We start from the raw sequence: 112,948 nt of genomic DNA, 5'->3' as shown, positions 1-112,948 counted from the left end.
CTTCAACAAGATCAAACAGTTCAGAGGTATCGCCACCCGATACGACAAACAACCCGAGAACTTCCTAGCTGCCGTAAAGCTCGTCGCCGTCAGGCTATGGTGTCAGTCGTTATGAGTCTACGGCCTAATGCATAATGCAATGCCTTCAGCAAAGAAAATGAAGCCCCAAGACAATTGCATTTTGCAATTAGCAGCGAGGTAATCCGTTCTCTTATGCTGATTACCTTGCCTTTCCAGGCGACATCACCACCCAAAAACGATGGCACGGCGTTTGCTTTGCTCCTGATACCGGCTTAGAGACCGGACAAGGCCGAAAAGGCCACCAGGAACCGAGGTAGTGCCCGTGACCCGCTTTGTTACCGCGAAGGCCATCGCCTTCATCGCCATCCTGTTGCCCATTCTGTTCAGCTTCGTCGGCGCAGCCTCTGGCCACAACCTGAAGCTGCGCGGCAAGATGGAAACGGTATGTGAGCTGAAGATCAACGATCTGGCACGCGGCCTGAACCTGGGCAAAGGTGAATCCTCTGTCACCGTCGGCACGGTGAATGAACAATGCAATCAGTTCGGCTTTGTTGTCGGTATCAGTTCCGCCAATCGCGGTGCGCTGGTGGATCAGCGGGGCAACCGCATCCCCTATCAGGTACAATATGACGGGTCGGGCCTGCTGTCGCTGAGCGGGGAATGGATGTGGCTGCGTTTCTGGCCCAGCGTGGGCGACAATAACAAGGATTTGCAGGTCACGGTGCCCGCCCGCCCGCAGGCCACAGCGGGTGATTACAGCGACACCATCATCGTCACCATCGCTGCCCTTTGACAACAAAGGCCGCCGGATCGCCCCGGCGGCCTTTGTTTTACCCGCGACGCGGAACCCCGATCAGGCCGCCGCCGTCGTCACCTGCTTGTTCTGCTCGCGCGTCTTCAACAGGCGGATTTCCGGGAAATCTTCCTGTGCGCGGTTCAATTGCCAGCCATTGCGGGCCAGATAGACCAGCGCGCCATCATGGTCTTCCGCCATATCGGCGCGGCGGCTGTCGATGAAGGCTTTCAACTTCACCGGATCGTCGCATTCCACCCAACGGGCGGCATCGTACCCTGCCGTCTCGAACCGGGCCTTCATGCCATATTCGGCCTCGATGCGCGATGCCAGCACCTCAAACTGCAGCTGACCGACGACGCCGACCACCCAGTCGGCACCGACGATGGGCTTGAACACCTGGGAAGCGCCTTCCTCCGCGAAATGTTCCAGCGCCTTGCGCAGATGCTTCACCTTCATCGGGTCATCCAGGCGCACGCGCTGCAACAGTTCCGGCGCGAAGCTGGGCACGCCGGTGAAGCGCAGATCCTCACCTTCCGTCAGCGTGTCACCGATGCGCAGGGTGCCATGGTTGGGGATGCCGATAATATCGCCCGGCCAGGCATCTTCCGCCAGTTCCCGGTCGCGCGCCAGGAACAGCACGGCATTATTGACCGCCAGCAGCTTGCCCGACCGCATATGCTTCAGCTTGGTACCACGCTTGAAATGGCCGGAACAGAGGCGGAAAAACGCGATACGGTCACGGTGGTTGGGGTCCATATTGGCCTGGACCTTGAACACAAAGCCGGTGACCTTGCCTTCATCGGGTTCCACAGCACGCCCATCGGCCTTCTGTGGGCGCGGCGGCGGGGCATATTCGGCCAGCCCCAGCAGCAATTCGCGCACGCCGAAATTATTGATGGCGGAGCCGAAGAAGACCGGCGTCTGGTGGCCTTCGCGGTAGGTCTCCATATTGAAGGGCGGGCAAAGCTCCCGCACCATCATCACATCCTCGCGCAGCTTGGCTGCCTGATCAGCGGGGATCAGCTGATCGATCTTGGGATCGTCGATGCCGTGGCATTCGACGCCCTCGGTCGCCACATCGCCGGACCGGCGGTCCATCAGGATCAGCCGGTCGCGGATCAGATCATAGCATCCCCGGAAGTCAGAACCGGAACCGATGGGCCAGGAGGCCGGCGTCACCTCCAGCTGCAGATCACGCTCCACCTCATCCATCAGCTCGAACGGGTCGCGCGCCTCGCGGTCCATCTTGTTGACGAAGGTGATGATGGGCACATCGCGCATCCGGCACACTTCGAACAGCTTGCGCGTCTGTGCCTCGATACCCTTGGCGGCGTCGATCACCATGACGGCGCTGTCCACGGCGGTCAGCGTGCGATAGGTATCTTCGGAGAAATCCTCGTGGCCTGGTGTATCCACCAAATTAAAGGTGCGGCCGGCATAATCAAAATTCATCACCGACGCGGTGACGGAGATGCCGCGCTCCCGCTCCACCTTCATCCAGTCAGACCGGGCGCGCCGCTGCTCCCCGCGCGCCTTCACGGCACCCGCCATCTGGATGGCGCCACCGAACAGCAGCAGCTTTTCCGTCAAGGTCGTCTTACCCGCGTCGGGGTGGGCGATGATGGCAAAGGTACGGCGCTTGGCGACTTCTTCTTCAAGGATATTGGCGGGCATGGGGACACTTCTGACGGCTGGGCACGGATCAAGCGGTTTCAATAGCCGATTTGTCGCCGTCATAGGGGGGAAAGTTTTGCAGGGGGCCTGTGAAAGGCCAGGGAAGAGTGTGGCCGTTGTTCCAGGTCAGGGGCCGCAGTTGATACGAGGTCAGCCCTGACTTTCACGCCCGCCCGCTCATCCCCGCCAGGTCACCGCACAGCCGTTCATAATCCGCCACCACGCCGCGCGCCCATTCCAACAGGCGCTCGCCCTCCGGCGTCAGCCCCTCAAACCGGCGGCCGCGGCGGACCAGGGGGGCGGAAAGGTCGGATTCCAGCCGGGCGATGGCAGCAGACAGGGTGGGCTGGCTGATCACACAAGCATCGGCGGCGCGGGCGAAATGCTGCTCACGCGCAAGGGCGACAAAATAGGAGAGATGGCGTACCAGCATGGTGTGATCGCTCCCCAATGAACGTTATGTTTATATGGATATAGCGAATCCCGCCAGCAATCCAGCCTTTCGGCACGAACCGAAAGCCAAAGAGGACCAGATGTTCGACATCACCAAGCCGGCCGCCGACAGTGACAAGCCGACGCTCTATGCCGATCTTGCCAGCATGGCCGCCGGCATCCTGACGGGGGAACGCGACCGCATCGCCAATTGCGCCAATATCGCCGCCCTGATGTTCAACACCTTGCCGGACCTGAACTGGGCCGGTTTCTATCTGCTGCAGGGGGCGGAACTGGTGCTGGGGCCGTTCCAGGGCAAGCCGGCCTGCGTGCGCATCCCGCTGGGGCGCGGTGTCTGCGGCACGGCGGGGCAACAGATGCGGTCGGTGCTGGTGCCCGATGTCCATGCCTTTCCCGGCCATATTGCCTGCGACGCGGCCTCCCGTTCTGAACTGGTGGTGCCGCTGATCCAGGATGGCCGACTGCTGGGCGTGATCGATCTGGACAGTCCCCTGCCGAACCGGTTCGATCCGGCCGATCAGGCGGGGATCGAGACGCTGGCCACCCTGCTGGTGGATGGGTGCGACTGGTAAGGTCGCTTTACTCCCGCCGCGCCGGCATCCGCGTCACCAGCCAGATGCCGGCGCAAACCAGGATCAAGGCGCTGAGATAGCTCCAGCGCAGCAGCGATTCGCCCAGGAAAATGGCGGAGAGCGAAACGCCGAAGACCGGGATCAGGAAGTTGAAGGGGGCGACCATGCCCACCGGATTATGCTTCAACAGCAGGCTCCAGACCGAGAAGGCCACAGCGGAGAGCAAGGCCAGATAGGCCAGCAGGGCACCCGCCTGAATCCCCATCGCTTCCAGATGGCCACCACCAACCATCCCGATTCCGGTCAGCACCAGCCCACCGATCAAAAGCTGCCAACCGGTCATCACCATCGCATCCATGCCGCGTGACAGGCCTTTGCCATAGATGGCCGCCGCCGCCAGGATGAAGGCGGAAAAGGCGACGAATCCTTCGCCCGTCAGGGTGAAATCAAAGGCCAACGCCCCTGCCCCGCCCTTTCCCAGATTGACCACCACCACGCCGGCAAATCCGATCAGGCAGCCCAGCGCGCGCACCCCGTTCAGCCGGTCGCTGGCATAGATGAAATGGGCCAGCACGACGCTGAAAAACACGCCGGTGGCATTCATGATGGATGATTTGATGCCACTGGCATGGGCGACACCGATATAGAAAAACACATATTGCAGGGCCGTCTGCACCAGCCCCAGCAAAACCACCTGCCCCGCCTGCCGCCGGCTGACCGGCAACAGCCGCTTGCGCAGGCCCAGTGCGGCCAGCAGCAGGATCAACCCCGCCAGGGTGAAGCGCCAGCCGGCGAACAGCATCTGTCCGGCCAGATCGGCGGGGACAATATGTAGCAGCGCATAGCCATTCTTGATGGCCGGATAGGAGCTGCCCCATAGGGCACAGCAGAGGGTGGCCAGAGCGTAAACGCCGGGCCGGGTCTGGTAAAGGGCGGGTTTCACGGGAGATCAAGGACCAATTGGGCGAACGAAAACCGGGGCATGACCCCACGAACGCCCCCCTATATACCCCCCGCCCGCCGGGGGCAATCACCGCCCCGGCGCCACCCGCCGGTAAGACAGGGCTTCGGCCACATGCAGCCGGCGTACCCCGTCCGCCCCCTCCATATCCGCCAGGGTGCGGGCCACGCGCAGCACGCGGTGATAACCACGGGCCGACAGTTTCAGCCTTTCCGCCGCCTCCGTCAGCAAAGCGCGGCCCTGCGCCTCGGGGGCGGCAACCTTTTCCAGCACCTCCCCATCCGCTTCCGCATTGGTGCGGATGGCGGGCTGGCCGCGCGGCACCAAGGCGGCATAGCGTTCCCGCTGGATATCGCGTGCCTGGGCCACGCGGGCCGCCACCTCCGCCGTGCCCTCCCGCGGCGGCGGCAGCGACAGGTCAGCGGCTGAAACGGCCGGTACGTCGATATGCAGGTCGATACGGTCGAACAGCGGGCCGCTGATCTTTGACTGGTAATCCGCCGCGCATTTCGGCGCCCGCCCGCAGGCGAGCGACGGATCATCCAGATGGCCGCAGCGGCAGGGATTCATCGCCGCCACCAGTTGGAAGCGGGCGGGATACGTCACATGATGGTTGGCACGGCTGACAGTGGCGCGCCCCGTTTCCAGCGGCTGGCGCAGCGCCTCCAGCGCGCCACGGGCAAATTCCGGCAGCTCGTCCAGGAACAGCACACCTTGGTGTGACAGGCTGATCTCGCCCGGTCGGGCCCGACTTCCCCCGCCCACCATGGCCGCCAGGGTGGCGGAATGATGGACTTCTCTAAACGGCCGGGTGCGGATCAGCTTGCCGCCCTCCAGCGATCCGGCGATAGAATGGATCATGGAGACTTCCAGCGCCTCCGCCGCATCCAGCGGCGGCAACAGGCCCGGCAGCCGGGCGGCCAGCATGGATTTGCCCGATCCTGGCGGTCCCAGCATCAGCATGTTATGGCCGCCGCTGGCCGCCACCTCCAGCACGCGCTTGGCCGTTTCCTGGCCTTTCACATCGCGCAGATCCTTGTGGCTGCCCGCCTCCTCCAGCCCGGCCAGCTTCGGCTCCGGTCGGGTCAGCACCTGGGTGCCCTTGAAATGGTTGATCAGGGCCAGCAGCGAGGACGGGGCCAGAATATCCAGCCCATCGCCGGCCCAGGCCGCCTCCCCGCCGCAGGCCGCCGGGCAGATCAGCCCCTTGCCATTGGCCGAGGCATTGATGGCGGCCGGCAGCACCCCGGCGACGGGCGAGATGGAACCATCCAGCCCCAGTTCGCCCAGCGCCTGATAATCCGCCATGGCATCGCCGGGCAGAATGCCCATCATCACCAGCAGGGCCAGGGCGATGGGCAAATCGAAATGGCTGCCTTCTTTCAGCACATCGGCGGGGGCCAGATTGACGGTCAGCCGCTGCGGCGGCAGGGCGATACCTAGCGCGTGCAGGGCACCGCGCACCCGTTCCCGGCTTTCCCCCACGGCCTTGTCCGGCAGGCCCACCACGGTAAAGGCCAGCGGCCCGCCGGTCATTTGCACCTGCACATCGATATCCAGCACCTCAATGCCCTGGAAGGCCACCGTTCCTACACGCGCCGCCACGCCCCACCCCCGGCTGTTACCCTTTATAGGTAGCACAACAGCCGGGATATTCAGGTGAATTCTCTTCGATGCACCTGATAGGCGCCATCGATCAAAAGGGTCATTTTCTGCAAGACGGGAATGGTTCCACCCCTTCATGATGGCATTTGAAAAAGGCCCCGGCATCCAACCGCCCTACCCGTCAGGGATGGCAGCGGGGAATGCCGACCCCCGAACGCCTTTCGATTGGGACTGAAGAGATGATCCGCCTCAACATCAATGGGCAGGTCCGTGACGTGGACGTGCCGGCAGACATGCCCCTGCTGTGGGTGCTGCGTGACGAACTGAACATGACCGGCACCAAGTTCGGCTGTGGTCAGGCCTTGTGCGGGGCCTGCACCGTGCATGTCGATGGCGTGGCCACCCGGTCCTGCCAATTGGCGGCCTCTGCCGCCGCTGATGCCAAGATCACCACCATCGAAGGCATTCAGGGCAAGGCCGCCCAGGCCGTGCAGAAGGCCTGGGCCGATCTGGATGTGGTGCAGTGCGGTTACTGCCAGTCCGGCCAGATCATGGCCGCCACGGCGCTGATCGCCGAGAACCCGAACCCGACGGATGCGGATATTGAAGCGGCGATGGACGGCAATGTCTGCCGCTGCGCCACCTATGTGCGGATCAAGGCGGCCGTGAAGCAGGCCGCCACGCTGGCGAGGACGTGACGCCATGAAAAACCTGCCGCAGATCCTGCGCGCCGCCGCTGCCGATGTGGTGGAGGCCGCCCCCTCCCGCCGTTCCTTTCTGAAGGGTGCCGCCGGGGCCGGTGGGGCGCTGGTGATTGGTGCCGTGGTGCCGCTGGGCGCCATGGCCGCCCGCCCCACCCCGGCCCTGATGGGCCCGCCCGATCCGCGCCCGAACGTGTTTGTCCGCGTGGCCCCGGACAGCAGTGTCACCGTGCTGGTAAAGCATCTGGACAAGGGCCAGGGCATCATGACCGGCCTGACCACCATCGTGGCGGAGGAGCTGGACGCCGACTGGGCGCAGATGCGCGGGGAATTCGCCCCTGCCGACAGCAAGCTTTACGCCAACCACGCCTTCGGGATGCAGGGTACCGGCGGTTCCACCGCCATCTTCAACAGCTGGGATGAGCTGCGCATGGCGGGTGCCGCCGCACGCGCCATGCTGGTGGAGGCAGCAGCAGCCGAATGGAAGGTGCCGGCCGGCGAAATCAGCGTCGCCAAGGGCGTCATCAGCCATCAGAAATCCGGCAAGAGCGGGCCGTTCGGCCCGTTTGCCACGGCAGCATCCAAGCTGCCGGTGCCGGCCAGTGTGAAGCTGAAGGACAAGGCCCAATATACCCTGATCGGGAATGAGACGCTGCACCGTCTGGATCACATCTCCAAGACCGATGGCTCCGCGATCTTCGCCATGGATATCCGCCGTCCCGGTCAGGTGACGGCGGTGCTGGCTCGCGCCCCGCGCTTTGGTGCGACCGTGAAGAGCGTGGATGACAAGGCCGCCCGCGCCATTCCCGGCGTGTTGGAGGTGCTGAGCCTGCCCATCGGCGTGGCCGTGGTGGCCAAGAATAGCTGGATCGCCATCAAGGGCCGCGAGGCGCTGAAAATCACCTGGGATGACAGCCAGGCGGAAAAGCGCGGCACCGACCAGATCCTGGCCGATTACCGCGAACTGGCCAAGAAGCCCGGCGCCGTGGCAACCGCCAAGGGTGACACCGCCGCCGCCATCAAGGGCGCCGCCAAGGTGATCGAGGCGGAATACAGCTTCCCCTATCTGGCCCATGCGCCGATGGAACCGCTGAACGCTGTGGTGGAACTGACCGAGGATGGCGGGGCAGAATTCTGGGCCGGCTCCCAGTTCCAGGGTGTGGAACAGCGGGTTGCCGCTGGCATCCTGGGCACCACCCCGGACAAGATCAAGATCAACACGGTCTGGGCCGGCGGCAGCTTCGGCCGCCGCGCCACCCCGACCGCTGATTACATGGCCGAAACGGTGATCATCGCCAAGGCACTGGCGGCGAAGGGCAAGAAGGCCCCCGTGCATCTGGTCTGGACGCGGGAAGATGATATCAAGGGCGGCCGTTACCGCCCGCTGGTCCTGCATAAGTTGCGGGCCGGGCTGGATGCCAAGGGCAATATTGTCGGCTGGGAACAGCGCATCGTCACCCAATCCTTCATGACCGGCACGGTTTTTGAGGCCTTTGCGATCAAGAACGGGGTGGATAGCAGTGCCACCGAAGGGGCGGCCGATCTTGCCTACAAGGTCGCCAACCTCTCCGTTGACATGCATATCACCAAGTCACCGGTGACGACGCTGTGGTGGCGGTCGGTGGGGCATACCCACACGGCCTATGCCAAGGAAGCCTTCATTGACGAGCTGGCGGCGGCAGCCGGCAAGGATGCCGTGGCCTATCGCCTGGGCCTGCTGGAAGAACATCCGCGCCTGCGGGGCGTGCTGAAACTGGCGGCGGAAAAGGCCGGCTGGGGCAAGCCGCTTGCCGCCGGTCCGGCCGGCAGCAAGCGGGGCCGTGGCGTGGCCGTGCATGAAAGCTTCAGCTCCTATGTCGCCCATGTCGCTGAGGTGACCATCAATGCCGATGGCAAGGTGAAGGTGGATCGCGTGGTGGTGGCGGTGGATTGCGGCATTGCCGTCAATCCCAACGTCATCAAGGCGCAGATCGAAGGCGGCACCGGCTGGGGCATCGGCCACGCCCTGCGCGATGCCATCACCCTGACCGACGGCATCGTCGATCAGGCCAATTTCGACACGTTTGAACCGCTGCGCTATTCTGACATGCCGGCGTTGGAGGTGCATATCGTTGACAGCGCCGAACGCCCGACCGGCGTGGGCGAACCGGGCGTGCCCGGTGCCGCCCCCGCTGTGGCCAATGCCATTGCAGCGGCCGGCGGCAAGCGCCTCTATGACCTGCCCTTCAGCAAGGCGGGCATTGTTTGATACCGACCCGCCTGCCCGCGGACCCATGCCCGCGTAAGCCAAGGGCGCGGATGCGCCCGCCCGGCGCCTGAGAGGACGCAAAATCTCCCTGGATCGGTCACGATCCAGGGAGATTGGTCCGGCGCGAAAGGGGTAATGCTGCCGGGCGCTGGAATGGTTTCCCGGCAGCGCCCCATCATTGTCACCAGGGCTTCCAACAAGGACCGGGGTTTGAGCCCCGGTGGTCACAGGGGACAATGATGACAATAAGCAGGCTGATCCTGTCGGGCTTGATTTTCGGGGCATTGGTGCTACCCGGCGTGGCACCGGCCCAACCAGTCATCGGCAATGCCGATGCCGGCCAAAAAACTTTCGAGGCCCGTTGCGCCACCTGCCACGCCCTGGAACCCGGCCGCGCGAAAAAGAAAGGGCCGCATATGCAGGGTATTTTCGGCCGTACCGCCGGCACACAAAAGGGCTTCCGTTACTCCAAAACCATGCGGCAGAGTGCCCTGGTCTGGGATGCCTATACGCTGGATAATTATCTTTACGACCCGCCCCACACAATGAAGGGCACCAGCATGGTGCTGAAGACACCGGAGCCCAAGGATCGGGCGGACCTGATCGCCTATCTGAAAACCTTGTGAATTGAAGGACGGCGCCCGGTCAATCCGGGCGCCGTCAGCGCTTATTCCGCTCTCCCTCAGGCGCCGGGCGCCGCCATCCGGCGGCTTGGCTTGCGGCGCACGAGCGCCGGGTCGGCAGTCGCTGACCTCAATCTCCCTGAAGACCAAGCTTCAGGGAGATTGTCATTATCAGGGCTGGCGATCCTGTTTCAACAGGTCGCGGATTTCCGTCAGCAGCAGTTGGTCCTTGGTGGGTGCCACCGGGGTGGCGGCATCCTTCTTGTGCAGCCGGTTCACCTGCTTGACCAGGATGAACACGGCCCAGGCCACGATGAAGAATTTGATCACCGCATTGATGAACAGACCATAATTGATGGTCGCAGCCCCGGCATCCTTGGCAGCGGCCAGCGAAGCATAGTCCCCCCCCGACAAGCTGATGAAGTAGTCGGAAAAGTCGATCCCCCCCATCACATAGCCCATAGGCGGCATCAACACATCATTCACCAGTGAGGTGACAATAGCGGTAAAGGCAGACCCGACAATGATACCGACCGCCAGGTCGATAACGTTGCCGCGGCTGATGAATTTCTTGAATTCCTCAAGCATGAGGGCTCCCCCGAATCACAAATAACGGCGCTACAGCGCCATCCCGGTCGGTCGAGATTGCTGTATCGGGGACAAAATTACCAGACTGTACAAGAATATAAAAACTTAAGCCGCCAACATGCCCGGGATCACGGACGGGGTGGCGCTCTGGCCGGATGCGGCACCGACGGGGCCCTGTTCTTTTTCCTGCTTCTCACCCCGGGTGCCGCCACCGGTGGCCCGCTTCTTCTCCTCCTCATCAGCACTGGGCGGGGCCAAACTATCCAGCATCATGATGGTGAAGGTCGAAATCGGCTCCCGCGCCGATGCGCCGGAGCGATAGCCGGTCAGCCAGGGCTGGGCACTTTCGTCCATCGCCTGCTGGGTGCCCAGGTTGGAACTGTCGGCAAATTGTGCCGGGGCATCGTCGAACTTGGCGGAGAAGCGATCGAAAATCTGGCCCACGGTCAGCGGTCGGGTGCCATCATAAAAGACATTGAGATTGGCCTTGGCGGCATCCGGCAGCAGGTTGGCAGCGATCTGGTTGGGGTTCTTCTCCATCGCCTTCAGGAATTTGGTGGCACCCCCGGCGCCCAGGAAATGGGCCATATACATTTCGGTCTTGCCGACCGAATGGCCCAGCTTCCCTTCCAGATGCTCCTTGTTATCACTGGCCAGTTCAGCTGCGAAAAGGGCGGAATAGCGCGGGTCCTTGCGCAGGTTCAGGATTTCCTTGCGCATGGCCGGGTCGGATACCTGCGCCTTGCCATTGGCCCCGGTGGTGATCTGGCTGGCATATTTGCCCAAACCATGTTCGGCGCCATGCTGCTGCACCATGTTGAGCCAGGTGCCCTCGGTGAACTGGAACAGGCCGGTGGCGCTGCTGGTCTTGGCCTTCACGTCGGTTCGGTATCCGCTCTCCACATTGGCCTTGTCCATCAGGTAGGAGAAATCCACACCCGTGGCGTTACTGGCCTGCTGCACCGCCTTGATCACCTGGGCCGGGGCGTTACGCGTCGCACCGAGAGATTCGGTGGCGTTGCTGCGGTTCAGGGCATTGAAGAAGGCGGTCACGGCCAATCTCCCAAAAATAGGTCTGCCCCTCCTTAAGCAATCAGCGTGCCAAGCATGGTGATAGACTTTTAATCACATCATTCCGTTGCGTAAGTCCGCAACGCCCTCACAAAACGGGCAATCCGTCCCATTTTTATAAGAATTTTGGCCTGTTTTACCGAAAAACATAGGCCCATAATCAGGAGCCTCATTGATTTCCACACGGCAAGGCTTGCCGGGCTGGGAAGTTCGCGCCATGTTGTGGCGGCGGACGGACGCTGGAACCGCCGCCAATGCCAATGCGCTGGGAAGGAACAGGCCTGATGACCGCTTACAACGCCCCGATCCGGGATATGCGTTTCACCCTCAACCATGTTGTCGGCCTGCCCCAGGTGGCCAGCCTGCCCGGTTTCGAAGAGGTGACGCCTGACCTTGCCGATACCGTGCTGGAGGAGGCGGGCAAGCTGGCGCGCGATGTATTGGCGCCCCTGAACTGGGTGGGTGACCAGGAAGGCGCCACGCTGGAAAATGGCGCGGTGCGCACCGCCACCGGCTTCAAGGATGCTTACTGGAAATATGTCGATGGCGGCTGGAACGCCGTGCCGTTCGACCCGGCATTTGGCGGCCAGGGCCTGCCCTGGACGCTGGCCCTGCCGATCCAGGAAATGTGGACCTCGGCCAACATGTCCTTTGCCCTCTGCCCCATGCTGAACCAGGGGGCGGTGGAGTTGCTGCAGGCCCATGGCTCGGTAGAGCAGAAGCAGACCTATCTGGAGAAGCTGATCAGCGGTGAATGGGCCGGCACCATGAACCTGACGGAACCGCAGGCTGGTTCCGATGTCGGTGCTGTGCGCACCAAGGCGGTGCCGGGCGAGGATGGCACCTGGCTGATCACTGGCCAGAAGATTTTCATCACCTATGGTGAGCATGATTTCACCGAGAATATCGTGCATCTGGTGCTGGCCCGCACCCCCACCGCCCCCGCCGGCGTCAAAGGGATCAGCCTGTTTGTGGTGCCGAAATTCCTGGTGAATGAGGATGGCTCGCTGGGGGCGCGCAATGATCTGCGCTGTGCCGGGCTGGAACATAAGATGGGCATCCATGCCAGCCCCACCGCCGTGATGGCCTACGGCGATCATGGCGGGGCCATCGGCTATCTGGTGGGCGAGGAAAATCGCGGCATCGAATATATGTTCACCATGATGAACAATGCCCGTCTGGGTGTTGGGCTTCAGGGTGTCGCCATTGCCGAACGCGCCTATCAGCAGGCCCTGGACTATGCCAAGGGCCGTATCCAGAGCCGGGCGCTGACCGGCAAAGACCCCAACCCGGTGGCCATCATCAAGCATCCGGATGTGCGCCGGATGCTGCTGGCGATGAAATCGCAGATCGAGGCGGCCCGGGCCCTGGTCTATTACACGGCCGCCGCCCTGGATAATGCGCATCGTCACGATGATGCCGATGCGCGTCGCAAGGCAGCCGCCCTGAACGACCTGCTGACCCCGATCACCAAGGCCTGGTCCACCGATCTGGGCGTGGAACTGACCAGCCTGGGCGTGCAAATCCATGGCGGCATGGGCTTCATTGAAGAGACGGGGGCGGCCCAGCATTATCGTGATGCCCGCATCGCCCCCATCTATGAAGGCACCAATGGCATCCAGGCCAATGATCTGGTCTTCCGCAAGGTGCTGCGCGATGGCGGGGCCGCCGCACAGGAATTGATTGCGGAGATGAAGGCGATGGCGGCGGCCGCCAGCGGCGGGGCCGGCGACGATCTGGCCACCATGGGCGCCAACCTGTCGGCCGCCATTCAGGCGCTGGAACAGGCGACCGCCTGGGTGGTGGAAACCGGCAAGGCCGATCCGACGGCCGTTGCGTCGGGCGCCGTCAATTATCTGCGCCTGTTCGGTGTCACCATCGGCGGTTTCCTGACCGCCAAGGCAATGCTGGCGGCCCAGGAACAGTTGATGCAGCCGGGTGCCGACGCCGCCTTCCTGGATGCCAAGATGATCACCGGCCGTTTCTATGCCGACCAGATCCTGCCCACCACCGCCGGCCTGTTACAGCCGATCCTGGCTGGGCATCGCAGCGTGATGGCGCTGTCAGAAGATCAGTTCTGATCGGGCCGACTGTTCGCCTACCCTGATGAAAAGGCCGCCTCCCCTGCGGGTGGCGGCCTTTTTGCGGGGTGACGCTTTCTTATTGCTGCGTGATCGTCCCTTCCTCCGGATTGATCATCACCGTTACCCATTGACCTTCGCTGGTCTTGGCCTCGGTCTTATAGACGCCGGAATCGCGGGTGAATTCCTTCACCTCAGCAAAGCCCAGCGTGTTGAACCGGTTCAGTAACTGGGTTGTCAGCTGGGCATTCTTCTGCCGGCCGCTGCCCGAAATACTGTCCGGATCAATCTCCGCCAACACGCGCGGCCCCTGCTGCGCGGACATGCCGTCCGCTGACATCTGGTTGCCGGTGGCGGCTGTATCCGGAGCAGGAGTCGCCATGGAATCGGTGGAAGGCAGCGGTGTCGGGGGCACCTCCGGGCCAACGCCGGTACTGGGGCTGGTCACCCCGGCGGTGCCATCCGTCCCCATGCTGGACTGGGCCAGGGCGGTGCCCCCCAGGTTGGTGCCCAGCAGCAGACCGGCGGTCAACAGGGCGTAACTGGTCTTCATGACGGTAATCCTCCTTCATGGCCGGCGTCTTCGCCTTTACAGCCCTGAAAACACGCCTCCGGATGCAGTGGTTCCGCTTTCCGCCTTTGTACCAACGAATGTCATAGGTCGAATTTCAGCAATATCCCCTTGCAGGATTGATGGACATTGCCAGGCAGGCGGTTGACATTAAGGGAACCTGTTATTGTGGAGAGATGGTGATGAGTGACGTTTCCTCACCAGCCCTTTATGCTCTGGCTGCCAAGATCGCCATTTCCTACGCCCGCACCCATACGGTGCCGGCGGATGCGCTGCCCGGCGTTATCCAGCAGGCTTTCCGGGGGTTGACACGTTGTACACAACCGGTCACCGCCACCCCGGTACCGGCGAAGAAGATGCCGGGACGCGTGGGCCGGCCCCGTAAATCCTGACCCGGTTGGTTTCGGGAACATCATCGTATCTGCTCTGTTGCCCATAGGATAGCGCGGTCAGCTCCGCCCGCGCTTCACACTATCGGGAGGGACAGATGCTGTATTGGGCTCTGATTTTCTTTATTGTTGCCCTGGTCGCAGGTGTGTTGGGTTTCGGCGGTATCGCGTCGGCGTCGGCTGGTATTGCCCAAGTGCTTTTCTTCATCTTCCTGGTGATCTTCATTGTGTCGCTGATCATGGGCGCCATGCGGCGACGCTGACCGAACGCGCTTTTACGGGCAAAAATGAAACAGGCGCCGGCTGGTTGGCCGGCGCCTGTTTCATTTTCGGGCGGTAATGCCGGGAAAAAAGAGGTGGCCTTTGTGGAAAAGGCCACCTCCAGGCTGGCGGGCCTACGCCCCACCGGAGGAGAAACATCAGGCCACGCCGCGCACCTCGTCACCATCGTCCGGCAAACCGCCCTCCATCAGGCAGCGCAGGGCACGGCGACCACGCGACAGGCGAGACTTCACCGTCCCGATCGATACTTTCACGATATTGGCCGCATCAGCATAGGACATGCCTTCCAGTCCGATCAGCAGCACCACTTCCCGCTGCTCCTTGGGCAGCATTGTCAGGGCGCGCTTCAGGTCGCGCAATTCCAGACGGGAAACCTGGGAGCCATGGGCGCTGCCCAGGCCCGCCTGTGCCTCCCCATCAATATCCACAAAAGTCTGTTTACGGCGCACCCCGTTGATATGCAGGTTGCGCAGAATGGTGAACAGCCAGGCCCGCAGATTTGTCCCCTGCTGCCAAAGATGCAGTCGGGTCAGTGCCCGTTCCAGACATTCCTGGACAAGGTCATCTGCCATGGCGGCATCCCGCACCATGCCACGGGCAAAGCGCCGCAGGCGGGGAATTTCCTGTTCGATCTGCGCGATCAGGGTCGCCTTTTCGGCCTCCGTGCGTTCCGGCCGCACGACATCAACATCTGCCGGGCTGAGAAGACCGTGGGTAACCGGGTTATTGGCCTGTGTCGCTTCGATCTGGCGAGACATCTCTGTTTCTCCCTTTGATATCTCGTGGATACGTCAGCAAAGTATAAAGAGAATAGGCAGGGTGGCGAGGGATGAAATGGTAAGACACTGCCAATCCTTCGTCGTATCGACCGATCAGCCATAGGGACTGATTGGGATATGACCAGACATCCGCAATATCAAATAAATCTCCTGCCGATGCCCCTCCTCATACAATCTGCACCTGACACAGACTATTGCTGCCATTATTGTCATGATTGTGACCAATAATCTCAAATTAGGATTTTCTTAAGGATGATCCATTAGTAATAGGGAGAAGCATAGCCGGGCCTATGTCTTGTCGGCAGCGTACCAGCACCGCCTGTCCGGTTGGTTGGTAACCGGTCCTTCACCGGTATGGCATTAGGCTGGTGAAAGTCAGGCAAGGGGAACCAGGGCAGTGGCAAAATTACAAAGGCGTAATGCGCAATGTTACGGCCAAACTTTCCTTGCAAGCCCGCATCGGACAGCCAATAACCCTGCTTACCGGAAGGCATATCCGGCTTTTAAGGAACTGCTGCATGTACCCGCCCCCGCATGATGCATCCCGGCCCCTTACGCTGCGGCCACAGACGGAAGCACCGGTGCTTTCTGTCGTGCTGCCGATGCATAACGAGGCGGAGAATGTGCAGCCTCTTTTCGCGCGGTTGATCCCGACGCTGGAAAAGCTGGGCGTGCCTTACGAAGTTATCTGTGTGGATGATGGGTCGCGTGACGACAGCTGGTCCCAGCTGCTGCTGGCCCGGCAAATAAACCCGCGCATCCGTCTGCTGCGCTTCAGCCGCAACTTCGGCAAGGAAATGGCGATGACGGCGGGGTTACGCCATGCTCATGGCCGGGCCGTGGTGCTGATGGACAGCGACCTGCAGCACCCGCCAGAACTGATCGAACAATTCTATGCCCAATGGCAGGCGGGTGCGCAGGTTGTCTATGGCGTCCGGCAGAGCCGGGATACCGATCCGCCACTGCGACGCTGGTTGACGCGCTGCTTCTACCGTCTGCTCGACAGCATGTCGGAAGTGCCCCTGCCCCGGGATGCCGGCGATTTCCGCCTGATGGACCGGATCGTGGTGGAAACGCTGAACCAGATGGATGAGCGCACCCGCTTTATGAAGGGGCTCTACAGCTGGGTTGGCTTCCGTCAGGTGGCCGTGCCCTTTGAAACCGCCGCCCGCCATGCCGGGACATCCACCTTCAGCAAACTGAAGCTGTTTCGCTTCGCGCTGGATGGCATCGTCTCCTTCTCCACCCTGCCCTTGCGTGTCTGGTCCTGGCTGGGCCTGCTGGTCGCGGCCGTGGCTGTATTCTATGGGGCGTTCATCCTGGTGATGACCCTGCTCTATGGCGTGGATGTGCCGGGCTATGCCTCCTTGATGGTAGCGACCTTGTTCCTGGGCGGCGTACAGCTGATCTGTCTGGGTGTTCTGGGGGACTATCTGGGCCGGGTCTTCAGCGAGGTGAAACGGCGACCGCTCTATGTGCTGTCCGACAGTGCCGGCTTCTCCCCCGATGAACAGCGTCAGGAACGCCCTGCCGCCATGACCGAACGTCGCAGCGGTGCCAACTGACCCCCATTATGCAGATCCCCTCCCCACAGGACCGTTTCTGGGACGGATTGGCGCAGTTGGGGCTGATGGCCGCCCTGCTGTTCGTGGCCGCCAGCTTCAAACAGTTCGGCATCAGCTGGGATGAACCGCTGCATGTGGAAAATGGCTGGCGGGCACTGAACTGGTATCGGTCGCTGGGGGCGGATCGCTCGGTCCTCGCCTTTCAGAACCTTTATCTCTATGGCGCGCTTTACGACACGATCTGTGCCACGGTCAGTCTGGTCCTGCCCTTTGACGGGTATGAGACCCGCCGCCTGCTGGGCGGGCTGGTTGGCGTGCTGGGGCTGGCGGGGGTCCGTCTGCTGGCCCGTGATCTGGGGGGGCCGCGCGCGGGGGCGCTGGCCGTGCTGTTGCTGCTGCTGACGCCGGAATGGATCGGCCAGTCCTTCCCCAATCCCAAGGATATCCCTTTCGCCACGGCCGCCGCCTGGGTGGCCGTGGCGCAAATCCGTCTGTTGCAGGGGCAACCGGGACGCGGTCCCTGGCTGCTGCATGGCGTGACGCTGGGCTGTGCCCTGGGCATCCGCGTGGGCGGGGTGATTCTGCTGGCGCCATTGCTGATCGGGCTTGGGGTTATGGTGTTGCGCCAGGCACTGCGCGACGGCCCTGCCAGCGCCGTCCGGCTGATGGCGCGCCTGGCGGGGCCACTGGCGGCCTCACTGCTGCTCTCCTGGGTTATGATGGTGGCCTTCTGGCCCTGGGCGCAGACGGGATGGCTGCGCCCGCTGGAGGCCTTGGCTGCCTTTTCTCATTTCCCGCTCAGCTTCCACTTCCCCTTCGCCGGGCAGCAGGTGGAAACCACGGCCCTGCCGCTTTGGTATGTGCCTGTCGCCTTCGCGGTGAAGCTGCCGGAACCGGCGCTACTCGGTCTGCTGGGGGCCTGTATCGCCGGCATTCTCACCCTGCGGCGGCAGGGTTGGGCAGCACTGACACCCAACTGGTTGGCGCTGACCAGCATGGTTCTGTTGCCGCTGGCTGCCGTAATCGTCAGCCACGCCGTGCTTTATGATGGCATCCGGCACCTGCTGTTCCTGATGCCACCGCTCTATGCCCTGGCCGGGCTGGGGCTTGACGGGCTGGCGGGGCTGCTGGCGGCACGCCCCCTGCGGGAAACCCGTGTGGTGGTGGGTATCATGGGCCTCTGGCTGGTCTGGCAAGTGGTTAATATTGGCCGTCTGCATCCCTATGAAGCCATCTGGTACAATGCGCTTGCCGGCGGGGTGACGGGGGCGGAAGGCCGATTCGAGCTGGATGTCGGCGGCACCGCACTGTCAGAGGCGGCCAGCCGGCTGCGCGACCATCTGGTGGCGCGGGAAGGTGCCTGGGCGCTGGCCCATCCTTATCGTATCCGGGTTTGTGGCCCGCCGGAATCGGCCCTCTATTTCCTGCCGCCGCGCTGGGTGGCCCCGCCGGACGGCAAGGGACCGGCGGATTTCTACATCGCCTTCACCCGTGGCACCTGCCCCAACGCACCAGAGGGCAAGCAAATCCTGCGCGTGCGCCGGATGGGCGTGACCTTGGCCTATGTGCTGGACCTGCGCCCGACACCGACGGAAGAGATCCCTGAGAACGAGCCGGCACCCTAAAGGTCAACCTTTAGGCGGGCTGGCATTATACCAGCGGCACGAAATCATGACCGATGGTCACGCTTTCGTGCCCCCCAATCGCCGGCGCCAGCACCAGCGGGGCCCAGCCGTCGCGGCCCAGCGCCTCCAGCGGCTGGAACTTGGCCTTATATTCCATCTTCCGGCTGCCCTCAATCCAATAGCCCAGGTAGATATAGGGCCGGCCCTGCAAGCTGGATTGTTCAATCAGTGCCAGCACAAGCTGGGTGCCCAGCGAGCGGCGCGGCTGATCGGGATCATAGAAGCTGTAGACAGCGGAATAGCCGTCATCCAGCCGATCCACCAGCATAGCCCCGCGCAGGCGGCCGGCCTCATCCCGTGCTTCCAGCAGCATCGTATCCGCCTGCCCCTCATCCACCATGGCGGCATAATCGCCAGGGGTCATGCGGTTCATGTCGCTGTCATTATGGCGCGCATCCTGATAGGCGGCGAACAGGCGGAACTGTTCCATCGTCGCTTCCGCCGGGATAAGCCGGAAGGACAGATCCTGATTGACGCGCTGGATACGCCGCATGGTGCGGCCGGGCTGAAAGGCCGCCACCGGCACCCGCACCGGCACACAGGCCGAACAGCCCGGACAGACGGGCCGATAAAGAATGTCATGGCTGCGCCGGAAGCCGACACGGGACAATTGCGAATTGATCTCGCCATTATCCGTGCCGACCAGCCGGGTGAAGAGTTTGCGTTCAACCCGCCCCGTCAGATAGGGACATGGCATCGGCCCGGACCGAAAGAACTGTTGCAGGGGCCGATGCAGGGGCGGGATGACGCTCATTGCTGGGGATTATCCGGTCAGGCCGTCATGGTGGCAGGTTGATCCGCGTGGAAGAATGCCTGGGCGATATCGCTGGTCAGGCTGGAGAAGCTGAGCTGCAACCTATCCAGATATTCATGCAGACCGCCGGCAATCACCGCTTCAATGGTCTGGCTGGCCAAGCTGCCCAACAGCTCATCGGAACGTTCCAGCGGCAGCGTACCACGACGCAGCCGGTATTTGGAATTCAAGCGGTTCAGCAAACTATCCACTTCCCGCATACAGACCATGACGGAACGCGGGAAATTATCGTTGAACAGCAGGAAGCCCGCCACCGCCGCCGGGGTGAGACCGCGCGGATAGACACGCCGGAAAGCATGATACCCGGCAGCCGACCGCAGCAAGCTGTTCCACTGGCTGATATCAACAGGTGTGCCGACATCGCGCGGGCTGGGCAGTAATGTGTGGTACTTGATGTCCAGCACGCGGGTGGTCTGGTCCGCCCGTTCCAGGTTGCGGCCCAGATTATAGAAATACCAGCCCTGATCGCGGAAGAAGGTGCCCTCTGTAATCCCCGTATGGGTCTGGCAGGCTTCCTTGATGAAGGCGCATTGCCGCTGGATATTCTGGGGCGCGATGTCGTTCGGTCCCCAGGCCAGCAGCTTATTGTAGAACACGTTGATCTGGGCCCACATTTCCGTGCTGATAAGCGGGCGGAGCTGACGCGCATTCTCCCGCGCCGAACTGACGGCGGCGATGATGGAGGTGGGGTTCTGCTGGTCCAGGATGTAGAAATTCAGCACATTCTTGGCGCTGGCCGTGGGGTACAGCTCAAAGAAGCGCTTTTCATCCGCGTTCAGCCGCACGATCGTCACCCAGTTGGTGGCGCCATAGCTGTCACGGGCAAAGGTTTCATTCACATCCAGAATGCGAGCTAGGTTCTCGGCCCGCTCCATATAGCGGGCGAGCCAGAAGATGCATTCGGCATAACGGGCGAGAAGAGCAGCCATTTCCCGATCCCCCTTACTGGCTTTGCGACTGGGATTGGAACGGATCGACCAATGCTGACTCCAGCGCCGGCTCTTCCGTCGGCCCCTCCGTCAGCACCCAAGTATCCTTTGATCCGCCACCCTGGCTGGAATTCACGATCAGCGTGCCTTTCTTCAAGGCTACGCGCGTCAACCCGCCGGGCAGCACCCAGGTATTGCGCGCCGTAATGGCGAAGGGACGCAAATCCACATGGCGTGGCTCAATCCCGTCCTCCGTCAGCGTCGGGCAAACGGAAAGCGGCACCATCGGCTGGCTGATATAATTGGCCGGGTCTTCCAGCAGCTTGGCGCGGCATTCCTCCAGCTCCGCCTTGCTGGCGCGCGGGCCGATGGTGATGCCATAGCCTCCCGCCTCCCCCACCGGCTTGACGACCAGCTTGTCCAGATTATCCAGGGTAAATTTCAGGGCGTCGGGTTCCCGGCAGATATGCGTCTCTACATTGGGGATGATCGCATCCTCACCCAGGTAATATTTGATCATGCGCGGCACATAGGCATAGACGGCCTTATCATCCGCCACACCGGTGCCGATGGCATTGGCGAGCGCCACATTGCCCTTGCGGTAGGCCTCGAAGATGCCGGGCACACCCAGCATACTGTCCGGGTTGAAGGCCAGCGGGTCCAGGAAATCATCGCCGATGCGGCGATAGATCGAATCCACCCGACGCAGCCCGCCGGTCGTCTTCATATAAACCTTGTCGTTCTCTACGATCAGGTCGCGGCCTTCCACCAGCGGCACGCCCATTTCGCGGGCCAGGAAGATATGTTCAAAATAGGCGGAGTTATAGGCACCGGGCGAGAGCAGCACCACCTGCGGGTCGCCATCCACCCCTTCGGGCCGGGGCGGTGCAATCTCGCACATCGCTTCCAGCAGCTTCACGCCATAATTATCCACGCTGCGCAGGCCAATATCCCCCATCAGGTCGGGGAAGGCGCGCTGCATCATATGGCGGTTTTCCACCACATAGGAGACACCCGACGGCACGCGCCCATTATCTTCCAGCACGCGGAAGGTGCCGTCATGGTCGCGGACAAGGTCCACGCCCATGATATGGATATAGGTATTGAAAGGCAGATCGATGCCGCGCATCTGTTCGCGGTAATTGGCATTGCCCAGCACCAGTTCGGCCGGGATGATCCCGTCCTTCAATATCTTCTGGTCGTGATAGACATCGTGCAGGAACAGGTTCAGCGCTGCGATACGCTGCTGCACCCCGGCCTCCAGGTGCGCCCATTCCTTGGCAGAAATGATGCGCGGGATCACATCGAAGGGCAGGATGCGGTCCACCGCCTTGGCATCACTGTAGACCAGGAAGGTGATGCCGAGATTGTAAAGCTCCCGCTCCGCATCCGAGGCCCGTCGTCGCAGGTCGTCGAAATCAAGCTGTCGCAGCCTTTCCTGGACCGACAGCGAGTGGCTGGCAGGCTTTGCCGCGTTCCCGAACAGCTCGTCATAAAAGCCGTTGGCATTATAAGTCGACAGCAGATGGTCGACACCGTTTCCAGACCCGCTCAACAGAGCCCCCCACGCCCTTCGTGCCATGCTGCCCGCCACCGAGGGCGATGCCGATGGCGGGTTCGTTTCGCATTCGCACAAAGGAGACTATCAGAACGGATGCGTTTGAACAGGGGTCTGTTATGCGCCACACACATTTCACCACCATCCACGGTGGCGCTGTGTCCCGAAAGTGACAACCCCCTTTGGCCAGCCTAGCGGGAGGTGCCAACGGCAGAGGGTGCAGGGGCCACGCCAGAGTGTGTGGGAGCCGAGTCGGCGGCTGGGGCCAAGCTGGCCGGTGCAGCACCCGCAGCCCCCTGACCCGTCGCCCCTGGCGGGCCACCGGCCGGTGCCGCCCCGCGCACCGGGTTTTCCCGCAACAGCACAATGGAAATGCGGCGGTTGCGCGGGGAGTTGGGATCATCCTTGAACAGATGGTCGCGGTCGGCCCGTCCCACCACAGATTCAAAACGATCACTGGCCACACCAAAAGCCTCCAGCGCCCGCCGGCTGGCATTGGCGCGGTCGGTGGACAATTCCCAGTTGCCATAGGACGAGCCGGCGCTGAAAGGCGTGCTGTCCGTATGGCCGCTGATTGACAATTTATTGGGCAGCTTGGCCACAACCTGCGCCACCTGGGACAAAAGCTGGGCGGTCTGCGGCAGCATCTTGGCGCTGGCCGACGGGAACATGGAATAGCCTTCCTGGTCGATCAGCTGGATGCGCAGCCCCTCCGGTGTATTCTCAATCACCAGATTTTTCGCCAGATCGCGCAGCTCCGGGATCTGCTGGATGGCCTGACGCAGCTCCGCCTCCGCCTTGGCGAACTGCGCCTGTTCGTGTTTGGCCAGCGCCTCGCGCAGCTCCTTTTCATCCACCTTGCCGTCGCGGTTCTTATCCGCACTGGCGGTCTCCCCAGCTGCTGCCAGCTTGGCCAGCCCGTTCACCGTGTCAACCGCCGTCCAGCCGCCTTCCTTTTCGCCAGCACCCTTGCCGGTGACATCCTGCTCCGTCGGCTTGCCGCTGGAGCTTTCCTGCATGTCTTCCGTCTGCTCTTCCGAATTGGCCGCCCCTTGCAGCGTGGGTACCGGCACGGTCAGCCCGGCGGGACTGCTGCTATTGGCCAGCGAGCCGGAGACGGTCACCGTGGTGCCCCCCAACACGCCACCCGCACCGCTGGTCTGTTTCGATGCACTGGCCGGGCTGAAATAATCGGCGATGCCCATCTTCTGCTCGGCCGTTGTCACATTCAGCAGCCAGAGCAGCAGGAAGAAGGCCATCATCGCCGTCACGAAGTCAGCATAGGCCACCTTCCAGGCACCGCCATGGTGCCCTTCGCCACCCTTGTTGATCCTCTTGATGATGATGGGTGCTTTTTCTTCGCCGCCAGCGGCCACGTCAGCGATCCGTTCATTCATGGGCAAGGAGCGTCACTCTACCAAGCAACGTCCTGACAGAAAATGAACAAGTGAGAGGAAGGCTTGCAATATTGCGCCATCGCTACAGCTCGTTTACCTCTGCAACCGTTAAAGATCGCAATTTCCTGACCGGGGTTCACCGATGACGATCGACAAGCGCGCCTTCCGCGACGCCATGGGCTGTTTTGCCACAGGCATCTGCATCGCCTCCACCGTCGATCCGCAGGGTCAGCCGGTCGGCATCACCGTCAATTCCTTCACCTCCGTCTCGCTGGACCCGCCGCTGGTGCTGTTCTGCATCGACAAGCGGGCGGAAAGTGCGCCCGTTTTCCTCAGCGCACCGGGCTTTGCCCTGGCCGTGCTGGATGCCGACCATCAGGATCTTTCCACCCGCTTCGCCGTGGCCGATCAGGCCAGCCGCTGGCTGGGGGTGGAGCACAGCGTATGGGAAAGCGGTGCGCCCGTGCTGGAAAACGGTCTGGCGGCGATGGATTGCCAGCTTCATGGCGTGCATGATGGCGGCGATCACCATATTCTGGTGGGACGGGTGCTGCGGCTGGCCAGCCGAGCCGGTGCCCCCTTACTTTATTTCCGTGGCGCTTACGCCGCCTTGGCAGGCGCCTGACGAGCACGCAACCGACGCCGGAGACGCGACGCATGACCTATTACCACGATAAAACCCTGCTCGGGCTTTCGGCGACCGGCTTTCACAAGATCGCCTATCGGGAATGGGGGGCGGGTCCGCGCACCATCGTCTGTGTCCATGGGCTGACCCGCAATGGGCGGGATTTTGACCGGCTGGCCGCCGATCTGGCCGATACCCTTAAGGCGCGGGTGATCTGCCCCGATGTGGTGGGACGGGGGCAGAGTGGCCGGCTGGCCAATCCCGACCATTACGGCTATCCGCAATATCTGGCCGATATGGCCGCCCTGATCGCCCGGCTGGAGGTAGAGCATGTCGATTGGATCGGCACCTCCATGGGCGGGCTGATCGGCATGATGCTGGCGGGCCAGCCCAACAGCCCGATCCGGCGGCTGGTGGTCAATGATATCGGCCCCTTCGTACCCAAGGCAGCGCTGCAACGGATCGGCGATTATGTCGGCCAAGACCCGGTCTTCGCTGATCTGGCCGCCGCAGAACAATATTTCCGCGACCATTATGCCGGATTCGGCCAGTTAACGGCCGAACAATGGCTGCACATGGCGCAGCACAGCACCGACCGGCAGGAAGATGGCCTCTATCGGCTGGCCTATGATCCCGGCATTGCCCGCATCTTCAAGGTCGCCCCCGTCGGCGATGTTGATCTCTGGGGTCTTTGGCAGGCGATCCGCCAGCCGACCTTGGTGATCCGGGGGGCGTTGTCCGACCTGCTGCTGGCGGAGACGGCAGAGCGGATGACGGCGGAGGGCCCCAAGGCCCAGCTCTACACCGTTCCCGATGCCGGTCATGCGCCGGCCCTGATGGCACCGGACCAGATCGAGGTGATCCGGGATTTCCTGTCCCGGCATGACTGAGATAAGCGGCGGGCCGGCCGGGATGTTCCCGCCTTTCCAGGCGCGGGCACCCTGGCTCGGCCCGCATCTGCAAACCATCCGCAATACGCTACTGCGCCCGGCCACCCGGCTGCCGGCGGGGGATGTGATGCATTTCCCGTTGGAAGATGGCAGCGGCGATCGGTTGCAGGGCCGGCTGAACCAGCCGGTCCCTCGCTTGGATAAGCCGCTCTGCCTGCTGCTGCACGGGCTGACGGGCAGCGAGGACAGCTATTACATGCGGGCCACGGCGGCGATGCTGCTGGCCGATGGCTTCCCGGTGCTGCGGCTGAACCTGCGCGGTGCCGGGCCCACGGCCGGCCATTGCCGCCAGCGCTATCACGCCGGACGCACCAGCGATGTCAGCGCCGTGTTGGCACAATTGCCGGCGGCGATTGCCAGCAATGGCGTGGTGATCATCGGCTATTCCCTGGGCGGCAATGCCACGCTGAAACTGCTGGGCGAAGCGGATTTCCCCCTGCCGGTGCGGGGCGGGGCCAGCATTTCCGCCCCCATCGACCTTGCCGCCTCCTGCCGGCACATGATGGCCCCGGCCAACCGTTTCTATCACCGCTGGCTGCTGGGCAAGATGAAGGCGGAAATGGCGCTGGCGGCCGATCTGGTGGAACCACGCTGGCGGGATGCCGCCGCCCGTGCGGCCAGCCTGTGGGATTTCGACAACCGGCTGGTTGGCCCCTGGAATGGTTGGTCTGGGGCGGCGGAATATTATGCGGTAAATTCCGCCCAGCGCTTCCTGCCCGCCATCAAGGTTCCCACCCTGCTGATCCATGCGCTGGATGATCCCTGGATTCCCGGTGATGCCTATCAGGCGGTGGATTGGGCGGCCTTGCCGCTGCTGACTCCGCTGCTCAGCCCCGGCGGCGGGCATGTCGGGTTCCACGGGCCGGGCGGCGTCTGGTCCGATCAATGTCTGCGGCTGTTCCTGCAACGTCTATTCGCGTAGCAAAAGCGTCACATGACCGCTGTAGCCTGTTCTCCGGCATTCAGGCGGGAGGATAAGGCGGATGGCGGGATGGCAGCGATGGATGGCGCTGGGTCTGGTACTGGCGCTGGCCCCCTGCCCCGCCTGGGCCCAGCAGCCAGCCGCCGTGGATCCGCAGCTCTATCAATATCTGGCGGAAACACCGGTCACCCTGCTGGAATGGGGGATGCTGCGGCTGGGCCGGGATATGCAGGCGGCCGTGACGGCCTTGTCCCTGGATGGGGGGCGCAATGGTACGGCCAAGGTGAAGACGGGCACCCTGTTCCGGCCCTTTGACCGGCGGGTGGTGGCCTATGTCTCCCTGCCCGTGGCCGGCAAGGCCCGCAATCTGCAACAATGCCAGGAAATCTATGGGTTGCTGCGGGAACACCTGCTGGCCGGGGCACCGGGCGGCCTGTCGGGGCCGCCCTGGTATTTACAGCGCCTGTTCGGTGCTGATACACGCAGCGGCCGACCCGAGCTGTTCGGGGACATGCTGGTGGAAATGGTGCTGCTAGAAGTGACCCTGCGCGTACCGGAGGCGGAAAACTTCACCCAGGGGGCGAAAAACACCATCTGCGCCGGCAAGCTGGATCAGGAACAGGCGGCGGAGGTGCAACCCTGGCGCCCGCCGCCGCCTGCCGCAACAGCCCCATGACAGGTCAGAAACCGGCCTGTTGAGCCATCGCCGCCGGGGCGTACTGCAACAAATCCAGGTGACGCACCACCTCGGCAGAGGCCTTTTCCAGCTCGGCGATTTCAACCAGAGCGCCTTCCTGATCACCCTGGTTGAACAGCTCCACCGCGCGAATGCCATGTTCATGCACCGCCTTGTGCGGCATCTCCAAGGCGGCAAAGGACGGATGGCCCCGCAAGGGCATGGAACTCGGGCCGGAGTACCATTTGCCCAGACGGCAGGCATCATGGCGGGACAGTTCTTCCGCTTTCAGCGACTGCAACCCCACCACCATATCGGCCAGCCGCTTCTTCCACATGATGTGGTCGATCTTGGCGATCTTGACGATCTTGTTGGGAATATCCTGCTGCATCAGATCGGCCAGTTGCTGGCCCAGCAGCTTTTCCACGCCCTGGGTCGCACCGACATTGCGCATGATGGCGGCGCTGTTCTGCTTGGCGCGGCTGGCGATACCCGTCACGCCGCGCGCCACTTCCTGCGCCGCCGCCGTCTGCTGGGTCAGGATGGCGGCAATCTCCGCCATGCGTTCGGTCGTCGTATCGACACGGCTGGTCACATCATCAATGCGCCCCGTCACCTCATGCATACGCTGCTGGCCCTGCGCCACCGCATCGGTGCCCGCCTGCATGGAAGAAACAATGGCCTGCATCTCCATACGCAGATCGCTCAACCGCAATCGGATATCTTCCGTCGCCTTGCCCGTCTGCCCGGCCAGATTCTTTACCTCCGACGCCACCACGGCGAAGCCCTTGCCGGCCTCCCCCGCCCGCGCCGCTTCGATGGTGGCGTTGAGGGCCAGCAGATTTGTCTGCGCGGCGATGGCCTCAATACTGGCCAGAATATCTTGGATGCGATCCGAGGCTTCCGACAGTTCGGCCACCCGGCGCGCGCTGTCATCCACAGCGGCGGCGATGGCATCCATGCCCTGCACCGCCTCACTTACAGCGCGACGGCCAACCTGGGCCACCTCATGCGCTTCCGCCGCCAAGCGGGCGACATCCCGGCTACGGTCGGAGATCTCATGCACACCGGCGACCGTTTCTTCGGTGGCCGCGGCAATGGCCTGCGCCTCTTGGTCCACCGCCCGCAACTGACCGACCATTTCAGCGTTGGCAATGGAGGCATCGTTAATGGCGGTCGCCACGTCAACCGTGCGATCCATCAGGCCGGTGACGAAAGCCGTCCTCCCTTCATCATTCCGAACCTGCTCGGGTGAGATTAACGCAGTCAGAATCGGGGCGATCCGTTCCGACAATGCGGCGATCTCCCCGATGGCCCGGCCGGGGTGCCAACGATGCTGCTGAATCAGAAGGGTGGCGAGGTCGGCCTGAAAACCGATAAAGGCGCGGATAGCCAGATCAATGCTGCCACCCAATGCCCGGTACCGCCCGGCCAGGTTCGCCAGCTGCGCCGCCGAAGCATCCCCCTGCAGCACTTGCGTCAGGGATTGCTGAAACACAGCCCTTTCCTGCCCAATGCTGGATGCCGGAAGCAAAGCCCTGCTTAAACTCTCCGCAGCATCCCCCCAAATGAAATTTGGCGAGTTAACCGTTTTGAAACCAAACTTTCCACCCATTCCAACCGCCATTGTTTTTCATCAATTTTGCGACAGCATTTCATCGCAAGTGTATTACGCCTAAAATATATGCGGAAGGCCTGAAAATTTCCCCACGCGGTCTTGAGTATTATAAGGATGCGCTGACTGGAACCCTCCCCTGTCAGCGCTCATGCGGCAGCATGTCCAGGAAGCGCTTGGTCACCGCCAGATCGGCACGCTGGTTGGCACGGCGATCGGCCGCCTCCCAATCCTCGCCCCATTTCTCGATCTGAAAATTCTCGTCCAGTTGGGCCAGATCGAATGTCTCTTCTGGCGTCAGCCTGCCATCGACAAAGGCCAGCGATAACACCAGCGATCCGGTAATGCCGATGACATTCTGCAGCGCCGTCAGCCGCCAGGCGTCCAGCGCATCGATCCCCGTGCGCAGGGCGTTCAGCGCCTGGGGCGGCTGTGCAACGTGGATAATGCCGCTGGCCAGCCGCAGATGCGCATCATAGCGCCAGGCCGCCCAATCCAGCAGCGGTTGCCAGAGTGCGGCCTGGCGGGCCACCAGTTCCGGCGGCTCCTCCGCCCGGTAGCAGAGCAGTTCGGAGCCGCCATAGTCGGCCGATGCCACCGCCACGTCCGGCATCCGGCCCACCACCCCGTCAATGCAGGTGCTGGCCAACTGGGTCAGCGGCATGGTCTGCGGCTTCACCTCTTCCCCCTGGCCCTGCCATTCATTGGCAATCGCCTCCGCCAGGGCCTGTGTGGGAAGGGTCAGCAGGTATTTGGCAGGCGTGCGCACCGGGCGGCCATCCAGGGCGATGCCCCAGCCGCCTTCCAACGCCTGCACCGTCACCTGCTTGTAAAAACGCTTCATTGCGGCACCTTGTTTGCCAGAATATCGGCCAGGGCATCGGGCACCTGGGCATAATCATCCACCAGCCGGTCAGCCCCGGCCGCCCGCAGTTCCGACAGGTCGTGATAGCCCCAGGCCACCCCGACCGAGGCCACGCGGGCATTGCGTGCCATCATGATGTCGAACGTGGTATCGCCGATCACCACCGTTCCCGCCGCATCGGCCCCGCTTTCGGCCAGCGCCTCATACACCATGTCCGGATGGGGCTTGCCGTTTACCCGGTCGCTGGTCTGCAGCGTGACGAAGCGATGGGCCAGATTGTGATGGGTCAGCGTGGCATCCAGGCCCCGTCGGCTCTTGCCGGTGGCGATGCCCAGCAGGAAGCCCGCCGCCTCCAGCCGGTCCAGCGCCTCCAGCAGCCCATCGAACAACGGCTCCGGATGGGTGCCGGCCAGACGATTGCGATAAAAGGCCTGCTTATAGGCCTCGGCAATCGTCTGATGCAGGCTGGCATCCGACCCATCGGGCGCCAGCCGCGCCACCGCATCCACCAGCGGCAGACCGACCACGCGGCGGGTGGCCAGGGAGGGCGGCGGGGTCAGGCCGACGGCCTGGAACCCCGCCGCCATGGCGGCAACGATGGCGTGCTGGCTGTCAACCAGCGTACCGTCACAATCAAAAAGGGCAAGTTTCAACATCTTGTCGGTCAGTCCAGTGCGGCGAACGGGTCTTCCTTCAGGTTGGCACTGAAGCCGAAATAATCCCAGGCCGGACGCATATGCTCTGGTAGAGGTGCCGTCACATCGATCATGCCGCCACGCGGATGCGGGATGATGATACGGCGGGCGTGCAGGTGAAGCTGGCGCTTCACATTGGCGCTGCCTTCCAGAAAGGCCCCCTGGCCGGCATATTTGCCATCGCCCAGCAAGGGCGTGCCGATGGCGTTCATATGCACGCGCAACTGGTGGGTACGACCGGTGCGCGGCCACAGCGCCACAAAGGCCGCCTTGCGGTGGGCATGTTCCAGCACGGTGTAATAGGTCTGCGCCCGCTGGCCGTTCTTGGGATCGACCATCATGCGCTCGCCACCGGCCCCCGGTTCCTTGGACAGCGACAGGTCGATGCGGCCCTGGTGCGGGTCGGGCACGCCCACGGTGATGGCCCAATAGATCTTGCGGGCATCACGGCTGCGGAAACTCTCCGCCAGCCGGGTCGCGGCAAAGGCGTTGCGGGCCAGCACCAGACAGCCGCTGGTATCCTTGTCCAGCCGGTGGACCAGCTTAGGCCGTTCCTTGGCATCGAATTTCAGCAGGTCCAGCATGGCGTCCAGATGCTTGGTCTGGCCCGTCCCCCCCTGCACCGCCAGACCGGCGACCTTGTCCAGCACGATGACGTCGGCATCACGGAAAAGCACCCGGCCACGCAGGGCGGCGATTTCCTTTTCGCTGAAGGCGGGTTGGCGGGTCACTGCCTCTTCCGGTGTCCCCTCCTCCACCACCGGCGCATCGGGCAGCGGCGGAATGCGCAAGCTCTGGCCGGGGGCAAGCCTTGTATTGGCATCCGCCCGCTTGCCATCCACCCGCACCTGTCCCGTGCGCAACAGCTTTTGCAGCGCGCCATGGCCGATCTGGGGGTAATGCCGCTTGAACCAGCGGTCGAGGCGGATATCCGCCTCGTCCTCCGTCACCAGCCTTGTTTCGACCACCTTGGCGGGGCCGCGTGCTTCATCGGCATCGCTCATGCCGTCACCATCCGTACTAGATAAAGACCGGCGAACAGGCCGCCGATCGCCACAATCAAAGAGGCCAGCAGATAGAAGGCGGCCCCGCCCAGATCACCCCGTTCCAACAGCGTCGCCACATCCAGCGAGAAGGTGGAAAAGGTGGTAAAGCCACCCAGGATGCCCACCGTCAGAAAAGCCCGCAGTTCGGGCGGCGGCGACCAGAAATGCGCCATCATACCAACCAGCAAACCCATAATGGTGGAACCGACGATATTCACCGTCAGCGTCGCCCAGGGAAAATCCGCCCCCAGCCATCGCCCCATACCCTGGGCGGTGAGATAGCGCGCCACGGAGCCGAGCGCACCACCGAATGCGACATAGAGGACCATCTTCATGCGCCGACCCCAAAAATCCAACCTTCACGCCGGGCATTTTCCGCATCCATCCCAGCCGGCGCCCAGGCGGACGGCAGGCGGGAGAGATGGCGCAGCCCGGCGGCGCTGATCATGGCATCACCAATGTGATCGTCAAACCGATCCGGCAGCGACGCATCGGCATGGCAGCCATAGAAAGCAAGGCCCGGCTCCAGAACCTTCCGCTCCACCACCTTGCGATTACCGCCCAGCGCCTGTTTGCGGAACAGGGTGGGATAAATCTCCATCACCACACTCTGCCCCGACCCCGGCATGTCCAGCGGCCAGACACAAAGCCCATCGCCCATCAGGGCCCGCAGATGGCGCAGCGTGCGCATCCCAGCCAGCGATGCCTTGCCCACCTGCTTGGCTGCCGCCGCCAGCTTGAACACCGAAACCGGCGTGCCAGCACCGGTGTCGGCCGCCACCATCTCCACACGCCGGCGCTTGGTGGACCCATCACCCCAATGGGCCGGCGTCGGCCCGCTGATCCAGAAACTGGGGAACAGGCGCGGGTCCAGCACGGCGGCACCGGCAAAGGCATCGGCCCCGCCCGCCGACGCTTCCTCCACCAGATCCCACAGGGCCGGCATGTCAGCGACATCCGGCACCCGCCCATCCAGATAGCCCTGGCCCGTCACCCAGGGCATGGCAAAGGCGAAATCGAACCCGGCCAGGATGCGCTTTCCCCCCGCCGCCTGATCGGCGATCCAGTGCGCCACCTCCAGCCGTTCCCAGAACCGGCCCTGCGGCTGGACGGGGCGGACCAGCCCGGCGGCATCACAGGCGGCCATGGCAACCGAACGGGCCGGCTGTGCCCCCGTCCAGTCGATACCCAGGTAAAGATCGAATGGCATGACCAGATATTTACGTCCCGTGAAGAAAGCGGCGGGCAAGGCCATTGCCCTTTGCCGACAGGGTACCCATGATTTTGCCCAGACCAAGTGAGGGAAGAACCATCATGAGCATCTATGATTTTTCTGCCACCCTGCTGGATGGCAGCGAGGTGACGCTGGACCAGTGGCGCGGCAAGGTGCTGCTGATCGTCAACACGGCCAGCAAATGCGGCTTTACCCCGCAATATCAGGGTCTTGAGACCCTTTACCGCGACCTTGGGCCGCGTGGGCTGGTGATACTGGGCTTCCCCTGCAACCAGTTCGGCCATCAGGAACCGGGGGACGAGGCGGAAATCGCCAATTTCTGCTCACTCACCTACGACGTCTCCTTCCCCATGTTCGCCAAGGTGGATGTGAACGGGGACAATGCCCATCCGCTGTTCCAATGGCTGAAGGCGCAGAAGCCGGGCCTGCTGGGAACAGAGGCGATCAAATGGAATTTCACCAAATTCCTGGTCGATCGCACCGGCCATGTGGTGGACCGCGCGGCCCCCACCACCAAGCCGGAAGATCTGCGGGCCACCATCGAAAAGCTGCTCTGAATGCGATGTCGGCGCATGGCCCAACATGTTTGTTATGCGCCGACACCTCTTGGACAGAACGATGAATTGACCGAAATCAAAGCGCGGTCGGGAAATATCCCTGACCATGCATCGGTCAGAACGTCCTGATTGTCCGGCCCCGGCGCGACAAGCCGTCGCTAAGGGGTTTCTGAACCTCTTCCTTTGCAGTAATAAAGAGGGGTAGACATTCGGGACGGCCGGAACAAGACTGACGCTGGAACGGCCAAGACGGGACAAACGGCCCATGGATTACGAGAGCTTCTTCAAGAGCCAGATTGCCGGCCTCAAGCGCGAAGGGCGTTACCGCGTCTTCGCCGATCTTGAACGCCGCGTCGGTGAATTTCCCGTCGCCTCCTTCCATCCGGAAGAGGGGCCGCCCAAGGATGTGACCGTCTGGTGCTCCAACGATTATCTGGGCATGGGCCAGCACCCGGTGGTGATTGGCTCCATGGTCGACAGCCTGCATAAATGCGGCGCTGGCGCTGGCGGCACCCGCAACATCTCCGGCACCAACCATTACCATGTGCTGCTGGAGAAGGAGCTGGCCGACCTGCATGGCAAGGAAGCGGCCTTGCTGTTCACCTCGGGCTATATCAGCAACGAGGCGACGCTGTCCACCCTGCCCCGCCTGTTGCCCAACTGCGTCGTCTTCTCCGACGCGTTGAACCATAATTCCATGATTGTGGGTATCCGCCACTCCGGCGCGGAAAGGCATATTTTCCGCCATAATGATGTGGAACATCTGGATACGCTGCTGTCGCGCCTGCCCAAGGAACAACCCAAGCTGGTGGCGTTCGAAAGCGTCTATTCGATGGATGGCGATATCGCCCCCATCAAGGAATTGTGCGACGTGGCCGACAAGCACGGCGCCATGACCTATCTGGACGAGGTGCATGCCGTTGGCATGTACGGCCAGCACGGTGCCGGTGTGGCCGAACGCGAAGGCGTGATGGACCGGCTGACCGTGATTGAAGGCACGCTGGGCAAGGCCTTTGGCGTGATGGGCGGCTATATCACCGGTTCCACCGCGTTGGTGGATTGCGTGCGCAGCTTCTCCCCCTCCTTCATCTTCACCACCTCGCTGGCCCCGGTGCTGGCGGCTGGTGCATTGGCCTCCGTCATGTTCCTGAAGGAGCATAATGAAATCCGCATCCGCCACCAGGAACGCGCCGCCACGCTGAAGCGCCGGCTGATCCAGGCGGGCCTGCCGGTGATGCCGTCAGTCAGCCATATCGTGCCGCTGCTGGTGGGCGATCCGGTGCTGTGCAAGCAGGCCAGCGATGATCTGCTGAACATCCACAATATCTATGTGCAGCCGATCAATTACCCGACTGTGCCACGCGGCATGGAACGGCTGCGCCTGACGCCGACCCCCTATCATGATGATCGCAAGATGGATCAGCTGGTCGATGCCCTGCTGAGCGTCTGGCGGAACCTGGAATTGCAGCGGGCCGCATAAAAAATCACGAATTTGTAAACGATTTCTGAAGGGCTGGGTGGCAAAGTCACCCAGCCCTGTTCATTTGCGCCTCACCTTCCGTGCATATGTGGGGCCTTGAAGGGCTACCCTGTCCGGAGTACAGGGAAATGGATACGCGAAGAGGTGTGCTGCGATGGCCGAAGCCGATATGGATGAACTGGTTGCCCAGTTGGAGTCAGAGTTCCAGGATTACATCCATGACCGGCTGCAGACGATCTATGGCTGCCTGGAAGTCCTGAAACAAGGGCTGGTGACCGCCAATGAAACCTTGCGGGAACTGCGGCGTGAAACCCATTCCCTGAAGGGGGCCGGCTCCACCTTCGGCTATCCGATTGTCAGCCTGATCGCCCAGCGTCTGGAAACCTATATTGCCGATCTGAAGGATCTGGACGAAAAGCAGATCGACCATATCCAGATTTTCGCCGACCGCATCGCGGAAATGGCGGAACTGCCTGAACAGCCCGATCTGGCCACCACCAACCAGATCATCCGCAAGCTGCCGACTCGCTTTGAATTCGACATCACCGATGTTGAGGTGCAGGACGTCGAAATCATGCTGGTGACGCCCAACAAGCTGGTGGCGCGCCGGGCGGCGAATGAGCTGGCGGCCTGCGGCTTCCGCGTCAACATCGTCTCCGACCCGATCGAGGCCATTTCCATCGCCGTGCGGATGCCGCCGGATATGGTAATCGCCTCGGCCGTGATGGATGGGCTGGGCGGTATTGATCTGCTGCGCGGCCTGCGCGCCATGTCGGTGACCGAACATGTGCCGGTCGCCCTGATGACCAGCATGGGGGCCGATCAGCTGCGTGGCGTGCCGCCCAACACGGCCGTGGTGCATCTGGGTCCCAGCTTCCAGGATGATATTGCCAGCGCGATTACCCGCTTCAATCTGGGATGATGATCCCCATATAGGCGTTATCAGGTGATCGGTGCCGACAGGACCGATCATAAACCGGTAACCGGGGATCGTTAATGTCGGGGGGAAGCGGTCGCATGGCGGCCGGGAACACAGGGCCGAACGTGGATACACAGCTTCCCCCCGATCATGTCAGCCTGCCCGCCCTTGTGCCGGGCGACGCGGAAAAACCCCGCCGCACCACCGATATCCTGTTCGATGCCGTGCGAAACGGCACCCATGAGCGGATCAGCATCGGCGAACTGGTGGATGGCTTGGGTGAGCGGGCCTTCGGCATTCTGCTGTTGCTGTTCGCCCTGCCGACAATCCTGCCGGCCCCGCCGGGCCTGTCAGCCATCACCGGCCTGCCGATTCTGCTGTTTTCCGTGCAGATGATCCTGGGCAGCCCGCATCCCTGGATGCCCGGCTTTCTGCGCCGCCGCAGCTTTCTGCGCAGCGATCTGCTGACGGTGCTGGAAAAGGCAGAGCCCTATCTGCGCTGGATTGAAAAATTCTCCCGCCCGCGGATGATCCATCTGACAGAGGGCGGGCTGGAACGAATCGCTGGCTTCGTGATCTTTTTCCTTTCCGTTGTGCTGATCCTGCCGATTCCACTGGGGAACATCTTTCCATCCATCGCCATCGGGCTGATGGCGCTCGCCCAGATGGAACGCGATGGCGCCACCATGATTGCCGGCTACATCATGTCCGTCATTGCCACGGCCATTGCGGCCGGCTCGGTCGCCATCGTTTTGAAAAGCATCCTGTTTGCCGTTCATTGGCTGTTCGGCTGATACTGGAACCCCTGATCAGCCCTGGGCGTTACCTTTCTGCCCTCCCCCCGGGGTAACGCGAAACGGATTATCCATGCGGCTTGCCATTGTCATGAACAGCCAGGCTGGTTCCCTGTTGCAGCGGGAACCGGCGGAGGTGATCGATCAGGTGACAAAGGCCTTCACCGCCGCCGGGCATCAGGTTGATTGCATCTGCGTACCCAGTGCGGCGGTCGGCGCCGCGATGGAGAAGGCAGCAAGCTCGGGGGCGGATATACTAGTGGTGGGTGGTGGCGATGGCACCATCAAGACCGGGGCGGAAATCGCCCTGCGCCATGGCATCGCCTTCGGACTGCTGCCGCTGGGCACCATGAACCTGCTGGCCCGCGACCTGTGCATCCCGCTTGAGCTGGAAGGCGCCATGGCGGCCCTGGCGCAGGGTGTGGTGAGGCCGATTGATGTTGCCTATATCAACGACACGCCCTTCCTCAACAATGCGGTGATCGGGCTCTATGCCCGCATGGTGCATGAGCGAGAAAAGCTGCGCCAGCGCCGGGGCTGGCGCAAATGGCCGGCCATGGGCTGGGCCCTGGTAAAAACCATCGCCAGCAACCCGCGTCTGACCGTCACTCTGGCGCTGGCCGACGGCACCACAAAGCGGGTGGATACCCATATGGTCGCCATCGCCAACAATGCCTATGAGGAGGGCTATGGCCCGGTGCCGCACCGGGAACGGCTGGATGATGGCCGCCTGTCCCTCTATATCGGCAAACATCGCACCCGCTGGGGGCTGGTGCAGCTGTTCCTGCGCGCGCTGCTGTCAAAATGGAAGAATGACCCGGAACTGGAGGTGCATCACGTCACCGCCGCCACCGTGCATTCCCGCCACCGGCATCTGCGGGTGGCCATTGATGGCGAGCTGGAGCGCCGCCGCACGCCCCTGCGTTTCCGGATCGAGCCAGGGCAGTTGCGGGTTTGGCACCCGGTCGGGGCGGAGACCGTGCGGGAAGGTGCGGCAAGTCAGCGCGCGGGTTGATGCCGGCAGGGCTGGGGCGTAGCATCGCCGCCATCCTTCTTTCAGCAGCGGATCGCCGCCCATGACCAGCCTGCCCCACATGAATTTTCCCCGCACCCGCCTGCGCCGCAACCGCGCCGATGGCTGGACCCGCCGGCTGGTGGCGGAAAACACGCTGACCAGTGCCGATCTGATCTGGCCGGTCTTTGTGGTGGAGGGGGAGAATCAGCGCCAGCCCATCACCTCCATGCCCGGCGTGGATCGGCTGTCGCTGGACCTGCTGTTGCCAGCGGTGGCAGAGGCGCGCGATCTGGGTGTGCCCTGTGTTGCCCTGTTCCCGGTGGTGCCGCTGGAACGCAAGGATCCCAACGGCAGCGAAGCAGCCAACCCCGACAACCTGATGTGCCGCGCCATGCGCGCCATCAAGGAACAGGTGCCGGGCATCGGCATCCTGGGCGATGTGGCGCTGGACCCCTATACCAGCCATGGGCATGACGGCATCGTCCGCGATGGCTATGTGCTGAATGACGAGACGGTGGAGGTGCTGGTCCGCCAGTCCCTGGTGCAGGCCGATGCCGGCTGCGACATTGTCGCCCCGTCGGACATGATGGATGGCCGCATCGGCGCCATCCGCGACGCGCTGGAAGCGCGGGGCCACAGCCTGACCCGCATCTGCGCCTATGCCGCCAAATATGCCTCCGCCTTCTATGGCCCGTTCCGGGAGGCGCTGCAGACCGGCGGGCTGCTGAAGGGCGACAAGAAAACCTATCAGATGGACCCGGCCAACAGCGACGAGGCGCTGCGCGAAGTCGGCATGGATATCGCCGAAGGGGCCGATATGGTGATGGTGAAACCCGGTATGCCCTATCTGGACATCATCCGCCGGGTGAAGAGCGAATTCGGCGTGCCGACCTTCGCCTATCATGTCAGCGGTGAATACGCGATGCTGAAGGCCGCCAGCCTGAATGGCTGGCTGAATTATGATGCGGCCTTGCTGGAGACCCTGCTGGGCTTCAAACGCGCCGGCTGTGACGCGGTGCTGACCTATGGCGCGGTGGATGCCGCCCGGCTGCTGAAGCAGGGGTAATCAATCACCGGTGGCGGGGACAACGCCCCGCCACCGGTCAATTGTTCAGATGAAATCACTGCCCTTGGCAGCAGCAGCGCGATATTCCGCCAGCATCCGTGCCACCAGTTCCGCGACGCTGGGCGCGTCATGGATGGTGCCGATACCCTGGCCGGCAGACCAGATATCCTTCCAGGCCTTCTTCTTCGACCAATCCTCAATCGACAGGTTGGGGTCGGCCTGCCCGCCGCTGATCGCCTTCGGGTCCAGGCCGTTGGCGGCGATGCTGGGCCCCAGATAATTGCCGGGAATGCCGCTGAACATCGGCGTATAGATGATGTCCGCCGCCGAACTGTCGATCAGCATCTGCTTGTAGCCGTCAGAGGCATTGGCCTCCGCGGTGGCGATGAAACGGGTGCCGATATACGCAAAATCCGCCCCCATCACCTCTGCCGCCCGCACCGAGGCACCGGATGACATGGCCCCGGCCAGCACCACCGGCCCGTCAAAGAATTCCCGCACCTCGCTCAACAAGGCGAAGGGCGACAGGGTGCCGGCATGGCCGCCGGCCCCGGCGGCCACCAGGATCAGGCCATCAACACCCACCTCCAGCGCCTTCTTGGCGTGGCGGATATTGGTGACATCATGGAAGACCAGCCCGCCATAGGAATGCACCGCCTCCACAATCCCGGTCGGCGCGCCGACAGAGGTGATGATCAGCGGCACCTTATGCTTGACCATCAGTTCCACATCTTCCCGCAACCGGGTGTTGGACTTGTGGACGATCAGGTTCACCCCAAACGGCGCCACCGGCTGGCCGGGATTGGCCGCCGCGTGATCGGCCAAATCCGCCGTGATGCGGCCCAGCCATTCATCCAGCTGCCCCGGCTGGCGGGCATTCAGGCTGGGGAAGGTGCCGACAATGCCGGCCTTGCACTCCGCCAGCACCAGCTCCGGATAGCTGACGATGAACATCGGCGAGGCGATGACGGGCAGCGACAGCTTCCCCTTGAACAGGCTGGGCATCGACATTGGCGGGCTCTCCCTTATTGGCTTATCGGCGGGGCGGCATTTTAGCACGCTCGTTCGCATCGTGCCAGCAAGGGGGCGGGGCTTGTCAAGAGCAGTGGTGCGCGCCGCCGCTCACCGCTCCTGCGCGCCGTGCCAGATACGCAGGATGCGAACGGCATCGCCGGTCAATTCATAGACCAGCACATAGGGCGGAACGACGGTCAGTTCCCGCAACCCATCGGGCCGCGCCCGCCCCCGACGGGGGAACGTGGCAAGGCTGTTACCGGCGGCAAGCAACCGGGCCGCCATTTCATCCCCGGCAATTGGGTTGAATTGATCGATATAGGCAACATGGTGGTAAAGATCGCTGATCGCCTGATCACTCCACGACACCATGTGCCTGGTCACCCTTGCTTGGGGGCTTTCTCGCGCAGCGTGTGGGAAAAGGGCGGTGGCGGCCGCTCCCCTTTCGCCATACGCTCCAGCCACGCCGCCACCACCTCATGCGGTACGGTGCGTCCGGCGTCAAAATCGGCGCGCGCTTCGGCGATGGCGCTTGCAAAGCGCTCCTCATCCACCCAGTCGAAGATCGATTTCGGTTCAGCCATTCGGTGATGATCGCAGTTTTTATCGCTTCACACAACAGGCCCTCTCTAGGGTGCCGTTAACCACCTGACGGCCAGCACCTGCGCAATTTTCTCGCATCTTCACCCCTGGTGCGCGCAGCTTTCGGTCGCTACCATGCCCGCAATCCTTCCCGCCCAATGGGATGCGAGCATAATGAGGAGAGTGACGTAATGGCCGGTATCGAGAAGCGCATCACCGAGGAAGAGGCCCTGTTGCTGCATAGCAGCGGCAGGCCCGGCAAGCTGGAGGTGACGCCGACCAAGCCGATGGCAACGCAGCGCGATCTTTCGCTGGCTTATTCCCCCGGTGTGGCCACGCCCTGCCTGCGAATCCATGAAGATCCCAGCCTGGCCTATGATTACACGGCCAAGGGCAATCTGGTGGCCGTCATCTCCAACGGCACCGCCGTTCTGGGCTTGGGCGACCTGGGGGCGCTGGCCTCCAAGCCGGTGATGGAAGGCAAGGCCGTCCTGTTCAAGCGCTTCGCCGATGTGGATGGCATCGACCTGGAGGTCGATACCCGCGACGTGGACCAGTTCATCAATGCGGTGCGCTATCTCGGCCCCAGCTTTGGCGGCATCAATCTGGAAGATATCAAGGCGCCGGATTGTTTCATCATTGAACAGCGCCTGCGGGAGCTGATGGATATTCCCGTCTTCCATGATGATCAGCATGGCACCGCCATCATCGCCGCCGCCGGCCTGTTCAACGCCGTGGAAATGACCGGCCGCCGGATCGAGGATACCAGGCTGGTGATCAATGGCGCCGGTGCCGCCGCCATTGCCTGTGCGGAGCTGTTCAAGGCCATGGGCCTGCCGCCCGGCAATGTCACGCTCTGCGATACCAAGGGCGTGATCTGGAAGGGCCGCACCGAGGGCATGAACCAATGGAAATCGGCCCACGCCGTGGTGACGGACGCCCGTACCCTGGCCGATGCGCTGCAGGGCGCCGACGTGTTCGTCGGCCTCTCGGCCAAGGGTGCCGTGACGCCCGCCATGGTGAAATCCATGGCCCCCAACCCGATCATCTTCGCGCTGGCCAACCCCGATCCGGAAATCACCCCGGAAGAGGTGGCCTCCGTGCGCGATGATGCCATCGTCGCCACCGGCCGTTCGGATTATCCCAACCAGGTCAATAATGTCCTGGGCTTCCCCTACATCTTCCGCGGCGCGCTGGATGTGCGGGCCAGCACCATCAATGATGCGATGAAGGTCGCCGCCGCAAAGGCGCTGGCAGCCCTGGCGCGCGAAGATGTGCCGGATGAGGTGGATGCCGCCTATGCCGGTCGCCGTCTGCGCTATGGCCCGGAATATATCATCCCGGTGCCGTTCGATCCGCGCCTGATCGTCACCATTCCTGCCGCTGTTGCCCAGGCGGCAATGGATACGGGGGTGGCGCGCAAACCGATCGTCGATATGGATGAATATCGCCGCACCCTGCGCCTGCGCCTGGACCCCACGGCCGACAGTCTGCAGATCATCTCCGAGCGGGTGCGCAACAATCCCAAGCGCGTCGTTTTCGCCGAAGGGGAAGAGGAGCGCACCATCCGTGCCGCCATCGCCTTCCGGTCGGGGCGCTATGGCACACCCATCTTGGTGGGGCGCGAACATGTGATCCAGGAAAAGCTGGTGAGCCTGGGGATGGTGGGGATCGAGCCGCTGGAAATCCAGAATTCCAGCTTCGGTCAGCCAACCAACGAGCGTTACACGGAATTCCTCTATCGCCGTCTGCAGCGGCGCGGCCATCTGCACCGCGACGTGCAGCGCATGGTCAACCAGAACCGCAATGTCTTCGCCGCCTGCATGGTGGCGACCGGCGAAGCGGATGCCATGGTCACCGGTCTGACCCGCAGCTTCTCCGTCAGTTTTGAGGATATTGAACGGGTGATCGATCCGGAACCCGATCATATCGTCTTCGGCCTCTCGGTGCTGGCCACGCGTCAGCGTACCGTCTTCATCTCCGACACCACGGTGCATGAACGGCCGACACCGGAGCAGTTGGCTGATATAGCCATTCAGTCGGCCCGCATGGCCCGGCAGATGGGGCATGAACCGCGCGTCGCCTTCCTCTCCTTCAGCAATTTCGGCCAACCGATGCGGGCGCGCGCCGCCCATGTGCGGGAAGCCGTGGCCCTGATGGATGGGCGCAGCGTCGATTTCGAATATGATGGTGAAATGTCGGCCGATGTGGCGCTGGATTATGACCTGATGAAGCGGCTTTACCCATTCTGCCGCCTGTCAGGTCCGGCCAATGTGCTGATCATGCCGGCCCTGCACGCCGCCAATATCGGCGCCAAGCTGCTGCATAAGTTCGGTGGCGGCACGTTGATCGGGCCGCTGCTGATCGGCATGGATAAGCCGGTACAGGTAGTGCAGATGGGTGCCAATGCCAGCGACCTGACCACCGCCGCCGTGATGGCAGCGCATGATGCGCTGGTGCGGTAAAGCGTGGCCCCATATTAAGTTTCTGTGATCCCGCAGACGGGCTGGGGCGGAGGATGCTATGTCCTCCGATCCCACCCGTCAGTGGGTGAAAAAGAAACAGCGGGTCTGAACGGGCGGTTTGATGTGGTGAAGGGTTGGCAACTGGTCCGTCCTGTGCGGTTCACAATCATCGGCCTCTTGCTGGCCGCCCCAACCGTCATCGCGGCCATCGCCTTGATCTTTGTGGGCGGTCTGCCCTCATTGGCCGGCGCTGGCATCATACTGTTTGTCACGGCCGCTGCCCTGGTCATCCTGCGGCTGATCTACCGCGACACCAACCGTCTGGTGCATTATGCTGATGCGTTGGGTGAGGCGAAAAAGCCCGTTGCCACCCCTTTATTTGATTCCATCTCCGCCATTGCCATTGCCGGGGCGCTCGCCCGTTCACACCAGCAATGGCTGGACCGGGATGGCGCCGATGCCGGCCGCGCGGCAGCGGCCGAAGCTGTGCTGGAAACCCTGCATGACCCGTTGATCCTGCTGTCCGGCGAACGTGATGTGCTGCGCGCCAACCAGGCCGCCCGCGCCCTGTTCGGCGAACGGATGGTGGGGCGCGATCTGGCCGGCAGCGTGCGCAACCCCACCCTGCTGGAGGCGGTGGACGCTGTGCTGGGTGGCGGGGCTTCCCGCACCGTGGAAATCCTGCTGCCGGTGCCGGTGGAACGCACCCTGCAGGCGCGGGTGAAACCGTTCCAGCCCCTGGGAAGCAATGGCCCGCGTCAGGTGCTGCTGACCCTGCATGACATCACGCTGCTGAAACGGTCAGAGCAGATGCGGGCCGATTTCGTGGCCAATGCCAGCCACGAATTGCGCACCCCGCTCGCTGCCTTGATCGGCTTCATCGAAACCCTGCGGGGACCGGCCAAGGATGACAGGGATGCACATGAACGGTTCCTGGGCATCATGTTCGACCAGTCCAACCGCATGTCGCGGCTGGTCAATGACCTGCTCTCCCTCTCCCGGATTGAGATGGACGAGCATACCCCGCCGACAACGGAAGTCGACGTGGCCAAGATCGTGCGCAATCTGACCGCCACGCTGGAATTGCGGGCGGCCGCGCGCAAGGTGAAGCTGCGGATCGAAGGGCCTCCGGCCCTGCCTCCGGTGATCGGGGATGAGGATCAGCTGTCCCAGGTGTTCCAGAACTTGATCGATAATGCCATCAAGTATGGCAAGGAACAGACGGAGGTGACCGTCAACCTGTCGATCAATGACCCCAACAATGCCGGCACCGGTATGGGCAGCAATGCCGCCCTGGCCGGACGCATCACCCGGGGGCCGGCCATCTGCGTGGCGGTGACCGACCGGGGCGAGGGCATTGCCCGCACTCACCTGCCGCGCCTGACCGAACGCTTCTACCGCGTCGATCCTGCCCGTTCCCGCGCCCTGGGTGGGACGGGGCTGGGATTGGCCATCGTCAAACATATCGTTAACCGCCATCGCGGCCGCCTGATCATCGACAGCGAGGTTGGCAAAGGCAGCACCTTCACCGTGCTGCTGCCAGCGGTCAAGGTCTCGGCCGAGGGCGATGTGAAGAAGGCGGGCTAAGCCCCTTCCCTTCCTGCCCCATCCACCGCGCCGCGAGATAAGCTGCCGCCACTGTCGTAGTGGAAACAACGGCGCCCCCAAGTTCATATCCACCAGGGACATGGTCCGGGCCACCCTCGGCTGGTGGCAAGGTAATCCAGGGATCATACCAAGCCGCCTGAAGGTTGACCTTTAGGCGGGTTGGAGGCCGGCGACCGCCGGCTCAGCACCCCCATAGGCGCGTAATAAGCCAAGGGCGCGAATGCGCCCGCCTGGTACTTAAGGGAACGCGAAATCTCCCTGGATCGGTCACGATCAAGGGAGATCGGTATCAATGTGTGATGCGATGATCCAGTCGCTCATCATCCAGGCCCGCCGGTTCTTGATGGATGGCGAATTCGGCGATGGGAAAGGCGGCCTTCAGTTCACGCTCGATCTCGTCGGTAATATCGTGTGCCTGGGCAAGCGTCAGATCAGGGTCCAGTTCCAGATGGAACTCGATATGTTGGCCCAGGCCGGTAGAGCGGGTGCGCAGATCATGCAGGCCGCGTGCCTGTCGATGAGCAATGACCAACTGTTTGACCTTCTCCCGATCCTCGTCCGGCAGTTCCCGGTCCATCAGCACATCCAGGGCGGTGGTGACGATACGGCTCGCCCCCCAGACCAGGAAGCCGGCAATGCCCAGAGCGAACAGCGGATCCCAATAGGGCCAGCCAGTCCAGGCGGTCAGGCCCAGCGCGACAATGACGGCGGCATTCATGAACAGATCGCCGCTGTAATGCAGGCTGTCGGCATTGATGGCCATGGAGCCGGTGCGCCGGATGACAAAGCGCTGAAACCCCAGCAGCAGCGCCGTCATGGCGATGGCGAACAGCATCACCCCGATGCCCAGCCAGGTTTCCCCCACCGGGCGCGGATCAACCAGCCTTCCCACCCCTTCATAGCCCAGAAACACACCCGACCCGGCAACGAAGGCAGCCTGGGCCAGGGCAGCCAGCGGCTCGGCCTTGCCATGGCCGAAACGGTGGGTATGGTCGGGTGGGCGAAGGGCGCGCGCCACACCCAACAGGGTGACGACGGAGGCCAGCAAATCCACGGAACTGTCGATCAAGGATGACAGGATGGAGACGGCATCCGTCGCCATATAGGTGGTGAGCTTGGCCAGGATCAGCATCATCGCCACGGCGACGCTGGCATAGGTGGCGCGGCGGCGCCACTTGTCCAGTGCGCCGGTATCAGTCTCGACCATCTCACCCCTGCCGGAACTTACGGATAGAAGCGCTGCTTCGCCCATTCCCCGTCGGTGCGGGTGAAGACGATGCGATCATGCAGGCGGAATTCCCGATCCTGCCAGAACTCAATATAGTCCGGCACGACGCGATAGCCCGACCAGTGCGGCGGACGCGGCACCGGCTGGCCCTCATAGCGGGCCTCGACATCGCGGATCGCCGCTTCCAGAGTCTCCCGCTTGTCCAGCGGGCGGGATTGCTGGCTGGCCCAGGCGCCGATCTGGCTGCCGCGCGGGCGGGAGGCGAAATATTCATCCGCTTCCTGCGGGGTGACCGGCTCCACCAGCCCTTCGATCCGCACCTGCCGGCGCATCGACTTCCAATGGAAGGTCAAGGCGGCGACCGCATTTGCGGCCAACTGGTCACCCTTACGGCTCTGCATATTGGTGAAGAAGGCGAAACCGCGCTGGTCGAACCCCTTCAGCAACAAAATACGCAGCGAAGGGCGGCCATTTGCCCCCACCGTTGCAACCGACATGGCATTGGCGTCGTTTACCTCGGTGGCTTCCGCCTCGGCAAACCAGGTCTGGAATTGGACAAAGGGATCGGTGGCGTCTGCAAGGGACATCGTGGTGATCTTTGTCATAGTTGCGCCTGAATTCCGGTGGAGGATAAGCCCTGTTGAACGAATGTCCATGCCTCCCCCCGCATGGCTGTGTTCGCCACTTTCCGCGTGGAGCCGCCTGTCGGCCGGCCCCGCCGCGTGTAAGCAGGCGGACCCTTCCCCAGGGGGGGCATATAAGATGAGGTTAAAAATGCTGAAGAAGGTCGTGATCGCCACTGCCATGGTGGCCATGCTGGCGGGGTGTCAGAACAGCAATGCCGGTCAGAAGCAGACCGGCGGTGCCGTGCTGGGCGGTCTGATCGGTGGTCTGGCCGGCAGCCAGATCGGTGGCGGCTCGGGCAAGCTGTGGGCAACCGGTGCCGGTGCCGTGCTGGGCGCGCTGCTGGGGTCGGAAATCGGCTCGTCGCTGGACAGGGCCGATCGTGCGGCGCTTGAGCGCAACACCTACCAGTCCTTCAATGCGCCGCTGAACCAGCCGATTGTCTGGGATAACCCCAACAATTCCAACCGGGTTATCGTCACCCCGACGGCGGAAGGCCGCCAGCAGGGTACCGGGGCCTATTGCCGCGAATATCAGCAGACGATCATCGTCGGCGGTCGCAGCGAGCAGGCTTTCGGCCGCGCCTGCCAGCAGCCGGATGGCAGCTGGAAGATCGTCAGCTGATCTGCCGGCCGGGCGGTGCCAGCCGGTTTTCCGCCGGCCTCGTCACCGCCCACCACCGTATATACGCATGGACCGGAGTGTTGCGCGTGGTTTACTTGACCAAAGCGGAGCGCGCGGTAGGATGCATGGTTTGAAACGTCCTATTGCTTGTGGTGACCATGCGCGATCCTTATGCAGTCCTTGGTGTGACTCGGACGGCTTCCGCCGACGACATCAAGCAGGCTTTCCGTCGCCTAGCCAAGCAATACCATCCGGATGTCAATCCCGGTCGGCCGGACATTGAACTGAAGTTCAAAGAGGTCAATGGCGCCTATAGCCTGCTGTCCGACCCGGATAAGCGGGCGCGCTTCGACCGGGGCGAGATTGATGCCAGCGGGGCCGAACGGCCGGACCGCAGCTTCCGCCGCGCCTATGCCGGTGCCGGGGCGGGGCGCGAGTCCGGCAGCCGGGCCGGGGCCGATCCGTTTGGCGATGATGATCCGTTTGCTGATTTCTTCAACGGTGCCCGCAAGCGCTACTCCGCCGGGGCCGGTTCCGGCGTGAAGGCCAAGGGCGCCGATGTCAGCTATTCGGTTACCGTCCCCTTCATTGAGGCGTGTCTGGGCACCAAGCGGCGCCTGACCCTGTCCACAGGCAAGACCATTGATATCAATGTGCCGGCGGGAACCAGGGATCAGACGAAACTACGTTTGAAAGGTCAGGGGCTGCCGGGGCTGGGCGGTGCCGGGGCCGGGGATGCGATTGTCGAAATCCATGTCGATGGCCATCCGTTCTTCACCCGCAAGGATGATGATATCCATCTGGATGTGCCGGTGACACTGCAGGAGGCCGTGCTGGGCGCGGCCATCAAAGTGCCGACTCTGGATGGTCAGGTTGCCGTGAAGGTACCGCAAGCGGCCAACAGTGGCACGGTGCTGCGCCTGAAAGGCAAGGGAATCGTCAATGCCGAGCGCAAGGTGACAGGCGATTTCTATGTGAAGCTGGTGGTGATGCTGCCGGAAAAGCCGGATGCGGAGTTGGCGGGCTTCATCGAGAAATGGGCGAAGACGCATGATTATGATGTACGGCGCAAACTGAACCAGCCGGTTTGAGGCGCCGCACGATCCCGTCATAATTCCGTCATCGGAGACACGTTGGGCGGGGTGCAATGCAATTGTCGCATGGCCCCTGCAGACTTTTCCTGCAAAGGGCATGTCCGGTTTGCTCACGCTAAAGCCACCTTCAGGGTTGAAGGTGGCTTTTCTGTTTAAAATCATAATATTGTCGATATCACTTTGCCCCGATCCCCTCTTCGGAATGATCTGGTTGATCGGCAGACGGGGCGGCCCTGCGACCACCGGCGGGGCTGGTCATCAAACCGTAACATTGTTGTAGTATTTGCTTCGCGCAGCGCCGCTATGGTCCCGGCACCCAGCAGGGACATTGACCTGGATGGATGTCTCCATTCCAGGGTGCTGCCCAATAAACCGGAGGCCATTGCTGTGACCACCAAGAAGCTCATTCTCGCCGCCGTTCTCGGCGCTGTTTCCGCCGTCGGCTTGGCCGGTGCGGCCGCTGCCCGTGATCAGATCCGCATCGTCGGTTCCTCCACCGTGTTCCCGTTCACCTCGACCGTGGTCGAGCGTTTCGGCCAGACCACGAAGTTCGGCGCCCCGATCCTGGAATCCACCGGCACCGGCGGCGGTATGAAGCTGTTCTGCTCCGGCGTCGGCGCGGATTTCCCGGATGCCACCGGCGCTTCCCGCGCCATGAAGGCTTCCGAGTTCGACACCTGCCAGAAGAATGGCGTTGAGCAGATCACCGAGCTGGTCATCGGCTATGACGGTATCGGCTTCGTCCACTCCAAGAAAGGCGCGGACATCAAGCTGACCAAGGCCCAGCTGTTCCAGGCTGTTGCCAAGGAAGTGGAAGTCAACGGCCAGATCGTCTCGAACCCCTATAAGAAGTGGTCCGATATCGACAAGTCCCTGCCGGGCGACGACATCGAAATCCTGGGCCCGCCGCCGACCTCCGGCACCCGCGACGCTTGGGTTGAGCTGGTAATGGAATCCGGCTGCAAGGAATTCCCGGCCATCAAGGCGCTGGACAAGGCCCGTCACGAAGCTGTCTGCAAGACCGTCCGTGAGGATGGCGCTTATGTCGAAGCTGGCGAGAACGACAACGTGATCGTTCAGCGTCTGGAAGCCAACCCGAAGGCCTATGGCATTTTCGGTTACAGCTATCTGGAGCAGAATCAGGACAAGCTGAAGGGCGTGGCCGTCAATGGCGTGCTGCCGACCTATCAGACCATCTCCGCCCAGGAATACCCGATCTCCCGTCCGCTGTTCGTCTATTTCAAGAACCAGCACATGGGCGTGATTCCGGGCCTGAAGGAATTCATCGCCGAATATGCTTCTGAGCGCGCCATGGGCTCCGAAGGCTATCTGGTCGATAAGGGCCTGATCCCGCTGCCGGACGCCAAGCGCAAGGCTTCCGAGCAGGCCACGCTGAAACTGACCCCGATGGCCAAGCCGGCCTCGTAAGGCAAGGCTGTCATCCGGTATTGGGTTCCCGCGGCACCTTCCGGTTGCCGCGGGTTTCCCGTACCTAGGTGACGATGATCTCCCTTCGACTGCGGACGGGTATCCTTCATGTCAGCCACGTTCACCGTCGGCCTTTTGCTGCTGCTTTCCCTTGTCGGTTATGTGATGGGGCGCAGCCGGGCCGTCACCGTCGCCGGCGGCAGCATCGCCACCCTTCATTCTGTTCCCAACTATTACGGCAGCTATGTTGCGCTGTGGGCGGGGCTGCCGGCCCTGGTGCTGATGCTGTTCTGGATGGCGCTGCGCGGGCCGGTCATGGACTGGCTGGTGCTGGATGGCCTGTCCCAGCAGCAGATCCAAGGCTGGGCACAGGTGATGCTGCCGCCGAACGATCTGCAAAATCTGCTGTCCAATATCGCTGATGAGACGGCGGCCCTGACGGAAACACACCGCCAGTTGCTGTTGATCAACATCAAGAATCTGGCTGGCGGCCAAGCGCTTTATGTGAACCCCGCTGTGGTGGAGTCCATCCAGCCGGCGGCTGATCACCTGCGCAACCTGCGCAACCTGTCCGACTGGACGTTGTTCGGTGCTGTCGCCGCCATCTCGGGTGGTGCGCTGGCTTTCTGCTGGGCACGTATCAGCCCGACCTTCCGCGCCCGTAATAATGTGGAGCGGGTTGTCACCTGGCTGCTGATCCTGTGTTCCACCATCGCCGTTTTCACCACCATCGGCATCGTGCTGTCGCTGCTGTTCGAGAGCATCCGCTTCTTCACCAAGGTGCCGTTGACGGAATTCCTGTTCGGGCTGCATTGGAGCCCGCAGACGGCAATCCGGGCCGATCAGGTCGGTTCTTCCGGTTCCTTCGGTGCCATCCCGCTGTTTACCGGTACGTTGCTGATCGCCTTCATCGCCATGGTGGTGGCGGCCCCGGTCGGTCTGATGTCGGCCATCTACCTGTCTGAATATGCGCCCAGGCGGGTGCGGTCGCTGGTAAAGCCGGTGCTGGAAATCCTGGCCGGCGTGCCGACCGTTGTCTATGGCTTCTTTGCTATCCTGACGGTGGCGCCCTTCATCCGCGATCTCGGGGCGGTGTTTGGAATTCCCATTTCCTCCCAGAGCGCGCTGGCTGCCGGTGTGGTGATGGGGGTGATGATCGTTCCCTTCGTCTCTTCGCTGGCCGACGATGTGATCAATGCGGTTCCGCAATCGCTGCGTGACGGCTCGCTGGGACTGGGTGCCACCAAGTCGGAAACCATCAAGCAAGTCGTCATACCGGCGGCCCTGCCCGGCATTGTCGGCGCCCTGCTGCTGGCCGTCAGCCGCGCCATCGGCGAAACCATGATCGTGGTGATGGCCGCCGGTCTGCAGGCGTACCTGACGTTGAACCCGCTGGAAAGCGTCACCACGGTGACGGTGCAGATCAAGTCCATCCTGGTCGGTGACCAGGAGTTCGACAGCGCCAAGACCCTGTCGGTGTTCGCTCTGGGGCTGATGTTGTTCATTGTCACCCTGGTTCTGAATGTCGTCGCCCTTCGGATCGTCCAGAAATACCGGGAAAAATATGACTGAGATCGCAGAGCCGATGCAGGCAGCCGCTCCCGTGTCCGCTTCCTTCCACACTGGCAACGCCGCCATGAAGCGTCTCCGCTCGCGTTATGCAGCGGAGCGGCGCTTCAAGATCTACGGTATCCTGGCGATCTCCTTCGCCTGTATCATGCTGGTCATCCTGCTGTTTACCCTGCTGAAGGGCGGTGTCAGCGCCTTCTGGCAGACGGAGATGCGGCTGGAAGTCACGCTGGATGCCGCCATCATTGACCCCCAGGGCACGGGCAATCCGGCGGATTGGGATCGTGGTGCCCTCCAGACGCTGGCCAACAACGCCATCTACAAAGAATTCCCTGAGGTTGAGGGGCGTGTGGAAAAGCGCGACCTGCGCGGTCTGATCAGCCCCGTGGCCGGCGTCTTCATCAGCAAGATCCTGGACAAGGATCCTTCTCTGGTGGGGCAGACGGTACAGGTCTGGATCCCCACCTCCGATGGGGTGAACCAGATCCTGAAGGGCGGCATCGACCGTACCCTGCCGGAAGCTCAGCGCCCGATCAGTGACAAGCAGTTGGCTTGGGTCGACAAGATGGAAGCCAGTGGCCATCTGAAGACCGCCTTCAACAGCACCTTCTTCACCTCTTCCGATAGTAACTACCCGGAATTGGCGGGGTTGTTTGGTGCAGCGATCGGCACATTGCTGACCATGTCGGTAACGCTGCTGGTCTCCCTGCCGGTCGGTGTGGCGGCGGCGGTTTATCTGGAAGAGTTCGCGCCCAAGAACAAGCTCACTGACCTGATTGAGGTGAATATCAACAACCTGGCGGCCGTCCCATCCATCGTGTTCGGTCTGCTGGGTCTGGCGGTGTTCCTCAATTTCTTCGGGATGCCGCGTTCGGCCCCGCTGGTCGGTGGCCTGGTGCTGGGTCTGCTGGTGATGCCCACCATCATCATCGCCAGCCGTGCAGCGCTGAAGGGGGTTCCGCCGTCCATCCGGGAGGCGGCACTGGGCATGGGCGCGTCGCGTTTGCAGGCGATCACCCATCATGTGCTGCCGCTGGCCATGCCCGGCATCATGACCGGTACCATCATCGGCATGGCCCATGCCGTGGGTGAAACCGCGCCGTTGTTGATGATCGGCATGAATGCCTTCGTCACCCAGGCGCCCACCTCGCTGTTTGACAGCTCCTCGGTTCTGCCGGTGCAGATTTTCATCTGGGCGGACAAACCGGAGCGCGGCTTTGTTGAACTGACCTCGGCCGCGATCCTGGTGTTGTTGGCCTTCCTGATCACGATGAACGGTGCGGCCATCTGGTTGCGCAAGAAGTTCGAACGGCGGTGGTAAGAAAATGGATACGACGACCCTGACCAAGAATATGGAAGCCGTCTCCACGCAGCCGGTGAAGGTCTGCGCCCGCGACGTGAAGGTGTTCTATGGCGCCAAGCGTGCCCTGCACGGCGTCAATGTCGATGTCTACCAGAACGAGGTTCTGGCCCTGATCGGTCCCTCGGGCTGCGGCAAGTCCACCTTTCTGCGCACGCTGAACCGGATGAACGACACGATCGACATCTGCCGCGTGGAAGGCAAGATCCTGCTGGATGGTGAGGATATCTACGATCCCAAGCTGGACGTGGTGCAGTTGCGCGCCCGTGTCGGCATGGTGTTCCAGAAGCCGAATCCGTTCCCGAAATCGATCTATGACAACATCACCTACGGTCCCAAGCTGCATGGCCTGGCCACCCGCAAGGATGAGTTTGATGAGATCGTCGAACGTTCGCTGAAGCGGGCCGGCCTGTGGAACGAGGTGAAGGACCGCTTGCAGGAACCGGGAACCGGCCTGTCCGGCGGTCAGCAGCAGCGCCTGTGCATTGCCCGCGCCGTTGCCGTCAGCCCGGAAGTCATCCTGATGGACGAGCCCTGCTCGGCCCTGGACCCGATTGCCACGGCGCATATCGAGGAACTGATCGACGAGCTGCGTGAAAGCTTCACGATTGCCATCGTGACCCACAACATGCAGCAGGCGGCCCGCGTGTCCCAGCGTACTGCCTTCTTCCACCTGGGCGATCTGGTGGAAGTGGGTAATACGGAGGAAATCTTCACCAATCCGCGTGATGAGCGCACCCAGGGTTATATTACCGGCCGTTACGGCTGACCCGGGTTGATATCGGCCCCGGTATGCCGGGGCCGATATGCACGATTTCTGGGTCGGCGCCGCCGATCCCTGGTCCTGCCCGCCAGCCCGCCGTTGCGGTCTGAGAAAGGGCAGATGCCTGCACACCAGCAGAGGGGCCGATCATGGGCACCGAACATACCGTCAAATCCTTCGAGCAGGAGCTTCTGCGTCTCTCCAACCAGATCGCCCAGATGGGTGGCGTGGTCGAAGCGCAGGTGGAGGCGGCCGTGCAGGCCGTTGGGCGCCGCGATGTCGAGGGTGCCACCAAAGTCATGCAGGGCGATGCCCGCCTGGATGAGTTTGAGCGCCAGATCGAGCATGATGCCATTCGGATGCTGGCGCTGCGCGCGCCCGTGGGTGTGGACCTGCGTGAAGTGCTGGTGGCGCTGAAAATTTCGGCCGATCTGGAGCGTACGGGCGATTATGCGGCCAATATCGCCAAGCGCTCCATCGCGCTGGCCCAGTTGCCGGTGATGCGGCCGGCTACCGCCATCCCGCGCATGGGCCGGCTGGTGCAGGAAATGCTAAAAGAAGTGCTGGACGCCTATATCGACCGCGATGTCGAAAAGGCGATCGCCGCCTGGCACCGGGATGCTGAGCTGGACGATCTTTATACCAGCCTGTTCCGCGAAGTTCTGACCTATATGATGGAAGACCCGCGCAACATCACCCCCTGCACGCACCTGCTGTTCATCGCCAAGAACCTGGAACGTGCCGGCGACCACGCGACCAACATCGCGGAGAACATCCATTATCTGGTAAAAGGACAGCCCTTGAATGCCGAACGGCCGAAGGGCGATCGTTCCAGCTTCACCGTACTGGATACCGACGTTGTTGTCGGTTCCCCTGAGCAGCTTTAATCCTCTTTGATTGTGCGTCCCTTCGACGTTTGACTGGAATCGCTATGAACTCCGCCTTGAAGCCGTTGATTTTGGTTGTGGAGGACGAGGTCGATCTCGTCACCCTGCTGAGCTACAACCTGGAGCGCGAGGGTTTCCGCGTCATAACCGCCAATGATGGGGAAGAGGCCCTGTTGCTGGCTGATGAGAGGACGCCGCATCTGGTGCTGCTGGACTGGATGCTGCCATTGATGAGCGGGCTGGAGGTTTGCCGCCAGCTCCGCCGCAACCCCAAAACCCGCGACATCCCTGTCATCATGCTGACGGCGCGGGGTGAGGAGGCGGATAAGGTGCGCGGCCTGAACAGCGGTGCCGATGACTATCTGTCCAAGCCCTTCAGCCCGACCGAGCTGGTGGCCCGCATCCGCGCCGTGCTGCGCCGGGCCGCACCGGCCCTGGCGGAAGAGATGCTGCGCTTCTCCGACATCTCCATGGATCTGGCAGCCCACCGGGTACGGCGCAGCGGCCGAGATATCCATCTGGGGCCGAAGGAATTCGCCCTGCTGCGCCATTTCATGCAACATCCTGGCCGCGTCTTCTCCCGCGAGCAATTGCTGGATATCGTCTGGGGGCATGATGTTTATGTCGAGTTGCGGACGGTGGATGTGCATATCCGCCGGCTGCGCAAGGCGCTGAATGAGACGGATGATCAGGATGTAATCCGCACTGTCCGTTCCGCCGGCTACGCGCTGGATACCAAGACGACGATGTGATTTCAGGCGCTGCCTGAATGAAGAATGGGAACCCCATCGGATCGCCCAATGTTGTTTTCAGTATCGGGGCGATCCGAATTATATCAACCTCCCTTGATCGTGACCGATCCAGGGAGGTTTTGTTTTCCCTCATGCGCCGGGCGGGCCATCCACGCCCTTGGCTCGGCAAGCCATCTGGCGCGGGCCGGTCACGGCCAATATCCTGGCCCGCCCTATTGGCAGGGATGGAGCAACCAGTCCCAAAATTTAAACGTTCACGTCTGGTGAAACGGCCCCGGCATCCACACCGGGGCCGCGCTCCCCTCAGCCTTTCACCGGGGTGGCGTAAAGCTGCTGATCGGGCTTCACGCCGGCAGGCTGGCCCACCACCACGGTGGTCAGTTTGGCCGGGTCCAGCAGGCGGGCGGCAACCCGCTTCACGTCAGCCAGCGTCACCGCATTGATCAAGTCATTGCGCTTGTTCAGGTAATCAATGCCCAAATCCTCCTGCTGCACCGACAGCAACAGGCCGGCAATGGCCCCGTTATTGGTGAATTGCAGCGGGAAGCTGCCGGTCAGATAGGTTTTGGCGTCGTTCAGTTCGGCCTCGGTAATGCCGTTCTTGCCCACCTCGCCCCAAATCTGCTTGATCAGGTCGATGGCCTGCCCCGCCTTCTCATTCATGGTGGAGCCGCTGACGCTGATCAACGCCGCATGGTCATAGGGTGCCAGGCCGGAACCCACGCCATAGGTCAGACCGCGCTTTTCCCGCACCTCGTCCATCAGGCGGGAGGAAAAGCCGCCGCCGCCCAGCGCATAGTTCAGCACCGTGGCGGCGTACCAGTCCGGGTCATTGCGGCGCAAACCTTCCTGGGCCATCACCATGATGGTCTGGGGAATCGGGCGGGGCACGGCGATGGTGCGGCCGCCATTGGCCGGGCTGATATCCGCCACTGGGGCGCGTTCGCCCTTGGCCGGCAGGCTGGCGAAAATCTGGTCCAGCACCGGGGCCAGTTCGGCGGCGGTGATGTCGCCGGAAACCGCCACCTTCAGCCCGTCCCGCACCAGCCGGGTGCGGGTAAAGGCCAGCAGATCGTCACGGGTGATGGCCGGCAGGGTCTCCAGCGTACCGCGCTGGGGTCGCCCATAGGGATGGTTGGGGAACAGGCTCTCCGACAGAGCCAGCTGCGCCCAATAGCTGGGGTCGGCCTGCGACCGGCGCAAGCCCGCAATCATCTGGCCGCGCACCCGCTCCACCGCTTCCTTATCGAAGCGTGGCTTGGTCAGAGCCTGCCGCAACAGGTCGAAGGCGGTGTCCTTCGTCTCCCGCAGGGTGGTGACCGACCCTTCGAACTCGTCCCGCCCGGCACTGAAGCCCAGCGAGATGGAGTTATCCTCCAGCTTGCCCTGGAAAGCCTGGGAATCCAGATCGCCCGCCCCCTCATCCAGGGTGCCGGCGGTCAGCATCGCCAGGCCCAGCTTGTTGGCCGGGTCCAGTTCCGTGCCACCCTCGAATGAAAACTGGATGGCAATGATCGGGTTCTTGGTGTCGCGCACCAGCCAGGCTTCCACGCCCGACGGGCTGACCACCTTTTCGATATTGATGGCAGCGGCGGGCAGTGCCAGCCCGATAAACAGGGCGCAGGCACCGGCCAGCGCCAGCGCGGTGCGACGGAACAGCATGGTGATCCTCATGGCGTGACCTCCCGACCCAGCATGTCGCCGATCAGGCTGGTCGGGCTGTAGTAACCGGTGCTCATATTGGGCTTACCCAGCGCCGGGGCCGCCCCCCCGGGCATCGGGGGGGCATTGGGATCGGGCAGCAGGATGCCGGTGACATGGTTATCCTGGGCCAGCACGGCGCGGGCTGCCGCATTCACCTGCTCCACCGTCACCGCAGCGATATTGTCGGGCCATGCCTCAACATCGGCCACGGTCTGGCCGGTGGTCAGCGCCTGGCCAAAGGCATAGGCAGGGCCTTGCAAACTGTCACGGGCGAAGATGGCATCGCGTTTCAGGCGGGTCTTGGCATTCTCCACCTCCGCCGCCGTCACGCCATCCTTCAGCAGCTTGGCAACCTCAGCCTCCATCGCCTGTTCCACCACCTCCACCTTGCCGCCGGCAACGGGGGAGGCGGAAAGGCCCATGGTACCCAGGTTGAGCGCCGTCGGCTCGTACCACATGGAGGCACTGGTGGCCACACCCTGGTCTACCACCAGCGACTTGTACAGCCGGCTGGTGGCCCCGCCGCTCATGATGGTTTCCAGCACCTGCAGCGCATAGGCATACTGCTTGTCGCCATCATTATAGCTGGGGGCCTTCCACAGCCGCATCCAGCTGGGCTGGCGCACCTGGGCGTCGGTCAGGCTGATGCGGCGTGCGCCTTCCGTCGGCGGCTCTGTCACCCGCACGCGCGGCGGCATGTCCTTCACCGGCTTCAGCTTGCCATAGGTCTTTTCAGCCAGCGGCTTCAGTTGCGCGGCGGTGATATCGCCGGCCACCACCAGGATGGCATTGTTGGGCGCGTAATGGATCTTGTAGAAATCCAGCGCGTCCTGGGTGGTCAGCCCCTGGATCTCATGCATCCAGCCGATGATCGGCGTACCATAGGGGTGATGCACGAACAGCAGTGGCGCCAACTGTTCATAAAGCCGGGCCGACGGGTTATTATCCGTCCGCTGGCGCCGTTCCTCCTTGATGACGTCACGTTCCGGCAGGGTGATGGCGTCGGTCAGTTTCAGGCCGGTCATGCGATCGGCCTCCATCGACATCACCAGTTCCAGCCGGTCACGCGCGATATTCTCGAAATAGGCCGTGTAATCGGTGGAGGTAAAGGCATTGTCGCGCCCGCCATTGCGGGCCACCGTGCGGGAGAATTCGCCCGGCTTCAGCTTGGACGTGCCCTTGAACATCAGATGTTCAAGATAATGGGCAATGCCGGACTTGCCCGCATGTTCATCGGCAGAGCCGACCTTGTACCACACCATGTGGCTGACCACGGGGGCGCGCGGGTTGTTGATGACAACCACCTGCATCCCATTGGACAGGGTGAAGGTCTCCGGATCGAAGACGCGGGCCATGGCGGGGGCGGCGATACCAGCCGACAGCAGGCAGAGCGCTGCACCGGTGGCCAGCGCCCGCAAGCGCCGCCCGGCCCCGCGCCGGGCCGGGATGACGGGATGGGTTCTCACTATACTGCAACCTCCCAGCAACGGGCGTGACCGGGAAGGATGGCCTGGTCACGAATGGGTCGCAGTGTGCCGCCGGGGGATCGACGCGCCAAGCGATTCCCGCCTGGACGCGCATTAAATCGCTTTCATGCAAAACAAAAAGCCGCCGGACAGGCCGGCGGCTTTCAAACAACGGCTCAGCAGCGAAGCTTACTTGGCCGTGCTTTCCTTGCGGGTGATCGTCGGCTCCTTGCCGGGCTGCACGATCTCCGGATTCGGCGCGCCATCCTTCCAGAACAGCAGCCGGTCAACCAGGCCCTTATCCGCCACCACGACGCCCGGATTCTCCCGGTCGACGATGGCACGGATATCACGGTTGGCCTGATCGGCACCGGCCAGCGACAGCAGGGCGCCTTCGCCCTTGCTCTGTGCCGGGTTGGTGCGCGGATCGACCAAGGCACCCGTGCCGGCGCTGCTGGCGCCGAACATGGAAGACTGGGCGCGGGTATCGCGCTCCAGTTCCTGCGGGCGAGGGCTGCCCGGCTGCGGCGGACGCAGGTTGAAATCGGGCGGCACCTCCAGCGGGGCCCGCGACACCACCTGGAACTCATCCGGCGCACCGCGATTGCCGAGGAGGCCGCAACCGGAGAGCGACCCTGCAACGGCGATCAGCGCCAGGGCCGGGACGGCGTTACGCATCTGCTTGTACACACCCATGGTCCGATCCGTACCTTATTCAAAGCGCAAGTAACGTAGATTAACGCGGCTGCGACGGCGACAACAGCCCGTCGAGCAACAGCAGCCCCACGCCGACAACGATGCAGGCATCCGCAACATTGAATGCCGGCCAGTGCCAGCCCGCGAGGTGAAAGTCAAGGAAATCGGCAACCGCCCCGAAACGCAGCCGGTCGATCACGTTCCCCATGGCACCGCCAACCACCATGCCAACCGCCAGGGCGGCCAACCGGGTGGCCCCCCGCCAGACCCAGGCAATCAGCAAACCGCTGATCAGCAGGGACACGCCGATCAGCACATAGGGCATCAGATCCGCGCCACTGGCAAACAGGCCGAAGCTGACACCGAAGTTCCACACCATGACGATGTTGAAGAAGGAAGTCAGCTCAATAAACGGCGAATTGACGGCACATCCAGGCCCCGTCGGGCCCGAAAGGCACGGCAGCACATTGGACAGCACCCATTGCTTGGACACCTGATCAAGGATGAAGGCAACCAAGGCCACCATCCCGATCACCCGCATCACCCGCGCCCGTGGCAGAACCGCCGCCGCCCCATCAAACGCCATCAATCAACTCCCAACCGGCCCGCATGACCGGCCTTCTATGCTCCAAACACGGCGGAAAGGCGGCAACCTGCCGCACAGCCCGACGAAATTCCGCCGGATGGTAGCAGCGGGCGCCACGGCGTCAACAATTCTGCGGCCCAAAGGCAAAAGCGGTCGATGAAGGACCGGCAGACCTGTTGCTGCCGGCTTGCCGTTGGTTCGAATTTCGACGGTACAGAAGTTGCTTGTCTTCCGACATAAAATTTCTCACGCAGGAGGACGTGCTCCATGAACATCAACTCTATGTTCTCGCCCTCGGCAATCCTTTCGCGGTTGCAGGTGAAATCCCCGGTCAGCAACAGCAGCACCCCGGCGCCGACCACCGGCAAAGGAACCGCAACGACCGATCCGGCCAACCAGCAGCGGGAGGAAATGGCGTCCCTGAAGAAGGACCGGGCAGCCTATGACGCGCAACGGAACAATGAAATCCGCAAGCGACAACAAGAGTTTGAGCAGACACACGGCCGCCCGTACGGGAAGGAAGGCGATCCGCCCTTGGCTTTCCAGATGGCGCTGCCGGCCAACGAACGCGGTTACATGCCCTTCGTCAGCGCCGACCAGCAAAAGACGATTGATACTATTTCCGATAAATACCGCCAGCAGGCAAATCCTGCCGCCATGTGGGCAGAACTTACCGCCATGGGCCTGCACCCCGATCAATTAGCAAAATCGGCAAAATATTTCACCACCCTCGATGGAAACATGGCAACACGGGAAGAGGCGACGAAGGGCGTCAACATCAAGGTATGATGCTGTGGCGGAATGTTCCCTTTCCGCCCGCCCGCCTTCAAGCCGCTGCGACGCGACGTGCCGGCAGCGTCATGGCGATAACCCCTGCCAGCACACAGGCCAATCCCGCCCAGGCGGTGGATGCCAGGGTTTCGCCCAGCAGCAGCACGCCGATCGCCGCCCCGATGGGCACCCGCAAATATCCCTGGGCTGTCACCCCAACAGAGCCCAGCACCGCGACCAGCCGAAAATAAATCACGAAGGCCAACGCCGTTGAAAAGATCGACAGGGCCAGCAACGCCGCCAGCGATGCGGCGGAGGGTTGCAGGTTCCAGGGCCGATCCACCATCAGGCTGACCGGCAGCAGCAACGCCGCCCCGCAGATCAACGAACCCGCTGCCGGCAACATCGGGTCCATTCCTGCGAAACGTTTGCCGAAGATGGCCGCCGCCGCATAACAGACGGTGGCCAGCACGACCGCCAACTGCGGCCATACCGCATCCCCCGTCCCGTTCAGCGCCTCCATGCCGACGATCAGGCAGGTGCCGAACAACCCGCACAGCACCCCCATCGCCTTCCGCCCCGTTACCGCCTCGTGCCGGGATGCAACCAGGGTCAACAGAAAGGTAAAGATCGGTGTGGTGGCATTCAGGATGACGGCCAGCCCGGCATCAATCCGCAATTCCGCCCAGGCGATCAAGGTGAAGGGCAGCACGCTGTTAAGGCAGGCCTGCACCAGGAAACGCCGCCAGGTTGCCGCGTCACTTGGCAGGCTGATGCCGCGCCATCCCAGTAAAGCCAGCAGCAGCAGGCCGGCGATCAGGGTCCGTCCGGCGATCAGCGTGATGGGCGGTATGGTGGCCACGCCAACCTTGATGAAGCTGTAAGAGCCCCCCCACAGCGCCGCCAGCAGCACAAGCAGAGCGAAATCAGCCCGGACAGCCGGGCGTTCCTTGATCATGATGCCATCAACTCCAGATCGGCAATGAATTCGTCTGCTCTACTATCACTTTGCACCGATGGCATGTTTCGGCCTGGACCGAAGCTTTTGATTGGGACCAATCAGCCCGGCATTGCTACCCTGCATCCATGTCCGCTGTCATTTCCGCCAATATGCTGGCCACAATTGCCGCGCTGATCGGGGATACCGCCCGCGCCAACATCCTCTTTGCCTTGATGGGGGGAAAGGCGTTGACGGCGGGGGAACTGGCGGCCAGCGCCGGCGTGACAGCCCAGACCGCCAGCGGCCATCTGGCCAAGCTGGCGGATGCCGGGCTGGTCGCCGTTGAAAAGCAGGGCCGTCACCGCTATTCCCGTCTGGCAACACCAGAGGTCGCGCAGGCCCTGCACGCGCTGATGACGGTGGCGGCGATGGCCCCGCGACGCCACCACCCGACCGGCCCACGGGAGGTCGCTCTCCGGCTGGCCCGCACCTGCTACGACCATATGGCGGGTCGACTCGCCGTCGCCATCACCGACCAGCTTCAAGCCGATGGTCATATCATCCTGGATGATGGGGCCGGTCAGATCACCCGCTCGGGCCAACATCTGTTCGATGCTTTAGGAATTGGGCAGACGACGATGCCGGGCAAGCGCCCGTTATGCCGAACCTGCCTGGATTGGAGCGAACGACGCCCACATCTGGCCGGGCGATTGGGTGCCATCCTGCTAAGCCGGCTGCTGGAGATGCAGTGGCTGGCCAAGGCCCCGGCGGGACGTGCCCTGCTGATCACCAGCCTTGGCGAAAAGGCGCTGATCGAACATTTCAGGCTCCCGGTCGATTGGCGACAGACGGACCTGTACCCATGCAGATCAAACGGCAACTCAAACGGGTTTTGATCTTTCCGACATGGAAAATGAAATCCCTGCCCGCAAGGGGCAGGGATGACAAATCCTGTTTTAGCGCGTGCTGGTCGCCGTAGAGGTCGAGGTCGAGGTGCTGGTCGGCGGACCGGCCTCATCATCGCCACCACCCAGCGTGGCGGCCAAGGCACCGACCACCGCAACACCGGCCACACCCAGCGCCGGGTACAGCCGACCAGCCGAGAACACCGAAGCCCGGTTGCCGGCAGCGCTGCCGGTGGCCTTATGCTCCTTCTTGCCAGCCTGGGCCACCTGCATATCCGGAGAAGCCTGGGTGCTGGCAACCGACTCCGCGGTGGACTGCGCCAGCGCAGCAGAGGGAACGGCGACCAACGCCGCAGAGATAATCAAAAAACGGGTAAAGCGGATCATCATCACATTCCACAGATAAGCACGGTCGCCCCAATGGCGCACAAGCTACCGCTCGGCAGCGGGAAGGGAAAGCGCAAAAGCACGCGGGTCAGGGATGGCCGCCATAAAGAAGCCCCGGCACTGGGCCGGGGCTTTCAACGTCATCCAAGGCAAGGCATGTGACGGCCGGTCAAGCCGGATTGGCCGCCAGCCGCGTGCAGACATTGGCAATCAGGATCTGGCGGGCGCGCTCCACAATCTCGTCCATGCTGGGGGTGCGGACGAACATGTTGGCCGCCCGCTGGCGCATTTCCTCCGTCGTCGGGATGTGCGGCAGATGGATGTTGGCCACCAGTGCCTCCACCCTTGTCTTCGCATTCTCCGACGCCTGACGCATCTTCTCTTCGATCTCCGCCAGGGTGGGGGTATGCGCCAGGGCCTCCCGCACCTGCGCCGTCAGCTTTTCGATCTGGAAGCTCGCCGCCAGCTGGGCAGCGGCCGTTTCGATCACCTTGGTGCCCAGGCGCTGTTCGTTACGCACGACAGAGGCCGGCGGTTCATGCACGTCCCAGACCAGGCGCAGGCCCTGCATGATCTTGATGATATAGTAAGAGGTATCTACTTCCCACCAGCGGAAGCCCTGGCGGGCGGCCGATTGATAGGCATGGTGGTTATTGTGCCAGCCCTCTCCCATGGTGGCGATGGCCAGCGCCCAGTTATTGCGGCTGTCATCGCCGGTCAGGTAGCGGCGGCGGCCGACCACATGGGCCAGGGAGTTGATGCAGAAAGTGGCGTGATACAGCGCCACCGTGCTCCAGAAGAAGCCGACGATCAGGCCCGACCAGCCGAACAAGGCCCAGGTGGCAAAACCCATCACGATGGCCGGCACATAATAATGCCGGTCCAGCCAAACCAGTTCCGGATATTTGGTCAGGTCGCCGATGGTGCGGTAATCCGCCGTGTCATGCTTGGGCGTGAAGATCCAGCCCAGATGCGCATAGAGGAAGCCCTTATGCTTGGGCGAATGCACATCCATCGGGGTGTCAGAATATTTGTGATGGTGCCGGTGTTTGGCCGCCCACCAGAGCGCGCCGCGCTGCGCCGAGCTTTGCGCCAGGAAGGCCAGCAGGAACTGCACGATCCGGCTGGTCTTGTAAGCGCGGTGGGAGAAATAGCGGTGATAGCCGCCGGTGATACCGAACATGCGGGCACCGTAGAGCACCAGAGCCAACACCACATCCTGCCAATACACGCCTGTCCAGATCGCGCCCAGGCAGACGAGATGGACCAGCAGAAAGGGGATCATGGCGGGGTAGACAATATCGTCCGACTGGGCCGCGGTATCGCCGCGGTCGAGATCGCTGGGGGCAGTCACGTGTGAACCAGGCTCCAAAACATGGCCATCAGGGCCGGCGGCGCACCAGCGCCACTTCAGACGAAAGTGATAATAGCATGTTACCCCCGCCATAGGGGGCAACAAAAACCGCCCCTGACCGGATGCGCGTAAGCGTCGCGGGAATGAGGCACGGGCCGGATCAGGCTGCCGGCCCTTCCGGCGCGGCCAGATCCCGCGCCTGTCGGGGTTTAGGGGATGGGCGGGTCGCCACAAAGGTGCCGGTGCAGCAGAGAATCACCCCCACCACGATGGGGGCGGCCGGGTGGGGGGCGGTCAGATAAACGATCACCCAAGACAGCGCCATCACCCCAACAGCGGCGATCTTGGCACGGGTGGGAATGGCCCCCTGCTCCCGCCAGTCGCGCAGCGCCGGGCCGAAACGCGGATGTTCCAGAAGCTTCTGCGCCTTTTCCGGATGGGAGCGAAAGTAAGCCCAGAGGGCGACCAGCAGGAAGGGCGTGGTGGGCAGCAAGGGTAGAACAGCCCCCACCATGCCCAGCCCGACACAGAGATAGGCCAGGGCCAGATAGAACAGGCGGCCGCGTACAGGCGTCGGGCGGGCCGAGGGAACGGCCAATGGCGATTCATCCTTTATCGTCAAGGTACCGATCCTTTCCGACCAAACGCGAGCCGTTCGCAATAAACATGGCCTTTCCAGAGATCTGTTGCAAGTAGCCAAAGGGCGTGAGCGGAGAATCGGGACGCGATGCCGCCGCAACGAGGCTGCGGGCCATGCATAGGCCCCCGCCACAGCCGGCCGCTGGTGGGCAACGCGCGTCCATGCAATCTTGCGCTCCTGGTTAACCTTGCCCGCCATGGAAGCATCACCCCTGAATGGACGCCCTGGTCTATACGTTGCTGGCCGTCTCCGGGCTGCTCGGTCTGGTCAGCCTGCTGCCGGCTTTGGCCAAAAGACTGCGCCTTCCCTATACAGTGGTGCTGGCCGCCGCAGGGGTGGGCATCGGCCTGCTGATCCATGGTGGCGGTTCCTGGCTGGGTGGCGGGCCAGCGGGGGACTTCATCAAGGCGCTGGGCGAGGTGGAACTGAGCTCCGCCGCCTTTCTTTATATTTTTCTGCCGGTGCTGCTGTTTGAAACGGCCCTGGCCATCGATGTCCGCCGCCTGCTGGACGATATGGGGCCAGTGCTGCTGCTGGCCATCGTTGCCGTACTGGTCTGCACCGCCGTGGCGGGGCTGGCCACCTGGTGGGCCTGGGGCATCTGGCACGGTCAGGCCACCCAGCGGGCCCTGGTGGTCTGTCTGCTGCTGGCCTCCATCATCGCCACCACCGATCCCGCCGCCGTCGTGGGCATTTTCCGCGATCTGGGCGCCCCACGCCGGCTTTCCATCCTGGTGGAGGGGGAAAGCCTGTTCAACGATGCCGCCGCCATTGTGCTCTCCACCCTGCTGTTGACCATGCTGACCCGTGGGGGGGAACCCGATCTGGCGGCGGCCGGGCTGGATTTCCTGGTGAAGTTCCTGGGCGGGGCAGCTGTTGGCTGGGTCATGGGCTGGACCGCCGCCCTGATCGTCACGCCCCTGCGCAATCAGGCACAGTCGGAGATCACCCTGACCCTGGCGCTGGCCTATCTCTCCTTCATTCTGGCTGAACATTATCTGCATGTGTCCGGTGTGGTGGCCGTGGTGCTGGCCGGGCTGGTGATGGCGTCACGCGGGCGCACCCGGCTCAGCCCGGAAAGCTGGCGGGGGCTGGAACATGTCTGGGGGCAGCTGGGCTTCTGGGCCAATTCGCTGATCTTTCTGTTCGCCTCCATGCTGGTGCCGCCTACCCTGCTGAATGCGAAATGGAGCCATCTGGCCCTGCTGGCAGCCCTGGTGACGGGCGCACTGGTCGCCCGTGCCCTGGTGGTGTTCGGCCTGCTGCCGATCCTGGGCTGGATCGGCGCCAGTGACCGCATCAGCGTGCCTTATCGGGCGGTGATGACCTGGGGCGGCCTGCGCGGGGCCGTGTCCCTGGCCCTGGCGCTGGCGGTGACAGAAAATCGCCGGGTGCCCGACAGCATTCAGGATACGGTGGCCGTGGTGGCCACCGGCTTCGTGCTGTTCACCCTGTTCGTGCAGGGCACCAGCCTGCGCCCGCTGATCGGCCTGCTGGGTATCGACAAGCTGACGCCGATCGAGCTGAACCTGCGCAACCGGGCGCTGGGCCTGTCGCTCAGCAATGTCCGGCGCGATCTGGAGGAGGTGGCGGCGCGGTTCGGCCTGGATACCAGCCGCGCTATTGACCCGCTGCTGGAACGCGGGGCGGAACTGGCGCAGGAGCAGTTGGATCTGGATGCGCGCTATGGCGCGCTGTCGGTGGATGACCGGCTTTATATCGGGCTGTCCACCCTGGCCCGCTATGAGGAACAGCGCTATCTGGCCTATTTCCATGACGGGCTGATTTCCCGCCTGACGGTGGAGACATTGACCGCCGGGGCCGGGCAATTGCAGGATGGCTTGAAGACCGGCGGTCCCGCCGGTTACGACCATATTGCCCGCAAGATGGTGCGCCCCGGCCGGGGCCTGCGGGCCGCCCTGTGGCTGCATCGTCGCACGGGCGTGGAACGGCCGGTGGCTGCCCGCCTGTCGGAACGGTTTGCCATGCTGATCGCGCTGCGCTTCTGCCTGCAGGAATTGGAGCTTTTCACCACGGAGCGACTGCAGCCTATGCTGGGCAAGGAGGCGGCCGCCGCCGTCCGGGACCGGCTGGCCGCCCGCATGAAGCGCATTGACGAGGCGATGGAAATCATCCGCCTACAATATCCCGCCTATATTGAAAGCGTGGAGGTGCAATATCTCATCCGGGCCGGACTGCGGATGGAGGAACGCGCCACCCAGGCCCTGTTCGAAGAAGCGCTGATCAGCCGCGAAATCCTCAACACCCTGGAACGCGACCTGCGGGAGCGACGACAGACGGTGGAACAGCCGCCTCAGCTTGATCTGGGGCTGGCGACGCATGAGCTGGTGGCCCGCGTGCCCCTGTTCAGCGGCCTGTCCCCCGACCGGTTGAAGCGTATTGAGCGGTTGCTGCGCCCGCGCCTTTATTTCCCCGGCGAACCCATCGTGCGGCGCGGGGAACGCGGCGATACGGTCTATTTCATCTCGTCGGGTGCGGTGACCGTGGAGGTGCCGGGGCTGGAACAGCCGATCCGGCTGGGTACGGGTGATTTCTTCGGCGAAATCGCCCTGGTCATGGACCAGCCGCGCAATGCGGACGTGACGGCCAGCGCCTATTGCCAGTTGCTGCTGCTGGACAAGCGGGATTTCAACCGGCTCTACAATAAAGACCCGGTGCTGAAGGGCCATATTGATGAAGCCATCGCCCGCCGGCTGGTGGGGTGAAACTCACCCCTTGATCACCGCCAGCACCGCATCCGCCGCGCGGCGGCTGGGGGGCTTTTCTTCCCCCTGGCCCAGCCAGCGGGCCACTTCCGCCACGCCATCGATCTGCGCCTGCCGGGCCGCTGGATCGGTCAGCAACCGATCCACCCCCTCGGCCAGACGGTCGGGCGCGCAATCACCCTGCAGATATTCCGGTACCAGCATCCGGTCCTGCATGATGTTGACCAGATTGGCATATTTCACCCGGATCAGCCGGCGGTAGAGCCGGTAGGTCAGCGGATGGATACGATAGGCGATGATGGCCGGCAGCCGCGCCAGTGCCAGTTCCAGCGCCACCGTGCCGCTAGCGGCGAGCGCGGCGGCGGAGGCGGCAAAGGCGTCATATTTCTCCGCATCCCCCTCCACCACAATGGGGGCAAGCGGCCAGCCCGCCACGGCATCCCGCACCGGTCCCGCCACCTTGCCCAGCGTGGGCACCACCACCCGCAAATCGGGATGGCGCTGCGCCAGAATAGAAAGCGCATGGCCGAAATCCGGCAACAACAGCTTGATTTCGCTGCGCCGGCTGCCGGGCAGCACGGTCAACAGCTTGGTTTGCGGCGCGATGCCATGGCGGGCGCGGAAGGCCGCCCCATCCCCCTGTTCCACCCCGGCTTCAACAATGGAATGGCCGACAAAGGTGGCGGGCAGCCCGACCTTCTGAAAATAAGGCGGCTCAAACGGCAGCAGCACCAGCAGATGGTCGAGAAAGGCAGCAATCTTCCGGGCCCGCCCCGGCCGCCAGGCCCAGACGGTAGGGGCGACGTAATGGATCAGCTTGATTGACGGGTCGGCCCGCCGCGCCTTCTTCGCCACCCGGAAACAGAAATCCGGCGCATCGATGGTGACCACGGCATCCGGCTTCAGGTCCAGAATGGTATCGGCCGTCTGGCGGATGCGGCGCAGGATGTTGGGCAGTTTGGGCAGCAGTTCGGCCAGACCGAACAGGGTCAGTTCCTCCATCGGGAACAGACTGTCCAGCCCCTCCGCGATCATGCGTTCCCCACCGATGCCGGCAAAGCGCACCTGCCCGCCGGTGGCCTGCTTCAGCCCGGCCATCAGCCGGGCGCCCAGCACATCGCCCGATGGCTCCCCCGCGACCAGGAAAATCAGCGGCGCACTCATGGCTCAATCCCCAGCAGGAACAGGCCGGCGGCATCGGCGGCAGCCACCGCCCCTTCCCGGCCCAGAAACAGGGTATTGCCAGCCTGCGCGGCGATGCCGGCAAAGTCCGCCGCCACACAATGGGCCACCGTATCGGGCCCCAGGGCCGGCAGATCCAGCCGGCGATCCTGCTGCGGCTTGGCACATTTCACCAGCACCGGGCCGGCACCGGGCCGGCGCAAGGGTCCGCAACGCTGGATCAGCGCGTCGGTGCCCTCCACCGCTTCCACCCCCAGCACGACACCCTGCTGCACCACCACGGACTGACCGATATCCAGCGCCCCCAGGGCCCGCGCCACCGTGACGCCATGGGCGATATCGGCCAGCGCCTGTTCATCTGGGTGAACGCGGCCCAGCGGGCCGGGTGGGGTCAATAGGTCGCCGATCAGGCTCTGCACCCCGACGACGCGGAACCCCTCCTGCTCCAGCACCTGTGCCACGCCGCGCAGCAGCCCATCATCCCCCAGCGCCTTCATGCCGATACGGGTGAAGAACTGGGTGGCCTTCCAGTCTGGCCGCAATTCCGCCAGCGACGGCCGGCGCACCCGGCCGGCCAGCACGATATCCTCCACCCGTTCGGCCTTCAGCCGATCCAGGATGGCACCGGCCGCCCCCATGCGGAACCAGGCGTGCGGGATGGCAGGCGACAGCCAGCCCGGCTCCGCCTGCCCTTCCAGGGCGATCAGGAAAAATTCCCGCCCGTCGCGGCGGCATGTCTCCACCAGCCGGACCGGCAGGTCACCGCCGCCGGCGAGAATACCCAGTTTGGCCGCCATCACGCCGCCTCAGCGCGGCAGGGTCAGCGCACGCGATCCGCGCTTGGCCAGGAAATCCAGCATGGCGGCGACCAGATCGCTGTCGGCGAATTCCGTCGCCGCCGCTTCCATCCGTTCCGCCATGGTGCCTTCACCGGCGGTGAAGATGCGCTTGAAGCCATTACGCAGGGCGCCGATCTGCTCCCGGTTGAAGCCGCGCCGTTCCAGCCCCACCAGATTGAGCCCAGCCAGAAAGGCGCGTTCGCCCTTGACCAGACCATAGGGGATAACGTCGGCCTCCACGCCCGACATGCCGCCGATCATGGCATGGGCGCCGATGCGTACCCATTGATGCACGGCCGACAGGCCGCCCAGTACGGCATAATCGCCAACCTCCACATGCCCGCCCAGCGTGGCATTGTTGGCGAAGATCACATTGTCGCCGACGATGCAATCATGGCCGATATGGACACCGACCATGAACAGCCCGCCACTGCCCACGCGGGTCACCATGCCGCCACCCTCGGTGCCGGGATTCATGGTGACCTGTTCGCGGATCTTGTTGTTGGAGCCGATGATCAGTTCTGACGGCTCCCCCTTATACTTCAAATCCTGCGGCGGGTGCCCCAGGCTGGCAAAGGGATAGACCACAGTGCCAGAACCGATGCGGGTCCGGCCATCGACCGCGACGTGGCTGACCAGCCGCACATGATCCCCCAGCACCACATCGGGACCGACAACACAGAACGGGCCGATATGCACGTCATTCCCGATCTGGGCAGCAGAGTCGACAATGGCGGAAGGATGGATGAAACTGGTCATGTGCGGATGGTTCCGTCGCAAGGGATCAAGGGGATGCCATAGGCCGGGGAAGAAATATCCCCCGGCCCATAACCTCACGCCTTCTCACTATCCATGACAATCATGGCAGAATATGTGGCTTCGGCGTGCAGATTGCCGTCGACGAAGGCCCCCGCCTTGAACTTCCAGACATTGCGGCGGTTCTGCAGGCGCTGCACCTTGATATGGATCTGGTCACCCGGCACGATCGGGCGGCGGAACTTCGCCTCTTCAATGCCCATGAAATAGACCAGCCGCCCCTCCGCCTCCTGCCCCAGCGTATGCATCACCAGAATGGCAGAGGTCTGTGCCATGGCTTCCACGATCAGCACACCGGGAAACACCGGCTTCTGCGGGAAATGGCCGGTAAAGATCGGCTCGTTCACCGTGACATTCTTGATGCCGGTGCAGCTTTCGCCCGGCACAATATCGCGCACCTTATCCACCAGCAGCATGGGATACCGGTGCGGGATCATCTGCATGATCCGCAGAATGTCGAGCTGCTCCAAAACCTGATTATCCGCCGTCGCGTTCATCGCCTTGTCCACTTTTGCCCCTGACAAGCCGGCCCATCATGGCGACCTGCCGGAAATATTGGCGCTTCGGCATGGCGGGGGTGCCAAACACCTCCGTGCCGGGCTCCACGTCCCGCATGACGCCGCTCTGTGCCGCGATGCGCGCACCGGCGCCGATGGTCAGATGACCGGCAACGCCTGCCTGCGCCGCCAGCACGGCATGATGGCCAAACCTGGTACTTCCCGAAATGCCGGACTGGGCCACGATGACGCAGCCGGCCCCGAGCTGGACGTTGTGCCCGATCTGCACCAGATTATCAATCATGCAGCCCCGGCCAATCAGCGTATCGGGCCCGGCCCCACGATCGATGGTGACATTGGCCCCCACCTCCACATCATCGTCAATGATGACGCGGCCCAGCTGCGGCACCCGGACATGCCGGTCAATATCCATGGCGAAGCCGAAGCCATCCTGACCGATGCGGGCACCGGGATAGATCATCACCCGCGCCCCGATGATGCAATGGGACAGCGAGGCGCAGGCACCAATGATCGTATCGGCGCCGACCTGCACATTGCGACCGATGACAGCGTTGGGGGCGATGCGCACCCGGTCACCGACGATGGCACCCGCCTCCACCACCACCCCGGCCGCAATCTCCACCCCCTGCCCCAGCACCGCTGCCGGATCGATATGGGCAGCGGGCGAAATCACCCCGCTGGCCTGGGGCAGCGGGTAGAAGGCCTGGGCGCAGAGCGCATAGGAACGGTAGGGCTTTTTCGACAGCAGCAGCGCCATGCCGGCCGGTGCCTTGTCCGCCAGGGCCGGATGCACGACACAAGCGGCCGCCTTGCTGGCGCTGAACGCGTCCAGATATTTGCGGTTATCCAGGAAGGAAAGCTGTCCCTCCCCGGCTCCATCCAGAGGCGCCACATCATGCAGCAGCAGATCGGGATCAGCGCCGGGGACGACGTCCGCCCCAGACAGCGCGGCCAGTGCGGCCAAGGTGAAGGGACCGGCACGGTCAAAGAAGCGGGGATCGGCCATGGGATGGACCTCTGGACGAAAAGATAAGGGCAGAGAAGGTCAAACCGCCGTTAGGGCGATGCCGGCAGATTGACGATGATTTCCGGCAGGCGTGCATTCAGCCGCTGCATCACCTCGTCAGTGATGTCGCCCGCCGTTCCCGCCTGATAGACGATGAACTGGCGGGAAATAACCAGGGTGGCGCCATTCTCCTTGGCCACCTCGGCGATCACCTGATCCAGCGTGTTGATGGCGCTGTTGCGAGCCTGATTGAAGGCCACATCCAGACGGCGGGTACGTTCCTGCAGGGCGCGGCCCATGGCCGAGACCTGGCTTTCAAAGTCGGTGCGCTTGCGATCAAACTCTTCCACCGCCACCGACTGGCGCAACTTGGCCAGATCCTGTTCAGCCACCCGCAGCTGTTCCTGCTGGGCACCGACCTCCCGCTGGAACTGATCCTTCTGCCGGTCAAGCTGCTGCTGGATGGACCGCATGACGGCAGCATCCTGCAGGATGCGCTGCACATCCACCACCGCCACCTGCGCATAGGGCAAGCTGCCCCGGCGTGTTGGGCCGGCGGGCGCCGCTGTCACCGATGTCGGCTCACCTACAACCTGGGCCAGGGCTGGCAACGGCATGGCGGGGGGGTCTTGCGTTACCACCGGTGCGGCAAGACTGATCGCCGGCCCGGCCACCTGGGCCAAACCGGCGATCAGCCAGCGCAGGGAGGAGGAACCCACCCGCCGCATCATCATCAGAAGCGCGTGCCGAAGCTGAATTTCAGCTGCTCGGTCCGGTCATAGGGTTCCTTGGAGAACGGATAGGCCAAGTCGAGGCGAATCGGACCGAAGGGCGACTTCCACGACACACCCACACCAACCGAGGCACGGATTTTGTTGCTGTCATAGAACATGTCGCCCTGGCCCGGCGTCTCCTTGGAGGAGGACAGCGTACCGGCATCGCTGAACAGGTGCGCCTTCACGCCCAGTTCGTCCGGCAGGCCCAGCTTGCTGGTCAGTTCCAGGCTGGCACGGGTGAAGACGGTGCCACCCAGCGAATCGCTGTTATCCTTATTGTTCATGTTGGGCACGTTGCGCGGGCCAACACCCCCCACTTCAAAGCCGCGCAGCGTATCGCCACCCAGGAAGAAGCGGTCATTGATGCGCAGATCCTTGCCCATGCCCCAGATATAGCCGGCCTCCGTGGTCAGGCCCAGCACCACCTCTTCGAACGGCTCCCAATAGGTGCCGCCGGTAATGCGGTTGCGCAGATAACGTGTGTCACCACCCAGGCCAGCCAGCTGGTTGGACAGCAGGAAGTAGAAGCCCGAGGTCGGCTCCAGCCGGCTGTCGCGTTCATCCCACAACAACTGGCTTTCCACCGCCGAGGTCACCGTCGAGCCACGCTGATCCAGCAGGAAGCGGGACGAGCCGAGCTGGACATTGTCGATCTTGTTCTGGCTCAACGAGTAGGACAGGCGCTGACGCAGCTTTTCCGACAACGGGAAGCCCAGACGGAACGTCACGCCCGTGCTTTCCAGGCTGTAGGAATAGTAACGGGAATCGTCACGCACGATGCGGAACAGGTCGATACCCGCCGCCAGATCGCGGTCCAGGAAATAAGGCTCCGTCAGGCCCAGATCGACCTCGAACGTGCGTTTGGACAGGGTGGTGGACAGGCGGAGATCCTGACCCTTGCCCATCAGGTTGCGTTCGCGGAAGGAGAAATCCAGCAACGCGCCGTCGGTGGTGGAGTAACCGGCACCCAGCTGAATTTCGCCGCTGGAATCTTCCTGCACATCAACCGTCAGCACCGCCTGATCGGGCGAGCTGCCCTCCTTCGGGGTGATGGTGGCTTCCAGGAAATAGCCCAGATCCTTGATGCGCTGTTCGGACCGGCGCACCTTGGAAATGCTGAACGGATCGCCTTCCACCAGCAGGATTTCGCGCCGGACCACCTTGTCCAGCGTGCGGTAATTGCCGTTGACGTCGATCCGCTCCACGAAAACGCGCGGGCTCTGCTTCATTTCGAACAGCAGATCGATCGTCTGATCTTCCTGGTTGCGTTCCAGCAGCGGGTCGACTTCGACAAACGGATATTGCAGATCGCCCAGCCGGTCCTGCAGCGCCTTGATCGATTCCTCGATCTTGTCGCCATTATACCAGTCACCGCTGACCGTGTTCAGCGCCTGATAGAGCGGGGCGATATCGAGATCGGGGATGTCGCTGGTGATCTCTATCTTGCCGAACTTGTAGCGCTTGCCTTCATCCACCGTCAGGGTGATGAAGAAATCTTCGCGGTCGGGCGTCAGCTCCGCCACCGCCGTCAGCACCTTGAAATCGGCATAGCCATTGCGCAGATAATGCCGGCGAATCTGCTCCTGGTCATAGCGCAAGCGCTCGGGATCATAATTGTCGTTGGACGACAGGAAGCGCCACCAGCGCGATTCCTTGGTGATCATGATGTCGCGCAGTTCGCTGTCGTCGAACACATTATTGTTCACGAAGCTGATAGCCTGCACGCCCGTCATCTGGCCTTCGTCGATCTCGAAGATCAGGTCGACGCGGTTCTGCTCCAGCTGCACGATCTTCGGCTCGATCCGGGCGGCAAAGCGGCCCTTACGGCGATAGATCTCCTGGATACGCTCCACATCGTTCTGCACGCGGGTACGGGTATAGACCGTGCGGGGGCGCAACTGCACTTCCGCGCCGATATCCTCGGTCTTAACCCGCTTGTTCCCTTCAAAGGCGATGCGGTTGATGATGGGGTTTTCCACCACCGCTACCACCAGCGTGCCACCATCGCGGCGCAGCGCCACGTCGGCAAACAGGCCGGTGGCGAACAGCGACTTCAGCGATTGGTCGATCTTCGCCGGATCGAACGGATCACCAGCCCGTACCGTCAGGTAGGACTGAACCGTCGCCCCTTCGATACGTTGGGAGCCTTCGACACGGACATCACGGATGATGCCACCATCAAACGCCTCCTGGGCCATGGCGCCAGATGAGAGCGCGATGACGGATGTTGCGGTCGTGCCGCCGAGCAGCAGGCACAGTGCCGCGAACCTGGAAACCGAGACCAACTGTTCCCCCAAAAGGCTATGACAGGACATTCTTGACGAAGTCGACGACACGCAGACGGACAAGATCGTTCCATGTCGCGAATAGCATCAAGCTCAATACCAAAGCCAGGCCCACCCGGAAACCATATTCCTGGGCCCGCTCCCCCAGAGGCCGTCCACGAACCGCCTCCAGTGCGTAATACAGCAGATGTCCCCCGTCCAGCATCGGAATGGGGAACAGGTTGATCAGGCCAAGGCTGATCGACATGCCGGCCATGAACCACAGGACCGTCACGAAATTTTCCTGCACCACCTGGCCGGTCATCTGGGCAATGCCCAGAAAGCCGCCCAGTTCGGTCGTCTCCCGCTCCCCCTTGATCATCTGCCAGATGACACCCAGGGTTTTCTCGATCGATCCGACCGTCTCCTTGACGGCCTCCCAGACGGCCTTCAGCGGCGTGTGGCGGCGATATTCATAGCCCCCATGGATCACGCCCATCCGGCCGATCGTGTGGACATTGCCGAAACGATCTTCCACTTTCACGTGGCGCGGCGTGAGAACTATCTCATGCGTCTCGAATTTTTCCGGCTCCCCGGCAACGGCGCGCTGCACCACCATGTGCAGCGGCTTGCCCGGATTGATGATGACGGCACCCAGCACATCCTCAAACCGCTCCACGCTGGCCCCTTCCAGCTGGATGATCCGGTCACCCGGCTTCATCCCCGCCTCATTGGCGGCACCGTCCGGGGCCACTTCCAGCACCACGGGCGTGGAATAGGGCTGGCCATAGACCATGAACATGAAGGCGAAGGCCACGATGGCGAACAGGAAATTCGCCATCGGCCCGGCCACCACGATGGCCATGCGCTGCCCCACCCTTTTATGGTGGAAGGAGACGGCGCGGTCCGCCGCGCTCATCTGGTTCAACCCATCGCCAGGCGTGCTGGCGGCACCGGCATCGCCGAACATCTTCACATAGCCGCCCAGCGGGACAGCGCTGAATTTCCAGCGGGTACCGTGCCGGTCGGTGCGGCCGAAAATCTCCGGCCCGAAACCGACCGAGAAAACCTCCACCCGCACGCCATTGCGCCGGGCCAACAGGAAGTGCCCCATCTCGTGCACAAAGACGAGAATGGTCAGCACCACCAGGAACATGATGCCGTAATTCCAGATGAAGCTCAGAACTTCCATCAAATGCCCCGAGGCTCCGTATCGTCCGCAGGTGGACTAACCTGCAATTTCGGCAAAGGCAAGGCGACGCGCTTCCCCATCTGCCGCCATCACATTAGCCAGCGTGCTGATCGGCGATGGCCCGAAGGCTGTCAGGGTACGCTCCACCACCCGGACAATGTCCAGGAAGCCGATGCGGCCTTGCAGGAAGGCCGCCACTGCTACCTCATTGGCCGCGTTCAGCACTGTAGGGGCCACCCCGCCGGCGCGCAAGGCTTCCCTGGCCAGGGTCAGGGCCGGGAAGCGCACAGGATCAGGCGCCTGGAAATCCAGCCGCCCCGCCTTGATCAGGTCCAGCCGGTCGCCCGGCGTGGCAATCCGCTCCGGCCAGGCCAGCGCCACGGCAATGGGGGTACGCATATCCGGCGTGCCCAGTTGGGCCAGCACGGAGCCATCAATATATTCCACCAAGCTATGCACCACCGATTGCGGATGCACCAGCACATCGATGCGGTCTTCCGGCATGGCGAACAGATGGTGAGCCTCGATCAGCTCCAGCCCCTTGTTCATCATGCTGGCACTGTCGACGGAAATCTTGGCGCCCATCGACCAGTTGGGATGGGCGCAGGCCTGGGCCGGATTCATGGCCCGCATCTCTTCCAGGCTTTTTTCCCGGAAGGGACCGCCCGAGGCGGTCAGCACCAGCCGCGATACCGCTTCGCGCCGCTTCTCATCAAACACCTGGAAGATAGCGCTATGTTCGCTGTCAACCGGCAGCAGCGTGGCGCCATGGCGGCGCACTGCCTGCATCACCAGATCGCCGGCGCAGACCAGCACTTCCTTGTTGGCAAAGGCCACGGTGGCGCCGCGTTCAATGGCAGCCAGGGTCGGGGCCAGCCCGGCGGCACCGACAATGGCCGCCATCACCCAGTCAGCAGGCCGGCGGGCCGCATCCACCACCGCCTCCGGCCCGGCCGCCGCCTCAATGCCCGTCCCGGCCAGCGCGTCACGCAGCGCCGCATACTGCGCAGGGTCGGCCACCACGGCCAGCTTAGCCCGCAGCAGCTTGGCCTGTGCCGCCAGCTTGGCGACATTGGTATTGGCGACCAGCGCCTCTACCGCGAAACGGTCAGCATAAGCGGCCAGCAATTCCACCGTATTGGAACCCACAGACCCTGTGCTGCCCAGCACCGTCACCCGGCGGGCGGGGGCTGTTGACATCACCACCATTGCAACCATTCCCCGGCCAGACCATGGATCAGCGCGAATAGCGGGGCGGCAAAGATCAACCCGTCAATACGGTCCAGAATGCCGCCATGACCGGGGATCAGCCGGCCGCTATCCTTCATATCCACCCGGCGCTTCATATGCGATTCGAACAAGTCACCCGCCTGCCCGGCCACGGCCAGCAGGGCACCGATGATCAGGGCAAGCCAGGGCTTTTCCGCCCCGGCCCAGCTGGCCACACCAAAACCGGCCAGGGCCGCCGACACCATGCCGCCAATCAGACCGGCCCAGGTTTTCTTGGGGCTGATGCGCGGCGCCAGTTTCGGCCCACCAATGGTGCGGCCGGCAGCATAGGCCCCGATATCCGTGGCCCAAATGGAGAGCAGCAGGAACAGGAAGAGCGAGAGCCCCGCCGCCCCGTTCTCCGTGCGCAGCCAATCCAGCGACACCAGCGACAGAGCGATATAGGGCACCCCCGCCGCCAGCAGCAGCCGGTGCTTCATGCGGGTGGCATGGGCTGCCAGATAAAGTGCAGGGGTGGCCGCCAGGGCCAGCAGCACGGCCGCATGGGCACCCGAAAACAAGTCGGTCGCCACCACGGCGGCAACGGCCACCAGGGAAATGCTGAACGGCAGGCGCTGCTGCCCCGGTTCAGCCAGCCGTACCCATTCGCGCAGCCCCAACACGGCGATCAAGGCAATCAGCAGGTCAAAGGCGACACCGCCCAACCAGACGGCGGCCAGTACCGGCGGCCCCAGCAGCACGGCCGACAGGGCCCGCACGGCGAGATCGGACGGGCGTTTCTTGGGGGGCGGCACGCTCAACGGCTGCCCACCGTGGCGCCGAAGCGGCGATCCCGCCGGTGGAATTCACGGATGGCTTCCTCCAGATCACGCTTGGTGAAGTCCGGCCACAGCGTGTCCACGAACACCAGCTCCGCATAGGCCAGCTGCCAGAGCAGGAAATTGCTGATCCGCTTTTCGCCGCTGGTGCGGATCATCAGGTCAGGGTCGGGGATGTCCGACCCGGTGAACAGATGCTGGCTGAAGCTTTCGGCCGTGATATCGCCGGGGCTCATTTCCCCACGCGCCACGGATTCAGCCATGCGCCGGGCCGCATCCACCAGCTCCTGCCGCCCGCCATAGGACAGCGCCAGTACCAGGGTCATGTCCCTGTTTTCGGCCGTCAGCGCCTCGGAATTCTCGATAAGGGTTTGAATATCTGCCGACAACCGTTGCCGGTCGCCGATCACCCGCAGGCGGATGCCATTCTTGTGCAGCTTGGCAATCTCCCCGCGGAGATAGAAGCGCAGCAACTGCATGAGGGTTGAAACCTCATCCTCCGGCCGACTCCAATTCTCTGTGGAGAAACTGTAGAGGGTCAGGTAGCGCACCCCCAGCTCGCGGGCGCCCTCAATGGCGTTGCGGACGGCGTCCACCCCCCGCTTGTGACCAGCGGTTCGCGGCAAGCCGCGCGCCGTCGCCCAACGTCCATTGCCATCCATGATGATGGCAATGTGCGCCGGCGGCGGCCCGAAACCCTGGCTGTCGGTGCCGTGCATGACGGGCCGATCCCTTCCCCTCTGCCGGCCGTCAGACCTGCAGGATTTCCTTTTCCTTGGTGGCCAGCGCTTCATCAATCTTCTTGATATGGGCGTCGGTCACGGTCTGGATCTTGTCCGACAGGCCCTTCAGCTCATCTTCGGACAGGTCGCCATCCTTCTGGGCCTTCTTGGCGGCATCCATGCCATCACGACGCACGTTGCGCACGGCAACGCGGGTCTGCTCGGCATATTTGGCGGCAACCTTGGTCAGCTCCTTGCGACGCTCGGAATTCAGTTCCGGAATCGGCACGCGAATCGTGGAACCCTCGGTCTGCGGGTTCAGACCCAGACCGCTTTCACGAATAGCCTTCTCCACCGCCTTCACCGTGCTGCGGTCAAATACCTGCACGGAGATCAGGCGCGGCTCCGGCACGCTGACATTGGCCACCTGATTGAGCGGCACGGTCGCGCCATAGGCTTCGACCACCACCGGCTCCAGCAGGTTGGCGGAAGCGCGGCCGGTACGCAGACCGGCAAATTCCTTGCGAAGGGTTTCCAGGGCGCCGGCCATGCGGCGTTCCATGTCCTTAAGGTCGGGAGCGGCCACCTTATGCCTCTTCGGTTATGATGGTGAACTTGCCCTGCCCGCCCATGACCTCGGCGAAGGCGCCGTCGGTCACGATGGAGAATACCAGGATCGGAATCTTGTTCTCGCGGGCAAGCGAGATTGCCGACGCGTCCATCACGGCCAGATCGCGCGACAATACATCGAGATATGTGAGGCGATCATAGCGGATCGCATCCTTCACCTTCTTCGGATCGGCGCTATAGACGCCATCCACCTTGGTCGCCTTCAGCAGCGCATCACAGCCCATTTCAGAGGCGCGCAGTGCCGCAGCGGTATCGGTAGTGAAGAAGGGATTACCGGTACCGGCGGCGAAAATCACCACCCGGCCCTTTTCCATATGCCGTTCCGCCCGGCGGCGGATATAGGGCTCGCAGACGCTGGCCATCGGAATGGCCGATTGCACGCGCGTCGGCACGCCCGCCTTTTCCAGGGCGTTCTGCACGGCCAGCGCATTCATCACCGTGGCCAGCATACCCATATAATCGGCGGTGGCGCGTTCCATGCCCGATGCGGCACCAGAAATACCCCGGAAGATATTGCCGCCGCCAATGACGGCGCAAACCTCCACCCCCATCTCAATGACCGCCTTGATCTCCCGCGCCATCCGGTCGACGACGTTGGGATCAAGCCCATATTCCCGTTCGCCCATCAGGGCTTCGCCAGAGAGCTTCAGCAGAACGCGCTTGTATCGGGCGGCAGCGGGCACGGGGTTGGTCCTTTCGATCAGGGAATGCAGGGCAAAACCGGGCGGGAAAACCCCCGCCCGGATTGGCAGACTTCTACCGGCACCCCTTCGGGCACCGGCCTCCTAAATCCCGATTGCGGCGGGATTCAGGTGGTATGCATCAGCGGGCCATCGAGGCCACTTCGGCCGCGAAGTCCGTCGCTTCCTTCTCGATGCCTTCGCCCAGCTGGAAGCGGACGAAGCCGGTCAGCGTCACCGGGGCGCCAACGTCCTTGGCGGCATTTTCCACGACCTTGCGGATCTTGGTTTCGCCGTCGATGACGTAGAGCTGCTCCAGCAGCACCACTTCTTCATAATACTTGCGGATGCGGCCTTCGACCATCTTCTCGATGATGTTCTCCGGCTTGCCGCTCGCACGGGCCTGCTCGACCAGAACGGCGCGTTCACGGTCCAGGTTGGCGGTGCTGACGTCGGCAACATCCAGGGCTTCCGGACGGGCGGCGGCAACATGCATGGCGATCTGCTTGCCCAGATCAGCCAACTTGGCCTTGTCGCCCGTGGATTCCAGGGCAACCAGCACGCCGATCTTGCCCAGGCCGGGAACCAGAGCGGAGTGAACATAGGAGGCGACGATGCCGTCCTTCACTTCCAGCTTGGCGATACGGCGCAGGTTCATGTTCTCGCCGATGGTGGCAACCAGATGGGTCAGCTCCTCGGCGACGGTGCGGCCGGTGCCCGGATAGGCAGTGGCCTTCAGCGACTCGATGTCGCCGTTGCTCTCAACGGCCAGCTTGGCCACCGTGATGACGGCGCCCTGGAAGGCATCGTTGCGGGCAACGAAATCGGTTTCGGCGTTCAGCTCGATGGCAGCGCCAACCACGCCGTTGGCAGCAACGCCAACCAAGCCTTCGGCAGCGACACGGCCAGACTTCTTGGCGGCGGCGGCGAGGCCCTTCTTGCGCAGCCAGTCGACGGCAGCTTCAGTGTCACCAGCGGTTTCAGCCAGCGCCTTCTTGCAATCCATCATGCCGGCACCGGTCTTCTCGCGCAGCTCCTTGACGAGCGCAGCAGTGATCTCGGCCATAATTCGCCTCTCTATCCGCTAGGATTGGTGGGACATCTTCAAAAACAGGTGAGCAACCACCGCAGCCAGAGCCGCGATGGTTGCCAACCCCTGAACAGCACAACGGCCGGACCGCCCCGACAATCGGGTACGGCCCGGCCGCAGTCACTCAAACTCAGGCCTGGGCCTCAGCCACCACTTCCTCGGGCAGCACTTCGACCGGGGCTTCTTCCTGGGCGCCGACATCAATGCCGGCGGCCGACATTTCAGCCTGCAGACCATCCAGAACGGAACCGGCCAGCAGATCGCAATAGGTTTCGATGGCGCGCAGGGCGTCGTCGTTACCCGGCACCGGGAAGGTGATGCCGTCCGGGCTGCTGTTGCTGTCGACGATGGCGACAACGGGAATGCCCAGCTTGTTGGCTTCCTGGATGGCCAAGCTTTCCTTGTTGGTGTCGATGATCACCAGCAGGTCGGGCAGGCCGCCCATGTCACGGATACCGCCCAGCGCGCGTTCCAGCTTATCGCGGTCGCGGGTCATGTTGAGCAGTTCCTTCTTGGTGCGGCCGGAGCCTTCACCAGAAACCAGCGCCTCGTCCATTTCCTTCAGGCGACGGATGGACTGCGAGATGGTCTTCCAGTTGGTCAGCATACCGCCGAGCCAACGATGGTTGACATAATACTGGCCACAGCGCTTGGCGGCCTCAGCCACCTTTTCCTGGGCGGCACGCTTGGTGCCAACGAACAGCACGCGACCACCGCCGGCGACCACGTCACGAACGGCCTGCATCGAGCGATGCAGCATCGGGACGGTCTGTTCCAGATCGATGATATGCACGCCATTGCGCACACCGAAGAGGTACGGGGCCATCTTCGGATTCCAGCGGCGGGTGTGGTGACCGAAATGGACACCAGCTTCCAGAAGCTGGCGCATGGTAAAGGTCGGCATAGCCATAGGAAAAGTCCTTTTCCGGTTCTTCCTCCGTGGGCGACGTCTACCCAGCACCATGCCAGGCAAACACCGGACCGATGCTGATACCGACTGCCGGACCGTCCGACAGATACAAGTATCCGCACCGCAAGCCCACGTGTGGGATTAACGATGGGCGGTGGAATAGCGCAGGCGGCCGCGCATTGCAACCCCAGCCAGCCGCGATTTTAGCCCGCCGGACCCGTCAGCACCGCATGGCGGGGACGAGGCGCCTGCACAGCCCTGGTTTTTCTGACCTGTTTGCGTGTGGCGCTCCGTTCCCCAACGCCGGGTATCCCCTATGGCCATCGAACGGCAGACAGGTGCAATCGGATAATGTTCCCAAATCAAGGTCGCCATGCCTTGGCAGGTCAGCAGCGGTGCCGTATGGTCCGCACCAATCTTGGGAGCCCTCGGCTCCGCCATGCAATTTATGATGACATGAACTGCCCTGCCGCCACCCCCGCTGAGCTTGACCTGTTGACAGGTTTCCTGCGCTTGCATTCCGAGGATGGCGCGCCGCCGACCCCTTACTGGATCAGCGCCGATACCCTCCCGGAAACCGTTCGCCGGTTACTCGCCCATGATCATGGCATGACTGCCACGCTGGAGGCCTTCTGGGGCGAGCGGATGCGCCTGACCGTGCTGCATACGGCCGAAGAGGCAACAAGTCTGCGTCGGCATGTGCTGCTGAGCGGAGCGGATAGCGGAACCCCGGCAGAGCTGGGGCTGATTGAGATGTATCTGGAGGCGCTGCCGCTGGCGGCATTATTTGCGGTGCGGCAGCGGCGCATTCCCTTTGGCGCCATCCTGTCTGCCTGCGGCGTCAGCTTCCGCAGCCAGCCCGCGGGCTTTCTTACCCTGGTCGCGGATGACGGCATCGCCCGGCTTCTGCGGTTACGGCCGGGCGATATTGTCCACGGGCGCGCCACCACCCTGTATGATATGGAAGACAGGATGCTGGCCACTGCCGTGGAATTGCTGAGCGGGCACCACCCCCGCTAAACAAAGCTGTCGCCCCCGTGTGATGAGCGATGTAACATCAATCTCTGTGATGATTCGCCTGGATGGAGGCCGGGATGCCTTTCCTGATCCGTTTCATGCTGCGCCATGCCCTGGCCGGTTTCATCCTGGGCGCGGTGTCGGCGGCCATTGCCGTTGGCTTCGATTTTGCCCATCTGCGCAGCCTGGCACAGGCGACATCGCTCGGCTGGATTGGTCTCAGCGCCTTCTGCTTCCTGATCGGGTTGACCTTTGGCGGGCTGCAGATCGGCTTTGCCGTCATGCTGCTGCCCTATGATGATGAGGCGGAACCGCCGCGTGGCCGGCCCCGGCGCGTGGAACTGGTGCCGGTTCCCATCGCCGTGCGGCGGCGCGGCTGAATCATCCGCCGCCTTCAATCCGCGCAATGGATGGGACCGGATGGTCGCCATCGACAGCCGGAGGCCTTGATGATAGGGGGAGACTTTCGTTCCCCGACAGGTCGTCCCCATGCCCGACAAGGTATTGTTGATCCGCGAAGCAGGGGGCATTGGCCGCCTGATCCTGAATCAGCCGGAAAAGCGCAACGCGCTGAGCCAGGAAATGTGGCGGGAGGTGGCCCTTCGCGTGAGAGAAGCCGAAGCCGATCCGGCCATAAAACTGCTTTTGGTGCAGGGGGCGGGCGGCTGTTTTGCCGCCGGTGCCGATATTTCCGAGTTCGAGAGCGCCTATGCCACCCGGCAGAGCACAGCCGCCTATGCCAGCGACATTGCCGCTGCCATGGACGGGCTGGCCGCCTGCACCAAACCGACCCTGGCCATGATCCAGGGGGCCTGTGTGGGCGGCGGCATGGGGCTGGCGCTGGCATGTGATCTGCGCTTTGCCGCCGATGATGCGAAGCTGGGCATCACCCCGGCCAAGTTGGGGCTGGTCTATCCGCTGGGCGACACAAAACGGCTGGTAGAGGCGGTGGGGCCGGCCCACGCCAAGGATCTGCTGTTCACCGGCCGGTTGCTGGACGCCGCCGGGGCACTGGCCATCGGGCTGGTGAACCGGGTGGTGCCGGCGGCTTCCCTTGAGTCTACCGTGCTGGATTATGCCGCCCAGATCAGTGCCAACAGCCAATGGTCCATCCGGGCCATCAAGAAGATGGTGGCCCGCGTCCTGGCCGGGCAGCAGCGGGATGACAGCGAGAGCATGGATGCCTTTCTGGATGCCGTGGAATCAGCCGATTTCACGGAGGGGCGCAATGCATTCCGGGAAAAACGCAAGCCGCAATTCCCCTATTCCTGAGCCTATTCCCGACAACGGAGGATGGGGGCTTGCGCCCGGTCGCCATCCTGGGGCATCTTCATGCCTGCGGTGGCGCCGCTCCCGACCCTGGGATAAACATCCATGCCCCTTTCCGTACAGGTGAACGGAAAACAAGGGATATGGATCATGCGCACGACCGAACAGGCTTCCCGCGACCATCGCCAGACCAATATTGACGGTTATGACCGGTGGGCCGGCTTTTACGACCAGTATCCCAACCCAACCGTGGCGATGGATGAACTGGCCTTTCCTGACTTCTGGAAAGGGCTTCCAGGCCGACACATATTGGAAATCGGCTGCGGCACCGGTCGTCACACCGCGCGGCTGCTGGCGGCTGGTAAACAGGTGACGGGGGTGGATCAATCCCCTGGAATGCTGGCCATCGCCAGGGCCAAACTCGGACCGGCTCCTACGCTGCTGGAAGGCGATTTCCTGGCCCTGGAGCTGGCAGAAGCCGCCTTTGATGCCGCCTTGACGGCCCTGGTTCTGGAACATATCGCCGATCTGCCCCGCTTCTTCCGCCATGTGGCCAGGAGCTTACGGTCGGGTGCCCCTTTCTTCATTTCAGAGATTCATCCGGCACGGACAGCCGCCGGCACCTTTGCCCATTTCAAGGATGCCGAAACCGGCGCAGAAGTGTCGCTGGCCAGCTATCCGCACACAGCCGAACAATTGGCAGCAGCGGCCATAGAGGCGGGTTTTCAGGTGCGGGAGCGGCGCGATGTGGCCGGCGATGACAGGCTGGCCGCCGTGAACCCGAAATGGGCCCGGTATCAGGGGCAGCCGATGCTGCAGCTCTGGCAGCTTCTCCGCCGCTGAACGCGGCCCTGATCATAGGACGAAGCCGCCGACACTGGTGTGTTCGGGGCGGACAAGCTGTCGAACACCACTATACGTTATGAGTAGCATGGTTAACGCCCCCCTGCCATAAGTCCTACTGGGTCGACCAAGCGGACGGCTTGCCCTTGATGCGGGTTTGGCGGTAACAGGTGGTTATGGGGCAACTGACAGCGGATGACCGGCCTTGGCAATCGGTTTCCGCAGCGGCCTCCTGAGCCCGAACGAAACGGGCGTCCCGCTGCAAATGAACCTGATTGGCTTTACCTGATGTCAGACACCGGTATCTCCGATGACAGGAACACACAGGCAGCGCCCCTTTCGGCCATACCCCCCCGGATTCTTGTGGTTGAGGATGATGCACTGGTGGCTTTGGGCATCCGCCTGACGCTGCTGGAACTGGGATATGAGGTGGTGGGTATCGCTGCATCGGAAGCGGAAGCCATCGCCGTGGCGCAGGCGGAAAGACCCGATCTGGCCTTGATGGATATCCGCCTGCGCGGCCCCGTGGACGGGGTGGATACCGCCCGCCGCCTGCGGGCGGATTATGGTATCCGCAGTGTCTATCTCTCCGCCTATGCGGACGAACAGACGATGGCACGGGTGGCCCAGACCTATCCGCTGGGATTCGTGCAGAAACCCTATGCCGCCAGCCAGTTGCGCTCTGCCCTTGATCTCGCCTGCCGACGTTTGCACCAGAACACGGAAACGTCAGGCTGAGATCACGGCTTTGCCGCATTTGTGTCGTTACGTGAAACAGAGATCGGGTCTTGAAAGGCCGGAAAGCTGAAATTTAGTGTTTTTTGGCTTTTCCCAATCCGACTGGACCTTTACTCTGTTGTTACAGGGGAAAAACGGCCGTGCAACGGCCGGTAATGGGTGGAAAATCCACCCGCACCTGCGGGAATGGACCACCGGTTTATATGAAGGAGCGAAGAACATGCGCGTGCTTCCTTGGGTTTTCTCTGGTTTGATGGTGCTGGGGCTGGCCGCTTGCGGTGACAAGGCAAAGAACCAGTCGGAAACCACCCCGCCGCCGGCAACGTCAAATCCGCCGGAACCGTCGGGTACCACCGCGCCGCCGGCCACCCCGGCTCCGACCACGCCCCCGGCCGACACCATGACCACGCCGCCGGCTGACAGCACCACCACCACCCCGCCGGCCGAGGGTGCAACCCCGCCGGCCGAAGGCACCACCACCACCCCGCCGCAGAGCGGCACCAGCAACTGATCGGTTGCCGGTCAACCGGGTTGAACGGTTGCTGAAAAGGCCGGGGTGATGCCCCGGCCTTTTTTCATTCTGATGTGAGCGTTGCAGTGGGAGACATCTTCAACCTGCTGCGCGCCACGCCTTGGCCAGCGCGACGAACCCATCAATATCGATTTCCTCCGCCCGCGCGGTCGGCGCGATCCCCACTGACAGCAGCACGGGCTCCGGCTCCCGCATCAGGGTTTTCAGGCTGGCCCGCAACATCTTGCGACGCTGGCCGAACGCGGCCGCCACCAGCGTTTCCATGGTGGCAAAGTCGGGATCATCCGCCGGCCTCGCGCGCGGCGTCAGCCGCACAACGGCGCTGTCGATCTTGGGCGGCGGGGTGAAGGCGCGGGCCGGCAAATCCATGATGGTGCGGCAGTCGGCCCGCCATTGCGACATCACCGCCAGCCGCCCATAGGCCGAGGTGCGGGGCCGGGCGACGATGCGATCCGCCACTTCCTTCTGGAACATCAGGGCCAGGAAACGATATTCGCTGATCCGCTTCAGCCAGCCGATCAGCAGCGGCGTGCCCACATTGTACGGCAGGTTGGAAACCACGGCGCGCGGTGCGGGCACCAGATCGACCGGATCAACCGTCAGCGCATCGGCCTCCACCAGCTGTAACCGCCCGGCCGAGGCGGCAATCACATCGCCCAGCGCCGCCGCAAAACGCGGATCGCGTTCGACCGCCAGCACCTGCACAGCGGCACTTTCCACCAGCGCGCGGGTCAGGCCGCCGGGGCCGGGCCCCACCTCCACCACATGCAGATCGTTGAAATCCCCCGCTTCCCGCACGATGCGGCGGGTGACATTCAGGTCCAACAGGAAATGCTGGCCGAACGCCTTCTTGGCGGCCAGATCATGGGTGGCGATGACATCCCGCAGGGGTGGCAAATGCGACAGGTCACGCCCGTCATTACTTTTCACGTCAGTCACAGGAAAGCCCTAAACGGCGGCTGGCAATGGATCGGGCGGCATGAAGGGCGGCGATCAGGCTGGTAGGGCTGGCCTTGCCCGTGCCCGCCAGCGACAAGGCCGTGCCATGGTCGGGGGAGGTGCGGACAAAGGGCAGCCCCAGGGTGATATTGACGCCCTGGTCAAAATCCAGGGTCTTCAACGGAATCAGCCCCTGGTCATGATACATGCAGACCACAACATCATAGGCGGCGCGCGCCCCGGCATGGAACAGGGTATCGGCCGGGAACGGCCCCTTAGCATTGATGCCTTCGGCCTGCAGCGCGGCCACAGCGGGGGCGATGATCTCCATCTCCTCCCGCCCCATGGCCCCGCCCTCCCCTGCATGGGGATTGAGCGCAGCGACGGCCAGCCGCGGGCTGGCAATGCCGAAATCGCGCCGCAAGGCGGCATCGGTGACGCGGGCAACGTGCAAGATGGCATCGGCGGTCAGGTGTGCTGCCACATCCTTCAGCGCCAGATGGATGGTGGCCAGCACCACCCGCAGCCCCCCACCTTCCAGCAGCATCACCGTTCCATCATCGGGCAGGCCGGCCAGATGGGCCAGATATTCCGTATGGCCGGGCCAGCGGAAGCCGGTGGCGTACAGCGCGCTTTTCTGAATCGGGTTGGTGACGACACCCGCCAGCAACCCGCGCCGCGACAGATTAACCGCCCGGTCGATGCTGGCAATGACAGCAGCCCCATTGGCCGGGTCGGGCCGGCCCAACTGCACCGGGTGCGACAGGGGCACCGGCAGCACCGGCAGGGCATCGGCGAACAGGGACGCCACCGAACCCAGCTCCCCCTCCGCAACCACACGGACGGGAACGGAAAGCCCCAGTCGTTCCGCCAGGGCGGCAAGCCGCTGCGGATCGTCCAGCATGACAAAGGGCGGCACCGGCCGCCCTTGCCTTCCCGCCCAGGTCATCAGGGCAATGTCGCCGCCGATGCCGGCCGGTTCACCCATGGTCAAACCCAGGGGGGCGGTCACCATCGCCTTACAGCCTCGTCTCAATCGTGGCCTGGCGGCGCAGGTCGCGCAGATAGCGGCGCTGCTGCAGGTCCATCCGTTCCTGGAACAGGGCGGAGCGCACCTGATCGGGCGGCGGCAGGCTGCCTTCCGGCACCACCCGGTCGCAGACCATCAGCAGCATGGTGCCCTTGTCGGTCACCAGCGGCTGGGTGGCATTGCCCACGCCCAGCCCCGCCACAAGACCGGCAATCTGCTCGGGGATGTCGCCCAGCTTGGTCAGCGGTTGGGTGAAAACCTGGGCGCCATGGATCTTAGAGGCCGCCTGCTGCAACGCCTCGCAACCCTTCACCCCTTCGCCCAACTGCTTCACCGCGTCAAACAGGGCGCCCTGCTGGTTGGGATCGGTCGGCGGCGGTACCACGAACTGACCCAGGCTGATCTGGATGTTTTTCGGATCGCCGGCCGCCACCGTGCGCTGGTCGCGCAGCCAGAGGATATGATAGCCGGCGGCCCCCCGGATCGGGCGGGAGAACTGGCCGGAATGCAGTTGCTGCAGGGCGCGGTCCAGCGCCTCTTCCAACTGGCCCTGCTGAATCCAGCCCAGGTCACCACCGGTGGCGGCACCGGCGGACTGGGAGAATTGCTGGGCAACAGCGGCAAAATTCGCCCCCTTGCTAATCTGGTCGACCAGCCGGTCGGCCAGATTCTGAACTTCCTGTTCATTGGCTGGGTTATCGACCGCCAGGAAGATCTCCGCCACCTGATATTCCGGCTTGCCGGCATTGGCGCGGATACGCTCGATATAGGCGCTCACTTCGCTGTCGGGGATATTTACCTGCTGGCGCACGACGCGCTGTACCACCTTGCTCCAGGCCAGCTGCGCCAGCATCTGCTGACGCATCGTGCTCCACGGCACGCCGGCCTGCTGCAAGGCCTGCTGCAACTGCTCCCGCGTCATGCGGTTGCGTTCCGCCATGTCCGACAGGGCATTGTTCAGCTCATCCTCGGTGACGGACAGCTTGCGTTCCCGCGCTTCCTGCACCTGCAGCGCCTCATCGGTGAGGATGCGGATCACCTGGGGCAGCAGACGCTTGCGCGTATCCGGCGTGTCCGGCAGGCCGGAAGAGACGATGGCCAGCTGCATCCGGCCTTCGACATCGGCCTGGGTGATGGGCGATTCATTAACAACGGCGGCAATGCGGCCCAGCGATGCTGCCTGCTGTGCATGGGCCAGCCGGCCCGCCGGAACCGTCACAGCAACAAGGGCGAAGGCGGTGGCACCCAGAAGGGCTTTGCGCAGGAAGCTGGTCATGGTCCGTCGGGTCAAGGAATGCATCATGGGGGCTTCTTATAGAGAAGGAACGGTGCAAAGGCAAAGCGTACCGGCAAAGGCCATCAGCCATCTTCCGTATGCAACAGGGCGGCCACGGACAGCATCACCGTCACCCCCGCCGGGGCCCAGGCCGCCAGCACCACCGGTACGGAGCCGGAAAGGCCCAGCGCCTGGATCACGTCCTTGACGATGAACAGCACCAGGGCCGAAACCACCCCCGCCCCCAGCAACGCCAGCGTACCGCCGCCGCGCATCTGCCGCAGGGAGAAGGCGGCCGCCAGCAACACCATGGCGGCGAACAGAACCGGCTGGGACAGCAGCGTGTGCCAGTAAAGCCGGTGGCGCAGCGGTGACAGCCCGGTCAGTTCCAGCGTGTGGATGAAGTCCGGCAGGGCCCAGAAGGAAAGCGTATCGGGCGAGGAGAAACTATCCTGAATCCGCTCTTCCGTCAGGTCGGTCGCCAGCCGGTAACGCGGCAGGAAGCGCGCCGGCTCCCCCGGCTGATTATACCAGACCTCCGACAGATCCCAGAACCCGTCGGCCAGCACGGCAGAGGCAGCATCCAGCCGGGCCGCCAGTTTGCGTTCGGGGGTGGAGATCAGCACCATCACCCGCCGCATCTCCATCCGGCCCGGCACCAGACTGTCAGCATGGATGCGATAGCTGCCATCCTTGTTCACCTGCCGCAGCCAGAGACCGGAGGAACCGATATCCAGCGAGGAGACCTGACCGCGCAGATAACGATTCTCCAGCGTCTCATAGCGTTTCATCATGGCGGCGAAGATCGGGTTCAGCACCATGATCAGCACCAGCCCGATGATGACAGCCCAGCCCAGCACCGGCGTCATGAATTGCCAGACACTGATGCCGCTGGCCCGCGCCACCACCAGTTCCTGGGTGCGGGTCAGCCGCCAGAATGTGTACATGCCGGCGAACAGGATGACGAAGGGGAACACCTCCTGCCCGATCTCCGGCAGTTTCAGCAACCCCATGGAAACAACAATGTCAAAGGTCGCTTCCGGCCGGTTGGCGGCGCGGCGCAGCAGCTCCACCGTATCCAGCAGATAGATCAGCGCCAGCAGCGCCGCCAGCCCAGCCACGAACCAGAGCAGGAACTGCCGGCCGATATAATGGGAAAGGGTCGCGGAAAGGCGCATGGCTCACCCCCTTTCCGGCGCGGCGGCCGGTCGGCGGCCGCCGATGCGGCTGCGGTTCACGTACCAGAGCCCCAGCGGAATGGGCAGAATGGCCACGGCATAGAGCAGCGGCGTCAGAACTGGCGATTTGCTGATCAGGTTGGCGATACCCATGACAGACGCCTGCAGGACCAAGGCCCCGACAGCAGCGGTCGTGATGCGGCCGCCCCGCCCCCGGCGGGAAAACTCGCCCGGCAACAGGGCCGCAAGCGCGATGATGGTGAAGCTGAGCGCCAGGAACGGGCTGGCAAAACGGTTATGCAGCTCCGCCCGCAAGCGGCCGGCAAAACGGATATCTTCAGGCGAATTGTTGGGATGCAGCAGTTGGGCCAGTGTGCGCTCCCGCGGTTCGACCCAGCGATCCGTCAGCTCCTTGCGCAGGGACTGCAAATCCACAGCATAGCGCTCAAATTCCAGCCATTCGGTCTTGCCGGTGGCCATTGTATATTTGCTCTGCGTACCATCATGCACCAGTACACGCGGCTGCCCCTCTAGGTCCGTCAGGGTGCCGCGCTCAGCCACCACCGTGTTGATGATGCCTGGTTGGCGGGCATCATGGATCAGCAGATCGATCAGGGTGCCATCGGGCAGACGGTCGCGGACATAGACGGTCAGCCCATCGCCCAAATCATTGAAGGTGCCCTCCCGCAGCAGGGCCGCCGACATGTCGCTGCGAACTGATTGCCGCAGGGCCACCAGTTCGCGCTGTGCGGCCGGCCCCAGGAACAGGGTCAGGGCAAAACAGGCCGCCATCACGCCACTGCCCAGCAGCAAGGCCGGCTTGGACAGGGCCAGCGGCCCCAGCCCGGCGGCGCGCATCACCACCAGTTCGCTGTCGATGGTCAGCCGGTGATAGGTGAACAACACCGCTGCCAGCAGGCCAAAGGGCAGAACCAGGGCCAGGAAGGTTGGAAAGGTCAGCATGGCCAGCCGGAAGAAAGCCGTCAGGGAGGCCCCGCCCTCCACCACCAGCGCCACCAGCCGCAGGGATTGGGTCAGCCAGATGGCGGCCGACAGCCCACTGGTCACGACCAGCGTGGCAATCAGAAGATTCCGGAACAGATAGCGGTTGATCTGGTTCATCTTGCCCTGAAACGATGGCGGGCCCGCCGGCCTGTCGCCCAAACTACCCTTTAGGGGCGGCAAGCCCCCTGTCAAATGCCGAAGGATAGCCGCTGATTGCGTCGCCATCGTGGCAGGCCGCTTTATCGCCTGCCATCCAAGTTTAATGTGCCACTGCCCTTGACACCACAACGCCGCTGTTCTTTATCGACTCTCTGCCATACACACAACCACCGGAACCGGTGGAGCAGGGTTCATCCTGCCCGGACAGCCAACCAGAGAGCCATATCCATGAAGATCGCCTTTTCCGCACCGGACCTGCCGAAATCGGGTCATCTGGCCATCACCGTTGCCGCCGACCGCGCGCTGGGCAGCTTCGGCGCCAGCCTGGACAAGGCCAGCAGTGGCCAGATCGCCCGCGCCATGGAACAGGGCCGTTTCACCGGCAAGGCCGATGAAGTGCTGACTCTGGTGGCCCCGGCAGGGCTGGAACTGGGCCGGCTGGTGCTGGTGGGTATCGGTGGGGCGCCCGGCGCTCTGGCCGCCAACAATGCCGGTGCGGCCGCCCTGGCCGCCGTGCAATATGCGGGCGAGTCTGAGCTGACCCTGGTGGTGGACGACCATGCCGGTCTGGCCATCGAGGCTGGCCCGTTTGCCGCCGAAGTGGCCTTCGGCGCGCTGCTGCGCAGCTATCGCTTTGACAAGTATCGCACCACGCTGGCCGACGACAAAAAGCCGTCGGTGAAGAAGGTCACCGTGCAGACCGCCGCCAAGGGCACCAAGAAGGCCTGGGAACGGCTGGAAAAGATCGCCGACGGCATCTTCCTGACCCGCGACGTCGTGTCGGAGCCGCCCAATGTGATCTATCCGGAAACGCTGGCCGACCGCTGCGTGGAGCTGGAGAAGCTGGGCCTGGAAGTCGAGGTTCTCGACGAAAAGAAGATGAAGAAGCTGGGCATGGGCGCGCTGCTGGGCGTCGGCCAGGGCTCAGCCCAGCCGCCGCGTCTGGTGGTGATGAAGTGGAATGGCGGCAACAAGGGCGATGCCCCGGTTGCCTTTGTCGGCAAGGGCATCACCTTCGATACCGGCGGCATCTCCATCAAGCCGGCGGCCGGCATGGACGAGATGAAGTGGGACATGGGCGGTTCCGGCACCGTCATCGGCCTGATGGCCGCCCTGGCCGGCCGCAAGGCCAAGGTGAATGTCGTCGGCGTCGTGGCGCTGGCGGAGAACATGCCCGACGGCAATGCCCAGCGTCCGGGCGACATCGTCACCACCATGTCCGGCCAGACGATCGAGGTGCTGAACACCGACGCCGAAGGCCGCCTGGTGCTGGCCGATGCGCTCTGGTACACGCAAGATCAGTTCAAGCCGCAATTCATGGTCAATCTGGCCACGCTGACCGGCGCCATCATCGTCAGCCTGGGCAATGAACATGCCGGCCTGTTCTCCAACAATGACGAACTGGCCACCAAGCTGACCGAATCCGGTCTGGCCATGGGTGAGAAGCTGTGGCGTATGCCGCTGTCGCCCGCCTATGACAAGGATATCGACAGCGATGTGGCCGATGTGAAGAACATTGGCCGCCCGATGAATGCCGGTTCCATCATGGGCGCCCAGTTCCTGCAGCGCTTCGTCAATGGCACGCCCTGGGCGCATCTGGACATTGCCGGCACCGCCTGGAGCAAGGAAAACAAGGGCGTGGTGCCGAAGGGCGCCACCGCCTTTGGTGTGCGCCTGCTGGACCATCTGGTCGCCACCCATTACGAAGGGTAAGCTGAAACCCTATATAAGCAGGGGCTGGCGGGCGACCGCCGGCCCCGCCCTTATCGCTGACGGAGCTCGCCCGCCCATGGCCCAACGCCGCTTCTCCCTTCCGCTGGTCCTTGGCCTGCTGGCCGCACCGCTGACCCTCTCCACCCCTGTGGCCCTGGCGGCCCCGGCGCAGGAGGCCAAGGTCAACCGGTCGATGAGCAAGGCCCTGCCGGATGAGCCGGATGGCTGGGAGATGGGGGAAATCCGTCCGGCGCGGGGGGCCTTGCCCATGTATTCCGTCGCCACGGCGGAGGCGGTGTATAAAAAGGGTAAGGTGGAAGTGACGGTCGGTGCCGCCCGCAGCCCGACGCTCTACAAGGCGGTGATGGGATCGGTGAAGAACACAGCGACCCTGCCACCTGACAGCAAGGTGGAGGTGATCGCCGATCATTACGCCATCGTTGCCCGCTTCCCCAATTCCACCCCGCCACTCTACACAATGCAGTTGCTGGCCGGGACGGATGGCATTGTCATGCTGACCACCCGCAACGGCACCTATGAACATCTGGTGGAACTGGCCAAGCAGGTGGATTTCGACCATTTCCCCCTGCGTTGATCCGGCCAACGGGCGAGAGGGGCCATGACGGAAATCCGCTTCTATCACCTGACGCGCCGCACGCTGGAGCAGACCTTGCCGGCGCTGCTGGAAAAGTCACTGGAGCGTGGCTGGAAGGCCCTGGTGCTGACCGCCAGCGATGAGCGGGCGGAGATGCTGTGTCAGCATCTCTGGACCTACAAGCCGGACGGCTTCCTGCCCCATGGCACCCGCAAGGATGGCCATGCAGAGATGCAGCCGGTGCTGATCAGCGAAACGGATGACCGCGCCAACGCCGCCCATGTGCTGTTCCTGACCGATGGCGCGACCAGCCCGCTGCTGGGCGAATATGAACTGGTCTGCGATCTGTTCGATGGCAACGACCCGGACGCCGTGGCCGCCGCGCGCGGGCGCTGGCGCCACGCCAAGGATGGCGGCCACGCGCTGACCTATTGGCAGCAGAACGAAAAAGGTGGCTGGGAAAAGAAGGCCTGAGCCGCCGTCAAGCCGCCGCCTGCCGCACCCGTTCCACATCCCTGGCCGGCGGCGCACCATAGAGCCGGCTGTAATCCCGGCTGAATTGCGACGGGCTTTGATAGCCGACGCGCAAGGCCGCCGTACCGGCATCCAGATTTTCCATCAGCATCAGGCGTCGCGCCTCATGCAGGCGCAATTGCTTCTGGAACTGGATCGGCGTCATTGCCGTCACCGCCTTGAAATGATGGTGCAGGGATGAAACGCTCATCCCGACATGCTCGGCCAGCATTTCCACCCGCAACGCCTCGGCGAAATGGGTCCGCATCCAGGCCATGGCGCGCGGAATACGCCCGGCATGGTGGCCCGCGGACAGGGCCAGGTGCAGCAGGCGCGGCCCGTCCGGCCCCGTCAACAAATGGTAGAGGATTTCCTGGCGGAACAGCGGGGCCAGGGCTGGAATATCCTGCGGCCGGTCGGCCAGCCGTACCAGCCGGGTGGCAGCATCCAGCAGGTCCGGCGTTGCCGGGTTGACGGCGACGCTGCGCATCCCGTCCGCATCCAGGCCTGGCGGTGTGCCGATGCGAGCCAGCAACTCCCCCATCGCCTCGGTGTCGATGGGGATGAACAGGCAGAAATGCGGGGCCTCCGGGCTGGCCGTTGTCACCTGCGTCACCACCGGCAGATGCAGGGAGGTCAGCAGATATTGGCCGGCGGCATAATCAAACCGCTCCGTCCCCGCTGTCAGCCGCTTGGCCCCCTGGATCACCAGGGAAAAGCCGGGGCCGCATTCATAATGCTGCGGCAAGGTCTGCGTGTCGCGGCGGTAAAGCCGCACCCCGCCGAAATCCAGCGGGCGGTCCCGGTCCTGTTCGGTGAAACGGGCAAACAGGGCCGACAGCTCCTGCAGCCTTCCTGTGATCGCCATCACATTAACCCCTTGTCCTGCGTTGCCGCTTATCAAAAGGCCAGGATAATACGCGCCTTGCCGCCGGACATCCTGTCCTGATCGCATTTGCAGGATCAGGCAAGAAGCTTGCAGGATCGGTCTACCGGCTGCAGCGTTACCTGGGGGATAGTCGGCCATCCCGTTTCGCCGCTGCGAAGGAAGCAAACCATGAGTCTCGCCAAAGCCTATGCCGTCCTGGACGCGCAATCCCCGTTGGTCCCCTTCACCGTCGAGCGGCGGGAGCCGCGCGCCGATGATGTGGTCATCGCCATCAAATATAGCGGCATCTGCCATTCCGACATCCATCAGGCCCGCAATGAATGGGGGGCGTCGCGCTATCCCATGGTGCCGGGCCATGAAATTGCCGGCATCGTCACCGCCGTCGGTTCCCAGGTGACGAAGTTCAAGGTCGGCGACCCTGTCGGCGTCGGCTGTTTCGTGCATTCCTGCACCCAGTGTGAGACGCGCGACGAAGATCTGGAGCAATATCTGCCCGGTCTGGTGCAGACCTATAATGATGTGGAAGCCGACGGCGTGACGCCGACCTATGGCGGCTATTCCGACCATATCGTCGTGCGCGAAGGCTATGTGCTGTCCATCCCGGATAATTTGCCGTTGGATCGTACGGCCCCGCTGCTCTGCGCCGGCATCACGCTTTATTCACCGCTGCGCCACTGGCAGGCGGGACCGGGCAAGAAGGTCGCCATTGTCGGCATGGGCGGTCTGGGCCATATGGGCGTGAAGCTGGCCCACGCCATGGGGGCAGAGGTAACGGTGTTGAGCCAGACCCTGGCGAAGGAAGCTGATGGCCGCGCCTTCGGGGCCGACCATTACTACGCCACCAGCGATGCGAAAACGTTCGAAAAGCTGGCCAACAGCTTTGACCTGATCATCTGCACGGTTTCCAGCGATATTGACTGGAACGCCTATCTGCGGCTGCTGAAGGTGGATGGCACCCTCTGCCTGCTGGGCGTGCCGGAAAAGGCCGTGCCTGTCCATGCCTTCTCCCTGATCCCGTCACGCCGCAACCTCGCCGGCTCGATGATCGGCTCCATCAAGGAGACGCAGGAGATGCTGGATTTCTGCGGCACGCATAATATCACCGCCGACATTGAGAAGATCGAGATGAAGGATGTGAATGACGCCTATGAACGCGTGCTGAAAAGCGATGTGCGCTATCGCTTCGTCATCGATATCGAGGCATCGTTCTGATGTAAAAAAAGGGGGCCAAAATCGGCCCCCTTTTCTTTAACCCAGTGCCATTCGGGGCCTGTACGGCACCCGGTCACCATTTTCATCCGCTTCCAGATGCAGCAGCGGGGCATCGACACGGCCCAGCACGCGGGCACCGGCGGGGGTCAGGCGGATCAGTTCCGCCTCTTCCGTCACCAGTGCCGCTTCCACGCCGGCCCCACGGGCCAGACGGGCATGGGCCGTCAGATGCATTTCCGTACCATGCACCGGCAGGGCAAAGCGCGGGCGGACCAGTTCATACAGTTCCCGCAGCTCATTGGCCCCCGGATGGCCGGAGACATGCAGCGGCAGGCCGTTCAGCAGGTCCGTGCCCATCAGGATTTCCACCCCGCGGTGCCGCAGCTTGGAGACGACCTTTTCCACCGCCTCCTCATTGCCGGGGATGATGCGGGCAGAGAGAACCACCGTGTCGCCCGCACCAAAGGAGGGGAAACGACGGTCACCACGGGCCAGCCGGGCCAGTGCTGCGCGCTCTTCCCCCTGCCCGCCGGTGCAGACCAGCGCCACCTCGCCCTTGCCCAGCCCCTTCAGATGGGCGGGTTCGGCCAGGAAGTCCGGCACGCCATCCAGCAAGCCCAGGGAACGGGCCACGGCTTCGGAATTGCGCATGGACCGCCCGGCCAGCGCCACCTTGCGGCCAGCGGCCACACCGGTTACGGCGGCAGAGGCCACACGGGCCACATTGGTGGCAAAGCAGCAGATGGCAATCTGCCCCTTGCGGGTGGCAAACAACCGGGCAAAGGCGGCGCGGACCTGCGCCTCCGACGTGATCGGCATGTCCTTGTGGGCATTGGTGCTGTCGCACAGCATGGCCAGCACGCCGGCATCACCCAGGCGACGCAGCTTTTCCTTGTCGGTCGGCTGGCCGATCATCGGATCTGGATCGAACTTCCAGTCGCCGGTATGCAGCACCGTGCCAGCCCCGGTATGGATGGCCAGCGCCACGGGTTCGGGGATGGAGTGGGTCAGCCGCACCGTATCGATGCCGAAGGGGCCAACCTTGAAGCTGGAACCGACATTGAACACATGCCGGGTCACGGCATCCAGATTGTCCTGCTCTTCCAGCCGGCGGGAGATCATGCCCATGGCAAAGGGCGTCGCCCAAATCGGCACGTTCAGCGCGAAGGGCCATAACCGGTCGATAGCGCCGATATGGTCTTCATGCGCGTGGGTGACGATCAGGCCCAATAGCCGATCGCGGATCGGTGCCAGGAAGGTGGGGTCGGGAACGATGGCGTCCACGCCCTCATGCCCTTCATCGGGGAAGCTGATGCCGGCATCCACCAGCAACCAGGCCCCATCATGGCCATAAAGGGTCCAGTTCATGCCGATGCGACCCAAACCACCCAGGGGCACAACCAGCACTTCGCCACGACCGGGAACCGGCCAGCGCGAACCGAAGTCAGAATATCGGTTTAGGGGAATAACCTTGGACGTGGTGGTCCCAATATCTTCCCGATGGTCCGCCACGGACCCGACGGGGGCGTTGGCGGTGTGGTCCGCATATGCGGAGCCGAGCAAATCTTCATTCATAGGTGAATTAGATATGCGGGACCGTCGGTAAACTGTCAATCCACCAAACGGTCCCGCATCCCAGCCCCGCCCTGGCGGCGGGTATCATGTCCCTGACGATACCACCGACCAATTGACACCGAACGGGTCGCGCAACTGGCCATAGCGGTCGCCCCAGAACTGATTTTCCAGCGGCATGACCACTTCGGCCCCGGCGGCAACTGCCCGGTTCCACCAGCCATCGACATCATCAGCGACATGGATATGCAGCGTGAAGCTCTGTGGCGGCTGTAGCGGATGGCCAAATTCAGGGAAGGCATCGCACAGCAACAAAGAGCCGCCATTGATGTACAGATGGCAATGCATCAGTCGCTTGCCATCCTGTGCAGGCATCCGCGCCACCTCCTCCGCGGCGAAGGCGCGCTTATAGAAATCGGCCGCCGCACTGGCATCGCTGGTCACGATATGCGCGATCACACCCCCGCGTACCGGCGGGTTCTTGGGTGGATTATTCTGCTCACTCATTGATCATTCCTCCGTCGCGGCCCCCTGCCCTCGGGGGCTCGTCCCAAGGACGGTGGGTTGGATGGCCTGCCGACAGCGGCGATAAATAATTTTCAGGGATTGGCCAGTTGGTCCAGATATTGGCGGATTTGCGCCGCCTCTGCCGGGGTCCGGGCACGGGCAATGGCGCGGTCAAAGGCGACACGCGCCTCCCCCCGCCGATCCATCTGCATCAGAAAGGCACCCCGCACCCCGTGATAATGGAAATATCCGTCCAGACGGTCGGCCAGCGGATCGATCAGCTCCAGCGCCGCCGCCGGCCCCGCCACCTTGGATAAGGCCACCGCCCGGTTCAGCGTCACCACCGGGGACGGCTGGATTTGTTCCAAACCGCGGTAAAGCAGTTCAATCTGTCGCCAATCCGTATCCTGCGGATTTGATGCGCGGGCATGAAGGGCGGCAATGGCCGCCTGAAACTGATAGGGACCGCGCCGGCGATGGCGCACCGCCTTGTCGATCAGGGCCGTGCCCTCGGTGATCATGGTACGGTTCCATAAGCGCCTGTCCTGCGCCTCCAACAGGATGATGCCGCCATCGGCATCGAACCGCGCCTTCTGGCGGGCATGTTGCAGCAGCATCAACGACAACAACCCCATGATCTCCGGCTCGGCCGGGAACAGGCGCAGCAGCAGCCGGGTCAGCCGGATCGCCTCGTCACACAGAGGCGCCCGGTCGCGCACCTGTTCCCCGCTGGCAGAATAGCCCTCGTTGAACAGCAGATAGAGCATGGCCGCCACGCTCTCCAGCCGTTCCGCCCGTTCCACCGGCCCCGGCGTCTCAAATGGCGCATCACCGCCCCCGATGCGGCCCTTGGCACGGGTGATGCGCTGTTCCATGGCGCTGTCGGTCACCAGGAAGGCGCGGGCGATCTGGCTGACCGAGAGGCCGCAGACAATGCGCAGGGCCAAGGCAATCTGCTGCGTGGCCGGCAAGTCCGGATGGCAGCAGATGAACAGCAGGCGCAGCACATCATCCCGGTAATCGGCATTGTCCAGCCGGTCGGCCAGCGGGGTTTCCGCATCCTCCAGTTCCGACAGCAAAGCCTCGTCCGGCAAAGGCTGTTGGCGGGCCTGGCGGCGCACATGGTCCAGCGTGACATTGCGGCCCACCATGATCAGCCAGGCCACCGGGTCACGCGGCGGGCCGTTGCGCGGCCAGTGCCCCAGAGCCCGCAGGCACGCTTCCTGAAAGGCTTCCTCCGCCTTTTCCAGGTCGCGGAAATAGCGCAGCAAGGCACCCACCACCTGCGGCCGGGCACAGACCAGGGTGCGGTCGATCCAGGTGGGATCGGGCGGTTCGGCATTCATGGCCCGGCAACCGCCCCCGGCATGAACAGCGACAGCGGCCGCAGCTCATAGCAGCCGTTCGTGCTGCTGGCGCGGGCCAGTTCCTGGGCGGTTTCCACCGCCTCTTCCAGCCCTTCGCAATCGACAATATAGACGCCCAGCAACTGCTCTTTGGTCTCCGCGAACGGGCCATCCAGCACCAGCGCTTCCCGGCCCTTGCGCACCGTGGTAGCCGCCGTGGTCGGCAACAGGCGGAAGACGGGCCCCAGCCGCCCGGCATGGGCCAATTTCTCCGTCACCACCGAAAGCTTGCCGATGACGGCATCGTCCTCCTCCTTGCTCCAGGAGCCGACCACATCCTCATTATCGTAGCAAAGAATGGCGTACAGCACGGCACAGCCTCCCTCGTTCTTGTCGCTTCCAAGGACGCTGGATTATGCCGGATGCCGACAGGAGGAACTTGGTCTTTTTTGCTGCGGATACCGGTGCCGATCAACGCCAACCCGCCGGTATTGATCGCTTCAGCAGTACGGGAGGCGCTGCAGTGCCAGCCGGCCATAAAAAAGGCGGTGCCCGTAGCACCGCCTTTTTTACTTTCCAACCAGAATGTGGCCGTTATTCAGCGGCCTGCACCATGCTGGGCAACACGCCCAGCCGGCGGCCAACCTGGGCAAACAGCTCAATCGCCGTATCAATCTGCTGCGGTGTATGCGCCGCACTGACGCTGGTGCGCAGCAGGGCCAGGCTGTTGGGCGTGGCCGGCGGCAGCGCCAGATTGAGATAGAGCCCCGCTTCCAGCAGACCATTCCAGAAGGCGATGGCCAGTTCCTTGGTCGGCAGGGCCACGGCGACGATGGGGTTTGCCACCGGACCGACCTGGAAGCCCAGATTGCGCAGACCTTCATACAGCCGGCGGGAATTTGAATTCAGCCGCAGACGCAGGCCCGGTTCCTCCCGCAGGCGCTTCAAGGCCTGCAACGAGGTGGCGATGACCGAGGGCGGCAGCGAAGCGGTGAACATATAGGGGCGGCAGGCCACCCGCAGAATGTCAAAGTCCGGCAGGTCGGAAACGCAGAAGCCGCCGACGGCACCCAGGCTCTTGGAGAAGGTGCCGACGATGAAATCAACGTCCGCCTCAACCCCCACTTCTTCTGCCAGACCGCGCCCGGTCTCCCCCAGCACGCCCATGGAATGGGCCTCGTCCACCAGCAGGAAAGCACCGCTCTCCCGCTTCACCTGGGCGAATTCCTTCAGAGGTGCCGTGTCACCCAGCATGGAATAGATACCTTCCACCACCACCAGCTTGTTGCCGGGATGATCGGACAGCCGGCGCAGGCGCTTATACAGATCATCCGGATCGTTGTGGCGGAAGCGCACAACCTGACCCGTCGTCATCTTGGCCGCATCATAGATGCTGGCATGGCTGTCGCCATCAATGACCAGGATATCATCCTTGCCCACCAGGGTGGAGATGATGCCCAGATTGGCCTGATAGCCGGTGGTGAACACCATGCAATGCTGGCGTCCATAGAAATCAGCCAGGGCCTTTTCCAGATCGCCATGGCCGGTATAGGAACCGTTGGCAATGCGGGAGCCCGTGGTACCTGTCCCCTGCTCCACCAGCGCTTCGACACCCTTGTCGATGCAGCTCTGGTCGAAGGTCAGGCCCAGGTAATTATTGGTGCCCAGCAGAATGGTGCGGCGACCGTTCAGCATCCCCTCCGTCGGGGACAGGATACCATCAAACTGAACCGAGAACGGATCCCGGCCGATGGCGGCCATTTTGTGATACGATTCACGCAGTTGGGTGTATTTGGCGAGAATGGTCATGACTCAGGCGCGCCCCCGGAGATCCTGAATGGTCCTGGCCAGGTCGCCAATGGTTTCGACCTCGGCAATCCGCTCCAGCGGGATCGAGACGTCGAACTTATCTTCGAGCACCATCACAAAATCCATCACGGCCAGGGAATCAAGGCCGAGATCGCGTGTGATGTTGGTGTCCGTCGTGATGGTGACCGGCGTGGGTAGGGTTGACCCCAGGGCAGATATTATTTCTTCAACGATTTCGTTGAGATCAGCAGTCATAAAAGTCGCCCCAGAGTCTCAAAACAACAGCCATCGCGGTGACGCGGCGCTGTCATGGTTGTGCCAGCTGACCACCCAGGTGCCCCCCTGCGCAATCAGAAAAGCGTCACGATCCCGTAAGGTAAATGCAACGCCCATGGATGCAAGAACAAACCATCATCGCAATGCCATTGCAGTGACAGAAGACACAGCACTGGGTAATTCCGCAACACCTTGTCGCGCCAAACCGCCCGTTAACTATATCCAACCGCGAGAACGATACCAACCCGCCGTGGCATGGAAACCTTCAGCTAAACTGATATTGGGACGCCACAGGCCCGAATCCGGCATATCTGCTGCGGCCACTGTCCAATCAGGATGAAGGATTTCTCTCACCTTTCCCTGCGTCAACATGGCGGGCCGGCCAGTCAGCCGGGCCTGGAAGCCGGAAAGCCCCCCCAGCAGCGACAACAAGCCGGGCGGCACCCGTAGCCTTAATGCCCGGTGCCCCACCGCTGCCGCCGCATAATCCAGCAGTTCATCCCAGCCATAGCCCGCATGATGGCCATCGCACAGGGTGTAGCAGCGCCCCTTCACGCCGGGGCGCACCAGGGCGGTGATCGCGGCAGCGGCGTCACTGACATGCAGCATGGCGATACGCGCCGCCTTTCCCCCCAGCACCGGCACCACGGGGCCGGCGGCAGCCTTGAACAGGGACAGGGTTTCCCGGTCCCAGGGGCCATAGATTGCCGGAGGACGAATGACGAGCCAATCCGCACCGCCATAGGCGGCAATTGCCGCATCCTCCCCTGCCCGCTTGCTGGCGGCATAATCGGAAAGCGTCGGTGCCCGCGCGGCCTGGCTGGAAATCACCAAAAAACGGGCCTGCGGGGCATGGCGGGCCAATGTCCGCCCCAGCCGCGCCGATCCGCCCTCATTGACAGCGAAGAAAGCTTCCCGACTGACGGCCTTGATCAGGCCACCGGCGTGAATGACCGCCGCCGCCCCTGTCACCAGCCGGGTCAGAGCCTTCTCGTCCCCCAGATCGCCTGGCACCAGCTGCGGATGTATCCCCTCCAGCAGCGGATGGGCCGGGTCTTGCCGCACCAGCAGTCGAGGCTGATATCCGGCCCGCCAGAGGGATGCCACCAGATGGCGCCCGAGAAAGCCGGTCCCCCCGGTAACAGCGACGACAGGCCGATCCCCCGCCATATCAGGCGGCCTGCGGCCCAAACTCTCCAGCCAGATACATCTGTCGGGCCTTGGTTCGGCTCAACTTGCCGGAGGAGGTCTGCGGCAGGGAATGGGTCGGGACCAGCACCACCTTCACCTCCAGCCCATGGGCCGAGCGCAGAACGCCCGTTACCTCTGCCGCCAGGGCGGCACGGGCTTCCGCCTGGGCGGGGCGGCACTGCACCAGCACCGTCACCACCTCGCCCGCGTCACTATCGACGGAGAAGGCAACCACATCGCCGCTGCGCAGCGAGGGTACGGCATGTTCGGCCGACCATTCCAAATCCTGCGGCCAGATATTGCGGCCATTGACCAGGATCAGATCCTTGGCCCGGCCGGTGATGACAATCTGTCCGTCGCAGAGATAGCCCAGATCGCCGGTATCCAGCCAGCCATCGGCGGAGAACACAGCTGCCGTCTCCTCCGGTCGGTTGAAATATCCCTGCATCAGCGACGGGCCGCGGGCGAAGACCCGGCCCACCCGCTTTTCCGGCAGCACGGTGCCATTCGGGTCGCGGATTTCCAGCTCATGCAGGGGCAGCGGCGGACCATTGAGCACGAATTCACGGGTGCGCACGCTGTCCGCATTCGGGGCCACCGCCACCGCGTCATTCTCCAGCCGGTCCAGATCGACCAGATCGGTCACGACACCGGTATCCAGCGGCGCGAAGGACAGGGCCAGCGACGCTTCCGCCATCCCATAGGAGGGCACGAAGGCTTGGGCGCGGAAGCCGCGCGGGGCGAACATCTCAGCAAATTTGCGCATCACGCGCGGGCGCACCATGTCGCCGCCAATGCCGGCACCGCGCCAGTTGGACAGGTCCAGCCCCTCGGTCGAGGCGGTCTCTGCCCGCCGGGCCGCCAACTCATAGCCGAAGCTGGGGCTGTAGGAGAGGGTGCCGCCATTGCGGCTGATGAGCTGCAGCCAGAGCAGCGGCCGACGCGCGAACTCGCGTGTCGGCAGATAATCGATGGAAATCTGGCAGACCAGCGGGGTCAGCAGAAAACCGACCAGCCCCAAATCATGGTAGAGCGGCAGCCAGGAAATGCAGCGATCCTTGGCCGTGATCTTCAGCCCATGGGCCATGATGGCCTGGGCATTGGCCATCAGGGCGCGCTGGGTGACCGCCACGCCCAAGGGGAAGCGGGTGCTGCCGCTGGAGAATTGCAGATAGCAGAGATCGTCCGGGGTGACGGTCGGCAGCGTGACGCCGCTGCCATCAACATCGGCGAACCGGGCCAATGTGCCCACCACCTTCAGGCCCAGCCCGTCGGTGGCGGCGCGCAGCCATTCTTCCAGATTGGCCGGGGACAGGGCGGCGCCGGCATCCGCCCCCTGGATCATGCGGCGGATATGGTCGATATAGGCATCCTTGCCGCCAAAGGCCGCCGGCAGCGGCAGCGGTGCCGGCACCAGACCAGCGAACTGACAGGCCGCAAAGGCCCGCATGAAATCGCCATCGCTTTCAGCGATGATGGCCACCCGGTCCCCCTTCACCAAACCCTTCGCCAGCATCCGGCGCGCCAGGTCCAGCGCCTGGGTATAAAGCTGGGCGTAAGGCAAGGCTTCGGTCAGCTCCCCCTTGCCGGAATAGAAATTCAGCCCTGTTTCACCCTGCGCCGCATAAGCAATCGCCTCCGCCACCGTGGCGAATTCCGCCAGACGGGACGGCAGGGCATGGAACGATGGCGTGGGACGAAGCATAGCGCAGGGATCCGGATGCTTACGGGTGCAAAGATACCCGTTGGTCAAATCAAAGAACCATAGGCATAGGATACCGCCTTCGCGGGCCACGATGCCAACGGTGATGGGCGCTCATACCAGAGGGAGGGCGCGGGAGCAATCGGTCAGGAAGGCAAAAGCCCCGCGATGGCCGCGCACCCGATCATGCCTGCCATGGATATGGCGAGGGTGAAAGCCACCTATGCGTGAAGCCTATCCAAAAGGGCGCCACCATCCGCCAGCGTCTGTGACTATTATCACTTTGCCGCAACGCACCTCGGCCTAAATGTGTGCTTTATCCAAGCCGGCTGGTGCGCTATGCGCCATTCTGACTTCATCCCATTGTTCGATAGGGTAAGACATGGCCCGCCATCTGCCAGCCACTCCGATACGCCGCCGCGGCATTGCCGCGCTGCTGGCGGCTGCCCTGCTCTGCACGGTGACAGCCACCGGGGCTGGCGCGCAGGATCGATCAGCCCGCCAGGCGCAGGAAGACAGTACCAATGATCCGCTGGAGCCGATGAACCGGGGGGTTTTCTGGTTCAACGAGGGCGTGGACACTATATTGCTGCGCCCCACAGCAAAGGTTTACCGCGCTGTCCTGCCCGACCCCGCCCGGACCGGCATCCGCAATGTACTGCGCAACCTGCGCTCCCCGCTTGATCTGGCCAACCAGCTGCTGCAGGGCGACGTGCCGGGGGCTGCCAATGTGATCAAGCGGTTCGTCATCAATTCCACCGTCGGGCTGGCGGGGCTGATTGATGTCGCTGCGGAAAAAGGCATTCCCTACGAGTATGAGAGCCTGGATCAGACATTTGCCGTCTGGGGCGTTCCGGAAGGGCCTTATCTGGTCTTGCCGGTGCTGGGCTCCTCCAGCGTGCGCGATGCCTTTGGTACTGCGGGGGAGTTCTTCGCTGACCCCATTTCCAACTATGCGTCCAACACGGATCGCACCTGGATCAGCTATACGCGCGCCGGCCTGTATGCCGTGGACACGCGGTCGGAATATCTTGATGCGCTGGATGATGTGAAACGGAACAGCTTCGATTATTACGCTTCCATGCGTTCCCTGTATCGCCAGCGGCGCGACGGCTGGATTCGTGACGGCAAGGCCGACATGACCCAGATGCCGGACATTCCCGATTACGATAATCCGCAATAATCGGCCCTGCTCGACGGGTGTCGGTGACCGGCTGATCGGTACCGACAACTTCCCAGACAGAAAAGGCACCGGCAGTTCCCCGCCGGTGCCTTTAATTTTTTAAAACAGATCGGAAAGATCAGCGACCGGTTTTGATCTTGGTCCAGGCGCGGGTGCGTTCGCGCTCAGCCTTCTGCGGCAGTTGCTTCACAGTGAAGAACTTGGCCATCACCTCCGGCGGCGGGAAGATCACCGGATTGCTGGTGATTTCCTTGTTCATCAGCGGCCAGGAGGTTGGCACCGCATTAGCATAGGCGACATAGTCGCTGATGCCGGCCATCACCTTCGGCTCCAGCACGAAGTTGATGAAGGCCGAGGCGGTTTCCATATTGGCACCGGCCGGAATGGCGGCTATATCGAACCAGACCTGTGCGCCTTCCTTGGGGATGGCATAGTCGATCGTGTGCTTGGCCTTTGCCTTTTCGGCCCGGGCCTTGGCCTGGAACACGTCACCGGAATAGCCGACCGCCACACAGGCATCGCCAGACGCCAGCGGGTCGATCACCGAGGGCACGAAGGTCTTGATATAGGGGCGGATGGCAAGCATGGCTTCCTCCGCCTTCTTCAAATCTTCCGACTTATCGGAATTGGGGTCCAGCCCCTGTGACTTCAGTACGGTGGGCAGAATGTCCGTCTGGCTGTCCAGGAAGACGATGCCACAGGCGGCCAGCTTCTTGGCATTTTCCGGCTTGAAGACAACATCCCAGCTGTCAACCGGGGTGTTGGGCAGGATTTCCTTCAGCTTTTCGACATTATAGCCGATACCGATGGAGCCCCATTCATAGATCACGCCATATTCATTGCCCGGATCGGTGGTTTCCACCAGCTTCATCAGGGCCGGGTCCAGATTCTTCAGATTGGGGATCTTGGACTTGTCCAGCTTCTGCACTGCCTTTGCCTGGATCAGCTTGCGCAGGGTCGGTTCCGCCGTTGGGACAATGACGTCATAGCCGGACTTGCCGACCAGCAGCTTCGATTCCAGCGTTTCCAGGTCGGTGAAGACATCATACTGGGTCTTGATCCCGGTCGCCTTGGTAAAGTCGTCCAGGGTGGTTTCACCGATATAGTCGGCCCAGTTATAGACGTTGACCTTCTTTTCCTGGGCCATGGCGGTATGGCCCACGGCGATAGCGGCCACCATGCCGATGACGCCCAGCACCTGCTTCATTTTCATCAACGACCCCCAATGAAGTGGGAGCGGCCCCGCGCCACGGGGCCACCCGGTTCCTGGAGCCGGAAAGGCCCCGAGAGGCAGGAATTGCACATGGTGGGCTGCCCCTTGTCAACGGCGATGCCATGGCAAAACGACCTTATCCGTCACGGTTTCACCCTTATTCCCATCGCAACGCACCATCGGCTTATGGCATAACCGCGCCAAGGCACCGATGATGGGGCAAACATCCCGATTGATGCGGAGCAACAAGGCCTTGCAGCCCGAGACAGCAACACAGTTCGGTTTCCATGCCCCCAACAGTCTGGTGCGGGCTTTGATCGGATTCTGCCAGTCCCGCCCGGTCACCCCGGTGGGGCGGCGGGCCGCCCTGTGGCTGCGCCGACTGGCCATGCTGATCCATGGACCGGTGTTCGATGTCGCTGTCCGCGGCATCAATCTCCGGCTTTATCCGGGGGATAATGTCGGCGAGCGTAAATTCCTGTTCATGCCGCAATTCTTCGATCCGGAAGAAATGGCCCTGCTGGCCAGCCGGCTGCCACGAGACGGCACCTTTGTGGATATCGGCGCCAATATCGGGCTTTACACCCTGAACGCAGCCCGCACGCTGGGCCCCGCCGGGCGTATCATCGCCTTTGAGCCGGGGCCGGAGGCGGTGCGCCGGCTGCGCATGAACCTGTCGCTCAACCGCACCGATGCCACCATCACCCATGTCGAATGCGCCGTGGGCGCTTGTGAAGGGGTGATGGGATTGCATCTGGATGACAGCAATCTTGGCGGTTCCAGCTTGGTGCATGAACATGGCGGGGACGCCACCCCGGTGCAGGTCCGCCCCCTGCTGGCTGTGCTGAACGAACTGGGCATCCACAGCATCGATCTGCTGAAGATTGATATTGAGGGGGCGGAGGACCAGGCCCTGCTCCCCTTCTTTGACAGCGCGCCGACCAGCCTGCATCCACGGCTGATGATCATCGAACGGTCGGAGACATCCTGGAAGCAGGATGTGCTGAGCCGGTTGGAACAGCTGGGCTATTGCCGCTTCGGCGACAGCAAGATGAATTGGCTGCTGGAGAAGACCAGCGACTGATCCCGGCGGGGGTTCCCCCCATGCCTGCCCCCATGCCTGCCATGTGTGCCCCGGGCTGGTGCGCCGTGGCGGATTGGCGCAGGCTGCGGCGCGTTCCGTAACAGTACGGCCTTCGTGAAAATGCCTGTCTCTCTTCTGCCGCCGGCTGGCAGTACCGGCCGCGCCATCCTGGCGATGATCGGCGCGGTTGCCCTGTTTTCCACCATGAACGCGATGATCAAATCGCTGGCCGGGCATTATCCGCTGGGAGAGATCGTCTTTTTCCGCGCGCTGTTCGCCATGGTGATCCTGTTACCAGTGATCTGGCGGGCAGGTGGCCTTGCCACCCTGCGCACCGAGCGGCCCTGGGGGCATGTGCTGCGCAGCATCATCGGCGTCGTCTCCATGACCTGCGGCTTCACGGCCATCAGCCTGCTGCCGCTGGCCAATGCCGCCGCCTTTGCCTTCACCGCCCCGCTCTGGACCACCACGCTGGGCGTGCTGATCCTGGGGGAGAAGGTGCGCTGGCGCCGCGCGCTGGCCCTGATCACGGGTTTCACCGGCGTGCTGATCATGGTGCGCCCCGATGGTGAGCTGTTGCGCCAGATTGCCGCCGGGGGTGAAACGGCGCTGGGCTGTGCCTTCGCTCTGGCCAGCGCTGCCCTGGCCGCCTGCGCCATGATTTCGGTGCGCCGGCTGTCGGCCACCGAACGCAGTTCCACCATCGTGTTCTATTTCATGCTGACAGGCTGCTTCTACGGCCCCCTGCTGGCCGGTGGCGATTTCCGCCTGCCGACCGGGCATGATGCCCTGGTGCTGGTCGCCATCGGTCTGGTCGGTGGGGTGGCCCAGCTGCTGCTGACGACCGCCTATCGCGGGGCGCCAGTGGCGGTAATTGCACCTTTTGATTACAGCGCCATGCTGTGGGCCACCAGCTATGGCTTCCTGATCTGGGGGGAGGTGCCGGATTCCCGCGTCATGCTGGGTGCCCTGATCGTGGTGGCCAGCGGCATCTATATCACCGTGCGGGAGGCGCGGCTGGGACAGACACCGGCACCCGCCCCGCAGCTATTGACCAAGATGGGTTAAGATGAATTATCGCCACGCTTTTCATGCCGGCAATCAGGCCGATGTGATGAAACATGCGGTCCTGGCCTATCTGCTGGATCGCCTGTGCAGCAAGCCGGCGCCCTTCTTCGTGCTGGATAGCCATGCCGGCATCGGTCTCTATGATCTGGACGGAGAGGCTGCCCAGCGCACGGGCGAGGCAGTTCGTGGTATCCGTCGCCTGCTGGCCACTGCCCCTGCCCTTCCCGCTGCGGCCGCCCCCTATCTGACACAGCTGGCCCGTCTCAATGGCGGCGCGCTGCCGGCCGATGGCATGATTCGGTCTTATCCCGGCTCCCCTGCCCTGGCGCGTGGTCTGATGCGGCCGGGTGACCGGCTGGTGCTGGCAGAGCTCCATGCCGAAGATGTCGAAACCCTGCGGGGCCATTTCCGCCAGGAAACCCAGGTGGCCGTCCATCATATGGATGGATGGCTGGCCTTGAAGGCGCATCTGCCGCCCAAGGAGCGGCGCGGACTGGTGGTGATCGACCCGCCATTCGAGGCGCCGGACGAATATGAACGGATGGTGGCCGCCCTGGCGCTGGCCCATCGCCGCTGGGCAACCGGCATCTATCTGCTCTGGTACCCGATCAAGGATCGCGCCACCATGTGGCGCTTCCACCAGATGCTGGAGGATACCGGCATCCCGAAGCTGCTGGCAGCAAACCTCAGCTGGGCCGATGATGATCGCAGCGACCGGCTGAACGGTTCCGGCCTGATCATCGTCAATCCCCCCTGGCAGACGGAGGAGGCGCTGACGGAATTGCTGCCCGCGTTGCACCAGGGGATGGGGGCAGTGCAGGGTGGCACCGCCTGCCACTGGATTCGTGACGAAACCGGCCAGCCGGGCCGGTGAGCAAGGGCGTCAGGCGATGCCCGGATTGAAGGAAGGCGGATCGCTGGCCGGGAAGGATTGCTCGGCCGCGCGGTTCACCTCGTCCGCCCCCCCATTATCCGCATCCCGGCTGCCACCGTCGGCTGCCGGCACCTGTTTGCGATCCCCCAGCAAACCATAAACGGGGCAATAGCCGGTGAGACCGCGTGCTGCCAGCACACCACCGGCGATGCCCGTCAGAATGCTGCCGCGGCGTACCGCTGCGGTCAGCAGAAGGCCACCGGCGAGAGCGGTCAATATCCGTTCCGTCGCCCCCAGATTCGACTGTGGAAGATGATCGCGCAATTGGTGATGAAACATGGTTCGCATCCTTGATGAAGGGGAGCCGGGCTGGTTTGCGCCCGGTTCCTGCTTCTGGAACGACATCGAATAGTAACGGTTCCCGTGGTACGCCATTTCGAATGAGACCGAACCTTTTGGTCTACCGTGCGACCTTGCGGCGGCAAGACGCTTCGTTCACAGTAGCCGCCGCCATCCCCGAAAGAGTTCTTCTCAGGAGGGGGGGTGTAGCAGCGTTTCCAGCGGGGGATTTGATGGTGCAGTTGCGTCACCGGCCGTTTATGGCCGAAATTCAGCGTGCCAAGCGCAACGGCCAGGCCGAGCCGCCAGCGTCGAACGGTACTCAACCCGCTGCATTGCCGCCGCCCATCAATGTCGAACTGGACAATGACGAGGTATTGGCCGCCATTTCAGCTCTGGGAAACAAGCTGGATCGTTTCCTGTCGGTCGACCATACCCAGATTGAAAAAATCCAGATCGAGATTGCCGATATTGCCGGGCGCATCCAGGCCACCAAGGTGGAGATGGCGGCCCTGCGTCACCCGCTGTCCAAGGAAGACAAGTTCCAGGAAGCCAGTGAGCAGCTGGGGGCCGTGGTGCGCGCCACGGAGGAGGCCACCAACCAGATCATGGCCTCCACCGAGGAAATTGAAGATATTGTCAATGAGGTTCGGGCCCAGTTGCCGGAAGGCTATCAGAATAGCCGTCTGAGGGATCTCAATGATCTGACCCTGCGGATTTTTGAGGCATGTAACTTTCAGGATTTGACCGGCCAGCGCATCACCAAGGTGGTGCAGGCCCTGTCCTTCATCGAGAAGCGCATCGAAGGCATGATCTCTGTCTGGAACCAGAAAGAGTTGGAGGCCTTGCCCCTGCCGCCCAATCTGGCGCGCCAGGATGCCGGCCTGGACCTGCATGGTCCGGCGGGTGAGAAAGAGAAGGTTTCCCAGGCCGACATCGACGCCTTGTTCGATTAAGGCCAGCGGAAATTCCAACAAGAAGATTATAATCAAAAAGGCTCGGTGCCGAACGGGACCGGGCCTTTATGCCACCGGCATCAAGGCTCCCCACCAAAAATTGTCAATCCGCACTGATGCCGCAACGAGCGGCCAGAATGGCGATCTGGGTCCGGTTGCGTGCGCCGAGCTTCTGCATCATAGCGCGGACATGGACCTTGACGGTCCCTTCCAGAACGCCTAATTGCCGCGCGATTTCTTTGTTGGAACACCCCTGAAGCAGCAGGCGAAAAATGTCACGCTGGCGGTTGGTCAACCGCGCCACGGCCGCCCGATCCAACCCGCCATCGGGCTGCTGGATCGGTGAGGACTGCGCCACCAGCGGATAGGGGAGCTGCACATAGCCCTCTCCACAGAGGGCCAACGCAACAGCCTCCGCCAACACGCCGCTGGGATCACTTTTCAGCAGGCAGCACACAGCGCCAGCAGAAAGGAAAGTGCGTGCCTCTGCCGGCGAGAACGCCCCCGCCATCACAATGGCTGGAATCCCGGATAGCGCCGCCAGAAAATCCACCACCTCGGTCATGCGGTCATTCGCAAACCCATCGGCATCCAGCAATACCAGATCGGGGGCGACATTCCCCTGCTCCAGCAGGCGATAGGCTTCCGCTGGGGAGCCACATTGCCAAGTCTGCGCCCCTTCGTGAAGGGATGACAGAGTGAGCGCCAAACCATGGCGCACCAGCGCCTGTGGATCCACCACAAGAAAGCCCCGACGGCGCCTGGCTGTGATGGCGATCTCTGACGTCACCGTTGCCTCGGCAACCTCCCGCTCCACAGGCCTGGCCTGTGCAGTTGCAGCGTTTTCGCCCAAGACAACACGAAACGGGATTCCCCGACGTAGGGCCATTGACATCGGGATCTCCTTTTGAATTCCCTTTGATCACCACCATATGGCACAAACATATTCATATGGTTTAAGTCTCATCGCAACCATCTTATGGCAGCGGCGGTAAAATCTGATATCATCTTTTAGAAAATGCATAAAATTTTGAAAATATATCTAATTTCAATGTAATTTTTATTCTTAAATACATAGGTTTCCAGACTTATTATCCAATTTTTCTTAAAATGCAATCTTTTGAAATGCAAGCCGCTGAAATCAGAGAGAGATCATAACATGCGCACCCCCAGAACGGATCACCATTCTCATTTCAGCTCGCCATAAGAGAATTATTGTGGAGATTACAATGAATAACAGCCTTATCATGCTGGTGGATCATGACCAGCTGTTCAGTGCCGCCCTAGCAGCCCTGCTGGAAGAAAAAGGCCTGGAGGTGGAACCGCCTGTGCCATCGATCGAAGCCGCACTGGAAGTGCTGGAGGGCGGTTTTGAGCCCGCGATGATCATTACGGACCCGGTTGGCTTCAACTTGAATGCAGAAAGCCACGCCTTACAGCGCCTCCGCGAGCATCTGCCGGAAGTCCGGCTGCTGGTTCTCAGTTCCGATCTGAGCCAGGAAGCGTTGGCGCGGAGTCTGGCGGTGGGCGCGCATGGCCATGTCTCCAAAGGCGCATCATTCAACGCGGTGTTACGAGCCGTGCGCCTTGTCCTGCAGGGACAGGCGATCTATCCCGCTGCCGCAGCGCAAATTCTGGGACAAAGCACCAGTGTAACCGCCAACGAACAGAGCGGGACCGGGAGCAATGCCGATCTGTCACCACGCGAAATGCAAATTCTGGCCTGTGTTCTCAGTGGGCATTCCAACAAAGCCATCGCCCGTCGTTTGGTGATTACGGAATCCACTGTGAAAATGCATTTCAAGAATGCCATGCGAAAGATCAACGCCAGCAATCGGACCCAGGCGGCCATCTGGGCGATGGAACATGGCATCGCCCCAATGGCTTGAAGCAACTCCACGCTGACTGGAAACGCTCTTCAGTACGTCGTCTTCCGCCGTCATCGGTGCAGCGTCGGCCGCTTGGCTTCCATATAGACGTATGAATAATATCAATCTCCCTTGATCGTGATCAATCCAGGGAGATTTTGCGTTCCCTTGTATCTGGACGGTGTCGCCAGTTTTGTGGCGAACTGGTGATGCAAGGGGTCCGGTGGCCACCGGACCCCTTGCGCGGCGGACGGCTTCCGTCATCCCTCCGGTTACAGCCGGGCATGAGCATAGGGACCGCCGCCGCTGTCACGTACGACCGAACAGTCGACAGATCGTCCATCGCACGTACAAGGCAGGTTAGCGTGACCCATATCATCTGTG

Annotated in this window: 112 protein-coding genes and 1 pseudogene; 50 read left to right on the top strand and 63 right to left on the bottom strand. The window is 63.0% G+C overall.

Annotation, left to right across the window (positions count from 1 at the left end; translation table 11 throughout):
* Nucleotides 1-115, top strand: a pseudogene (locus tag GE253_RS20595) (IS5/IS1182 family transposase); the annotation flags it as partial.
* Between the two features lie 228 nt (nt 116-343).
* A complete protein-coding gene (locus GE253_RS20590; RefSeq protein ID WP_153206025.1) occupies nt 344-814 on the top strand; it encodes a hypothetical protein in 471 nt (156 codons plus the stop codon).
* A gap of 60 nt (nt 815-874) precedes the next feature.
* Here GE253_RS20590 and GE253_RS20585 read toward each other — a convergent pair whose 3' ends face one another.
* Nucleotides 875-2,491, bottom strand: coding sequence for a peptide chain release factor 3 (locus GE253_RS20585; RefSeq protein WP_153206024.1), 1,617 nt, complete (start codon nt 2,489-2,491; stop codon nt 875-877).
* A gap of 163 nt (nt 2,492-2,654) precedes the next feature.
* Entirely contained in the window at nt 2,655-2,924 is a 270-nt protein-coding gene (locus GE253_RS20580; protein ID WP_153206023.1) for a LysR family transcriptional regulator, read from the bottom strand.
* Between the two features lie 166 nt (nt 2,925-3,090).
* On the opposite strand from GE253_RS20580, the gene GE253_RS20575 reads away from it, so the two are divergent.
* Complete coding sequence (locus GE253_RS20575) at nt 3,091-3,516, top strand: GAF domain-containing protein (protein WP_247878784.1); 426 nt, start codon at nt 3,091-3,093, stop codon at nt 3,514-3,516.
* A 7-nt stretch (nt 3,517-3,523) separates the two neighbouring features.
* On the opposite strand, the gene GE253_RS20570 is transcribed toward GE253_RS20575, so the two are convergent.
* Together GE253_RS20570 and GE253_RS20565 are read right to left on the bottom strand one after the other, a co-directional pair.
* Nucleotides 3,524-4,459 (bottom strand): DMT family transporter, encoded by a 936-nt coding sequence (locus GE253_RS20570; protein WP_211101530.1) that lies wholly within the window; start codon nt 4,457-4,459, stop codon nt 3,524-3,526.
* Between the two features lie 87 nt (nt 4,460-4,546).
* Nucleotides 4,547-6,082: a YifB family Mg chelatase-like AAA ATPase gene (locus tag GE253_RS20565; RefSeq protein WP_348770915.1), complete on the bottom strand. Its 1,536-nt coding sequence runs from the start codon at nt 6,080-6,082 to the stop codon at nt 4,547-4,549.
* A gap of 239 nt (nt 6,083-6,321) precedes the next feature.
* Here GE253_RS20565 and GE253_RS20560 point away from each other — a divergent pair, with 239 nt between their 5' ends.
* The 3 genes from GE253_RS20560 (at nt 6,322) to GE253_RS20550 (ending at nt 9,657) form a co-directional block, all read left to right on the top strand.
* Nucleotides 6,322-6,780: a (2Fe-2S)-binding protein gene (locus GE253_RS20560; protein WP_153206020.1), complete on the top strand. Its 459-nt coding sequence runs from the start codon at nt 6,322-6,324 to the stop codon at nt 6,778-6,780.
* Between the two features lie 4 nt (nt 6,781-6,784).
* On the top strand, nt 6,785-9,031 hold the full coding sequence (locus GE253_RS20555) for a molybdopterin cofactor-binding domain-containing protein (RefSeq protein WP_153206019.1): 2,247 nt from the start codon (nt 6,785-6,787) through the stop codon (nt 9,029-9,031).
* Between the two features lie 236 nt (nt 9,032-9,267).
* Nucleotides 9,268-9,657 carry a c-type cytochrome gene (locus GE253_RS20550; protein WP_153206018.1) on the top strand — a complete coding sequence of 130 codons (390 nt, stop codon included), beginning with the start codon at nt 9,268-9,270 and terminating at the stop codon, nt 9,655-9,657.
* A gap of 168 nt (nt 9,658-9,825) precedes the next feature.
* Here the strand turns inward: GE253_RS20550 and mscL are convergent, their stop codons facing one another.
* Nucleotides 9,826-10,242 (bottom strand): large conductance mechanosensitive channel protein MscL, encoded by a 417-nt coding sequence (mscL, locus tag GE253_RS20545; protein ID WP_153206017.1) that lies wholly within the window; start codon nt 10,240-10,242, stop codon nt 9,826-9,828.
* A 105-nt stretch (nt 10,243-10,347) separates the two neighbouring features.
* A complete protein-coding gene (locus GE253_RS20540) occupies nt 10,348-11,295 on the bottom strand; it encodes a hypothetical protein (protein ID WP_153206016.1) in 948 nt (315 codons plus the stop codon).
* Between the two features lie 302 nt (nt 11,296-11,597).
* On the opposite strand from GE253_RS20540, the gene GE253_RS20535 reads away from it, so the two are divergent.
* Nucleotides 11,598-13,394 (top strand): acyl-CoA dehydrogenase, encoded by a 1,797-nt coding sequence (locus tag GE253_RS20535; RefSeq protein WP_153206015.1) that lies wholly within the window; start codon nt 11,598-11,600, stop codon nt 13,392-13,394.
* 79 nt (nt 13,395-13,473) lie between these two features.
* On the opposite strand, the gene GE253_RS20530 is transcribed toward GE253_RS20535, so the two are convergent.
* The gene (locus GE253_RS20530) at nt 13,474-13,947 is read right to left on the bottom strand and encodes a hypothetical protein (protein ID WP_153206014.1); all 474 of its coding nucleotides are present in this window, start codon (nt 13,945-13,947) and stop codon (nt 13,474-13,476) included.
* Between the two features lie 200 nt (nt 13,948-14,147).
* Between GE253_RS20530 and GE253_RS20525 the strand changes: the two genes are divergently transcribed.
* Nucleotides 14,148-14,357: a hypothetical protein gene (locus tag GE253_RS20525; protein ID WP_153206013.1), complete on the top strand. Its 210-nt coding sequence runs from the start codon at nt 14,148-14,150 to the stop codon at nt 14,355-14,357.
* 95 nt (nt 14,358-14,452) lie between these two features.
* Complete coding sequence (locus tag GE253_RS20520) at nt 14,453-14,617, top strand: DUF1328 domain-containing protein (protein WP_153206012.1); 165 nt, start codon at nt 14,453-14,455, stop codon at nt 14,615-14,617.
* Between the two features lie 156 nt (nt 14,618-14,773).
* Here GE253_RS20520 and GE253_RS20515 read toward each other — a convergent pair whose 3' ends face one another.
* Complete coding sequence (locus tag GE253_RS20515) at nt 14,774-15,394, bottom strand: sigma-70 family RNA polymerase sigma factor (protein WP_153206011.1); 621 nt, start codon at nt 15,392-15,394, stop codon at nt 14,774-14,776.
* A gap of 539 nt (nt 15,395-15,933) precedes the next feature.
* Here GE253_RS20515 and GE253_RS20510 point away from each other — a divergent pair.
* Together GE253_RS20510 and GE253_RS20505 are read left to right on the top strand one after the other, a co-directional pair.
* Nucleotides 15,934-16,980, top strand: coding sequence for a glycosyltransferase family 2 protein (locus GE253_RS20510; protein WP_153206010.1), 1,047 nt, complete (start codon nt 15,934-15,936; stop codon nt 16,978-16,980).
* A gap of 8 nt (nt 16,981-16,988) precedes the next feature.
* Nucleotides 16,989-18,605, top strand: coding sequence for a glycosyltransferase family 39 protein (locus tag GE253_RS20505; RefSeq protein ID WP_153206009.1), 1,617 nt, complete (start codon nt 16,989-16,991; stop codon nt 18,603-18,605).
* Nucleotides 18,606-18,630: 25 nt separating this feature from the next.
* Here the strand turns inward: GE253_RS20505 and GE253_RS20500 are convergent, their stop codons facing one another.
* From GE253_RS20500 to GE253_RS20485, 4 genes are all read right to left on the bottom strand, one after another.
* On the bottom strand, nt 18,631-19,419 hold the full coding sequence (locus tag GE253_RS20500; protein ID WP_153206008.1) for an arginyltransferase: 789 nt from the start codon (nt 19,417-19,419) through the stop codon (nt 18,631-18,633).
* A gap of 17 nt (nt 19,420-19,436) precedes the next feature.
* The gene (locus tag GE253_RS20495; RefSeq protein WP_089287867.1) at nt 19,437-20,408 is read right to left on the bottom strand and encodes an alpha-E domain-containing protein; all 972 of its coding nucleotides are present in this window, start codon (nt 20,406-20,408) and stop codon (nt 19,437-19,439) included.
* Between the two features lie 13 nt (nt 20,409-20,421).
* Nucleotides 20,422-21,894 carry a circularly permuted type 2 ATP-grasp protein gene (locus tag GE253_RS20490; RefSeq protein ID WP_247878781.1) on the bottom strand — a complete coding sequence of 491 codons (1,473 nt, stop codon included), beginning with the start codon at nt 21,892-21,894 and terminating at the stop codon, nt 20,422-20,424.
* 263 nt (nt 21,895-22,157) lie between these two features.
* Nucleotides 22,158-23,363: a flagellar motor protein MotB gene (locus tag GE253_RS20485; protein WP_153206006.1), complete on the bottom strand. Its 1,206-nt coding sequence runs from the start codon at nt 23,361-23,363 to the stop codon at nt 22,158-22,160.
* A gap of 142 nt (nt 23,364-23,505) precedes the next feature.
* Between GE253_RS20485 and GE253_RS20480 the strand changes: the two genes are divergently transcribed.
* The 4 genes from GE253_RS20480 to GE253_RS20465 all read left to right on the top strand — a co-directional run bounded on the left by GE253_RS20480 (nt 23,506) and on the right by GE253_RS20465 (nt 26,536).
* Nucleotides 23,506-23,988, top strand: coding sequence for a flavin reductase family protein (locus tag GE253_RS20480; protein ID WP_153206005.1), 483 nt, complete (start codon nt 23,506-23,508; stop codon nt 23,986-23,988).
* A 32-nt stretch (nt 23,989-24,020) separates the two neighbouring features.
* Entirely contained in the window at nt 24,021-24,878 is an 858-nt protein-coding gene (locus GE253_RS20475; RefSeq protein WP_153206004.1) for an alpha/beta hydrolase, read from the top strand.
* Nucleotides 24,871-25,860 (top strand): alpha/beta fold hydrolase, encoded by a 990-nt coding sequence (locus tag GE253_RS20470; RefSeq protein ID WP_153206003.1) that lies wholly within the window; start codon nt 24,871-24,873, stop codon nt 25,858-25,860. The genes GE253_RS20475 and GE253_RS20470 overlap by 8 nt, the downstream gene beginning before the upstream one ends.
* Nucleotides 25,861-25,921: 61 nt before the next feature.
* Nucleotides 25,922-26,536, top strand: coding sequence for a hypothetical protein (locus tag GE253_RS20465; RefSeq protein WP_153206002.1), 615 nt, complete (start codon nt 25,922-25,924; stop codon nt 26,534-26,536).
* A 4-nt stretch (nt 26,537-26,540) separates the two neighbouring features.
* Here GE253_RS20465 and GE253_RS20460 read toward each other — a convergent pair whose 3' ends face one another.
* The 6 genes from GE253_RS20460 to GE253_RS20435 all read right to left on the bottom strand — a co-directional run bounded on the left by GE253_RS20460 (nt 26,541) and on the right by GE253_RS20435 (nt 32,012).
* Nucleotides 26,541-28,034 carry a methyl-accepting chemotaxis protein gene (locus GE253_RS20460; protein ID WP_348770914.1) on the bottom strand — a complete coding sequence of 498 codons (1,494 nt, stop codon included), beginning with the start codon at nt 28,032-28,034 and terminating at the stop codon, nt 26,541-26,543.
* Nucleotides 28,035-28,293: 259 nt separating this feature from the next.
* Nucleotides 28,294-28,995, bottom strand: a complete 702-nt coding sequence (locus GE253_RS20455; RefSeq protein WP_153206000.1) for an ATP12 family protein — start codon at nt 28,993-28,995, stop codon at nt 28,294-28,296.
* Entirely contained in the window at nt 28,992-29,672 is a 681-nt protein-coding gene (locus GE253_RS20450; RefSeq protein WP_153205999.1) for an HAD-IA family hydrolase, read from the bottom strand. The genes GE253_RS20455 and GE253_RS20450 overlap by 4 nt, the downstream gene beginning before the upstream one ends.
* An 8-nt stretch (nt 29,673-29,680) precedes the next feature.
* Nucleotides 29,681-30,715, bottom strand: coding sequence for an RluA family pseudouridine synthase (locus GE253_RS20445; protein ID WP_153205998.1), 1,035 nt, complete (start codon nt 30,713-30,715; stop codon nt 29,681-29,683).
* Complete coding sequence (crcB, locus tag GE253_RS20440; RefSeq protein ID WP_153205997.1) at nt 30,712-31,092, bottom strand: fluoride efflux transporter CrcB; 381 nt, start codon at nt 31,090-31,092, stop codon at nt 30,712-30,714. The genes GE253_RS20445 and crcB overlap by 4 nt, the downstream gene beginning before the upstream one ends.
* Entirely contained in the window at nt 31,089-32,012 is a 924-nt protein-coding gene (locus GE253_RS20435) for a hypothetical protein (RefSeq protein WP_153205996.1), read from the bottom strand. The genes crcB and GE253_RS20435 overlap by 4 nt, the downstream gene beginning before the upstream one ends.
* Before the next feature lie 59 nt (nt 32,013-32,071).
* Between GE253_RS20435 and GE253_RS20430 the strand changes: the two genes are divergently transcribed.
* The 6 genes from GE253_RS20430 (at nt 32,072) to hemB (ending at nt 37,822) form a co-directional block, all read left to right on the top strand.
* Nucleotides 32,072-32,548, top strand: a complete 477-nt coding sequence (locus tag GE253_RS20430) for a glutathione peroxidase (RefSeq protein ID WP_153205995.1) — start codon at nt 32,072-32,074, stop codon at nt 32,546-32,548.
* A gap of 265 nt (nt 32,549-32,813) precedes the next feature.
* Nucleotides 32,814-34,028, top strand: coding sequence for a 5-aminolevulinate synthase (gene hemA, locus GE253_RS20425; protein ID WP_153205994.1), 1,215 nt, complete (start codon nt 32,814-32,816; stop codon nt 34,026-34,028).
* Between the two features lie 154 nt (nt 34,029-34,182).
* The gene (locus GE253_RS20420; protein WP_153205993.1) at nt 34,183-34,950 is read left to right on the top strand and encodes an Hpt domain-containing protein; all 768 of its coding nucleotides are present in this window, start codon (nt 34,183-34,185) and stop codon (nt 34,948-34,950) included.
* A 95-nt stretch (nt 34,951-35,045) separates the two neighbouring features.
* Entirely contained in the window at nt 35,046-35,741 is a 696-nt protein-coding gene (locus tag GE253_RS20415; RefSeq protein ID WP_173012757.1) for an exopolysaccharide biosynthesis protein, read from the top strand.
* 73 nt (nt 35,742-35,814) lie between these two features.
* Nucleotides 35,815-36,756, top strand: a complete 942-nt coding sequence (locus GE253_RS20410) for a diacylglycerol kinase family protein (protein ID WP_153205991.1) — start codon at nt 35,815-35,817, stop codon at nt 36,754-36,756.
* 61 nt (nt 36,757-36,817) lie between these two features.
* On the top strand, nt 36,818-37,822 hold the full coding sequence (hemB, locus tag GE253_RS20405) for a porphobilinogen synthase (RefSeq protein WP_153205990.1): 1,005 nt from the start codon (nt 36,818-36,820) through the stop codon (nt 37,820-37,822).
* A 45-nt stretch (nt 37,823-37,867) separates the two neighbouring features.
* Here hemB and GE253_RS20400 read toward each other — a convergent pair whose 3' ends face one another.
* From GE253_RS20400 to GE253_RS20390, 3 genes are all read right to left on the bottom strand, one after another.
* A complete protein-coding gene (locus GE253_RS20400) occupies nt 37,868-38,833 on the bottom strand; it encodes a nitronate monooxygenase family protein (RefSeq protein ID WP_153205989.1) in 966 nt (321 codons plus the stop codon).
* Nucleotides 38,834-38,944: 111 nt separating this feature from the next.
* Nucleotides 38,945-39,208 (bottom strand): type II toxin-antitoxin system RelE/ParE family toxin, encoded by a 264-nt coding sequence (locus tag GE253_RS20395; protein WP_153205988.1) that lies wholly within the window; start codon nt 39,206-39,208, stop codon nt 38,945-38,947.
* Between the two features lie 8 nt (nt 39,209-39,216).
* Nucleotides 39,217-39,420 (bottom strand): antitoxin, encoded by a 204-nt coding sequence (locus GE253_RS20390; RefSeq protein ID WP_153205987.1) that lies wholly within the window; start codon nt 39,418-39,420, stop codon nt 39,217-39,219.
* A 189-nt stretch (nt 39,421-39,609) separates the two neighbouring features.
* Here GE253_RS20390 and GE253_RS20385 point away from each other — a divergent pair, with 189 nt between their 5' ends.
* Together GE253_RS20385 and GE253_RS20380 are read left to right on the top strand one after the other, a co-directional pair.
* Nucleotides 39,610-41,883 (top strand): NADP-dependent malic enzyme, encoded by a 2,274-nt coding sequence (locus tag GE253_RS20385; RefSeq protein ID WP_153205986.1) that lies wholly within the window; start codon nt 39,610-39,612, stop codon nt 41,881-41,883.
* A 153-nt stretch (nt 41,884-42,036) separates the two neighbouring features.
* Nucleotides 42,037-43,470, top strand: a complete 1,434-nt coding sequence (locus GE253_RS20380; protein ID WP_348770913.1) for an ATP-binding protein — start codon at nt 42,037-42,039, stop codon at nt 43,468-43,470.
* A 310-nt stretch (nt 43,471-43,780) separates the two neighbouring features.
* Here GE253_RS20380 and GE253_RS20375 read toward each other — a convergent pair whose 3' ends face one another.
* Nucleotides 43,781-44,698 (bottom strand): cation diffusion facilitator family transporter, encoded by a 918-nt coding sequence (locus tag GE253_RS20375; protein WP_247878773.1) that lies wholly within the window; start codon nt 44,696-44,698, stop codon nt 43,781-43,783.
* A 17-nt stretch (nt 44,699-44,715) separates the two neighbouring features.
* Nucleotides 44,716-45,306 (bottom strand): pyridoxamine 5'-phosphate oxidase, encoded by a 591-nt coding sequence (gene pdxH, locus GE253_RS20370; protein WP_247878772.1) that lies wholly within the window; start codon nt 45,304-45,306, stop codon nt 44,716-44,718.
* A gap of 187 nt (nt 45,307-45,493) precedes the next feature.
* On the opposite strand from pdxH, the gene GE253_RS20365 reads away from it, so the two are divergent.
* The 8 genes from GE253_RS20365 (at nt 45,494) to phoB (ending at nt 53,820) form a co-directional block, all read left to right on the top strand.
* Nucleotides 45,494-45,967, top strand: coding sequence for an RT0821/Lpp0805 family surface protein (locus GE253_RS20365; protein WP_153205983.1), 474 nt, complete (start codon nt 45,494-45,496; stop codon nt 45,965-45,967).
* Nucleotides 45,968-46,125: 158 nt separating this feature from the next.
* Nucleotides 46,126-47,058 (top strand): DnaJ C-terminal domain-containing protein, encoded by a 933-nt coding sequence (locus GE253_RS20360; RefSeq protein WP_153205982.1) that lies wholly within the window; start codon nt 46,126-46,128, stop codon nt 47,056-47,058.
* Nucleotides 47,059-47,448: 390 nt separating this feature from the next.
* A complete protein-coding gene (locus GE253_RS20355) occupies nt 47,449-48,489 on the top strand; it encodes a substrate-binding domain-containing protein (RefSeq protein WP_348770912.1) in 1,041 nt (346 codons plus the stop codon).
* 108 nt (nt 48,490-48,597) lie between these two features.
* Entirely contained in the window at nt 48,598-50,061 is a 1,464-nt protein-coding gene (pstC, locus tag GE253_RS20350) for a phosphate ABC transporter permease subunit PstC (protein ID WP_153205980.1), read from the top strand.
* Entirely contained in the window at nt 50,054-51,379 is a 1,326-nt protein-coding gene (gene pstA / locus GE253_RS20345; protein ID WP_153205979.1) for a phosphate ABC transporter permease PstA, read from the top strand. Before pstC ends, pstA begins: the two co-directional genes overlap by 8 nt.
* Nucleotides 51,380-51,383: 4 nt before the next feature.
* A complete protein-coding gene (gene pstB / locus GE253_RS20340) occupies nt 51,384-52,187 on the top strand; it encodes a phosphate ABC transporter ATP-binding protein PstB (protein WP_153205978.1) in 804 nt (267 codons plus the stop codon).
* 143 nt (nt 52,188-52,330) lie between these two features.
* Nucleotides 52,331-53,068, top strand: a complete 738-nt coding sequence (gene phoU, locus GE253_RS20335; protein ID WP_153205977.1) for a phosphate signaling complex protein PhoU — start codon at nt 52,331-52,333, stop codon at nt 53,066-53,068.
* A gap of 44 nt (nt 53,069-53,112) precedes the next feature.
* On the top strand, nt 53,113-53,820 hold the full coding sequence (gene phoB / locus GE253_RS20330; protein ID WP_089287888.1) for a phosphate regulon transcriptional regulator PhoB: 708 nt from the start codon (nt 53,113-53,115) through the stop codon (nt 53,818-53,820).
* A gap of 303 nt (nt 53,821-54,123) precedes the next feature.
* On the opposite strand, the gene GE253_RS20325 is transcribed toward phoB, so the two are convergent.
* From GE253_RS20325 to lspA, 4 genes are all read right to left on the bottom strand, one after another.
* Nucleotides 54,124-55,494: a pitrilysin family protein gene (locus GE253_RS20325; RefSeq protein ID WP_247878771.1), complete on the bottom strand. Its 1,371-nt coding sequence runs from the start codon at nt 55,492-55,494 to the stop codon at nt 54,124-54,126.
* The gene (locus GE253_RS20320) at nt 55,491-56,990 is read right to left on the bottom strand and encodes a pitrilysin family protein (protein ID WP_348770911.1); all 1,500 of its coding nucleotides are present in this window, start codon (nt 56,988-56,990) and stop codon (nt 55,491-55,493) included. Before GE253_RS20320 ends, GE253_RS20325 begins: the two co-directional genes overlap by 4 nt.
* 189 nt (nt 56,991-57,179) lie before the next feature.
* The gene (locus tag GE253_RS20315; protein ID WP_173012756.1) at nt 57,180-57,668 is read right to left on the bottom strand and encodes a DUF3035 domain-containing protein; all 489 of its coding nucleotides are present in this window, start codon (nt 57,666-57,668) and stop codon (nt 57,180-57,182) included.
* Nucleotides 57,669-57,726: 58 nt separating this feature from the next.
* A complete protein-coding gene (lspA, locus tag GE253_RS20310; protein WP_173012755.1) occupies nt 57,727-58,272 on the bottom strand; it encodes a signal peptidase II in 546 nt (181 codons plus the stop codon).
* 267 nt (nt 58,273-58,539) lie between these two features.
* Here lspA and GE253_RS20305 point away from each other — a divergent pair, with 267 nt between their 5' ends.
* Nucleotides 58,540-59,061 (top strand): hypothetical protein, encoded by a 522-nt coding sequence (locus GE253_RS20305; RefSeq protein WP_153205975.1) that lies wholly within the window; start codon nt 58,540-58,542, stop codon nt 59,059-59,061.
* A gap of 37 nt (nt 59,062-59,098) precedes the next feature.
* On the opposite strand, the gene GE253_RS20300 is transcribed toward GE253_RS20305, so the two are convergent.
* Nucleotides 59,099-60,001: an EamA family transporter gene (locus GE253_RS20300; RefSeq protein WP_153205974.1), complete on the bottom strand. Its 903-nt coding sequence runs from the start codon at nt 59,999-60,001 to the stop codon at nt 59,099-59,101.
* A 128-nt stretch (nt 60,002-60,129) separates the two neighbouring features.
* Here GE253_RS20300 and GE253_RS20295 point away from each other — a divergent pair, with 128 nt between their 5' ends.
* Nucleotides 60,130-60,879, top strand: coding sequence for a helix-turn-helix transcriptional regulator (locus GE253_RS20295; RefSeq protein ID WP_153205973.1), 750 nt, complete (start codon nt 60,130-60,132; stop codon nt 60,877-60,879).
* A gap of 60 nt (nt 60,880-60,939) precedes the next feature.
* Here the strand turns inward: GE253_RS20295 and GE253_RS20290 are convergent, their stop codons facing one another.
* The 3 genes from GE253_RS20290 to GE253_RS20280 all read right to left on the bottom strand — a co-directional run bounded on the left by GE253_RS20290 (nt 60,940) and on the right by GE253_RS20280 (nt 63,251).
* Nucleotides 60,940-61,278: a hypothetical protein gene (locus tag GE253_RS20290; RefSeq protein WP_153205972.1), complete on the bottom strand. Its 339-nt coding sequence runs from the start codon at nt 61,276-61,278 to the stop codon at nt 60,940-60,942.
* A gap of 166 nt (nt 61,279-61,444) precedes the next feature.
* Entirely contained in the window at nt 61,445-62,629 is a 1,185-nt protein-coding gene (locus GE253_RS20285) for a fatty acid desaturase (RefSeq protein WP_348770910.1), read from the bottom strand.
* A 160-nt stretch (nt 62,630-62,789) separates the two neighbouring features.
* A complete protein-coding gene (locus tag GE253_RS20280) occupies nt 62,790-63,251 on the bottom strand; it encodes a YbaN family protein (protein ID WP_247878769.1) in 462 nt (153 codons plus the stop codon).
* Nucleotides 63,252-63,484: 233 nt separating this feature from the next.
* Here GE253_RS20280 and GE253_RS20275 point away from each other — a divergent pair, with 233 nt between their 5' ends.
* Nucleotides 63,485-65,995: a cation:proton antiporter gene (locus GE253_RS20275; RefSeq protein WP_153205969.1), complete on the top strand. Its 2,511-nt coding sequence runs from the start codon at nt 63,485-63,487 to the stop codon at nt 65,993-65,995.
* Nucleotides 65,996-65,998: 3 nt separating this feature from the next.
* On the opposite strand, the gene lpxB is transcribed toward GE253_RS20275, so the two are convergent.
* The 15 genes from lpxB to rpsB form a co-directional block, all read right to left on the bottom strand.
* Complete coding sequence (gene lpxB / locus GE253_RS20270; protein WP_153205968.1) at nt 65,999-67,159, bottom strand: lipid-A-disaccharide synthase; 1,161 nt, start codon at nt 67,157-67,159, stop codon at nt 65,999-66,001.
* Entirely contained in the window at nt 67,156-67,974 is an 819-nt protein-coding gene (lpxI, locus tag GE253_RS20265) for a UDP-2,3-diacylglucosamine diphosphatase LpxI (protein ID WP_153205967.1), read from the bottom strand. Before lpxI ends, lpxB begins: the two co-directional genes overlap by 4 nt.
* Before the next feature lie 9 nt (nt 67,975-67,983).
* On the bottom strand, nt 67,984-68,775 hold the full coding sequence (lpxA, locus tag GE253_RS20260) for an acyl-ACP--UDP-N-acetylglucosamine O-acyltransferase (protein WP_153205966.1): 792 nt from the start codon (nt 68,773-68,775) through the stop codon (nt 67,984-67,986).
* A 74-nt stretch (nt 68,776-68,849) separates the two neighbouring features.
* The gene (gene fabZ, locus GE253_RS20255) at nt 68,850-69,329 is read right to left on the bottom strand and encodes a 3-hydroxyacyl-ACP dehydratase FabZ (RefSeq protein ID WP_089290016.1); all 480 of its coding nucleotides are present in this window, start codon (nt 69,327-69,329) and stop codon (nt 68,850-68,852) included.
* A complete protein-coding gene (lpxD, locus tag GE253_RS20250; protein WP_153205965.1) occupies nt 69,310-70,356 on the bottom strand; it encodes a UDP-3-O-(3-hydroxymyristoyl)glucosamine N-acyltransferase in 1,047 nt (348 codons plus the stop codon). The genes fabZ and lpxD overlap by 20 nt, the downstream gene beginning before the upstream one ends.
* A gap of 50 nt (nt 70,357-70,406) precedes the next feature.
* The gene (locus tag GE253_RS20245; protein ID WP_153205964.1) at nt 70,407-71,090 is read right to left on the bottom strand and encodes an OmpH family outer membrane protein; all 684 of its coding nucleotides are present in this window, start codon (nt 71,088-71,090) and stop codon (nt 70,407-70,409) included.
* Nucleotides 71,090-73,447, bottom strand: coding sequence for an outer membrane protein assembly factor BamA (gene bamA / locus GE253_RS20240; protein WP_153205963.1), 2,358 nt, complete (start codon nt 73,445-73,447; stop codon nt 71,090-71,092). Before bamA ends, GE253_RS20245 begins: the two co-directional genes overlap by 1 nt.
* A complete protein-coding gene (gene rseP, locus GE253_RS20235) occupies nt 73,434-74,588 on the bottom strand; it encodes an RIP metalloprotease RseP (RefSeq protein WP_153205962.1) in 1,155 nt (384 codons plus the stop codon). Before rseP ends, bamA begins: the two co-directional genes overlap by 14 nt.
* A 36-nt stretch (nt 74,589-74,624) precedes the next feature.
* Complete coding sequence (locus GE253_RS20230) at nt 74,625-75,797, bottom strand: 1-deoxy-D-xylulose-5-phosphate reductoisomerase (RefSeq protein ID WP_153205961.1); 1,173 nt, start codon at nt 75,795-75,797, stop codon at nt 74,625-74,627.
* Entirely contained in the window at nt 75,788-76,612 is an 825-nt protein-coding gene (locus tag GE253_RS20225; RefSeq protein WP_348770916.1) for a phosphatidate cytidylyltransferase, read from the bottom strand. Before GE253_RS20225 ends, GE253_RS20230 begins: the two co-directional genes overlap by 10 nt.
* Before the next feature lie 2 nt (nt 76,613-76,614).
* Nucleotides 76,615-77,355, bottom strand: a complete 741-nt coding sequence (locus tag GE253_RS20220) for an isoprenyl transferase (protein WP_153205959.1) — start codon at nt 77,353-77,355, stop codon at nt 76,615-76,617.
* Between the two features lie 31 nt (nt 77,356-77,386).
* Nucleotides 77,387-77,944, bottom strand: a complete 558-nt coding sequence (gene frr / locus GE253_RS20215) for a ribosome recycling factor (RefSeq protein WP_348770909.1) — start codon at nt 77,942-77,944, stop codon at nt 77,387-77,389.
* A 1-nt stretch (nt 77,945) separates the two neighbouring features.
* A complete protein-coding gene (gene pyrH / locus GE253_RS20210; protein ID WP_089290082.1) occupies nt 77,946-78,671 on the bottom strand; it encodes a UMP kinase in 726 nt (241 codons plus the stop codon).
* A gap of 139 nt (nt 78,672-78,810) precedes the next feature.
* Nucleotides 78,811-79,734, bottom strand: a complete 924-nt coding sequence (tsf, locus tag GE253_RS20205; RefSeq protein WP_153205957.1) for a translation elongation factor Ts — start codon at nt 79,732-79,734, stop codon at nt 78,811-78,813.
* Between the two features lie 154 nt (nt 79,735-79,888).
* The gene (rpsB, locus tag GE253_RS20200) at nt 79,889-80,668 is read right to left on the bottom strand and encodes a 30S ribosomal protein S2 (protein ID WP_153205956.1); all 780 of its coding nucleotides are present in this window, start codon (nt 80,666-80,668) and stop codon (nt 79,889-79,891) included.
* Nucleotides 80,669-81,124: 456 nt separating this feature from the next.
* On the opposite strand from rpsB, the gene GE253_RS20195 reads away from it, so the two are divergent.
* The 6 genes from GE253_RS20195 to GE253_RS20170 all read left to right on the top strand — a co-directional run bounded on the left by GE253_RS20195 (nt 81,125) and on the right by GE253_RS20170 (nt 85,046).
* Nucleotides 81,125-81,688, top strand: a complete 564-nt coding sequence (locus GE253_RS20195; protein WP_153205955.1) for a hypothetical protein — start codon at nt 81,125-81,127, stop codon at nt 81,686-81,688.
* A gap of 74 nt (nt 81,689-81,762) precedes the next feature.
* Nucleotides 81,763-82,065 (top strand): hypothetical protein, encoded by a 303-nt coding sequence (locus GE253_RS20190; protein WP_153205954.1) that lies wholly within the window; start codon nt 81,763-81,765, stop codon nt 82,063-82,065.
* Nucleotides 82,066-82,174: 109 nt separating this feature from the next.
* Nucleotides 82,175-82,957, top strand: coding sequence for an enoyl-CoA hydratase-related protein (locus GE253_RS20185; protein ID WP_153205953.1), 783 nt, complete (start codon nt 82,175-82,177; stop codon nt 82,955-82,957).
* A 147-nt stretch (nt 82,958-83,104) separates the two neighbouring features.
* A complete protein-coding gene (locus GE253_RS20180; protein WP_173012754.1) occupies nt 83,105-83,797 on the top strand; it encodes a class I SAM-dependent methyltransferase in 693 nt (230 codons plus the stop codon).
* A 363-nt stretch (nt 83,798-84,160) separates the two neighbouring features.
* A complete protein-coding gene (locus GE253_RS20175) occupies nt 84,161-84,535 on the top strand; it encodes a response regulator (protein ID WP_348770908.1) in 375 nt (124 codons plus the stop codon).
* Between the two features lie 220 nt (nt 84,536-84,755).
* Entirely contained in the window at nt 84,756-85,046 is a 291-nt protein-coding gene (locus GE253_RS20170; RefSeq protein ID WP_153205950.1) for a hypothetical protein, read from the top strand.
* Between the two features lie 99 nt (nt 85,047-85,145).
* Here the strand turns inward: GE253_RS20170 and rsmA are convergent, their stop codons facing one another.
* Genes rsmA through lptF form a run of 5 tightly spaced genes read right to left on the bottom strand, consistent with a single transcriptional unit; the run spans nt 85,146 to nt 90,612 of the window.
* The gene (gene rsmA, locus GE253_RS20165; RefSeq protein ID WP_348770907.1) at nt 85,146-86,006 is read right to left on the bottom strand and encodes a 16S rRNA (adenine(1518)-N(6)/adenine(1519)-N(6))-dimethyltransferase RsmA; all 861 of its coding nucleotides are present in this window, start codon (nt 86,004-86,006) and stop codon (nt 85,146-85,148) included.
* Nucleotides 85,999-87,021, bottom strand: a complete 1,023-nt coding sequence (gene pdxA / locus GE253_RS20160; RefSeq protein ID WP_153205949.1) for a 4-hydroxythreonine-4-phosphate dehydrogenase PdxA — start codon at nt 87,019-87,021, stop codon at nt 85,999-86,001. The genes rsmA and pdxA overlap by 8 nt, the downstream gene beginning before the upstream one ends.
* A 4-nt stretch (nt 87,022-87,025) precedes the next feature.
* On the bottom strand, nt 87,026-88,339 hold the full coding sequence (locus tag GE253_RS20155) for a peptidylprolyl isomerase (RefSeq protein ID WP_153205948.1): 1,314 nt from the start codon (nt 88,337-88,339) through the stop codon (nt 87,026-87,028).
* Between the two features lie 56 nt (nt 88,340-88,395).
* Nucleotides 88,396-89,490 (bottom strand): LPS export ABC transporter permease LptG, encoded by a 1,095-nt coding sequence (gene lptG, locus GE253_RS20150; protein ID WP_153205947.1) that lies wholly within the window; start codon nt 89,488-89,490, stop codon nt 88,396-88,398.
* Nucleotides 89,491-89,493: 3 nt separating this feature from the next.
* Complete coding sequence (gene lptF / locus GE253_RS20145) at nt 89,494-90,612, bottom strand: LPS export ABC transporter permease LptF (protein ID WP_173012753.1); 1,119 nt, start codon at nt 90,610-90,612, stop codon at nt 89,494-89,496.
* A 270-nt stretch (nt 90,613-90,882) separates the two neighbouring features.
* Here lptF and GE253_RS20140 point away from each other — a divergent pair, with 270 nt between their 5' ends.
* From GE253_RS20140 to GE253_RS20130, 3 genes are all read left to right on the top strand, one after another.
* Nucleotides 90,883-92,367 (top strand): leucyl aminopeptidase, encoded by a 1,485-nt coding sequence (locus GE253_RS20140; protein ID WP_153205945.1) that lies wholly within the window; start codon nt 90,883-90,885, stop codon nt 92,365-92,367.
* Between the two features lie 76 nt (nt 92,368-92,443).
* Complete coding sequence (locus GE253_RS20135; protein ID WP_153205944.1) at nt 92,444-92,962, top strand: hypothetical protein; 519 nt, start codon at nt 92,444-92,446, stop codon at nt 92,960-92,962.
* Between the two features lie 24 nt (nt 92,963-92,986).
* Nucleotides 92,987-93,436 (top strand): DNA polymerase III subunit chi, encoded by a 450-nt coding sequence (locus GE253_RS20130; protein ID WP_153205943.1) that lies wholly within the window; start codon nt 92,987-92,989, stop codon nt 93,434-93,436.
* A 7-nt stretch (nt 93,437-93,443) separates the two neighbouring features.
* Here the strand turns inward: GE253_RS20130 and GE253_RS20125 are convergent, their stop codons facing one another.
* On the bottom strand, nt 93,444-94,343 hold the full coding sequence (locus GE253_RS20125) for an AraC family transcriptional regulator (protein ID WP_153205942.1): 900 nt from the start codon (nt 94,341-94,343) through the stop codon (nt 93,444-93,446).
* A gap of 189 nt (nt 94,344-94,532) precedes the next feature.
* Between GE253_RS20125 and GE253_RS20120 the strand changes: the two genes are divergently transcribed.
* On the top strand, nt 94,533-95,576 hold the full coding sequence (locus tag GE253_RS20120) for an NAD(P)-dependent alcohol dehydrogenase (RefSeq protein WP_153205941.1): 1,044 nt from the start codon (nt 94,533-94,535) through the stop codon (nt 95,574-95,576).
* A 36-nt stretch (nt 95,577-95,612) separates the two neighbouring features.
* Here GE253_RS20120 and GE253_RS20115 read toward each other — a convergent pair whose 3' ends face one another.
* The 8 genes from GE253_RS20115 to GE253_RS20080 all read right to left on the bottom strand — a co-directional run bounded on the left by GE253_RS20115 (nt 95,613) and on the right by GE253_RS20080 (nt 103,982).
* A complete protein-coding gene (locus tag GE253_RS20115) occupies nt 95,613-96,983 on the bottom strand; it encodes a ribonuclease J (protein ID WP_211101529.1) in 1,371 nt (456 codons plus the stop codon).
* A 252-nt stretch (nt 96,984-97,235) separates the two neighbouring features.
* On the bottom strand, nt 97,236-97,655 hold the full coding sequence (locus GE253_RS20110; protein WP_153205939.1) for a VOC family protein: 420 nt from the start codon (nt 97,653-97,655) through the stop codon (nt 97,236-97,238).
* Nucleotides 97,656-97,747: 92 nt separating this feature from the next.
* The gene (locus tag GE253_RS20105) at nt 97,748-99,001 is read right to left on the bottom strand and encodes an RNA polymerase sigma factor (RefSeq protein WP_153205938.1); all 1,254 of its coding nucleotides are present in this window, start codon (nt 98,999-99,001) and stop codon (nt 97,748-97,750) included.
* The gene (locus GE253_RS20100; RefSeq protein WP_211101528.1) at nt 98,998-99,372 is read right to left on the bottom strand and encodes a YciI family protein; all 375 of its coding nucleotides are present in this window, start codon (nt 99,370-99,372) and stop codon (nt 98,998-99,000) included. The genes GE253_RS20105 and GE253_RS20100 overlap by 4 nt, the downstream gene beginning before the upstream one ends.
* 223 nt (nt 99,373-99,595) lie before the next feature.
* Nucleotides 99,596-100,810: a pyridoxal phosphate-dependent aminotransferase family protein gene (locus GE253_RS20095; RefSeq protein WP_153205937.1), complete on the bottom strand. Its 1,215-nt coding sequence runs from the start codon at nt 100,808-100,810 to the stop codon at nt 99,596-99,598.
* 3 nt (nt 100,811-100,813) lie between these two features.
* Nucleotides 100,814-101,065, bottom strand: coding sequence for an acyl carrier protein (locus tag GE253_RS20090; protein ID WP_153205936.1), 252 nt, complete (start codon nt 101,063-101,065; stop codon nt 100,814-100,816).
* Nucleotides 101,066-101,302: 237 nt separating this feature from the next.
* Nucleotides 101,303-102,256: an NAD-dependent epimerase/dehydratase family protein gene (locus GE253_RS20085; RefSeq protein ID WP_153205935.1), complete on the bottom strand. Its 954-nt coding sequence runs from the start codon at nt 102,254-102,256 to the stop codon at nt 101,303-101,305.
* 1 nt (nt 102,257) lies between these two features.
* Nucleotides 102,258-103,982, bottom strand: coding sequence for a fatty acyl-AMP ligase (locus tag GE253_RS20080; RefSeq protein WP_153205934.1), 1,725 nt, complete (start codon nt 103,980-103,982; stop codon nt 102,258-102,260).
* A gap of 379 nt (nt 103,983-104,361) precedes the next feature.
* Here GE253_RS20080 and GE253_RS20075 point away from each other — a divergent pair, with 379 nt between their 5' ends.
* A complete protein-coding gene (locus GE253_RS20075; protein ID WP_153205933.1) occupies nt 104,362-105,162 on the top strand; it encodes a VacJ family lipoprotein in 801 nt (266 codons plus the stop codon).
* Nucleotides 105,163-105,280: 118 nt separating this feature from the next.
* Here GE253_RS20075 and GE253_RS20070 read toward each other — a convergent pair whose 3' ends face one another.
* Nucleotides 105,281-106,375, bottom strand: a complete 1,095-nt coding sequence (locus GE253_RS20070) for a polyamine ABC transporter substrate-binding protein (protein WP_153205932.1) — start codon at nt 106,373-106,375, stop codon at nt 105,281-105,283.
* A gap of 235 nt (nt 106,376-106,610) precedes the next feature.
* Between GE253_RS20070 and GE253_RS20065 the strand changes: the two genes are divergently transcribed.
* From GE253_RS20065 to rlmJ, 3 genes are all read left to right on the top strand, one after another.
* Entirely contained in the window at nt 106,611-107,459 is an 849-nt protein-coding gene (locus GE253_RS20065) for an FkbM family methyltransferase (protein WP_173012751.1), read from the top strand.
* Nucleotides 107,460-107,579: 120 nt separating this feature from the next.
* Nucleotides 107,580-108,527, top strand: coding sequence for a DMT family transporter (locus tag GE253_RS20060; protein ID WP_153205930.1), 948 nt, complete (start codon nt 107,580-107,582; stop codon nt 108,525-108,527).
* Between the two features lies 1 nt (nt 108,528).
* On the top strand, nt 108,529-109,401 hold the full coding sequence (gene rlmJ, locus GE253_RS20055) for a 23S rRNA (adenine(2030)-N(6))-methyltransferase RlmJ (protein WP_153205929.1): 873 nt from the start codon (nt 108,529-108,531) through the stop codon (nt 109,399-109,401).
* A 9-nt stretch (nt 109,402-109,410) separates the two neighbouring features.
* Here the strand turns inward: rlmJ and GE253_RS20050 are convergent, their stop codons facing one another.
* Nucleotides 109,411-109,740: a DUF2892 domain-containing protein gene (locus GE253_RS20050; protein ID WP_173012750.1), complete on the bottom strand. Its 330-nt coding sequence runs from the start codon at nt 109,738-109,740 to the stop codon at nt 109,411-109,413.
* Between the two features lie 233 nt (nt 109,741-109,973).
* On the opposite strand from GE253_RS20050, the gene GE253_RS20045 reads away from it, so the two are divergent.
* The gene (locus tag GE253_RS20045; protein WP_153205927.1) at nt 109,974-110,696 is read left to right on the top strand and encodes a protein phosphatase CheZ; all 723 of its coding nucleotides are present in this window, start codon (nt 109,974-109,976) and stop codon (nt 110,694-110,696) included.
* 103 nt (nt 110,697-110,799) lie between these two features.
* Here the strand turns inward: GE253_RS20045 and GE253_RS26700 are convergent, their stop codons facing one another.
* The gene (locus GE253_RS26700) at nt 110,800-111,438 is read right to left on the bottom strand and encodes a response regulator transcription factor (protein ID WP_173012749.1); all 639 of its coding nucleotides are present in this window, start codon (nt 111,436-111,438) and stop codon (nt 110,800-110,802) included.
* Between the two features lie 487 nt (nt 111,439-111,925).
* Here GE253_RS26700 and GE253_RS20035 point away from each other — a divergent pair, with 487 nt between their 5' ends.
* Nucleotides 111,926-112,585, top strand: coding sequence for a response regulator transcription factor (locus tag GE253_RS20035; protein ID WP_153205925.1), 660 nt, complete (start codon nt 111,926-111,928; stop codon nt 112,583-112,585).
* Nucleotides 112,586-112,948: the final 363 nt, after the last annotated feature.

It is taken from the genome of Niveispirillum sp. SYP-B3756, from assembly GCF_009495745.1.
GTDB lineage: Bacteria > Pseudomonadota > Alphaproteobacteria > Azospirillales > Azospirillaceae > Niveispirillum.
The sequence above is the reverse complement of the archived record's forward strand: the minus strand, read 5'-3'. Positions and strand labels throughout refer to the sequence as shown.

Coding starts and splice junctions, on each gene's coding strand:
- hemB (WP_153205990.1), top strand. CDS start 36,818: ATGACCAGCCTGCCCCACATGAATTTTCCCCGCACCCGCCTGCGCCGC.
- GE253_RS20290 (WP_153205972.1), bottom strand. CDS start 61,278: ATGATGATCCGCTTTACCCGTTTTTTGATTATCTCTGCGGCGTTGGTC.
- GE253_RS20515 (WP_153206011.1), bottom strand. CDS start 15,394: ATGTCTCGCCAGATCGAAGCGACACAGGCCAATAACCCGGTTACCCAC.
- GE253_RS20525 (WP_153206013.1), top strand. CDS start 14,148: ATGAGTGACGTTTCCTCACCAGCCCTTTATGCTCTGGCTGCCAAGATC.
- GE253_RS20095 (WP_153205937.1), bottom strand. CDS start 100,810: ATGACCATTCTCGCCAAATACACCCAACTGCGTGAATCGTATCACAAA.
- GE253_RS20420 (WP_153205993.1), top strand. CDS start 34,183: ATGGCCGAAGCCGATATGGATGAACTGGTTGCCCAGTTGGAGTCAGAG.
- GE253_RS20535 (WP_153206015.1), top strand. CDS start 11,598: ATGACCGCTTACAACGCCCCGATCCGGGATATGCGTTTCACCCTCAAC.
- GE253_RS20410 (WP_153205991.1), top strand. CDS start 35,815: ATGCGGCTTGCCATTGTCATGAACAGCCAGGCTGGTTCCCTGTTGCAG.
- GE253_RS20385 (WP_153205986.1), top strand. CDS start 39,610: ATGGCCGGTATCGAGAAGCGCATCACCGAGGAAGAGGCCCTGTTGCTG.
- pstC (WP_153205980.1), top strand. CDS start 48,598: ATGTCAGCCACGTTCACCGTCGGCCTTTTGCTGCTGCTTTCCCTTGTC.
- GE253_RS20110 (WP_153205939.1), bottom strand. CDS start 97,655: ATGAGTGAGCAGAATAATCCACCCAAGAACCCGCCGGTACGCGGGGGT.
- GE253_RS20375 (WP_247878773.1), bottom strand. CDS start 44,698: ATGGTCGAGACTGATACCGGCGCACTGGACAAGTGGCGCCGCCGCGCC.
- GE253_RS20295 (WP_153205973.1), top strand. CDS start 60,130: ATGTCCGCTGTCATTTCCGCCAATATGCTGGCCACAATTGCCGCGCTG.
- GE253_RS20485 (WP_153206006.1), bottom strand. CDS start 23,363: ATGAATGAACGGATCGCTGACGTGGCCGCTGGCGGCGAAGAAAAAGCA.
- GE253_RS20245 (WP_153205964.1), bottom strand. CDS start 71,090: ATGATGATGCGGCGGGTGGGTTCCTCCTCCCTGCGCTGGCTGATCGCC.
- GE253_RS20090 (WP_153205936.1), bottom strand. CDS start 101,065: ATGACTGCTGATCTCAACGAAATCGTTGAAGAAATAATATCTGCCCTG.
- GE253_RS20105 (WP_153205938.1), bottom strand. CDS start 99,001: ATGAATGCCGAACCGCCCGATCCCACCTGGATCGACCGCACCCTGGTC.
- GE253_RS20085 (WP_153205935.1), bottom strand. CDS start 102,256: ATGGCGGGGGATCGGCCTGTCGTCGCTGTTACCGGGGGGACCGGCTTT.
- GE253_RS20135 (WP_153205944.1), top strand. CDS start 92,444: ATGGCCCAACGCCGCTTCTCCCTTCCGCTGGTCCTTGGCCTGCTGGCC.
- GE253_RS20080 (WP_153205934.1), bottom strand. CDS start 103,982: ATGCTTCGTCCCACGCCATCGTTCCATGCCCTGCCGTCCCGTCTGGCG.
- GE253_RS20560 (WP_153206020.1), top strand. CDS start 6,322: ATGATCCGCCTCAACATCAATGGGCAGGTCCGTGACGTGGACGTGCCG.
- phoB (WP_089287888.1), top strand. CDS start 53,113: ATGAACTCCGCCTTGAAGCCGTTGATTTTGGTTGTGGAGGACGAGGTC.
- GE253_RS20125 (WP_153205942.1), bottom strand. CDS start 94,343: ATGGCGATCACAGGAAGGCTGCAGGAGCTGTCGGCCCTGTTTGCCCGT.
- GE253_RS20435 (WP_153205996.1), bottom strand. CDS start 32,012: ATGGCCTTGCCCGCCGCTTTCTTCACGGGACGTAAATATCTGGTCATG.
- crcB (WP_153205997.1), bottom strand. CDS start 31,092: ATGAAGATGGTCCTCTATGTCGCATTCGGTGGTGCGCTCGGCTCCGTG.
- GE253_RS20400 (WP_153205989.1), bottom strand. CDS start 38,833: ATGTCGATGCCCAGCCTGTTCAAGGGGAAGCTGTCGCTGCCCGTCATC.
- GE253_RS20520 (WP_153206012.1), top strand. CDS start 14,453: ATGCTGTATTGGGCTCTGATTTTCTTTATTGTTGCCCTGGTCGCAGGT.
- GE253_RS20130 (WP_153205943.1), top strand. CDS start 92,987: ATGACGGAAATCCGCTTCTATCACCTGACGCGCCGCACGCTGGAGCAG.
- GE253_RS20500 (WP_153206008.1), bottom strand. CDS start 19,419: ATGAGCGTCATCCCGCCCCTGCATCGGCCCCTGCAACAGTTCTTTCGG.
- GE253_RS20445 (WP_153205998.1), bottom strand. CDS start 30,715: ATGAGCGATGCCGATGAAGCACGCGGCCCCGCCAAGGTGGTCGAAACA.
- GE253_RS20580 (WP_153206023.1), bottom strand. CDS start 2,924: ATGCTGGTACGCCATCTCTCCTATTTTGTCGCCCTTGCGCGTGAGCAG.
- GE253_RS20315 (WP_173012756.1), bottom strand. CDS start 57,668: ATGCGTAACGCCGTCCCGGCCCTGGCGCTGATCGCCGTTGCAGGGTCG.
- GE253_RS20550 (WP_153206018.1), top strand. CDS start 9,268: ATGATGACAATAAGCAGGCTGATCCTGTCGGGCTTGATTTTCGGGGCA.
- GE253_RS20070 (WP_153205932.1), bottom strand. CDS start 106,375: ATGAAAATGAAGCAGGTGCTGGGCGTCATCGGCATGGTGGCCGCTATC.
- GE253_RS20120 (WP_153205941.1), top strand. CDS start 94,533: ATGAGTCTCGCCAAAGCCTATGCCGTCCTGGACGCGCAATCCCCGTTG.
- GE253_RS20585 (WP_153206024.1), bottom strand. CDS start 2,491: ATGCCCGCCAATATCCTTGAAGAAGAAGTCGCCAAGCGCCGTACCTTT.
- GE253_RS20140 (WP_153205945.1), top strand. CDS start 90,883: ATGAAGATCGCCTTTTCCGCACCGGACCTGCCGAAATCGGGTCATCTG.
- GE253_RS20190 (WP_153205954.1), top strand. CDS start 81,763: ATGCCTTTCCTGATCCGTTTCATGCTGCGCCATGCCCTGGCCGGTTTC.
- GE253_RS20185 (WP_153205953.1), top strand. CDS start 82,175: ATGCCCGACAAGGTATTGTTGATCCGCGAAGCAGGGGGCATTGGCCGC.
- hemA (WP_153205994.1), top strand. CDS start 32,814: ATGGATTACGAGAGCTTCTTCAAGAGCCAGATTGCCGGCCTCAAGCGC.
- lpxA (WP_153205966.1), bottom strand. CDS start 68,775: ATGACCAGTTTCATCCATCCTTCCGCCATTGTCGACTCTGCTGCCCAG.
- GE253_RS20195 (WP_153205955.1), top strand. CDS start 81,125: ATGAACTGCCCTGCCGCCACCCCCGCTGAGCTTGACCTGTTGACAGGT.
- GE253_RS20365 (WP_153205983.1), top strand. CDS start 45,494: ATGCTGAAGAAGGTCGTGATCGCCACTGCCATGGTGGCCATGCTGGCG.
- GE253_RS20050 (WP_173012750.1), bottom strand. CDS start 109,740: ATGTTTCATCACCAATTGCGCGATCATCTTCCACAGTCGAATCTGGGG.
- GE253_RS20450 (WP_153205999.1), bottom strand. CDS start 29,672: ATGTTGAAACTTGCCCTTTTTGATTGTGACGGTACGCTGGTTGACAGC.
- fabZ (WP_089290016.1), bottom strand. CDS start 69,329: ATGAACGCGACGGCGGATAATCAGGTTTTGGAGCAGCTCGACATTCTG.
- GE253_RS20170 (WP_153205950.1), top strand. CDS start 84,756: ATGCGCGTGCTTCCTTGGGTTTTCTCTGGTTTGATGGTGCTGGGGCTG.
- GE253_RS20465 (WP_153206002.1), top strand. CDS start 25,922: ATGGCGGGATGGCAGCGATGGATGGCGCTGGGTCTGGTACTGGCGCTG.
- GE253_RS20415 (WP_173012757.1), top strand. CDS start 35,046: ATGGCGGCCGGGAACACAGGGCCGAACGTGGATACACAGCTTCCCCCC.
- pstA (WP_153205979.1), top strand. CDS start 50,054: ATGACTGAGATCGCAGAGCCGATGCAGGCAGCCGCTCCCGTGTCCGCT.
- GE253_RS20180 (WP_173012754.1), top strand. CDS start 83,105: ATGCGCACGACCGAACAGGCTTCCCGCGACCATCGCCAGACCAATATT.
- GE253_RS20530 (WP_153206014.1), bottom strand. CDS start 13,947: ATGAAGACCAGTTACGCCCTGTTGACCGCCGGTCTGCTGCTGGGCACC.
- GE253_RS20575 (WP_247878784.1), top strand. CDS start 3,091: ATGGCCGCCGGCATCCTGACGGGGGAACGCGACCGCATCGCCAATTGC.
- lpxD (WP_153205965.1), bottom strand. CDS start 70,356: ATGGCCGATCCCCGCTTCTTTGACCGTGCCGGTCCCTTCACCTTGGCC.
- GE253_RS20455 (WP_153206000.1), bottom strand. CDS start 28,995: ATGAAGCGTTTTTACAAGCAGGTGACGGTGCAGGCGTTGGAAGGCGGC.
- pdxH (WP_247878772.1), bottom strand. CDS start 45,306: ATGTCCCTTGCAGACGCCACCGATCCCTTTGTCCAATTCCAGACCTGG.
- GE253_RS20300 (WP_153205974.1), bottom strand. CDS start 60,001: ATGATCAAGGAACGCCCGGCTGTCCGGGCTGATTTCGCTCTGCTTGTG.
- GE253_RS20045 (WP_153205927.1), top strand. CDS start 109,974: ATGGTGCAGTTGCGTCACCGGCCGTTTATGGCCGAAATTCAGCGTGCC.
- phoU (WP_153205977.1), top strand. CDS start 52,331: ATGGGCACCGAACATACCGTCAAATCCTTCGAGCAGGAGCTTCTGCGT.
- lspA (WP_173012755.1), bottom strand. CDS start 58,272: ATGGCGTTTGATGGGGCGGCGGCGGTTCTGCCACGGGCGCGGGTGATG.
- rpsB (WP_153205956.1), bottom strand. CDS start 80,668: ATGGCTATGCCGACCTTTACCATGCGCCAGCTTCTGGAAGCTGGTGTC.
- GE253_RS20395 (WP_153205988.1), bottom strand. CDS start 39,208: ATGGTGTCGTGGAGTGATCAGGCGATCAGCGATCTTTACCACCATGTT.
- lptF (WP_173012753.1), bottom strand. CDS start 90,612: ATGAACCAGATCAACCGCTATCTGTTCCGGAATCTTCTGATTGCCACG.
- GE253_RS20510 (WP_153206010.1), top strand. CDS start 15,934: ATGTACCCGCCCCCGCATGATGCATCCCGGCCCCTTACGCTGCGGCCA.
- GE253_RS20230 (WP_153205961.1), bottom strand. CDS start 75,797: ATGGTGGTGATGTCAACAGCCCCCGCCCGCCGGGTGACGGTGCTGGGC.
- pstB (WP_153205978.1), top strand. CDS start 51,384: ATGGATACGACGACCCTGACCAAGAATATGGAAGCCGTCTCCACGCAG.
- lpxI (WP_153205967.1), bottom strand. CDS start 67,974: ATGGCGGCCAAACTGGGTATTCTCGCCGGCGGCGGTGACCTGCCGGTC.
- rseP (WP_153205962.1), bottom strand. CDS start 74,588: ATGGAAGTTCTGAGCTTCATCTGGAATTACGGCATCATGTTCCTGGTG.
- pdxA (WP_153205949.1), bottom strand. CDS start 87,021: ATGGTGACCGCCCCCCTGGGTTTGACCATGGGTGAACCGGCCGGCATC.
- GE253_RS20495 (WP_089287867.1), bottom strand. CDS start 20,408: ATGGCTGCTCTTCTCGCCCGTTATGCCGAATGCATCTTCTGGCTCGCC.
- GE253_RS20470 (WP_153206003.1), top strand. CDS start 24,871: ATGACTGAGATAAGCGGCGGGCCGGCCGGGATGTTCCCGCCTTTCCAG.
- lptG (WP_153205947.1), bottom strand. CDS start 89,490: ATGCGCCTTTCCGCGACCCTTTCCCATTATATCGGCCGGCAGTTCCTG.
- tsf (WP_153205957.1), bottom strand. CDS start 79,734: ATGGCCGAGATCACTGCTGCGCTCGTCAAGGAGCTGCGCGAGAAGACC.
- GE253_RS20360 (WP_153205982.1), top strand. CDS start 46,126: ATGCGCGATCCTTATGCAGTCCTTGGTGTGACTCGGACGGCTTCCGCC.
- GE253_RS20505 (WP_153206009.1), top strand. CDS start 16,989: ATGCAGATCCCCTCCCCACAGGACCGTTTCTGGGACGGATTGGCGCAG.
- mscL (WP_153206017.1), bottom strand. CDS start 10,242: ATGCTTGAGGAATTCAAGAAATTCATCAGCCGCGGCAACGTTATCGAC.
- bamA (WP_153205963.1), bottom strand. CDS start 73,447: ATGTCCTGTCATAGCCTTTTGGGGGAACAGTTGGTCTCGGTTTCCAGG.
- GE253_RS20480 (WP_153206005.1), top strand. CDS start 23,506: ATGACGATCGACAAGCGCGCCTTCCGCGACGCCATGGGCTGTTTTGCC.
- GE253_RS20475 (WP_153206004.1), top strand. CDS start 24,021: ATGACCTATTACCACGATAAAACCCTGCTCGGGCTTTCGGCGACCGGC.
- GE253_RS20035 (WP_153205925.1), top strand. CDS start 111,926: ATGAATAACAGCCTTATCATGCTGGTGGATCATGACCAGCTGTTCAGT.
- lpxB (WP_153205968.1), bottom strand. CDS start 67,159: ATGAGTGCGCCGCTGATTTTCCTGGTCGCGGGGGAGCCATCGGGCGAT.
- rlmJ (WP_153205929.1), top strand. CDS start 108,529: ATGAATTATCGCCACGCTTTTCATGCCGGCAATCAGGCCGATGTGATG.
- GE253_RS20390 (WP_153205987.1), bottom strand. CDS start 39,420: ATGGCTGAACCGAAATCGATCTTCGACTGGGTGGATGAGGAGCGCTTT.
- GE253_RS20305 (WP_153205975.1), top strand. CDS start 58,540: ATGAACATCAACTCTATGTTCTCGCCCTCGGCAATCCTTTCGCGGTTG.
- GE253_RS20325 (WP_247878771.1), bottom strand. CDS start 55,494: ATGAGGATCACCATGCTGTTCCGTCGCACCGCGCTGGCGCTGGCCGGT.
- GE253_RS20065 (WP_173012751.1), top strand. CDS start 106,611: ATGCGGAGCAACAAGGCCTTGCAGCCCGAGACAGCAACACAGTTCGGT.
- GE253_RS20430 (WP_153205995.1), top strand. CDS start 32,072: ATGAGCATCTATGATTTTTCTGCCACCCTGCTGGATGGCAGCGAGGTG.
- GE253_RS20275 (WP_153205969.1), top strand. CDS start 63,485: ATGGACGCCCTGGTCTATACGTTGCTGGCCGTCTCCGGGCTGCTCGGT.
- GE253_RS20075 (WP_153205933.1), top strand. CDS start 104,362: ATGGCCCGCCATCTGCCAGCCACTCCGATACGCCGCCGCGGCATTGCC.
- GE253_RS20220 (WP_153205959.1), bottom strand. CDS start 77,355: ATGCACGGCACCGACAGCCAGGGTTTCGGGCCGCCGCCGGCGCACATT.
- GE253_RS20555 (WP_153206019.1), top strand. CDS start 6,785: ATGAAAAACCTGCCGCAGATCCTGCGCGCCGCCGCTGCCGATGTGGTG.
- GE253_RS20060 (WP_153205930.1), top strand. CDS start 107,580: ATGCCTGTCTCTCTTCTGCCGCCGGCTGGCAGTACCGGCCGCGCCATC.
- GE253_RS20155 (WP_153205948.1), bottom strand. CDS start 88,339: ATGATGCATTCCTTGACCCGACGGACCATGACCAGCTTCCTGCGCAAA.